The organism is Kribbella italica (assembly GCF_014205135.1).
GTDB lineage: Bacteria > Actinomycetota > Actinomycetes > Propionibacteriales > Kribbellaceae > Kribbella > Kribbella italica.
In genome coordinates this window covers 8,162,025-8,273,263 of the sequence record NZ_JACHMY010000001.1, presented here as the reverse complement: position 1 = coordinate 8,273,263, position 111,239 = coordinate 8,162,025, and the positions used below count along the sequence as shown (strand labels likewise).

114 protein-coding genes (2 of these 114 cut by a window edge) are annotated in these 111,239 nt (G+C 70.1%); 54 read left to right on the top strand and 60 right to left on the bottom strand.

The annotated features are described in order from the left end of the window. The 6 genes from HDA39_RS38880 to HDA39_RS38855 form a co-directional block, all read right to left on the bottom strand. Positions 1-255: the 5' end (the start) of an SIS domain-containing protein gene (locus HDA39_RS38880; RefSeq protein WP_184803952.1), read on the bottom strand. It extends 822 nt beyond the left edge of the window; 255 of the gene's 1,077 nt are visible here — the first part of the coding sequence; its start codon is at positions 253-255; its stop codon lies off the left edge, out of view. Then, positions 255-461, bottom strand: a complete 207-nt coding sequence (locus HDA39_RS38875; RefSeq protein WP_273482680.1) for a Trm112 family protein — start codon at positions 459-461, stop codon at positions 255-257. The genes HDA39_RS38880 and HDA39_RS38875 overlap by 1 nt, the downstream gene beginning before the upstream one ends. Beyond that, positions 461-1,849 carry a phosphomannomutase/phosphoglucomutase gene (locus HDA39_RS38870; protein WP_184803949.1) on the bottom strand — a complete coding sequence of 463 codons (1,389 nt, stop codon included), beginning with the start codon at positions 1,847-1,849 and terminating at the stop codon, positions 461-463. The genes HDA39_RS38875 and HDA39_RS38870 overlap by 1 nt, the downstream gene beginning before the upstream one ends. 230 nt (positions 1,850-2,079) lie before the next feature. Continuing rightward, positions 2,080-2,811, bottom strand: a complete 732-nt coding sequence (locus HDA39_RS38865; protein WP_184803946.1) for a ThuA domain-containing protein — start codon at positions 2,809-2,811, stop codon at positions 2,080-2,082. Continuing rightward, entirely contained in the window at positions 2,804-3,892 is a 1,089-nt protein-coding gene (locus HDA39_RS43995) for a Gfo/Idh/MocA family oxidoreductase (RefSeq protein ID WP_184803943.1), read from the bottom strand. The genes HDA39_RS38865 and HDA39_RS43995 overlap by 8 nt, the downstream gene beginning before the upstream one ends. 212 nt (positions 3,893-4,104) lie before the next feature. Further along, a complete protein-coding gene (locus HDA39_RS38855) occupies positions 4,105-4,512 on the bottom strand; it encodes a DUF3499 family protein (protein WP_184803940.1) in 408 nt (135 codons plus the stop codon). Positions 4,513-4,543: 31 nt separating this feature from the next. Between HDA39_RS38855 and HDA39_RS38850 the strand changes: the two genes are divergently transcribed. Continuing rightward, positions 4,544-4,990 carry a metallopeptidase family protein gene (locus tag HDA39_RS38850; protein WP_337926074.1) on the top strand — a complete coding sequence of 149 codons (447 nt, stop codon included), beginning with the start codon at positions 4,544-4,546 and terminating at the stop codon, positions 4,988-4,990. 1 nt (position 4,991) lies between these two features. Here HDA39_RS38850 and HDA39_RS38845 read toward each other — a convergent pair whose 3' ends face one another. From HDA39_RS38845 to HDA39_RS38830, 4 genes are all read right to left on the bottom strand, one after another. Then, a complete protein-coding gene (locus HDA39_RS38845; RefSeq protein WP_184803937.1) occupies positions 4,992-6,470 on the bottom strand; it encodes a DUF5719 family protein in 1,479 nt (492 codons plus the stop codon). A gap of 40 nt (positions 6,471-6,510) precedes the next feature. Continuing rightward, positions 6,511-9,423: a glycosyltransferase family 2 protein gene (locus tag HDA39_RS38840; RefSeq protein WP_184803935.1), complete on the bottom strand. Its 2,913-nt coding sequence runs from the start codon at positions 9,421-9,423 to the stop codon at positions 6,511-6,513. A 231-nt stretch (positions 9,424-9,654) separates the two neighbouring features. Continuing rightward, positions 9,655-9,906, bottom strand: coding sequence for a WhiB family transcriptional regulator (locus HDA39_RS38835; protein WP_020389877.1), 252 nt, complete (start codon positions 9,904-9,906; stop codon positions 9,655-9,657). 343 nt (positions 9,907-10,249) lie between these two features. Continuing rightward, on the bottom strand, positions 10,250-11,641 hold the full coding sequence (locus tag HDA39_RS38830) for a hypothetical protein (protein WP_184803932.1): 1,392 nt from the start codon (positions 11,639-11,641) through the stop codon (positions 10,250-10,252). Positions 11,642-11,779: 138 nt separating this feature from the next. On the opposite strand from HDA39_RS38830, the gene cofD reads away from it, so the two are divergent. The 4 genes from cofD to HDA39_RS38810 all read left to right on the top strand — a co-directional run bounded on the left by cofD (position 11,780) and on the right by HDA39_RS38810 (position 15,188). Next, positions 11,780-12,757 (top strand): 2-phospho-L-lactate transferase, encoded by a 978-nt coding sequence (cofD, locus tag HDA39_RS38825; RefSeq protein ID WP_184803929.1) that lies wholly within the window; start codon positions 11,780-11,782, stop codon positions 12,755-12,757. After that, the gene (locus tag HDA39_RS38820; RefSeq protein ID WP_184803926.1) at positions 12,754-13,728 is read left to right on the top strand and encodes a coenzyme F420-0:L-glutamate ligase; all 975 of its coding nucleotides are present in this window, start codon (positions 12,754-12,756) and stop codon (positions 13,726-13,728) included. The genes cofD and HDA39_RS38820 overlap by 4 nt, the downstream gene beginning before the upstream one ends. Positions 13,729-13,863: 135 nt before the next feature. Beyond that, the gene (locus HDA39_RS38815; protein WP_238356264.1) at positions 13,864-14,532 is read left to right on the top strand and encodes a DUF3105 domain-containing protein; all 669 of its coding nucleotides are present in this window, start codon (positions 13,864-13,866) and stop codon (positions 14,530-14,532) included. A gap of 155 nt (positions 14,533-14,687) precedes the next feature. Beyond that, complete coding sequence (locus HDA39_RS38810) at positions 14,688-15,188, top strand: hypothetical protein (RefSeq protein ID WP_184803920.1); 501 nt, start codon at positions 14,688-14,690, stop codon at positions 15,186-15,188. 72 nt (positions 15,189-15,260) lie between these two features. Here HDA39_RS38810 and HDA39_RS38805 read toward each other — a convergent pair whose 3' ends face one another. Together HDA39_RS38805 and HDA39_RS38800 are read right to left on the bottom strand one after the other, a co-directional pair. After that, positions 15,261-16,358 (bottom strand): mannose-1-phosphate guanylyltransferase, encoded by a 1,098-nt coding sequence (locus tag HDA39_RS38805; RefSeq protein WP_184803917.1) that lies wholly within the window; start codon positions 16,356-16,358, stop codon positions 15,261-15,263. Between the two features lie 40 nt (positions 16,359-16,398). Further along, complete coding sequence (locus HDA39_RS38800; protein ID WP_184803914.1) at positions 16,399-17,514, bottom strand: NAD(+)/NADH kinase; 1,116 nt, start codon at positions 17,512-17,514, stop codon at positions 16,399-16,401. A 319-nt stretch (positions 17,515-17,833) separates the two neighbouring features. Between HDA39_RS38800 and HDA39_RS38795 the strand changes: the two genes are divergently transcribed. Further along, the gene (locus HDA39_RS38795) at positions 17,834-19,333 is read left to right on the top strand and encodes a DUF222 domain-containing protein (protein WP_184803911.1); all 1,500 of its coding nucleotides are present in this window, start codon (positions 17,834-17,836) and stop codon (positions 19,331-19,333) included. A gap of 13 nt (positions 19,334-19,346) precedes the next feature. Here HDA39_RS38795 and HDA39_RS38790 read toward each other — a convergent pair whose 3' ends face one another. From HDA39_RS38790 to HDA39_RS43550, 3 genes are all read right to left on the bottom strand, one after another. Then, positions 19,347-19,628 carry a DUF2470 domain-containing protein gene (locus tag HDA39_RS38790; RefSeq protein WP_184803909.1) on the bottom strand — a complete coding sequence of 94 codons (282 nt, stop codon included), beginning with the start codon at positions 19,626-19,628 and terminating at the stop codon, positions 19,347-19,349. Then, the gene (locus HDA39_RS38785) at positions 19,625-22,738 is read right to left on the bottom strand and encodes an HtaA domain-containing protein (RefSeq protein WP_184803905.1); all 3,114 of its coding nucleotides are present in this window, start codon (positions 22,736-22,738) and stop codon (positions 19,625-19,627) included. The genes HDA39_RS38790 and HDA39_RS38785 overlap by 4 nt, the downstream gene beginning before the upstream one ends. A gap of 80 nt (positions 22,739-22,818) precedes the next feature. After that, positions 22,819-23,454, bottom strand: a complete 636-nt coding sequence (locus HDA39_RS43550) for an LPXTG cell wall anchor domain-containing protein (RefSeq protein WP_184803902.1) — start codon at positions 23,452-23,454, stop codon at positions 22,819-22,821. Positions 23,455-23,601: 147 nt separating this feature from the next. On the opposite strand from HDA39_RS43550, the gene HDA39_RS38775 reads away from it, so the two are divergent. The 4 genes from HDA39_RS38775 to HDA39_RS38760 are packed head-to-tail and all read left to right on the top strand — an operon-like array spanning position 23,602 to position 27,261. Further along, positions 23,602-24,276 carry a biliverdin-producing heme oxygenase gene (locus HDA39_RS38775; protein ID WP_184803899.1) on the top strand — a complete coding sequence of 225 codons (675 nt, stop codon included), beginning with the start codon at positions 23,602-23,604 and terminating at the stop codon, positions 24,274-24,276. Next, positions 24,273-25,379 carry a heme/hemin ABC transporter substrate-binding protein gene (locus tag HDA39_RS38770; protein ID WP_337926073.1) on the top strand — a complete coding sequence of 369 codons (1,107 nt, stop codon included), beginning with the start codon at positions 24,273-24,275 and terminating at the stop codon, positions 25,377-25,379. The genes HDA39_RS38775 and HDA39_RS38770 overlap by 4 nt, the downstream gene beginning before the upstream one ends. Then, the gene (locus HDA39_RS38765; protein WP_184803896.1) at positions 25,376-26,449 is read left to right on the top strand and encodes an iron chelate uptake ABC transporter family permease subunit; all 1,074 of its coding nucleotides are present in this window, start codon (positions 25,376-25,378) and stop codon (positions 26,447-26,449) included. Before HDA39_RS38770 ends, HDA39_RS38765 begins: the two co-directional genes overlap by 4 nt. Then, a complete protein-coding gene (locus HDA39_RS38760) occupies positions 26,446-27,261 on the top strand; it encodes a heme ABC transporter ATP-binding protein (RefSeq protein ID WP_184803893.1) in 816 nt (271 codons plus the stop codon). Before HDA39_RS38765 ends, HDA39_RS38760 begins: the two co-directional genes overlap by 4 nt. On the opposite strand, the gene HDA39_RS38755 is transcribed toward HDA39_RS38760, so the two are convergent. From HDA39_RS38755 to HDA39_RS38740, 4 genes are all read right to left on the bottom strand, one after another. Further along, positions 27,230-28,300, bottom strand: coding sequence for a hemolysin family protein (locus HDA39_RS38755; protein ID WP_184803890.1), 1,071 nt, complete (start codon positions 28,298-28,300; stop codon positions 27,230-27,232). The genes HDA39_RS38760 and HDA39_RS38755 overlap by 32 nt on opposite strands. Continuing rightward, complete coding sequence (locus HDA39_RS38750) at positions 28,297-29,634, bottom strand: hemolysin family protein (protein ID WP_184803887.1); 1,338 nt, start codon at positions 29,632-29,634, stop codon at positions 28,297-28,299. The genes HDA39_RS38755 and HDA39_RS38750 overlap by 4 nt, the downstream gene beginning before the upstream one ends. A gap of 24 nt (positions 29,635-29,658) precedes the next feature. Beyond that, positions 29,659-30,540 carry an SIP domain-containing protein gene (locus tag HDA39_RS38745; protein WP_184803884.1) on the bottom strand — a complete coding sequence of 294 codons (882 nt, stop codon included), beginning with the start codon at positions 30,538-30,540 and terminating at the stop codon, positions 29,659-29,661. 139 nt (positions 30,541-30,679) lie between these two features. Further along, complete coding sequence (locus tag HDA39_RS38740; protein WP_184803881.1) at positions 30,680-31,615, bottom strand: ABC transporter substrate-binding protein; 936 nt, start codon at positions 31,613-31,615, stop codon at positions 30,680-30,682. A gap of 57 nt (positions 31,616-31,672) precedes the next feature. Here HDA39_RS38740 and HDA39_RS38735 point away from each other — a divergent pair, with 57 nt between their 5' ends. Further along, on the top strand, positions 31,673-32,470 hold the full coding sequence (locus tag HDA39_RS38735; protein WP_184803879.1) for a siderophore-interacting protein: 798 nt from the start codon (positions 31,673-31,675) through the stop codon (positions 32,468-32,470). Further along, positions 32,467-33,267 carry a class I SAM-dependent methyltransferase gene (locus tag HDA39_RS38730; protein ID WP_184803876.1) on the top strand — a complete coding sequence of 267 codons (801 nt, stop codon included), beginning with the start codon at positions 32,467-32,469 and terminating at the stop codon, positions 33,265-33,267. The genes HDA39_RS38735 and HDA39_RS38730 overlap by 4 nt, the downstream gene beginning before the upstream one ends. Positions 33,268-33,637: 370 nt before the next feature. On the opposite strand, the gene HDA39_RS38725 is transcribed toward HDA39_RS38730, so the two are convergent. Next, positions 33,638-33,922 (bottom strand): twin-arginine translocase TatA/TatE family subunit, encoded by a 285-nt coding sequence (locus HDA39_RS38725; RefSeq protein WP_184803873.1) that lies wholly within the window; start codon positions 33,920-33,922, stop codon positions 33,638-33,640. 58 nt (positions 33,923-33,980) lie between these two features. Between HDA39_RS38725 and HDA39_RS38720 the strand changes: the two genes are divergently transcribed. Both HDA39_RS38720 and HDA39_RS38715 read left to right on the top strand, forming a co-directional pair. Next, positions 33,981-34,661, top strand: coding sequence for a TIGR03089 family protein (locus HDA39_RS38720; RefSeq protein WP_184803870.1), 681 nt, complete (start codon positions 33,981-33,983; stop codon positions 34,659-34,661). Next, positions 34,661-35,428, top strand: coding sequence for an SDR family NAD(P)-dependent oxidoreductase (locus HDA39_RS38715; protein ID WP_202893255.1), 768 nt, complete (start codon positions 34,661-34,663; stop codon positions 35,426-35,428). Before HDA39_RS38720 ends, HDA39_RS38715 begins: the two co-directional genes overlap by 1 nt. A gap of 18 nt (positions 35,429-35,446) precedes the next feature. Here HDA39_RS38715 and HDA39_RS38710 read toward each other — a convergent pair whose 3' ends face one another. After that, on the bottom strand, positions 35,447-35,920 hold the full coding sequence (locus HDA39_RS38710; protein ID WP_184803867.1) for an SRPBCC domain-containing protein: 474 nt from the start codon (positions 35,918-35,920) through the stop codon (positions 35,447-35,449). Between the two features lie 65 nt (positions 35,921-35,985). Here HDA39_RS38710 and HDA39_RS38705 point away from each other — a divergent pair, with 65 nt between their 5' ends. The 4 genes from HDA39_RS38705 to HDA39_RS38690 all read left to right on the top strand — a co-directional run bounded on the left by HDA39_RS38705 (position 35,986) and on the right by HDA39_RS38690 (position 42,526). Beyond that, positions 35,986-37,305 (top strand): bifunctional o-acetylhomoserine/o-acetylserine sulfhydrylase, encoded by a 1,320-nt coding sequence (locus tag HDA39_RS38705; protein ID WP_184803864.1) that lies wholly within the window; start codon positions 35,986-35,988, stop codon positions 37,303-37,305. A gap of 179 nt (positions 37,306-37,484) precedes the next feature. Next, positions 37,485-38,531, top strand: a complete 1,047-nt coding sequence (metX, locus tag HDA39_RS38700; RefSeq protein WP_337926072.1) for a homoserine O-acetyltransferase MetX — start codon at positions 37,485-37,487, stop codon at positions 38,529-38,531. Between the two features lie 92 nt (positions 38,532-38,623). After that, positions 38,624-41,770 (top strand): glycosyl hydrolase family 95 catalytic domain-containing protein, encoded by a 3,147-nt coding sequence (locus HDA39_RS38695; RefSeq protein WP_184803858.1) that lies wholly within the window; start codon positions 38,624-38,626, stop codon positions 41,768-41,770. Between the two features lie 9 nt (positions 41,771-41,779). Next, a complete protein-coding gene (locus tag HDA39_RS38690; RefSeq protein ID WP_184803855.1) occupies positions 41,780-42,526 on the top strand; it encodes a methyltransferase domain-containing protein in 747 nt (248 codons plus the stop codon). A 362-nt stretch (positions 42,527-42,888) separates the two neighbouring features. Here the strand turns inward: HDA39_RS38690 and HDA39_RS38685 are convergent, their stop codons facing one another. Beyond that, positions 42,889-43,341, bottom strand: a complete 453-nt coding sequence (locus tag HDA39_RS38685) for a MarR family winged helix-turn-helix transcriptional regulator (RefSeq protein WP_184803851.1) — start codon at positions 43,339-43,341, stop codon at positions 42,889-42,891. Between the two features lie 68 nt (positions 43,342-43,409). On the opposite strand from HDA39_RS38685, the gene HDA39_RS38680 reads away from it, so the two are divergent. Continuing rightward, positions 43,410-43,778 (top strand): VOC family protein, encoded by a 369-nt coding sequence (locus HDA39_RS38680; protein ID WP_184803849.1) that lies wholly within the window; start codon positions 43,410-43,412, stop codon positions 43,776-43,778. Between the two features lie 91 nt (positions 43,779-43,869). After that, positions 43,870-44,226 carry a hypothetical protein gene (locus tag HDA39_RS38675; protein WP_184803847.1) on the top strand — a complete coding sequence of 119 codons (357 nt, stop codon included), beginning with the start codon at positions 43,870-43,872 and terminating at the stop codon, positions 44,224-44,226. Between the two features lie 94 nt (positions 44,227-44,320). On the opposite strand, the gene galE is transcribed toward HDA39_RS38675, so the two are convergent. Next, positions 44,321-45,274, bottom strand: coding sequence for a UDP-glucose 4-epimerase GalE (gene galE, locus HDA39_RS38670; RefSeq protein ID WP_184803845.1), 954 nt, complete (start codon positions 45,272-45,274; stop codon positions 44,321-44,323). Between the two features lie 64 nt (positions 45,275-45,338). On the opposite strand from galE, the gene HDA39_RS38665 reads away from it, so the two are divergent. The 3 genes from HDA39_RS38665 to HDA39_RS38655 all read left to right on the top strand — a co-directional run bounded on the left by HDA39_RS38665 (position 45,339) and on the right by HDA39_RS38655 (position 47,346). Further along, positions 45,339-46,067: a phosphocholine cytidylyltransferase family protein gene (locus tag HDA39_RS38665; RefSeq protein WP_184803843.1), complete on the top strand. Its 729-nt coding sequence runs from the start codon at positions 45,339-45,341 to the stop codon at positions 46,065-46,067. A gap of 10 nt (positions 46,068-46,077) precedes the next feature. Next, positions 46,078-46,779, top strand: coding sequence for a tyrosine-protein phosphatase (locus tag HDA39_RS38660; RefSeq protein WP_184803841.1), 702 nt, complete (start codon positions 46,078-46,080; stop codon positions 46,777-46,779). Positions 46,780-46,851: 72 nt separating this feature from the next. Continuing rightward, on the top strand, positions 46,852-47,346 hold the full coding sequence (locus HDA39_RS38655; protein ID WP_184803838.1) for a beta-class carbonic anhydrase: 495 nt from the start codon (positions 46,852-46,854) through the stop codon (positions 47,344-47,346). A gap of 119 nt (positions 47,347-47,465) precedes the next feature. On the opposite strand, the gene HDA39_RS38650 is transcribed toward HDA39_RS38655, so the two are convergent. Further along, on the bottom strand, positions 47,466-49,193 hold the full coding sequence (locus HDA39_RS38650) for a metallophosphoesterase (protein ID WP_337926071.1): 1,728 nt from the start codon (positions 49,191-49,193) through the stop codon (positions 47,466-47,468). 141 nt (positions 49,194-49,334) lie between these two features. On the opposite strand from HDA39_RS38650, the gene HDA39_RS38645 reads away from it, so the two are divergent. From HDA39_RS38645 to HDA39_RS38625, 5 genes are all read left to right on the top strand, one after another. Next, on the top strand, positions 49,335-50,225 hold the full coding sequence (locus HDA39_RS38645; protein ID WP_184803834.1) for an ABC transporter permease: 891 nt from the start codon (positions 49,335-49,337) through the stop codon (positions 50,223-50,225). Further along, positions 50,212-51,021, top strand: a complete 810-nt coding sequence (locus tag HDA39_RS38640; protein WP_202893254.1) for an ABC transporter ATP-binding protein — start codon at positions 50,212-50,214, stop codon at positions 51,019-51,021. The genes HDA39_RS38645 and HDA39_RS38640 overlap by 14 nt, the downstream gene beginning before the upstream one ends. A 127-nt stretch (positions 51,022-51,148) precedes the next feature. Next, positions 51,149-51,607, top strand: a complete 459-nt coding sequence (locus HDA39_RS38635; RefSeq protein WP_184803827.1) for an SRPBCC domain-containing protein — start codon at positions 51,149-51,151, stop codon at positions 51,605-51,607. Then, a complete protein-coding gene (locus HDA39_RS38630; protein ID WP_184803824.1) occupies positions 51,604-51,957 on the top strand; it encodes an ArsR/SmtB family transcription factor in 354 nt (117 codons plus the stop codon). The genes HDA39_RS38635 and HDA39_RS38630 overlap by 4 nt, the downstream gene beginning before the upstream one ends. 2 nt (positions 51,958-51,959) lie before the next feature. After that, positions 51,960-52,400 (top strand): SRPBCC family protein, encoded by a 441-nt coding sequence (locus HDA39_RS38625; protein WP_184803821.1) that lies wholly within the window; start codon positions 51,960-51,962, stop codon positions 52,398-52,400. Here HDA39_RS38625 and HDA39_RS38620 read toward each other — a convergent pair. Genes HDA39_RS38620 through HDA39_RS38610 form a run of 3 tightly spaced genes read right to left on the bottom strand, consistent with a single transcriptional unit; the run spans position 52,384 to position 54,621 of the window. Further along, positions 52,384-53,616 carry an RNA polymerase sigma factor gene (locus tag HDA39_RS38620; RefSeq protein ID WP_184803817.1) on the bottom strand — a complete coding sequence of 411 codons (1,233 nt, stop codon included), beginning with the start codon at positions 53,614-53,616 and terminating at the stop codon, positions 52,384-52,386. The two genes, HDA39_RS38625 and HDA39_RS38620, sit on opposite strands and share 17 nt — an antisense overlap. A gap of 1 nt (position 53,617) precedes the next feature. Then, positions 53,618-53,989: a YciI family protein gene (locus HDA39_RS38615; protein ID WP_184803816.1), complete on the bottom strand. Its 372-nt coding sequence runs from the start codon at positions 53,987-53,989 to the stop codon at positions 53,618-53,620. Continuing rightward, the gene (locus HDA39_RS38610; protein WP_184803815.1) at positions 53,986-54,621 is read right to left on the bottom strand and encodes a DUF998 domain-containing protein; all 636 of its coding nucleotides are present in this window, start codon (positions 54,619-54,621) and stop codon (positions 53,986-53,988) included. The genes HDA39_RS38615 and HDA39_RS38610 overlap by 4 nt, the downstream gene beginning before the upstream one ends. A 172-nt stretch (positions 54,622-54,793) precedes the next feature. On the opposite strand from HDA39_RS38610, the gene HDA39_RS38605 reads away from it, so the two are divergent. After that, positions 54,794-55,228 carry a hypothetical protein gene (locus HDA39_RS38605; RefSeq protein WP_184803814.1) on the top strand — a complete coding sequence of 145 codons (435 nt, stop codon included), beginning with the start codon at positions 54,794-54,796 and terminating at the stop codon, positions 55,226-55,228. Between the two features lie 19 nt (positions 55,229-55,247). Here HDA39_RS38605 and HDA39_RS38600 read toward each other — a convergent pair whose 3' ends face one another. The 4 genes from HDA39_RS38600 to HDA39_RS38585 all read right to left on the bottom strand — a co-directional run bounded on the left by HDA39_RS38600 (position 55,248) and on the right by HDA39_RS38585 (position 60,081). Further along, complete coding sequence (locus HDA39_RS38600) at positions 55,248-55,667, bottom strand: pyridoxamine 5'-phosphate oxidase family protein (RefSeq protein WP_184803813.1); 420 nt, start codon at positions 55,665-55,667, stop codon at positions 55,248-55,250. Positions 55,668-55,739: 72 nt separating this feature from the next. Further along, complete coding sequence (locus HDA39_RS38595) at positions 55,740-56,762, bottom strand: glycosyltransferase family 2 protein (protein ID WP_202894468.1); 1,023 nt, start codon at positions 56,760-56,762, stop codon at positions 55,740-55,742. 10 nt (positions 56,763-56,772) lie between these two features. Beyond that, positions 56,773-58,230: an LCP family protein gene (locus tag HDA39_RS38590; protein WP_184803811.1), complete on the bottom strand. Its 1,458-nt coding sequence runs from the start codon at positions 58,228-58,230 to the stop codon at positions 56,773-56,775. Between the two features lie 153 nt (positions 58,231-58,383). Continuing rightward, a complete protein-coding gene (locus HDA39_RS38585; RefSeq protein ID WP_184803810.1) occupies positions 58,384-60,081 on the bottom strand; it encodes a hypothetical protein in 1,698 nt (565 codons plus the stop codon). A 198-nt stretch (positions 60,082-60,279) separates the two neighbouring features. Here HDA39_RS38585 and HDA39_RS38580 point away from each other — a divergent pair, with 198 nt between their 5' ends. From HDA39_RS38580 to HDA39_RS38570, 3 genes are read left to right on the top strand one after another with little or no spacing between them, the layout of a single operon-like run. Beyond that, positions 60,280-61,149: a S1 family peptidase gene (locus HDA39_RS38580; RefSeq protein ID WP_184803807.1), complete on the top strand. Its 870-nt coding sequence runs from the start codon at positions 60,280-60,282 to the stop codon at positions 61,147-61,149. Between the two features lie 57 nt (positions 61,150-61,206). Next, positions 61,207-63,276 carry a spermine/spermidine synthase domain-containing protein gene (locus HDA39_RS38575; protein ID WP_184803804.1) on the top strand — a complete coding sequence of 690 codons (2,070 nt, stop codon included), beginning with the start codon at positions 61,207-61,209 and terminating at the stop codon, positions 63,274-63,276. A gap of 60 nt (positions 63,277-63,336) precedes the next feature. After that, complete coding sequence (locus HDA39_RS38570; protein WP_184803802.1) at positions 63,337-63,969, top strand: class I SAM-dependent methyltransferase; 633 nt, start codon at positions 63,337-63,339, stop codon at positions 63,967-63,969. Here the strand turns inward: HDA39_RS38570 and HDA39_RS38565 are convergent, their stop codons facing one another. Continuing rightward, the gene (locus HDA39_RS38565) at positions 63,970-64,827 is read right to left on the bottom strand and encodes a hypothetical protein (protein WP_184803800.1); all 858 of its coding nucleotides are present in this window, start codon (positions 64,825-64,827) and stop codon (positions 63,970-63,972) included. Positions 64,828-64,899: 72 nt separating this feature from the next. Between HDA39_RS38565 and HDA39_RS38560 the strand changes: the two genes are divergently transcribed. Then, a complete protein-coding gene (locus HDA39_RS38560) occupies positions 64,900-65,766 on the top strand; it encodes a phosphotransferase (protein ID WP_202893253.1) in 867 nt (288 codons plus the stop codon). On the opposite strand, the gene HDA39_RS38555 is transcribed toward HDA39_RS38560, so the two are convergent. The 3 genes from HDA39_RS38555 to HDA39_RS38545 are packed head-to-tail and all read right to left on the bottom strand — an operon-like array spanning position 65,763 to position 67,083. Continuing rightward, positions 65,763-66,032, bottom strand: a complete 270-nt coding sequence (locus HDA39_RS38555; protein WP_184803798.1) for a hypothetical protein — start codon at positions 66,030-66,032, stop codon at positions 65,763-65,765. The genes HDA39_RS38560 and HDA39_RS38555 overlap by 4 nt on opposite strands. A gap of 38 nt (positions 66,033-66,070) precedes the next feature. After that, a complete protein-coding gene (locus HDA39_RS38550; RefSeq protein ID WP_184803796.1) occupies positions 66,071-66,394 on the bottom strand; it encodes an AzlD domain-containing protein in 324 nt (107 codons plus the stop codon). Further along, positions 66,394-67,083 (bottom strand): AzlC family ABC transporter permease, encoded by a 690-nt coding sequence (locus HDA39_RS38545; protein ID WP_184803795.1) that lies wholly within the window; start codon positions 67,081-67,083, stop codon positions 66,394-66,396. Before HDA39_RS38545 ends, HDA39_RS38550 begins: the two co-directional genes overlap by 1 nt. A 53-nt stretch (positions 67,084-67,136) precedes the next feature. On the opposite strand from HDA39_RS38545, the gene HDA39_RS38540 reads away from it, so the two are divergent. Beyond that, the gene (locus tag HDA39_RS38540) at positions 67,137-67,706 is read left to right on the top strand and encodes a helix-turn-helix domain-containing protein (protein ID WP_238356261.1); all 570 of its coding nucleotides are present in this window, start codon (positions 67,137-67,139) and stop codon (positions 67,704-67,706) included. Positions 67,707-67,745: 39 nt separating this feature from the next. Here the strand turns inward: HDA39_RS38540 and HDA39_RS38535 are convergent, their stop codons facing one another. Continuing rightward, positions 67,746-68,576 (bottom strand): SAM-dependent methyltransferase, encoded by an 831-nt coding sequence (locus tag HDA39_RS38535; RefSeq protein WP_184803794.1) that lies wholly within the window; start codon positions 68,574-68,576, stop codon positions 67,746-67,748. Positions 68,577-68,721: 145 nt separating this feature from the next. On the opposite strand from HDA39_RS38535, the gene HDA39_RS38530 reads away from it, so the two are divergent. Continuing rightward, positions 68,722-69,618, top strand: coding sequence for a helix-turn-helix domain-containing protein (locus HDA39_RS38530; RefSeq protein ID WP_238356260.1), 897 nt, complete (start codon positions 68,722-68,724; stop codon positions 69,616-69,618). A gap of 8 nt (positions 69,619-69,626) precedes the next feature. Here HDA39_RS38530 and HDA39_RS38525 read toward each other — a convergent pair whose 3' ends face one another. From HDA39_RS38525 to HDA39_RS38510, 4 genes are all read right to left on the bottom strand, one after another. After that, positions 69,627-70,112 carry an SRPBCC family protein gene (locus HDA39_RS38525; protein ID WP_184803793.1) on the bottom strand — a complete coding sequence of 162 codons (486 nt, stop codon included), beginning with the start codon at positions 70,110-70,112 and terminating at the stop codon, positions 69,627-69,629. Between the two features lie 63 nt (positions 70,113-70,175). After that, positions 70,176-70,781, bottom strand: a complete 606-nt coding sequence (locus HDA39_RS38520; protein WP_184803792.1) for a hypothetical protein — start codon at positions 70,779-70,781, stop codon at positions 70,176-70,178. Between the two features lie 76 nt (positions 70,782-70,857). Beyond that, on the bottom strand, positions 70,858-71,058 hold the full coding sequence (locus HDA39_RS38515) for a hypothetical protein (protein ID WP_184803791.1): 201 nt from the start codon (positions 71,056-71,058) through the stop codon (positions 70,858-70,860). A gap of 154 nt (positions 71,059-71,212) precedes the next feature. Then, entirely contained in the window at positions 71,213-71,809 is a 597-nt protein-coding gene (locus tag HDA39_RS38510; protein ID WP_184803790.1) for a GNAT family N-acetyltransferase, read from the bottom strand. Between the two features lie 76 nt (positions 71,810-71,885). Between HDA39_RS38510 and HDA39_RS38505 the strand changes: the two genes are divergently transcribed. The 4 genes from HDA39_RS38505 (at position 71,886) to HDA39_RS38490 (ending at position 74,774) form a co-directional block, all read left to right on the top strand. After that, positions 71,886-72,509, top strand: a complete 624-nt coding sequence (locus HDA39_RS38505; RefSeq protein ID WP_184803788.1) for a TetR/AcrR family transcriptional regulator — start codon at positions 71,886-71,888, stop codon at positions 72,507-72,509. 106 nt (positions 72,510-72,615) lie between these two features. After that, on the top strand, positions 72,616-73,326 hold the full coding sequence (locus tag HDA39_RS38500; protein ID WP_184803786.1) for a helix-turn-helix domain-containing protein: 711 nt from the start codon (positions 72,616-72,618) through the stop codon (positions 73,324-73,326). A gap of 79 nt (positions 73,327-73,405) precedes the next feature. Further along, the gene (locus tag HDA39_RS38495; protein WP_202893251.1) at positions 73,406-74,257 is read left to right on the top strand and encodes a hypothetical protein; all 852 of its coding nucleotides are present in this window, start codon (positions 73,406-73,408) and stop codon (positions 74,255-74,257) included. Between the two features lie 52 nt (positions 74,258-74,309). Next, a complete protein-coding gene (locus HDA39_RS38490) occupies positions 74,310-74,774 on the top strand; it encodes a GNAT family N-acetyltransferase (protein ID WP_184803782.1) in 465 nt (154 codons plus the stop codon). Here the strand turns inward: HDA39_RS38490 and HDA39_RS38485 are convergent. Next, on the bottom strand, positions 74,771-75,274 hold the full coding sequence (locus HDA39_RS38485) for a methylated-DNA--[protein]-cysteine S-methyltransferase (RefSeq protein ID WP_184803780.1): 504 nt from the start codon (positions 75,272-75,274) through the stop codon (positions 74,771-74,773). The two genes, HDA39_RS38490 and HDA39_RS38485, sit on opposite strands and share 4 nt — an antisense overlap. 212 nt (positions 75,275-75,486) lie before the next feature. Here HDA39_RS38485 and HDA39_RS38480 point away from each other — a divergent pair, with 212 nt between their 5' ends. Next, positions 75,487-77,706 carry an NADP-dependent isocitrate dehydrogenase gene (locus HDA39_RS38480; RefSeq protein ID WP_184803778.1) on the top strand — a complete coding sequence of 740 codons (2,220 nt, stop codon included), beginning with the start codon at positions 75,487-75,489 and terminating at the stop codon, positions 77,704-77,706. 64 nt (positions 77,707-77,770) lie between these two features. On the opposite strand, the gene HDA39_RS38475 is transcribed toward HDA39_RS38480, so the two are convergent. Next, positions 77,771-79,048 (bottom strand): aspartate aminotransferase family protein, encoded by a 1,278-nt coding sequence (locus HDA39_RS38475; RefSeq protein ID WP_184803776.1) that lies wholly within the window; start codon positions 79,046-79,048, stop codon positions 77,771-77,773. Positions 79,049-79,135: 87 nt separating this feature from the next. Between HDA39_RS38475 and HDA39_RS38470 the strand changes: the two genes are divergently transcribed. After that, positions 79,136-80,050 (top strand): LysR family transcriptional regulator, encoded by a 915-nt coding sequence (locus tag HDA39_RS38470; protein WP_184803774.1) that lies wholly within the window; start codon positions 79,136-79,138, stop codon positions 80,048-80,050. Between the two features lie 30 nt (positions 80,051-80,080). Here the strand turns inward: HDA39_RS38470 and HDA39_RS38465 are convergent, their stop codons facing one another. After that, complete coding sequence (locus HDA39_RS38465; RefSeq protein WP_184803772.1) at positions 80,081-81,235, bottom strand: hypothetical protein; 1,155 nt, start codon at positions 81,233-81,235, stop codon at positions 80,081-80,083. 175 nt (positions 81,236-81,410) lie between these two features. Then, positions 81,411-82,019, bottom strand: a complete 609-nt coding sequence (locus HDA39_RS38460; RefSeq protein ID WP_184803770.1) for a TetR/AcrR family transcriptional regulator — start codon at positions 82,017-82,019, stop codon at positions 81,411-81,413. Between the two features lie 79 nt (positions 82,020-82,098). Here HDA39_RS38460 and HDA39_RS38455 point away from each other — a divergent pair, with 79 nt between their 5' ends. Then, positions 82,099-82,482 carry a hypothetical protein gene (locus HDA39_RS38455; RefSeq protein WP_184803768.1) on the top strand — a complete coding sequence of 128 codons (384 nt, stop codon included), beginning with the start codon at positions 82,099-82,101 and terminating at the stop codon, positions 82,480-82,482. On the opposite strand, the gene HDA39_RS43990 is transcribed toward HDA39_RS38455, so the two are convergent. After that, positions 82,442-83,347 carry an EamA family transporter gene (locus HDA39_RS43990; protein WP_184803766.1) on the bottom strand — a complete coding sequence of 302 codons (906 nt, stop codon included), beginning with the start codon at positions 83,345-83,347 and terminating at the stop codon, positions 82,442-82,444. The two genes, HDA39_RS38455 and HDA39_RS43990, sit on opposite strands and share 41 nt — an antisense overlap. Positions 83,348-83,423: 76 nt before the next feature. Here HDA39_RS43990 and HDA39_RS38445 point away from each other — a divergent pair, with 76 nt between their 5' ends. Further along, positions 83,424-84,338 (top strand): LysR family transcriptional regulator, encoded by a 915-nt coding sequence (locus HDA39_RS38445; protein ID WP_184803764.1) that lies wholly within the window; start codon positions 83,424-83,426, stop codon positions 84,336-84,338. On the opposite strand, the gene HDA39_RS38440 is transcribed toward HDA39_RS38445, so the two are convergent. Continuing rightward, positions 84,327-84,905, bottom strand: a complete 579-nt coding sequence (locus HDA39_RS38440) for a TetR/AcrR family transcriptional regulator (RefSeq protein ID WP_184803763.1) — start codon at positions 84,903-84,905, stop codon at positions 84,327-84,329. The genes HDA39_RS38445 and HDA39_RS38440 overlap by 12 nt on opposite strands. Before the next feature lie 84 nt (positions 84,906-84,989). On the opposite strand from HDA39_RS38440, the gene HDA39_RS38435 reads away from it, so the two are divergent. Beyond that, a complete protein-coding gene (locus tag HDA39_RS38435) occupies positions 84,990-85,871 on the top strand; it encodes an SDR family oxidoreductase (protein WP_184803761.1) in 882 nt (293 codons plus the stop codon). A 13-nt stretch (positions 85,872-85,884) separates the two neighbouring features. Here the strand turns inward: HDA39_RS38435 and HDA39_RS38430 are convergent, their stop codons facing one another. Then, positions 85,885-86,577 carry a VOC family protein gene (locus tag HDA39_RS38430; protein ID WP_184803758.1) on the bottom strand — a complete coding sequence of 231 codons (693 nt, stop codon included), beginning with the start codon at positions 86,575-86,577 and terminating at the stop codon, positions 85,885-85,887. Between the two features lie 18 nt (positions 86,578-86,595). After that, the gene (locus HDA39_RS38425; protein ID WP_184803756.1) at positions 86,596-87,264 is read right to left on the bottom strand and encodes a class I SAM-dependent methyltransferase; all 669 of its coding nucleotides are present in this window, start codon (positions 87,262-87,264) and stop codon (positions 86,596-86,598) included. Between the two features lie 99 nt (positions 87,265-87,363). On the opposite strand from HDA39_RS38425, the gene HDA39_RS42855 reads away from it, so the two are divergent. Next, positions 87,364-87,831 carry a MarR family winged helix-turn-helix transcriptional regulator gene (locus HDA39_RS42855; RefSeq protein ID WP_337926070.1) on the top strand — a complete coding sequence of 156 codons (468 nt, stop codon included), beginning with the start codon at positions 87,364-87,366 and terminating at the stop codon, positions 87,829-87,831. 72 nt (positions 87,832-87,903) lie between these two features. Here HDA39_RS42855 and HDA39_RS38415 read toward each other — a convergent pair whose 3' ends face one another. Continuing rightward, positions 87,904-88,536, bottom strand: a complete 633-nt coding sequence (locus tag HDA39_RS38415) for a HutD/Ves family protein (RefSeq protein WP_184803752.1) — start codon at positions 88,534-88,536, stop codon at positions 87,904-87,906. 152 nt (positions 88,537-88,688) lie between these two features. Here HDA39_RS38415 and HDA39_RS38410 point away from each other — a divergent pair, with 152 nt between their 5' ends. Then, the gene (locus HDA39_RS38410; protein ID WP_184803751.1) at positions 88,689-89,183 is read left to right on the top strand and encodes an RICIN domain-containing protein; all 495 of its coding nucleotides are present in this window, start codon (positions 88,689-88,691) and stop codon (positions 89,181-89,183) included. Between the two features lie 67 nt (positions 89,184-89,250). Here the strand turns inward: HDA39_RS38410 and HDA39_RS38405 are convergent, their stop codons facing one another. Next, entirely contained in the window at positions 89,251-92,010 is a 2,760-nt protein-coding gene (locus HDA39_RS38405; protein WP_184803749.1) for a BTAD domain-containing putative transcriptional regulator, read from the bottom strand. A gap of 161 nt (positions 92,011-92,171) precedes the next feature. After that, on the bottom strand, positions 92,172-93,335 hold the full coding sequence (locus HDA39_RS38400) for an acyl-CoA dehydrogenase family protein (protein ID WP_184803747.1): 1,164 nt from the start codon (positions 93,333-93,335) through the stop codon (positions 92,172-92,174). Between the two features lie 134 nt (positions 93,336-93,469). Here HDA39_RS38400 and HDA39_RS38395 point away from each other — a divergent pair, with 134 nt between their 5' ends. After that, entirely contained in the window at positions 93,470-94,810 is a 1,341-nt protein-coding gene (locus HDA39_RS38395; RefSeq protein ID WP_184803745.1) for a UDP-glucose dehydrogenase family protein, read from the top strand. Between the two features lie 33 nt (positions 94,811-94,843). Here the strand turns inward: HDA39_RS38395 and HDA39_RS38390 are convergent, their stop codons facing one another. The 3 genes from HDA39_RS38390 to HDA39_RS38380 all read right to left on the bottom strand — a co-directional run bounded on the left by HDA39_RS38390 (position 94,844) and on the right by HDA39_RS38380 (position 97,825). Next, a complete protein-coding gene (locus HDA39_RS38390) occupies positions 94,844-96,064 on the bottom strand; it encodes an MFS transporter (protein WP_184803743.1) in 1,221 nt (406 codons plus the stop codon). 80 nt (positions 96,065-96,144) lie between these two features. Beyond that, positions 96,145-96,642, bottom strand: coding sequence for a 5-(carboxyamino)imidazole ribonucleotide mutase (gene purE / locus HDA39_RS38385; protein WP_184803741.1), 498 nt, complete (start codon positions 96,640-96,642; stop codon positions 96,145-96,147). 10 nt (positions 96,643-96,652) lie between these two features. After that, complete coding sequence (locus HDA39_RS38380) at positions 96,653-97,825, bottom strand: 5-(carboxyamino)imidazole ribonucleotide synthase (protein WP_184803739.1); 1,173 nt, start codon at positions 97,823-97,825, stop codon at positions 96,653-96,655. A gap of 167 nt (positions 97,826-97,992) precedes the next feature. On the opposite strand from HDA39_RS38380, the gene HDA39_RS38375 reads away from it, so the two are divergent. Next, the gene (locus HDA39_RS38375) at positions 97,993-98,559 is read left to right on the top strand and encodes a GtrA family protein (protein WP_184803737.1); all 567 of its coding nucleotides are present in this window, start codon (positions 97,993-97,995) and stop codon (positions 98,557-98,559) included. A 55-nt stretch (positions 98,560-98,614) separates the two neighbouring features. Here the strand turns inward: HDA39_RS38375 and HDA39_RS38370 are convergent, their stop codons facing one another. After that, a complete protein-coding gene (locus HDA39_RS38370) occupies positions 98,615-99,187 on the bottom strand; it encodes a sigma-70 family RNA polymerase sigma factor (RefSeq protein ID WP_337926069.1) in 573 nt (190 codons plus the stop codon). A gap of 138 nt (positions 99,188-99,325) precedes the next feature. Between HDA39_RS38370 and HDA39_RS38365 the strand changes: the two genes are divergently transcribed. Both HDA39_RS38365 and HDA39_RS38360 read left to right on the top strand, forming a co-directional pair. Beyond that, on the top strand, positions 99,326-100,561 hold the full coding sequence (locus HDA39_RS38365; protein WP_184803735.1) for an Nramp family divalent metal transporter: 1,236 nt from the start codon (positions 99,326-99,328) through the stop codon (positions 100,559-100,561). 259 nt (positions 100,562-100,820) lie between these two features. Beyond that, complete coding sequence (locus HDA39_RS38360) at positions 100,821-101,804, top strand: ferritin-like domain-containing protein (protein WP_184803732.1); 984 nt, start codon at positions 100,821-100,823, stop codon at positions 101,802-101,804. A gap of 90 nt (positions 101,805-101,894) precedes the next feature. Here HDA39_RS38360 and HDA39_RS38355 read toward each other — a convergent pair whose 3' ends face one another. Both HDA39_RS38355 and HDA39_RS38350 read right to left on the bottom strand, forming a co-directional pair. Continuing rightward, positions 101,895-102,740, bottom strand: coding sequence for an SAM-dependent methyltransferase (locus HDA39_RS38355; RefSeq protein ID WP_184803730.1), 846 nt, complete (start codon positions 102,738-102,740; stop codon positions 101,895-101,897). A gap of 124 nt (positions 102,741-102,864) precedes the next feature. Next, positions 102,865-103,488: a PH domain-containing protein gene (locus HDA39_RS38350; protein WP_184803729.1), complete on the bottom strand. Its 624-nt coding sequence runs from the start codon at positions 103,486-103,488 to the stop codon at positions 102,865-102,867. A 118-nt stretch (positions 103,489-103,606) separates the two neighbouring features. On the opposite strand from HDA39_RS38350, the gene HDA39_RS38345 reads away from it, so the two are divergent. Then, positions 103,607-105,004, top strand: coding sequence for an OFA family MFS transporter (locus HDA39_RS38345; RefSeq protein ID WP_184803727.1), 1,398 nt, complete (start codon positions 103,607-103,609; stop codon positions 105,002-105,004). After that, positions 105,001-105,108, top strand: a complete 108-nt coding sequence (locus tag HDA39_RS44180) for an MFS transporter small subunit (protein ID WP_420488779.1) — start codon at positions 105,001-105,003, stop codon at positions 105,106-105,108. Before HDA39_RS38345 ends, HDA39_RS44180 begins: the two co-directional genes overlap by 4 nt. Here the strand turns inward: HDA39_RS44180 and HDA39_RS38340 are convergent. From HDA39_RS38340 to HDA39_RS38330, 3 genes are all read right to left on the bottom strand, one after another. Beyond that, positions 105,101-105,919 (bottom strand): biotin--[acetyl-CoA-carboxylase] ligase, encoded by an 819-nt coding sequence (locus tag HDA39_RS38340; RefSeq protein WP_184803725.1) that lies wholly within the window; start codon positions 105,917-105,919, stop codon positions 105,101-105,103. The genes HDA39_RS44180 and HDA39_RS38340 overlap by 8 nt on opposite strands. Then, the gene (locus HDA39_RS38335; protein ID WP_184803723.1) at positions 105,919-108,558 is read right to left on the bottom strand and encodes a phosphoenolpyruvate carboxylase; all 2,640 of its coding nucleotides are present in this window, start codon (positions 108,556-108,558) and stop codon (positions 105,919-105,921) included. Before HDA39_RS38335 ends, HDA39_RS38340 begins: the two co-directional genes overlap by 1 nt. A gap of 203 nt (positions 108,559-108,761) precedes the next feature. After that, positions 108,762-109,400, bottom strand: a complete 639-nt coding sequence (locus tag HDA39_RS38330; RefSeq protein ID WP_184803721.1) for a TetR family transcriptional regulator — start codon at positions 109,398-109,400, stop codon at positions 108,762-108,764. Between the two features lie 115 nt (positions 109,401-109,515). Between HDA39_RS38330 and HDA39_RS38325 the strand changes: the two genes are divergently transcribed. Next, on the top strand, positions 109,516-109,998 hold the full coding sequence (locus HDA39_RS38325; RefSeq protein WP_184803719.1) for an SCP2 sterol-binding domain-containing protein: 483 nt from the start codon (positions 109,516-109,518) through the stop codon (positions 109,996-109,998). A 263-nt stretch (positions 109,999-110,261) separates the two neighbouring features. Further along, a protein-coding gene (locus tag HDA39_RS38320; protein ID WP_184803717.1) for an acyl-CoA carboxylase subunit beta crosses the window boundary here: on the top strand, positions 110,262-111,239 show its 5' portion. It continues 600 nt past the right edge of the window; the window shows 978 of its 1,578 coding nt (coding positions 1-978); it begins with the start codon at positions 110,262-110,264; its stop codon lies beyond the right edge, outside the window.

Here is a 111,239-nt window from a genome sequence, read left to right as displayed (position 1 = left end):
GCCAGGGCCGGGCCACGCCACGAACGGCACCGGGCAGACCGGCTCGAGCACCGCACGCACCAGGCGGGCGTCCCGGCCGGCCGCGACGATCGCGCGCGGGCGGAAGCCGTCGGAGTCGAGCTTCGACAGCACCTCCTCGGCGGCGTCGATCTCGGCCCGGACGCGGGCTCCGGCACCGGCGAGCCGACGCAGCAGGTGGTCGGTCGCCTCGAGGGCGGCAGGATCGTCCAGCCGCGAGTCGTCGAAGGAGCTCATCAGTGGGTTTCGGCCTCTTTGGTCTCACGGGCTTCGTCGATCAGCAGCACGGGAATGTCGTCGCGCACCGGGTAGGCCAGCGCGCAGCCGGCGTTGGTGCAGATCAGCTCGTTCGCCTCGTCGTCCACGCGGAACTCGGAACGGCACTTCGGACAGACCAGTATGCTGAGCAGATCGGGGTCCAGGTTCATCTTGGGCGCAGCCATCAGTTCTTCTCCTCCACCGGTGCACCGGTGATCAGGGCCAGTACTTCGTCCCGGACACGCTCCATGGTGGCGGCGTCCCCGGCCTCGACATTCAGCCGCAGCAGCGGCTCGGTGTTGGACGCGCGGACGTTGAACCACCACTGTCCCGCGTCCACCGTCAGACCGTCCAGATGGTCAACGGTAGTCCCGTCCCGGCCGCCGTAGGTGTCCTCGATCGCGGCGACCGTGGCGGCCGCGTTCTCGACCCGGCTGTTGATCTCGCCGGACGCGACGTACCGCTCGTACTCCGCGAACAGCTCGCTGGCCGGCTTGTCCTGCTCACCTAGCGCGGCCAGCACGTGCAGCGCGGCCAGCATGCCGGTGTCCGCGCGCCAGAAGTCGCGGAAGTAGTAGTGCGCCGAGTGCTCGCCCCCGAAGACGGCGTCGGTCTCGGCCATCTGCTGCTTGATGAACGAGTGCCCGACCCGCGCCCGGACCGGCGTCCCGCCGTGCTCGGCGATCAGCTCCGGCACCGCCTTGGAGGTGATCAGGTTGTGGATCACCGCGGAGCCGGGGTGCTTGGCCAGCTCCCGTACGGCGACCGCGCCGGTGACCGCGCTCGGCGAGATCGGCAGGCCCCGCTCGTCGATGACGAAGCAGCGGTCGGCGTCGCCGTCGAAGGCGAGCCCGAGGTCGGCGCCGGCCTCGACGACCTTGGCCTGCAGGTCGACCAGGTTCTTCGGGTCGAGCGGGTTGGCCTCGTGGTTCGGGAAGTTGCCGTCGAGCTCGAAGTACAGCGGCACGATCTCGACCGGGCCGGTGGCGAAGACGGCCGGCACGGTGTGCCCGCCCATCCCGTTGCCGGCGTCGACGACGACCTTCAGCGGCCGGATGCCCGTCAGGTCGACGAGGTCGTTCAGATGATCGGCGTACGCCGTCAGCAGGTTCTTGCGGGTCACCTTGCCGGGTGCCGGGACGCTCGGGATCGGCTCGTCGACGGTCTTGGCGACCAGGTCCGCGATGTCGCGCAGCCCGGACTCCGCGCCGACCGGCGAGGCGCCGGACCGGCACATCTTGATCCCGTTGTACTTGGCCGGGTTGTGGCTGGCGGTGAACATGGCGCCGGGCAGCTGGAGCCGCCCGGACGCGAAGTACAGCATGTCGGTCGAGGCCAGGCCGATGTCGATCACGTCGACCCCGGTACTGGCCGCGCCCTCGGCGAACGCGGCCGCCAGCGCCGGGCTCGAGGGACGCATGTCGTAGCCGATCACGACCGCCCCGGGACCGGCGAGCACGTCCAGCACCTCGACGAACGCGGCACCGGTCGCCCGGGCCACCGCCTCGTCGAACTGGTCGGGGACGACCCCGCGTACGTCGTACGCCTTGAAGATGGCAGCTACGTCAACCATGAGCGGACCCTATCCGGCCCTGGGCGTGCCCTGCTCACCAGGCACGCCCAGGCTGTGGACTAGGGGGTGTCTGGCAGCTCCGCGCCGTAGCGAGCAGGTGCTCGGCGCGGTAGCTCGGCGTGCTGGAGTGAAGGGTGGCGATGCGCAGCATCGTGCCCTTTGCTCCAGTGCGGCGAGGTGCCGTGCCGAGTGCCGCGCAGTAGGCGGGGAGCTGCCAGACACCCCCTAAGTCAGTTCTCGAACCAGCCGGGGGTCTTGCGGTGGTGCACCGTGGGCAGCTGGCGAGGGCTGGTCGGGGCGGCCCAGCGGACTGCGTTGCCGAGGATCGTCTGGACTCCCGGCTGGTGGTACGTCGGGTACTCCTGGTCGCCAGGGCGGAAGTAGAAGACCCGGCCCTGGCCGCGGCGGTAGCAGCAGCCGGAGCGGAACACCTCGCCGCCGGAGAACGAGCTGACGAACACCAACTCGTCCGGCTGCGGGATGTCGAACAGTTCGCCGTACATCTCCTCGCGCTCGATGACCAGCGGGTGCGGGACCCCCTGCGCGATCGGGTGCCCGGCGGCGACGGTCCAGAGCAACTCGCGGTCGTTCTCGGAGCGCCAGTCCAGCGAGCAGGTCGTCCCCATCAGCTTGATGAAGATCTTCGAGAAGTGCGCCGAGTGCAGCGCGATCAGGCCCATCCCGGACAGCACGTGCTGCTGGACCCGGTCGACGATCGCGTCGTCGACGTCGCCGTGCGCGGCGTGACCCCACCAGGTGAGCACGTCGGTGTCGGCGAGCACCTCCTCGGTCAGGCCGTGCTCCTCCTGCTGCAGCCAGGCGGTCCGGACGGTGACGTCGTCGCCGAGCTGCGCGCGCACGGCCGCGGCGATCGTCTCGTGCATCGTGTCGGGGTAGACCTTCTGGACCGACGGATCGCGCTGGTCGTGGACGTTCTCGCCCCACACCGTGACGTTAACCATTGAGCACTACCTCTCGTCCCGCCTTCGCCGAGGCGTAGCAGGCGTCGATGACCTGGGTCCGGAGCAGAGCCTCCGAGCCGTTGTGGGCAGTCCAGTCGCCGGCCCGGACGATCGCGACGAACTCGCTGACCACCGCCCGGTGACCGAGTCCGGCACCGGTGGCCGGACGGACCTCGGCCGGTACGCCGCCGACGTCGGTGAAGATCCGCAGCGTGTCGGTGGTGGTGTAGTTCTGCACCTCGATTTTGGCGCCGCCCTCGGTCCCGAACAGCTCGATGCCGAAGTTGTCACCGGGAGCCCGGTACGTCGCCCAGCTGGTCTCGAGCTGCAGCGCGCCGCCGCCCTCGAGCCGCAGGTACGCCGTCGCGAGGTCCTCGACCTCGAACTTCGAGCCGAGCGTGTCGACGGTCGGCCGGATCGTGCTGCTCGCGCTGCCCCGGCCGCGCGGGCCGAGCTCGGCGAACGTGTCCGCCGTGACGGTGGTGATGGTCGGCTCGTTCAGCAGGTGCAGCGCCAGGTCGAGGATGTGCACGCCGAGGTCGATCAGCGGGCCACCGCCGGACAGCTCGCGGTTGGTGAACCAGCCGCCCATGCCGGGGATGCCGTTGCGGCGCATCCAGTGCGCCTTGGCGTAGTAGATCCGGCCGAGCTGGCCCTCGTCGATCTGGTGCTTCAGCGCCGCCACGTCGCCGCGCTCGCGGTGGTTGAAGATCACCTTGAGCACCTTGCCGGCCTTCTTCGAGGCCTCGACCATCGCGAGCCCCTCGTCGACCGTGCGGGCCAGCGGCTTCTCGCAGAGCACGTGCAGCCCCTGCTCCAGCGCGGCCAGCGCGATCGGGGCGTGCAGCTGCGTCGGCGTACCGATGCTGACGGCGTCCAGGCCGTCGTCCTGCAGGAGGTCCTCCCACTTCTCGTAGAGATGCGGTACCCGGTGCTTCTCGCCGAGCTCGGCCAGGATGTCCTTCTCCAGCCCGGCCAGCGCCACTACCTCGACATCCGGCAGCTCCGAGAACGCTTCGAGTGCGGTCCGCCCGGCAAAGCCGAGACCGACCACTCCGACCCGTAGTTTTTGATCGTTCACAGGTCAGGAGTCTTGTCAGTACCTGACGACGCGGTCAACCTCATCCCACGCTACGAAACACGTTCGAACAACAAACCCGATGTTCCACGGCATGCAACGTCCGAAGAATCCGCATCCGTCCGAAGAACCGTGCGCTATAGCCTCGGGTTCTTCGGACGCGTCGAAGTTCTTCGGACGCATCGGGCCGGGGGCCGGGGGCCGGGGGCCGGGGGTCAGCCCTGTTCGGTGTTGCCCTGGTTGTGCGTGTTGCTCGGGTCTTGGAGCATCCGGAGGTGCCCACGCCGGGCGACCTCGACCGGCGCGCCGGGGGTGGTCGAGCCGGGGCGGCCGGTGTCGCGCGGCGGCAACGGCCGGGCGGCTTCCCGTACGGCGTTCGCCAGCGCTTCGAGGTCGTCGGACGAGGGACCCGCCGCGGCGGGATCCGGAGCGAGCCGGATCACTTCCCAGCCGTTCGGCGCGGTCAGCCGGTCGGCGTGGTCGGCGCAGAGGTCGTAGCAGTGGGGTTCGGCGTAGGTGGCCAGCGGGCCGAGGACGCAGGTGGAGTCGGCGTACACGTACGTGAGCGTCGACACCGCCGGCCGGTGACAGGCGGCGCGCGAACAGATCCTGGCGATGCTCACGACCAGACGTTACCCCCACTAGGCTGAGCGCGTGACCGAGGCTCGCCGTCATCGCAGACACATCGACCGGCACGGCCGGGGCATGCTCGGGCCGATCAGCCGGCCGAGCAGCTTCGCGCCGCGCGGACTGCCGCTGCAGCGCTCGACCGCCGCGCAGTTCGACGAGGTGGTCGCGATCGAGGTGACCCGGCTGGAGAAACGGCTGCCGCAGGTGGTGGCCCGGGTCGAGTTCGCGATCGAGGACGTGCCGAACCTGGACGCCCACGCGGGCGAGATCCCGCTCACCCACTCCACCGGCGGTACCTCGCACGAGCCGTACCGGATCGTCGTCTTCCGCCGCCCGATCGAGCTCCGCGCCGAACGCTCCGGCGCCGGACTCGCCTGGCTGGTCCGCTCGGCGCTGGTGCTCGAGCTGGCCGACGTACTGGCGTTGTCGCCGGAGCAGATCGACCCGGACTTCGACGCCGAAGAGGACTGACTTACTTCAGCGCGGCGCCGACGTCGGGCTGGGCGCCCAGCTGAGCGCGGAAGACCAGTGAGGTCGTCAGCGGCCAGACGGCGACCTGCGGCACGTCGTCCTCGTCCGGCTTGGCCGGCGGCATCAGCGTCACACCGGCGACGATGTCCCCGCGCAACTGCTCGACCATCAGGTACGTCGGCCTGGCCTGCGGCTTGAACGTGATCAGCGTCGTCGCGCCACCCACCAGATCCACCGACCGTGCCTGGACCATCTTGTTCGCCGCGTCCCGCAGCTCGAACTTGACCCCGGCCGTCTCCCCCGGCGCGGTCACCTGCAGCACGGCCGGCTGCTTGTGCGCCGGGATGACCAGGTACGCCGGGCCGCGCAGCGGCTCGGTCGCGCCGATCGACGCGAACTCCCGGACGGTCGAGTCGGTCACCCGCGCCGACGCCGTCACCGGCTGGTCGGACGTGATCGTCACCGCGGACGCGTCGCCGTGCAGCACCTTCTCCAGCCGGATCACCTTCACCGACCCGGCCGGGATCTGCATCGTCGACAGCCCGGCGGGCTTGAACGGCCCGTTCGGCCCGTTGACGGTGAGGTTCGCCGTGGCCTGCAGGTCGGTCGGGTTCGCGACCGTCAGGATCCGGACGCCGCCCCCCGGCGCGATCGCCGGTACGACGACCTTCTCCGCCGGGGTGGCCGACTGGTTCAGCCAGTCCACACCGGCCGGGATCTTGCCGTTCGTCGCGTTGTCGCGGACGGCGGGAGCGACCCGGCCGCCGGTCGACTCGACGTGCAGCGCCAGATCGCGCTGACCCGCCGCGACCTGGCCGAGGTAGATCTCGGTGGTGCCCCGCGCCGGGACGACGACGCCGCGCGCGTTCGGCGCGTCCAGCTGCCCGGCGGGCCCGTACAGGGTGACGTCGACCTCGGCGTTGATGCTGTCCAGGTTGGTCAGGACCAGGACGTCGCGCCGGCCGGTCGCCCCGGAGGCACCGACGAACCAGAAGTCCGACCCCGGTACGACGCACGGAGCGCTGGCCATGCCGCGGTTCACGCCCTCGGGCGCGGTCGTCGTGACGGTCGCCGCCGTACCGGCCGCGAGCGGGCCGGTGCCCTGGATGCCGAGGGTCGCGAGCTTGCTGGTCGGTGCCGTGGTGGCGATCCGGCCGCGGGCGAGCACCGAGCCGACCGGGTTCGCGGTCGTGTCCAGCGGGGCGATCGACAGCGGCGCCTCGTCACCGGACGCGGTCGGGGTGTCTTCCGGAAGCGTCGGAGCGACCGCGCTGACCAGGCTCTGCGTCTTGACGCCGGCGCCCAGCACCGGGCAGGCCAGAGCCGTCCGGTTGACGACCGTCCGGGCGGGCTCCTCGACGCCCTCGGCGCGGGTGGTGGCCGCCTTGGGCTTGGTCACCACGCCGACGCCGCCGGCCAGGGCCAGCGCGAGCACGCACGCGCCGATCCGGAACTTGAGGTCGGACAGCAGGCCGGTCACGAGCTCCTCCGGGCGTGAGCGACGAGCGCGTGGTGGCGGTTCACGAGCTCCTCCGGGCGTGGGTGCCGTGCGGTACGGCGACGGTCCGCCGGGCGCTCGGCAGGCAGAAGATCAGGGCGATCAGCCAGGCGATGATCCCGAGCACCCGCCACAGGCTCCGGACCGTGGACTCGACCGGGGTCTTGCCCTCGATCTTGGTCCGGTCGACGAGCCAGGACGCGTCGTTGTCGGCGGCGCTGGCCCTGGTCAGGCCGGGCAGCGAGTCCAGCGTGGACATCAGGGTCGGGTCGACGGGCGCCGGCAGGTACACGTAGTCGACGGCGAGCGCGGCGAGCTGCCGCCCTTCCTCACCCGTGCCACCGCCGCCGAGCGCGGACAGCACGTCCGTGATCGGCTTGGTCTGCTCGGGTTTCGGGGCCGCCTCGAGCGCGCCCATCCGCGGCCCGCCCTCCCGGACCAGCGAGAACCGGGTCGCGCTGGTCGGGTCCTTGCGCACGACCAGGATCGACGCGTTCTGCGGTGGACCTTGCGAGGAGACCAGGTACGCCGGGAGGTCCTGCGCCGGTCCACGCCACAGCGGCCCGTCGTCACCCCGGACGAGCCAGAAGCCGGCCGTCACGACCGAGGCCACCAGCACCACACCCAGCACGCCGCGGGCGATCAGGTCGGACGACTTGCCGACCGAGTCCCAGGCGACGGTGACGGTCATGATCCAGCCGGCCGTCATGAGGAACATCAGCGGACCGCTGCCGCCGCCGAGCCGGCTGGCGATCAGAGTCCCGGCCAGTCCGGCCAGTGCGGCGAACCAGCCGACCAGCTCGTACCGCTGGCGGGTCTCGCGGGTCAGCGCCAGCAGAGCCACCAGGATGAGCGGTACGGCGAACCACCAGGGCGCGGGTGCGCCGACCGGCGTACCGGTGAGGAGGTTGGCCAGGCTGTCGCCCGGGCCGACTCCCGCGGTCGGCGGGCCTCCGGCCTCTTGGCCGAGGCGTGACGGGTGCAGCACCAGCTGGATGGACCAGGGCAGCACCAGCAGCAGACCGAGCACCACCGAGAACACCAACTGCCGACCCTGCCGGCGCCAGCCCAGCCCGAGCACGGCTCCGGCGGCCAGCGCGATGCCGACCAGCAGACCAAGCGCCGGAGTGAAGGCGAACAGGACGGCCTGGCAGATCCCGGCGAACCACGCGGCGCGCCAGCTGCCCTGGATGACCACGCGCCGACGCCGCGCGACCGTGTGCACGGCCGCGCCGAGCAGCGGCAGCACGATCGCGGCCACCACGGTCCCGATCCGGCCCTGCGAGATCGCGCCGTTCGTGAACACCGCCAGCCCGTACGCCGAAGCGCCCCACGCCCTGGCGACCCGGTCGACCACGAACGCCCGCAGCAACGCCCAGGCCGCCAGGGCGGCCAGCGGGATCGCTCCGAGCAGCAGCACGTTCGTCGCGCCGGACGGGCCGAAGGTGACCGTCGACAGCGCCCAGAACTGCGCCAGCCAGGCCGGCGGCGTGACGCCGTCCGGTGCGGCGGCGGCCGCGTGCCACAGGGACGCGAGACTCTCGTGCGGGGGAAGCATCAGGTTGGAGCGGAGCACACCGCCGCCGATCAGGCCGCGGGAGGCGACGATCGCGCCGATCGCGAGCACGACCCACGCGACCAGGAACGGCCGGCGGATCAGCTGCCGGCGCCAGCGCGGCTGGTCGACCGCGACCCGGGCCGTGCTCTTGGCCCGGCGGGCCGAGGTCGGCGCCTGCTCCTCGGGTTCGTCGGCCCAGGCCTCGCGCAGCCGCTCGGTGATCGTGCTTCCGGTCTCCTCCAAGTTGTGCCGCAGAGCGTGCACGGACCGGGAGAACAGGCCCTTGAAGTCGTCGTACGGGACCTTGTCGAGGCGGCGACGATCCTTGCGGGCCTGGGTCCAGCCGCCGGCCAGCACCGTGCCGAGCAGGGCGGTCCACTCGTCGACCGCGCCGGACGGCGTCTTGCCGATCAGGAACCAGGCCGAGCGGACGACCGTACCGATCAGGAAGCGCAGGATCAGCAGCGGCAGCAGCTTGCCCGGCGCGTTGGCCAAGACGGTGTAATAGGCGTGCGCGCGGTCCAGCTGGTACGCGTGCCGGCGGGTGCCGGCCAGTGCGCGCTCGCCGGTCGCGGCGGCCTGTGCGTGGTAGATGACCGCGTCCGGCGCGACACCGACGCGGAAGCCGGCCCGACTGGCCCGCCAGCCGAAGTCGAGGTCGTCGCGGAACATCGGCAGTCGCGGGTCGAAACCGTGCAGCGTCTGCCAGACGTCGCGGCGGACCAGCATGCCGGCCGAGCTCACCGAGAGCACCTGCCGCGGCTGGTCGTGCTGGCCCTGGTCCAGCTCACCGGCCTCGATACCGGTGTCGCGACGGCCGCCGAGCGACGTGGTGACGCCGACCTCGAGCAGTTCGCGGTCGCGCGGCCAGAGCCGCAGCTTGGGTCCCCAGATCCCGGTCTCCGGCGACATAGTGGCCTGGAGCAACAATTGTTCGAGCGCCTTGGGGGCCGGCGCGCAGTCGTCGTGCAGCAGCCAGAGCCACTCGACGACCGGGGTGTGGCCGTCGTCGCCGTACGGGCCGACCGCGGACGGGATCGGCGCGAAACCGACCGTTTCCAGGCCGCGGGTGACCGCCGTACCGAAACCGGTGCGGGCGGACAGGCTGACCACCGGCTCGACGCCGGGCATCTCGGCCAGCAGCTGGGCGGTGTCGTCGGTGGAACCGGTGTCGATCGCGATCAGCCGGTCGGGCCGGCGGGCCATCGCCCACAGCGCCTCGGTCAGGCGGGGCAGCCAGGCGGCGCCCTCGTGCCCGACCACGACGGCGGTGACGACGTGCCGGACCGGCGCGCGACCCATCGGGTCGTGGGTGAGTCCGGTCGGGAAGTCGACGGCGTCGAAGAAGTCCCAGCCGGCCGGAGCTTCGGGTTCCATCAGGAGCGCTGCACCTCAAGGGGAAGGATCGGCCTGCCACGGCCCGGAGGTCACGGCGAGGACTCACCTTACGCGAAGTGCGAAGGGCCTCCTACACAGCCGCGGGCCCCGGTGGACAGAGTCCGGCCGGGGCCTCACGCGGAAGTCTTGTTCGGTTGTTTTGCTACTGACCGGCGGTCGACGGCGGGGTGGCAGGGCACCACGCCCGTCGGTCCGTAGGTGCCTAGGTCTCTAGACGGCCTTCTTCTTCAGCTTGCGGCGTTCCCGCTCCGACAGCCCGCCCCAGATTCCGAAGCGCTCGTCGTTCTGCAGTGCGTACTCGAGGCACTCGCCCCGGACGTCGCACCCGAGGCAGACCTTCTTCGCCTCGCGAGTGGATCCGCCTTTCTCCGGGAAGAAAGCCTCTGGGTCGGTCTGGGCGCACAGCGCCCGTTCCTGCCAGTTCGGCTCCTCCTCGATCGCCTCACCGTCGACAATCGCCATCAGCGTCTCTGTCACGGTACGACCTCCTCGACCCTGTTCGTTCCCCTGTACATGTGAAGTTTGCGGTTCCACATGCCTGACCTCGTCCGTCCTGCGCTCTGCAACGGTCCCCGATACCGAGTGTCCAACGAACGACACGGTTGAAATTACATTCCTGCAATCCACGAAAGTCAAGCCGTGGTCTGCTATTGGCGGTATCCGCAACACGGCTGCAAAAGAACGAGAGGCCTGTGTGCACAGGCCTCTCGGACTCTTCACTGCGGTGTCAACCACCGAAAACCGATCCAGGACCGGTACGATCCGGCCGCGCGGGAATGCGTTGTCCGCCCGGCCGGGCCGTCGATCAGGACGGCTGCGACCACCAGCCCTGCTGGCCGGCCTGACCCTGACCGCCCGGCTGCTGCGGCTGGTCGTCGTCCTTCGGGTCGTCGGCCTGCGCGTCGGAAACCCGCGGATCCACGCGGGTTTCGTCGGCCGCGTCGGCGTCCGGCTGGGCCTGCGGCGCGGCGGCCGGTGCGGCCTCCTCGCCCTGCCAGGTCTGGCCACCCTGCTGCCAGTTCTGGTCCGACCAGCCCTGCTCGCCCGCGGCCTGACCGGCCTCGTGCTGCGGCTGCTCGGCTACGTCGTGAGCGGCAGCCTCGTGCAGACCGGCGTCGTGCTGACCGGCCTCGTGCTGGCCTGCGTCGTGCTGACCGGCCTCCTGCTGACCGACCTGGTGCTGGGCCGCCTCCTGGCCCTGCCACTCGGGCTGACCCGGCTGGCCGTACTGCGCGGCGTCGGCGCCACCCCACTGCTGCTGGCCGGCGTCACCGCCCCACTGCTGCTGCTCCTGCGGCCACTGCTGGCCCTGCGCGTCAGCGCCGCCCCACTGCTGCTGGCCCTCGGGGCTCCACTGCTGGGTCGGCTCGACGCCCTGCGCCTCGGCGGCGGACCAGGCCTGCTGGTCGCCCTGCTGCTGGTCGTCACCGGCGGACCAGGCTTGCTGCTGCTGGCCGGCCTCGGCGCCACCCCACTGCTGCTGCTCCTGCGGCCACTGCTGGTCGCCCTGAGCAGCCGCGTAACCACCGGCAGCACCCGCGGCCGCACCGGCCGCGGCGCCCGCGCCGTACTGGCCGTACTGCGGCTGGCCCTGGCCCTGGTCGTACTGGTTGCCGTAGGCGCCGTACTGCTGGCCCTGCTGGCCGCCGTACTGGTTGCCCTGCTGGCCACCCTGCTGAGCGCCGTACTGGCCGCCGTACTGGCCCTGGCCCTGGCCGGCGAACTGGCCCTGCTGGGCCGGCTTCGGGACGCGCACCGGGGCGGGCAGCGTCTGGAAGGTGTTGAGGATGTAGTAGCCGGAGGCGCCGTACAGGGCCAGCCCACCGAGGCCGACCAGGAAGCCGGCGATCTTCGGGCCGACGTCGCTCGACGAACCGAACACGGCGAAGACCGTGATCAGCAGGACCAGCGTGGCCAGGCCGACGACGATCAGCGCGGCCAGCGCGACGGTCCGGGCGTTCTGGGTGCGCTCACCCGCTTCCGCCACCAGCCACACCGCGACGGCGGGCGCCGCGGCGAGCAGCAGTCCGGACAGCTCGAGCGGGGTGAGGACGTTGCGTACCCCGCTGGCGGAGGCGGTGAACCCGGCCCCGCCGACGAACAGCTGGAGCAGCGAGGCCAGGGCGACCAGCCCTGCGAAGGCGAGAAGGATGTACGCGACCGGCTCTCTGAGCTTCTTGGTTGCGTCGGTGACCACGAGGGCTCCTCGGGATGTTGGGGGCCGTGCGTTATTCAAGGCATCTGACGGATAACACACTTCGGAAACAGTTTCAGACGCATGGCAGCATAGTCGTGCGGTGGCTCGTCCGATTGACGACTCGTGCAGACTCTTCCCATGCGATTGACAGTGCTGGCCGGTGGCATCGGCGGATCCACCTTCCTGCGCGGCCTGCTGAAGGCCCGCCCGGACGCCGACATCACGGTGATCGGGAACACCGCGGACGACATCACGCTGTTCGGCCTGCGGGTCTGCCCGGACCTGGACACGGTGATGTACACCCTCGGCGACGGGATCTCCAAGGAGCGCGGCTGGGGACGTGAGGACGAGACCTGGGTGATCAAGGAGGAGCTCGCGGCGTACGGCGTGGAGCCGGCCTGGTTCGGCCTGGGCGACCGGGACGTGGCGACCCACCTGGTCCGGACCCAGATGCTGGACGCCGGGTACGGGCTGAGCGCGGTCACCGAGGCGCTGTGCGCCCGGTGGAAGCTGCCCGTGCGCCTGCTGCCGATGAGTGACGACCGGGTCGAGACCCACGTCGTGATCGACGCCCCGGACAGTCCCGGGGCGAAGAAGGCGATCCACTTCCAGGAGTACTGGGTCCGCCTGCACGCCGAGGTGCCCGCGCACCAGATCGTCCCGGTCGGCTCGGAGAAGGCCAAGCCCGCGCCCGGCGTACTGGAGGCCATCGCGAGCTGCGACGTGCTGATCCTGCCGCCGTCGAACCCGGTGGTCTCGATCGGCACGATCCTCGGCGTCCCCGGGATCCGCGAGGCGGTCCGGGACACCCCGGCCCCGGTGATCGGGCTCTCGCCGATCATCGGCACCGGTCCGGTCCGTGGGATGGCCGACAAGGTGCTGGCGGCCGTCGGCGTCGAGTCGACCGCGTCCGCCGTCGCTCGGTACTACGGCGCCCGCGCCCGCGACGGCGTGATCGACGGCTGGCTGATCGACACCTCCGACGCCGCCCAGCTCGACTCGATCGCCGGGGCCGGAATTCACGCCCAGGCGGTGCCGTTGTGGATGACGGACGAGACCAAGACCGCGGCGATGGCCGACGCGGCCCTGAGCCTGGCGGAGGCAGTACGGCGATGAGGAAGCACCTGGAGATCTTCGCGGTCACCGGACTGCCGGAGATCGCGGCCGGGGACGACCTGGCCGGACTGATCGGCGAGGCGGCCGACCTGCGGGACGGCGACGTGCTCGCGGTGACGTCGAAGATCGTCAGCAAGGCCGAGGGACGCCTGACGCACTCGACCCGCACCGAGGCCGTGGACGCCGAGCTGGTGCGGGTCGTCGCGCAACGTGGAGAGACCCGGATCGTGCAGACCCGGCACGGGCTGGTGATGGCCGCCGCGGGGACCGACACGTCGAACACGGCGCCGGGGACGGTGCTGCTGCTGCCGGTCGACCCCGATCTGTCGGCCCGTGAGCTGCGCGCCGCGCTGAAGGCCCGGTACGACGTGAACGTGGGCGTCGTGGTCACGGACACGCTCGGGCGGCCCTGGCGGGTCGGTCAGACCGACCTGGCGATCGGGGCGGCCGGCGTACGGGTGGTGGAGGATCTGCGCGGTTCGACGGACTCGCACGGGAACGTGCTGGCCGTCACGGAGCCGGCCGTGGCCGACGAGATCGCGTCGGCGGGTGAGCTGGTGAAGGGCAAGGCCGACGGCGTGCCGGTCGCCGTACTGCGGGGGCTATCGGACGTCGTACTGGCGATCGGCGAGGACGGGCCGGGGGCGCGGGCGCTGGTGCGCGACGCGGAGAACGACATGTTCAGCCTCGGGACGCGGGAGGCCGCGCGGGCCGCCGTACTGGAGCGGACGCCTCCTGGCGGGCCGCGCGAGGTGGACCCGGCGCTGTGGGACGGGCTGCTCGCGGACGACGTGGACGTGCACCTGGAGGTGCTCGAGAGTTCCGTCGTCGTCTTCGGCGAGAACCAGGTCGCGGTCGGCCTCATCGCCGAGAGACTGGCCGTTCTCCTGCACGCCGAGGGCTACGGCGTCGCCGTCCGGACCGGTTCGGGTAGTGAGGCCACGGTCACGTTCGGCTCACGGTCGGACTAGTTTTCTAGGCAACCTCTCAGGCTGGCTGCGTACACTGCATCCGCACGGCGGCGCTGGACCGCCCGGATCGGAAGACCAATCACTGTGGGTAAAGCGTCGTCGCAGAAGCAGTCGCGCCGCGAGATGGTAGAGAAGATGCAGCGGGACCAGGCCCGGTCCGACAAGCGCCGCACCCTGCTCATCGTCGCGGCCTCGATCGTGGTCGGCCTGGCGATCATCGCCTACCCGGCGATCAAGCTGATCCAGGACTCCCGGACCCGCGACCAGGCCCTGTCCTCCTTCGGCACCGCCGCCTCCGGCGCCTCGTGCGACAAAGTCGTCGACGACAAGGCGAGCGGTACGCAGATCCACGAGCCGGACGGCAAGCCCATCATGTACCCGGTGTCGCCGCCCTCGTCCGGCCCTCACTACGCGACGTGGGCACCGTTCGGCAAGAAGTTCTACACCACCAACGACCGCCCGCCGGTGCCCAACCTGGTCCACAACCTCGAGCACGGCTACACGATCCTGTGGTACCGCGACACCCTCCCCCAAGACCAGATCGACCAGATCGAGCAGATCTCGAAGGCGAAGCTGCCCGACTCCTCGCTCGGCAAGTTCATCGCGGCTCCCTTCAAGGAGACCGACGGTGCCGCCTGGCCGGAAGGCAAGCAGGTCGCCTTCTCGCACTGGAGCGGCAACGCCCAGGGCCAGACCACAGCCCTCGGCCACCGCCAGTTCTGCGCCTCGGTCTCCGGCGAAGCCCTGACCCAGTTCATGGACAAGTACCCCGCCCTGGACGCCCAGGAGCCCAACGGCGGCTGACCTGGACTGATCTACGAAGGGCTCTCACGCTGCGCCTGGGCGTCTTGTCTTTGGTGCCTTTGATGATTTGCAGATTCGTGCAACTTTGCGCTGGAGCCATCTATGGGTGCGTGGCCGGGTCTACACTCAATCCCGTCGATTCAAGGGAGACACACGTGATGAAATACGCCCTCAAGAAATTTGTCGAGGCAGGCATCGCAGCACTGCTCATATCTGCGATTGGAGTCACGCCAAGCTCAGCGACCACGGCGGGCTGGACCGTTTACTACAGGTCCGAACTGCCTTATTACCCGAGATGCGCAAGTGGCCAGGCAACCTACACCATCTACTCGGGCCCTTACGCAGGCTCCGGCAAATGTGGTACAGGCCACACGAACGTATACTGGCGAAACGGTGATGTCCAGCGCCAGCACACGTTCGTGATCGCCCCGGGCGGATCGGCGTGGAACGCGGTGCATACGATGAACTGGCGGACCGGCGTCACGATCTCCGCCTCAGGTTGGAAAAGCCTCGGCGGCGCCAATCTCACTCAAGGCATCCACATACCTTGGGCTCCAAATCCGTCTTTCGTCAACCTTGTGGGCGGGACTACCACCGGTGGCCAGTTCTGCAACCAATTGCGGAACAACGCCTGGACCGGTTGGTTTGGCTGCTAATTCGGAACTGCTTGCCGGAGCGCACGATCCCGACAGGATCGATGACATTCTCCTGCTGTACGGCGTACGGGCTCAGACGTAGCGTTCGGCGTGGTCGGACTGGACCTGGGCTACCAGGTCCTTGACGCGTTCGCCGTCGGCCAGGGGGCAGACCATGGTGACGTCGTGGGTGTGGACGATGATGTGGCCGCGCAGGCCGACGGCGGCGATCAGGTGGCCGGGGTCGTCGGTGACGATCACGTTGTCGTTGGAGTCGAGCAGGCAGCTGAGCGCCGAGCCGTCGTGACGGTTGCCCTTGGCATCGACCTCGTAGGTGCCGGCCAGGGCGGCCCAGGAGCCGACGTCGAGCCAGTGCACGGGCATCGGGACGACCACCACGTCGGCGTCGACCTTGCCCTGCGAGGCCGGCTCCATCACCGCGTAGTCGACCGAGATCTTGCGCAGCTCCGGGTAGATCTGCGCCAGTGTCGCGTCCCGCTCGGGGGTGTCCCAGACGGAGGCGACCTGCCGTAGCTGCGCGGCCGACTCGGGCAGCAGCGCGTCGAGCACGCTGAGCACGGTCTCGGCGCGCCAGACGAACATGCCGGAGTTCCACCAGAACCGCCCGGTGGCCAGGTACTCCTCGGCGGTCGCGCGGTCCGGCTTCTCGCGGAACCGGTCGACCACGTACGCCGCCGTCCCGTCGATCGCGTCGCCGCGTTCGACGTACCCGAGCCCGGTGTGCGGGTGGGTCGGCTCGATGCCGAACGTCACCAGCGACCGCGGCCGCTGCTCGACCAGCTCGAACCCGGCCTCGATCGCCGTGCGGAACTCGTCCTCGGGCGTGATCAGGTGGTCCGACCCGACGATCGCCAGTACGGCGTCAGGGTCGTTGCGCGCCACCACCGCCGACGCGAGCCCCACCGCGTTCGCGGTGTCGCGCCCGACCGGCTCGCCGATGATGTTGTTCTCGCCCAGCTCGGGAAGCTCTTCCCGCACCAGGTCGGTGTGCGCCGCCACGGTGCAGACGTAGATGTTCGCCGGGTCGACCAAACCGGTCAGCCGGTCGTACGCCACTCGCAGCAACGAGTTCCCCGCCGCCAACGGCAGCACCTGCTTGGGCTTGTCCGCCCGGGACAACGGCCACAACCGAGTCCCCGACCCACCGGCCAGAATCACCACGTTCCGCATGAGGAAGAACCCTACCTGCCCGCCCGACCAGACAACCCCATCAGCTGGTCTGGTCGTCCTCGGGGACCTCGCAGGCCACGCCCGGCGGCAGTTCGGGTTCCGGGGTGGTCGGGGGGAGGCGAAGGTGGGCCATGTCGGCGGGAACCTCCGCGCCACTGGGGACCCAGACCGCGTCGGACTCGCCGTCGATGCCGGTGGCAGGGGCGTCGGTGAGGCGGAAGCGGTCGCGCAGCCGGCCGTAGAAGTCGGTGGGCCGCAGGCGCACCAGCCGCAGCGGACGGGTCGAGCCGTACACGCCGATCCAGTCGCCCGGATCGAGTACACCGCGGAGCTGCCCGTCGATGCTGACCGCGGCCTGGCCGGAGTGCGGCAGTACGCGCAGCCCGATCGGTTCGTCCGGGGCGGCGATGACACTGCGGTTGAAGGTCATGTGCGGCGCGACCGGCGTGAACACGATCGCCTCCGTGTTCGGCGACAGGATCGGTCCACCAGCGGCGAAGCTGTACGCCGTACTGCCCGTCGGCGTCGCGACGATCACCGCATCCGCCGAGTACGACGCCAGCAGCCGCCCGGACAGGTACACCCCGAGCGCCACCTGGTGATCCCGCGCCAGCTTCTCCAGTACGACGTCGTTCAGCGCCGTGACATCCAGCGCGACACCCCACCCGTTCGCATCCACCTCAGGCCGTACGGCGGGCGGCGGCAACGCCGGGCCGTGCCCGTACCGCAGCAACGCGTCGATCCCGGACGGGATCTCGAGCGCCCGCGACGCGCGCATGGTCAGCGTCATCCGCTTCTCGATCGTGGCCTCGTCGCGGTGCACCGCCTCCAGCGCCGCCTCGACGTCGCTGCACGCCACCTCGGTCAGGAACCCGACCTTCCCGAGATCCACGCCGAGCACCGCGGCATCGTTCTTCGCCGCGATCCGGGCACCGCGCAGGAACGTCCCGTCACCACCGAGCGTGACGACCAGGTCCGGGTTGCCCGCGTGGTGCAGCTCGTCCATCCCGCCGCGGCGGTCCTCGTGCTGCTTCCACACGTCGATGTCGGTGCAGCCGATGTCGTTGTCCTTGCACCAGGCGCGGACCACGTCGGCCGCCTGGACAGCCAGCGGACGGCCCAGGTGCACGACCAGACCGAGTCGACTGATGGGCACGGCGTTCTCCTTGTCCAACGGTGGGACAGCCGGTTGACGGAGTGGCCGGTACGCCGAGCACAGGCGCCCCGAGCCAGACCTTCACCGAACAACATAGGACGTCGGAGCCGAGGGGGACGAGGGGGTCCGAGGTGAAGGTGCTGCGGTCTGTGGATGACTGGTGGCGACCAGGATCCGGTGGTTCGAGAGGGTGCGACCGTCCGGGTTGGTTTATCAGCTTTTCAGGTGCAGCTGGATGTGACGTTTCCCCTTGTGGACAAGGTGAAAGTCCGGTTTCTTGAGGTTGCCGGCGCCTCACCTGCGACGTATTATCGAACACATGTTCGCCATTGATGTCGCCGAGCTGGATGTGGCCGAGACGCTGGCCGCAGTGGCGCGGGTGCACGCCGTGAAGCTCGCGGCAGAGGCCGAGTTGCTCGGGCTTGCTGTTCATTACGCGGACCTGTGTCCTGGTCCTGACTCGATCCCGGCAGCTGAGTCGATTCCCGGCTCCGAGCAGTCCAAGGTGTACGGCGGGCCGGGATGTCCTGGGATCGGTGATTTCGCGCCGGCGGAGTTCGGGGTAGTCACCGATCGCTCGGCGGGCGCGGCGGCCAGGTACCTGGGGCAGGCGCTGGCGTTGCGGCACCGGCTGCCGCTGACCTGGGCACAGGTGCAGTCCGGGCACGCGGCGGCGTGGAAGGCCTGCACGATCGCGACCGCCTCTGCCGGACTGTCGCTGGAGGCTGCCTCGATCGTGGACCATCGCGTCTTCTCGATCGTGGACTCCGTGACCCCGCTGCGGCTGGCCAACATCGTCAAGGCGGCGTCGTGGCAGGCCGACCCCGACCAGGCTCGTGCCGAAGCCGAGGCGAAGGCCCGCGAGCGTGGTGTGTGGGCCGGGCGCAGTGATGAGCACGGCACGACCACGCTGTTCATTCGCGCGGCCACCGGTGAGGTGATCCGCCTGGACGCGACCATCACCCAGATCGCCGAAGCGCTCGCCGCCCAGGGAGACACCGGGACTGTGGACCAGCGCCGGGCCCGGGCCGTAGGTGTTTTGGCCGACCCCGAACTGGCCTGCAAACTCCTCACCGTGTCCCAGCAGCTCCTCGCCACCACCACAACCTCCACCAGCACAGGCGCTGCGGCAGTGACCCCGCCGGTGCCTGCCGCTGAGCCTGGTTCGGTGGACGAGCGGGGTCAGGGTGGCGGCCAGGTGTCACTGGCGTCGCTGACCGGGACCCTGGCCAGCCTTCGCGACAGCACCGGCAGCGCCGACTGGACCGATAGCACGGACCGGGCCGACGGGTCCACGCCGCCCAGATCGCCGAGGCTGCCGCGTGCTCGGACGGTGTTGTACGTGCATGTGGCCGAGCAGACCCTCGCCACCGGTGAAGGGGTGGTCCGGGTCGAGGGGTATGGGCCGGTGCTCACCTCGCGCCTGGCAGAGGTTCTCGGACACGACCAGATCATCGTCCGGCCGGTGATCGACCTCAACGACACCCTCAGTGTCGACGCCTACGAAATACCTGACCGGATCAGGCAACACGTCAAACTGCGCTACCCAGTAGAACAGTTCCCTTTCGGCGTCGCGACCACCACGAACAGCACCGATCTGGACCACGTCACGGCCTTCGATCCCACTGGTCCACCGGGGCAGACCTCCACCAGCAATCTGGTACCGCTGCGGCGATACAGCCACAGGCTCAAGACGCACGGCAACTGGAAGGTCCGCCGCCTGGATGCCGACACACTCGAATGGACCACCCCCCACGGATACACACTCCTGGTCGACCACTCCGGAACCCACCCGCCTGACGAAGCCACCGTTTCCTGACCCGAGCTGCTGGCTAGGCCTCGGCTGCCTCCCGCTGCATCCGGGCAAACTCGTGCCGGAACTGCGGTCGCTCGACGATCTGTTCCGACCACGGCAGCTGTACCCGTACGACGCCGCCGGTCTCGACGGTGACCGCGAAGACGGCTCCGGCCGGATCGATCGTGGCCAACTGCACGCTGACGGCATCCGGGTGGCCGCCGAGGGCGCGGACGATCTGCAGCGAGTCGTCCGCGTGGTCCTCGTTCATGTGCCGCAGGACGGCGGACACGATCTCGGGGGTGAACGGTTCGGTCATGCCTGGGCCTTCTTCCGTCGAGCCACCAGTACGAGAGCACCACCGGCAAGCAGCAGCACGCCACCCACCACGGGCACCCAGAACGTCGCCCCGCCTGTACTTGCCAGCGACGCACCGGTGGGCTTCGTCGGAGTGTCAGTCACCGGCGGCTCGGACGACTGACTACTGGTCGGAGTCGGCGACGGCGTCGCAGTCGGCGTGGGTGTGGGTGTCGGGCTCGGCGTGCCCGCCCCCTTCACCGAGAAGTCGGCGGAGGCGACAACGCCGTCGCCGGCCGACAAGGTGACGATGTGCTTGCCTGAGGCAAACGCCATCGGCACCGTCCACCGGATGGTCACACTCCCGTCCGCCGCGGCAACCTGCTCACCCACCGAGCTGGCAGCCTGTCGATCAGCCGCCGCGAAGGTCAGCGGGATCCTCACATCGAACGTCCGATTCCCCGTGGCCCGGTGATCGGCCCGCAGGTACAGCACACACCCGTTCGGCGCTTCCGCGCACTTGGTGTGCTCGTCCGAAGACTTCACCTCGACCGACGTCCGAGCCACCAGGTCGGACCCGATCGGGACGACCAATTCCTCCGACCCTGCGTACGGGAAGTTCGTGATCCACTGCGACGTGCCCGACGCCCCCGTCATGTCCGCGCCACCGATCGCCGGCGACGCCTGCTTGCCGGCACCGTTGTCGACCGCCGTCAGCAGGTAGAACCCGCTCGGCGCCGTCGCCGTGTTCGCCTTGCTGTTGGCCAGCCCGGTGATCCGCGCCGAGACCTTCGCCCCCTCCGCGACCACCAACTTGCCGTCGGCAACCTTCAGCCCGGCTCCACCGACCACGACCGACTGCCCGTTCGCGTTCTTGAACGTGAACTCCGGCACCCCAGGCGTCGACTCCGCGTCGACGACGGCGGTCACGCGAGCACCCGCCGGGAACCCGGTCCCCTCGATCAGCAACTCCGCGCCCGGCGCCACCGCATCCGGCGACACCTTCACCGCGGGATCGACAGCCCCCGTGACTGTCAGCGCGGCCGCCGACGACGTCGCCGACCCCGCCTCGTTGCTGAAGACCGCCCTGAAGCGATCCCCGCTGTCCCCCGCGACCATCCCCGCAAGAGCCAGCGTCGTGGTCACCGCGGACGGCGACGCGATCGGAGCCCAGCTCTTCCCCTCGTCTGCACTGCGCTCCCACTGCACGGTCGGCACCGGCGTACCGGTGGCCGCCGCGGTGAACGTGACCGTGCCGCCGGCAACCACCGAGACGGCCACGGGCTGCTTCGTCACGACCGGCAGCACCGGCTGCGGCCCGGCCGGCTTGAAGGTGATCTTCTGGAACACGTCCTGCGACCGGTCGCCACGGTGGTCGACGACCTCGTTGTCCGAGGCCAGCGGCGAGTTGAAGCTCGCGATGTGACAGGCGACCGCGAGGCAGTCGACGTCGGCGCCCTCGTTGGTGAACGTCACCGCCGTCTCGACCGACGCCTCGAACGTCCCCTCAGCGGTGGTCACGACGCGCTGCGCGCCTGAGAACGGCGACGGGTTCGATTCGCCGACCGTGCCCTGCGGCGTCTGCGCGACGTACAGCGCGCGCTGCGGCGCGAAGCCGCTCCCCTTCACGACGACGGCCTGCCCGTCAGCGAGGTCAACGGCCGGCGTCACCGTCAGCACCGGCGTCTCGACGTTGCCAAACGCAACGACCTTCAGCAGCTCCTGCGTCGTGTTCGGCAACGCACCACCCGCCGCGTACGTCGCGACGCCGTACGTGCCGGTCGCCGTGTCGGCTGGCTTCACGGTCAGCGTGGTCTCGAACGTGCCGTCCGGCTTCAGCGTCACGTACGCCGGGTTGGCGGCGCCCGGCCGAGACGCATCGGGCAACGCCCACTTCTGGTCGAGCACGCGCCGAGTCCCCGGCGCCGCGTTCTTGGACGGCTGCCAGACCTCGTCGAAGCTGCCGAACACGACGTACACACCGGCAGGCAGACCCGGCGTGACCGGCGGTCGGGTGGATGGGTTGGAGGCAGGGTCGTAGCCGCTACCGCGGACCGTGACGGTCGCGCCGGCCGCGGGCACGGTGCCGAGCTGGTTGCCGTCGGCACCGAACAGCTCGAGCTTCGGCGTCCAGACCGGCGCGGTCGTCAGCTCGACCGAGAAGCTGATCGGGTCGAGCGCCGTACCGGCGGTGTAGAAGTTCGCGAACGCCGGGACGCCGGCCTCGGTGAGCTTGGTCGGCGCGGCGATGGCCGTGGCGACGCCGTCCTTGACGACGACCGGGTGCGTACTGAAGTCGACATCGGCGAGTACGACGTCGTCGTAGGTCGTCGGCCGGCCGGTCTCCAGGCTCTTGCTGACCACGTCCGCGATGACCGTGCCGGTGCTGCCCGCGGTGGTGATCCGGACGTCCGTGACCGTCATCTCGAGCAGCGGGTTACCGGCCTGCATCTCGTGGCCCTTGAAGTAGACGCCACCGGTGAAGCCGACCTGCTCGGCTGTTCCGGCGCCGCCCGGGAAGCGGAACGTCCCATCGGGGTTGCGTGTGGCCGGCTCGCGCATCGTCACCGAGCCGTGCGCGATCGGACCCTCGATGTAGGTCCGGAACGACGCCTTCAGCCCCCAGTCGAGGGTGTTGAGCGGCGGCCCTTCCGGCTCGGGATCACCGCCACCGGCGAACGTCACCGGTACGGCGAGCTCGTGGGCGGCGTTGATCGCCGAACCGCCGGGGTAGGTGTAGACGCCGTAGGTGCGCGGGTTCTCGGCGACGATCTTCGCCTTCACCTTCACCTCGAACGTCCCGTCGGCGTTCAGCAGCACCAGCCGGGGCTTCTGGTTCGGGAAGTCGGTGCCGACCTGGTCGAAGGAGGCCTGCGGCAGCGCCCACTTGGTGTCGATGAGGGTCCGGGTCGTCGAGTCGGCGCCGGCGGACGGCCGCCAGTTCTCGGCGAACGAACCGAACACGACGTACACACCGGCAGGCTGACCGGGCGTCACCGGGATGCGGGTCGAGAGGTTGGCCGCCGGGTCGAAGCCGGAGCCGCGCACAGTGAGTTCTTCGCCATCGGTCACCCCGGTGGTCTTGGAAACCTCGAGCTTCGGCTCGAAGACTGTTGGAGTAGGCGCAGCCACACCAGGAAGTGCAGAAGCAGAAACAACTGCCAACGAGGCAAGGGCAACCAGCAACCCTCGTAGTCGACTCAGGCGGGCGGTCATGCGGTGGGCTCCTTGCGGCGGCGGGTGGCGACGATGGTGGAGGTACCAACAGCAGCCAGTACGGCGGCGGCGACGAGCAGCGTCATCGTGGTGCCGCCGGTGTTCGCCAGCGGGCCACCCTGCTGCTGCTTGACCGGCGTGGTCGGGTCGTCGCCGGACGGCTTCACGACGGTGGAGGACTTAGACGAGGTCGGCGTCGGTGTCGACGTCGGCTTCGACGACGAAGCACCGGCGAACGTGACCGGGATCAGCACGTCCGCCGTACGGTCGGCGGTCCGGGTGTGATCAGCGCGGGTGCCGATCACACACCCGTTCGGCGCGACCTTCCGGTCCAGGCAGTTGGTGAACTGGTCCTTCGCCTTCACGGTCAGCCGGACCTCGAACGACCCCTTGCCCCCACTCTGCGTGAACGGCGTCGCCAGCCCTTCGCCGTACGACGGCGGGTTGGACGAGATCCACGCCGAGGTCCCGGAGGCGCCCTGCATGTCCACCCCACCGAGGCAGGGCGACGGCAGTTGCCCTGGGCCCTTGTTCACACAGAACGCGACGTAGATCCCTTTGTTCAGGTCGAATCCCCGGCCACGCACGGTGACGGAGGTCCCGGCCGGATCCAGCCCAACGCTCCGCGACACGGTGACCACCTGCCCCTGCGGCCCGGTCGCGGCCGGCGCGGCGGACGCGACAGAGCTCCCCCAGACCAGACCCCCGACCCCTAGGACCACAAACCCAACGACACTTTTATAGGTAAGCCTCACCTAACTTAGGTTAACCTAAGTCTCGTGACCTCACCATCGGGCCCGACGGCCACCGCTCAGCCGCCGTTCTCGCAGCGACTCCGGGAACGGAGTCTCAGCCTGCACCGAGACGCCGAAGGGAGCACCTACCTGAACGCACTCACCACCGGCCGCCTCGACCTCGGCGCGTACGCCGCCCTGGTCGCGCAGCACGCGGTCATCTACCAGGCCCTCGAACGCGTCGGCGCCGGTCTGGCCGACGACCTGGTCGCGGGCCCGTTCCACTTTCCGCAGCTCAACCGCTGCCTGGCGCTCGAGGCCGACCTCGCCTACCTGCGGTCGACCGGCGTACCGATTCCCGAGCCGACCGAGGCGACCCTTCGGTACGCCGGGCGCCTGGAGGAACTGGCGACCTGGCCGGGCGGGTTCATCGCGCACCACTACGTCCGCTACCTCGGCGACCTGTCCGGCGGTCAGGCGATCGGCCGGCTGGTCGCGTCGGCGTACGGGCTGGACAAGTACGGCGTGCGGTTCTACACGTTCGAGCAGATCCCGGCGGTGAAGCCCTTCAAGGACCGGTACCGGACGCTGCTCGACGAGACTCCGTTCGACGTTCGCGAGCAGGACCAGGTGCTGGACGAAGTGCTGCTCGCCTACCGCTTCAACGTCGAGGTCCTGGCGTCCCTGGCCGAACTCGTCCAGCCGCCGGTCGCCTCGTGAAGCTCCTCCTGGCCTGTGCTCTGTTGATCACCGCAGGGTGCGCCGGCCCTGCGGCATCCCAAGAGGTCGCGGCGCCGGGTGTGGTCGACGCCTGCCTCCCCGCGGTCAAGGGCTTCGCGATCAGCACCGACGCCGACGGCAAGCCCTTGCCTAAAGGAACCAACGCCTCCGGCGGGCAGGACCCGCACACCCTGACCGGCCCCTCCACCGCCACCATGGCCGACCACTCGATCCACGCGGTCGAAGGCGCAGCGCCGAAGCTCCCGGTCGACGTGAAGTCCTGCGACGGCAAGCAAATCCAGGTCAAGGACGCGAGCCGAATCATCGCGGTCGACCTGTACGGCACGCTCGCCGAGATCGTCTTCAGCCTCGGCCTCGGCGACAAGGTCGTCGGCCGCGACACCTCCACCGGCTTCCCCGAGGCGGCGAGCCTGCCGAAGGTCACACCGTCGGCCCACGACCTGAACGCCGAGGCGATCCTCGCGCTCGACCCGACCGTCGTCCTGACCGACAAGAGCATCGGGCCGCCCGAGGTGCTCGAGCAGCTCCGCGCGTCCGGCGTCGCGGTGGTCTTCTTCGACGACGCGCGCACGATGGACAACATCCCGAGCCAGATCCGCGCGGTCGCCGGCGCCCTCGGCGTGCCCGAGCGCGGCGAGCAGCTGGTACGGCGTACGCAGGACGAGATCGTGAAGTCCCTCGGCCTCGCGCCTGCCGCCGCCAAGCCGCTGCGGATGACGTTCCTATACGTCCGGGGCTCCGCGGGCGTCTACCTGATGAGTGGCCCGGGCTCGGGCGCCGACGCGATGATCAAGTCGATCGGCGGCGTCGACACCGGCACCGACATCGGGCTGACGAAACCGTTCGTCCCGCTCACCAGCGAGGCGCTGATCCGGTCGCAGCCTGACCTGATCATCGTGATGACCGAGGGCCTCAAGTCGCTCAAGGGCGTCGACGGCCTGCTGAAACTGCCCGGTATCGCGCAGACCCCGGCCGGTCAGCACCGCCGGATCGTCGACATGAACGACACCGAGCTGCTCAGCTTCGGCCCCCGCACCGGCCGCACTGTCGAGGCGCTGGCCAAGGCCGTCTACACCCCGTGAGACGTCTGCGGTCCGCAGGTCTGCTGACCAGCCTGACCATTGCTCTGCTCGTCATCTCCGTTGTCGCTGCCGGTGTCGGTCAGCTGCCGATCCCACCAACAGAAATCATCGGGTCGGTCATGCACCGCATCGACAGCGGCCTGGAGAGCCTGCTGCACCTCAAGCTCCCGCTCGACCTCGGCCCGCTGCCTCACCACCCGCAAGGCGACAACGCCTTGTGGAAGGTGCGTTTCCCGCGGGTCGCCCTGGCCGTCCTCGTCGGCGCGTCCCTGGCGACCGCGGGCGCCCTGATGCAAGGCGTCTTCGGCAACCCACTCGCCGAGCCCTCGCTCGTCGGCGTCTCGTCCGGCGCCGCGGTCGGCGCGAGCCTGGTGATCGTCACCGGCGTGACCTGGCTCGGCAACTGGACGATCGCGGCCGCGGCCTTCACCACCGGGCTGGCGACGACGTTGCTCGTCCACAGCCTGTCCCGCGCCGGCCGTCGTACCGAGATCGTCACGCTCGTCCTGACCGGGATCGCGGTCAACTCCCTCGCCTTCACGATGATCTCGTTCGCCACCTTCATCGCCGACACCAGCGCCCGCGAGCAGCTCGTCTTCTGGCAGCTCGGCAGCCTGAACGGCGCCACCTGGCAGGCCGTCTCAGCCGTCGCGCCGTTTACGTTCACAGGCCTGGCCGCCGCCTTCGTCCTCGCCAAGCGGCTCGACCTGCTGTCCCTGGGCGACCGCTCCGCGGCCCACCTCGGCGTCGATGTCGAGAAGCTCCGCCTCGTCGCGATCGTCGTGGTCGCGCTGCTGGTCGGCGCGAGCGTCGCCTTCAGCGGCATCATCGGCTTCGTCGGCCTGGTCGTCCCGCACCTGATCCGGATGGTCGCCGGCCCCGGCCACCGGTTGTTGCTCCCGGCAAGCGCTTTGGCCGGCGGCGTCCTGGTGATCTGCGCCGACCTGCTGGCCCGCACCCTGATCCGCAACGCCGACCTCCCGATCGGCATGATCACCTCGCTGGTCGGCGCGCCGTTCTTCTTCTGGCTGCTCCGCCGCACCCGCGCCCGGCAAGGAGGCTGGGGATGAAACGCCGACTGCCCGACCGCATCCCCACCAGTACGACGATCGCCGCCGCCCACGACATCTCCGTCCAGCTCGGCGGCACCCAGGTCCTCGACGACGTCACCCTGGCCGTCCGCACCGGCGAGGTCCTCGCCCTGGTCGGCCCGAACGGCGCCGGCAAGTCCACGCTGCTCGGCGTACTGAGCGGCGACCTCGCTCCCGACCACGGCACCGTCGAGCTGCACGGCGAGCCGCTGAAGCACTGGTCGCCGGTCGAGGCCGCCATGCGCCGCGCCGTAATGTTGCAGCAGGCAACGATCTCGTTCCCGTTCCCGGTCGGCCAGATCGTCGCGATGGGCCGCTCACCGTGGGACGGCACCGAACGTGCCGACCATGACGACGAAGCCATCCGTACGGCGCTCGACCGCGCCGACGCGCAGGCCTTCACCGACCGCGTGTTCAACTCCCTGTCCGGCGGCGAACGCGCCCGCGTCTCCCTGGCCCGGGCCCTCGCCCAGGAGACGCAACTGCTGCTGCTCGACGAGCCGACCGCCGCTCTCGACCTGCACCACCAGGAAGACGTGCTCCAGCTCGCCCGCCGGCGCGCGGCGGAAGGGGACGCCGTCGTGATCGTCCTGCACGACCTCAACCTCGCGGCCGGTTACGCCGACCGCATCGCCGTCCTGTCCCAGGGCCGGTTGGCGGCGTACGGGCAGCCCACGGAGGTCCTCACCGCGGAACTGGTCACCGACGTCTACCAGCACCAGGTCGAGGTCTGGCCGCACCCGACGACCGGCGCCCCGATCATTCTTCCGGAACGTTCCGCGCGGCCGTGATGATCGGGTCGGTCTCGTCGTCGAACTCCCCGATCACCTCCTCCAGCAGGTCCTCGAGCGCGACCACACCGACCGGCTTCCCATCCTCCCGTACGACGGCCAACTGCGACCGCCGCTCCCGCATCACCCGGATCGCCGCCGCGACGGGCGTGACCGCCGGCAGCTGCAACGGCTCGGTCATCAGGTCGAAGGCGTGCAGCGTCCTGCCCCCACTCGTCGTCGCCCGGGCCGCGTCGCGGACGTGCACGATCCCGCACAGCGTCCGGGTCTCGACCGACACCACCGCGAGCCGCGACCGGCCCTGCTCCCGGCTGGCCAGCTCGACCTCACGCGCCGACGCCTCGGCCCGGACCGTCGCCAGCTGAGCCGTCGGCGTCATCACCTGCGCGACGGTCGTGTTCTGCAGCGCGAGCATCGCCGTCAGCAGATCGTGCTCGGCGGCCTCCAGCGTGCCGTGCTCGCCGGACGACTCGATCAGCAGCCGCAGCTCGTCGGGTCCGTGCGCGTTGGCGATCTCGTTCTGCGGCGTCACGCCGACCGCCCGGACGCACACGTTCGCGATCCAGTTGAGCACCACGAGCAGCGGCCGGACCACGTAGGTGAACCCGCGGAACGGCAGCGCCAGGAGCAGCGCCGACCGCTCCGGATCGCTGATCGCCCACGACTTCGGCGCCATCTCGCCGAGCAGCACGTGCAGCAGGCCGATCCCGCCGACGGCGATGATCAGCGCGATCACGTGCCCGACGTTCTCGGGCAGGCCGACCAGCTCGAAGAGCGGATGCAGCAGGTGCGCCACGGCCGGCTCGGACAGCGAGCCGAGTCCCAGCGTGCACAGGGTGATCCCGAGCTGCGCGCCCGCGAGCATCAGCGACAACTCGCTGACCCCGGCGATCGCCGCGCGGGCGGACCGGCTGCCTTCGGCCGCGGCCTGTTCGAGCCGGTGCCGTTTCGAGGCGACCAGCGCGAACTCGGCCGCCACGAAGAACCCGTTGCAGACCAGCAGGACCAGTGAGATCAGCAGCGCCACCGTCGTACTCATGACAGCCGCTCCAGGACGATCCGGCCGGGGACGTGCCGCAGTACCGTCTGCACCGTCACTCGGGCGCGCTCCAACGGCACCTGCCGCCCGTCGTGGTCGAACCGCGGCGGCAACGCGATCACCACCTCGTCACCGACCACCGGGACCCGCCCGAGCCGCGCCATCACCAGTCCGGACACCGTGTCGTAGTCCTCGTCCTCGGGCAGTGAGATCCCGGTCGCTTCCTCGACCTCGTCGAGCCGCCAGCGGGCCGGCAACGTCCAGCTCCCGTCGCCGTTGTCGATCAGGTCGCCCTCCGGCAGGTCGTCCTCGTCCCGGATCGATCCGACCAGCTCCTCGGCGATGTCCTCCAGCGTCACCACCCCGGCGAACCCGCCGAACTCGTCCACCACGATCGCCAACTGCCGGTGCGTCGTCCGGAGCTGCTCCAGTACGGCGGGCAGCGCGAGCGTGTCCGGTACGAGGATGGGAGGCGCGGCGAGCGACCCGGTCGTCACGTGATGCCGGTCGCCTGGCTCCACCTCGACCACGTCACCGATCGCGATCACCCCGACCACCTCGTCGACCGACGACGCGACCACCGGGAACCGGCTGTGCCCGGTGTCCAGCAGCTCGACCACGCGGGTCAGCGGATCGTCCTCGTGCACGGTGATCACGTCCACCCGCGGCACCATCACCTCGCCCGCGAGCCGGCCGCGGAAGTCGAGCCCACGATCGAGCAGCCGGGTGGTGTCCCGGTCCAGCAGGCCCTGCTCGTACGACGTGGCGATGATCCGGTCGAGGTCCTGCGCGGTCGCGCCCTGCGGCAGCTCCTCGACCGGCTCGATGCCGACCCGGCGGAGGATCCGGTTCGACGTGGCGTCGAACAGGTGGATGACCGGCCCGGCGACGGTCAGGTACATCAGCGTCGACCGGGACAGCCGCAGCGCGATCGCCTCGGCCCGGGCGATCGCCAGGTTCTTCGGGGCCAGCTCGCCGAACACCATCTGGATCACCGTGGCCAGCAGCAGCGCGAGGATCACCGAGACGGTCAGGCTGACGCCCTCGGGCATCCCGGCCGAACCGAAGATCTTCTGCAGACCCTCACCCAGGTACGGCTCGGCGACGTACCCGGCCAGCAGGGCGGTCACGGTGATCCCGACCTGCGCGCCGGACAGCACGAACGACAGCCGCGCGGTCACCTTCAGGGCCCGGGCCGCGGCCGCGTTCCCGTCGTCGGCCAGGCTCTGCAGACGATTCCGGTCCACGGCCACGTAGGAGAACTCCTGCGCGACGAAGTAGCCCGTGGCAACGGTCAGGGCCAGGATCAGCGCGAGGCCGATCAGGATCAGCATGCACCGACCCTACCGGCGACCGACTCAGCTGAACTCGAGGCCCTGCAGCACGGCGGGATCGGTGGTGTCGAGGCCCTCTTCGTTCGCCTTCGCGTACCAGCGCATCTGCTCGGCGTCGCGGCCCTCGGCGGTCTGGCCGGCGATCCAGTAGGCCACCGTGTGCAGGTCGTCGCGCTGGATGGCGAGGTCCTTCAGCAGGTACTGACGCAACGACCGTACGACGCCCGCCTCGGCCGCGAGCCAGGCCTGGGTCCGGCCGCTGAGCCGCGGGTAGGAACGAACCGCCTTCTCCAGCGGGGAATCCGGGCCGATCCCGGGCGGGCCGACGATCCACTGGACGTCACCGGGGACCAACCGCTGGTCGGCTTCGCTCTCCACCTGCAGGAACACGGTCGCGGGCGCGTCGAGCGACTCGACGATGCTCGCGATCGCCGGCAACGAGGTGGGGTCGCCGATCAGCAGGTGGTTGGCGACGCCGTCGCCCGCGGAGAACTCGCGCCGGGTGCCGAACAGGATCGGGGTGTCACCGGGCCGCGTGTTGGCCAGCCAGGTCATCGCCGGGCCCTCGCCGTGCACGGCCACGTCGAACGTCAGCCGCAGCGTCACCGGGTCGAACGACCGCACGGTGAACGCCCGCGTCAACGGCAGCGGCCGGTCGGCCGCCCACACCGGAGCACCGTTCGGTCCGAGCTTCGGCATCCGCACACTGCCGATCCCGTCCGGCGGGATCATCAGCTTGAACGCATCAGCCGGCCGGATCGTCCGGTACGCCGCCAGCCCGTCCCCGCGCACCACCACCCGGCTGAACTGCGGCGTCAGTTCCTCGACGGACTCCACAGTCACCGGACAGATCACCCGGGAGTCCCCCGACCGGGTCAGTCGACGGATCTCGGACCTGATCGTCACCGGACTCATCCCTGCTCCACCCGTCCCCTCACGTCCGGCCACCGAACAGCGCACCCAGGCTTCGCCACTTGTTCCTTCGAGTACCACCGAGATCCGGAGTTCACGACTGCGCGATCTCCGCCAGCACCCTCTCCAGTCTCTACACCAGCTCCAGCCCGTTCCCCAGCGATGATGCCCCCGTCACCACCGGATACACCTGCTTCGCCCGTACCGCGGGCAACCGCCGCCACAGCGCCTGCTTCGTCAGGGTCTGCGCGTCCGGGCCGGGCGTCGTCCCGTCCGGCGCCGCCGGCACCAGCAAAACGTTGCTCTGAGCAAGCAGATCGAGCCGCTCGAACGAGTACTCCACCACCGGCTTGTCCTGCGCCGCGGACGGCGCCGCCAGCTTCACCCCACAGTCGAGCAGCACCTTGGTGTCGGTCCACTTCGGCCCGTACGTCCACCACGGGCTCTCCGACGCCGCCCCGGCCAGCGTGAAGGTCTTCGCCGCCAGCAGTTCGGCGTACTGCGCCTTCAACGCCTGCGTCCGCTTCTGATACTCGGCAAGCAGCGCCTCGGCCTCAGCCTTGCGCCCGAGCACCTCACCGACCCGACTCGCCACCTCGACCAGGCTGAGCCGCTGGAACGAGACCACCACCGTCGGCGCGATCGCACTGAGCTGCCGGTAGAGCGCGTCGTCGGTGTCGATCGTCCGCAGGATCAGATCGGGCCGCACGTTCGCGATCTTCTCGACCGCGGGCTCGGTGAAGTCGCCGACGCTCGGGAGGCCGGCCAGCTTGCCGGCGTATGACGGTCCGGAGTCCTGGTACCCGTCCCCGCTGATCCCGACCGGGACCAGACCGACGTCGACGGTCGCGAAGGCACCGTAGAAGTCCGCGCACACCACCCGCGTCGCCGCGACCGGGACCCGGACCGGGCCCTTGTCGGTCGCGACCTCGCGATCGGCGGCCACCTCCGGAGCGTCGTCGTTCGAGCAGGCGGTCAGCAGTCCGGCCGATACTCCGGCACCGACGGACAGGAACCCTCGCCGGGTCAGGGCGTTGTCGAACTCGGGCCGGTCCAGCAGCAGCACCATGACGATCTCCTCACCAGACATGGACCATTCGGCTTAGCCAAGGCTAACCTAACCGACATGAGCCTCGGCGTGGATCCCGGTCTGGAGACCGGCCTGGAGTTGGTACGGCGACCGATCGCGGCCACCGTGCTGGCGCGGACCGTGCTGAACCGCCAGTTGATCAGGATCACCGTCGGCGCTCCTGAACTGGACCGGTTCGAGTACGCCGGCCCCGATCACCTGGTCCGGATCTTCCTGCCGCCGCGCCCCGGCGCGGAACTGATCCTGCCGCGAACCGAGCGCTGGTGGCCCGAGCTGCAGGAGATGCCGGAGGCGACCCGGCCGGTCGTGCGCAACTACACCGTGCGCGCGTTCGAACCGGCCGCCCGCCGGATGGGCATCGACTTCGTCGTGCACGGCACCGGCCCGGGCTCGACGTTCGCGCAGGCCGCCGCTCCCGGCGACCGGCTCGGCATCCTCAGCGACGGCGCCGACTACGCGCCCCCGCAGGACACCGACTGGCAGCTGCTGGTCGGCGACGAGACCGCGCTGCCCGCGATCGCGGCGATCATCGAGCAGCTCGGGCCGGACGACCGCGCGCTGGCGTTCATCGAGGTCGGCGACCGCGACGACGAACTGCGGATCCCGCGGCACCCCGGCGTACGGATTCACTGGCTGCACCGCGGCGACGCCCACAACAGCGACCTCCTGCTCCGCCGCCTCCGCGCAACCGCCCTCCCCATCGGCCGCGCCTACGCCTGGCTGGCCGGCGAGTCCTCCCTCGTCACCTCAGTCCGCCGCCACCTCGTCAACGACCGCGGCCTGGACAAGCACCAGGTCTACTTCTGCGGCTACTGGCGCCGCACGGAAGCATGAAGATCCAGCTCGGCGCCGTCCAGGAGACGCTGCTGATTCCGCTCTACGGCCGCGCGGTCGAGACCCACAAGAAGCGCCCACTGATGCGCGACCCGAAGGCCGTCGAGATGGTCGCGTCGATCGACTACGACTTCACCAAGTACGACGGCGGCCGCAGCCTCGGCGGTTCGGTCCTCCGCGGGCTGATCTTCGACAGCTGGGTCACCGACTTCCTCCGCGCCAACCCCTACGGCACCGTCGTCGAGATCGGCGCGGGCCTGAACACCCGGTTCGAGCGGCTCGACAACGGGACCTGCCACTGGTTCGAGCTGGACCTGCCGGACTCGATGGAGCTGCGGCAACGCTTCTTCCGGCCGAGCGACCGCCGCGGCATGCTCGCCGGCTCGATCACGGATCCCGCGTGGATCGAGGCCGTCCGCGCTCGTCCCGCGCCGTACTTCTTCGTCGCGGAGGCCGTCCTCTTCTACCTGCCGCGCGACGACGCCCAGTACGCCGTCGCGCTCGTCCACGACCATTTCCCGGGCAGCCGGTTGGCCTTCGACACCGCGGGCGACGCGATGGTCGACAGCCAGGCGCAGCACGACGCACTGAAGCACACCCGGGCCGAGTTCGCCTGGGCCTGCGACGACGCGATCGAGCTGGAGCCGTGGGGTCTGCGGCTGGTCGATTCGCGTCCACTCGCCCGACCGCAGCCGTCGGTGGCCGCCCGGCTCCCGCCGGCCTACCGGCTGCTCCTCCGCCTGCTGGCGTTCCATCCGCGGGCGGCGTCGTACCGGATGAACCTGTTCAGCGTCTGAGCGTTCCGCAGGACGTGCCGCTCCGCCGGTGGACCATCTCAGCCGCCGGCACGAACCTGCACCACTCACCAACCTCCCCACCCGAGGCCCGCACGGGCTCACCCCCGCCCGACTACCCACCCGAGCCACCACTTACTGAGTGGTGGGCGTCCACCACTCCCACAGGACGCCGGCGTGCACCGCCCAGCACTGATCAAGCAACCTCGACCGCCGGTGGTCACGCTCAGAATCCCAGCCCGCGAGGCATCCGTGGGCGGTTGATGGGGTCGGCCACTCGTCCCACGACAGCCGCCGGGGCCGTGGGAGCCGGCCGCTCGGCGGGCGGCTGCGCGGAACCTCGGCGCGTTCCTCGGCGGGTAGCGCGGCGCGGCTATCCGTCGCTGACCGGTTTCTGCTGCGGCTGCTCGCCTTCCACCCGCGCCCCCGGTCGTACCTCTTCCACGTCTGACACCGCGGGTCTGGCGCGTTCCTCGGCCGTCGGCTCGACCGGGCTCGGGTCCAGCTTCGCCTCGCGGGTGATCTTCTTCAGCTCGACCAGTGCGCGGGCGGTGTTGCGGGTCAGCTCGGGCAGGCGGTTGGCGCCGAAGAGCAGGACCACGACGACCAGCAGCACGATCCACTCGCCGCCTTCGGGCAGCGCCAGCAGTGTCTCCATCGATGCCTTCTTTCTCCCCGACCACATTAGCCCCGAATGCGAAACGTAGGCTTCGGGCATGGCCGGAACCCTGCCCGAACTCTTCGCCGCTGCCGTACGCCGCGACGGCGCCAGTCCGTTCCTCACCCACTACGACGACGTCACCGGAGAGCGGATCGAGCTCAGCGCGGTGACCACCGCGAACTGGGTCGCCAAGACCGCCAACCTGCTCGTCGACGAGTACGAGCTGGAGCCGGAGGAGACCGTCGCGATCGGGCTGCCGCCGCACTGGCTAGGGGTCGTCTGGGCGCTGGCGACCTGGTCGGCCGGTGCGTCGGTGACCACCGGCGAGGGCGACCTGGCGATCACCGGCCCGGACTTCCGGGTCCGCGGCAACCGCGAGTCGATCGCGTCCGCGCTGCTCCCGCTCGGCGGGCGCTTCCGCGACCCGGTGCCCGACGGCGTGCACGACTACGGCGCCGAGGTCTACAACCACCCCGACCTGTTCGTCCCGTTCAACCCGCCGACGGCCGACAGCCCGGCGTACGACGGACGCACGCACGCGGGGGTGATCGCGGCCGCGGCACCGATCGCGGAGCGGATCCTGGTCACCCGCGACCTGGTCGACCCGGCCGGGCTCGGTCTGCTGGTCGGCGTGATCTCCGGAGGTGGTTCGATCGTGCTGTGCCGCAACCTCGATCCGGCCAAGCTGGAACGACGGCTCGCGGACGAGAAGGTCGACCGAGTGGTGGAGGACTGATGGTGCAGCGGTTCGAGGGCAAGGTCGCGCTGGTCACGGCGGCGGCGCAGGGGATCGGCGCCGCGGTGGCGCGGCGGATCGCGGCCGAGGGCGGCGTGGTCGTCGCCACCGATCTGCAGCAGGACAAGCTCGACGAACTGGTCGGCGAGCTCGGCAGCGACAAGGCCCTCGCGGTGAAGGTCGACGTCACCAGCCGCGGGGAGATCGACGCGGCCGTCGCGGCGGCGGTCGAGCGGTTCGGGCGGCTCGACGTACTGGTGAACAACGCCGGCGGCTGCATCGTGAGCACGAAGCCGGAGGACACCCCGGCCGACGAGTGGCACCGCCAGCTCGACCTCACCCTGGTCAGCGCCGCGCAGTGCATCCAGTCCGCGCTCCCGCACCTGCTCGAGTCGCGCGGCAACGTGGTGACGATCAGCTCGGTCAACGGCCTCGCCGCGTTCGGCAACATCGAGTACTCGGCAGCGAAGGCCGGTCAGGCCGCGATGACCCAGAACTTCGCCGCCCGCTTCGGACCCAGCGGCGTCCGCTTCAATGTCGTTGCCCCCGGCACCATTCGCACCCCCAACTGGGACAGCCAGCCCGGCACCCTGGAACGGCTGGCCAAGCTGTACCCGCTGGGCCGGGCCGGCGAGCCCGAAGACATCGCCGCCGCCGTCGCCTTCCTCGCCTCCGACGACGCCGCCTGGATCACCGGCCTCACCCTCCCAGTCGAAGGCGGAGTACTCCTCGGCCCCGCCGCCCTCAGCCTCGCCGCGAAGGACTAGCGCGTACGCCGGCCGGAGCTAGCTTTCGCGAGCGAGCTGCTCCAGTACGGCGTACCCGCTCTCCAACCCGGCCTCGAAACCAGAGGCGAGGACGGCATCCCGGTTCGCCTTGTCCTGCGAGCGGATGAGGACACTCAACGCCGTCCCCTCAGCCGCGTCCGCGAACTCGGCGGTGACGACCGTGCCCTCCTCCTCGGGCGCCCCCTCGTACACCTCGCTCCAGACCAGCCGCTCCCCCGGCACCACCTCGACGTACTCGCCGTGGAAGCCGAGTTCACCACCACCGTCCGGCATCCGAAGCACGTAGCGCCACGCGCCGCCCGGCCGGAGATCGACGTCGGCGACGGTCTGCTCGCCGAAGCCGCCACTCCACCAGCGGCGGATCAGATCGGGCGTCGTCCAGGCCTGCCACACCGCCGTTCGCGGCGCGGCGAGCGACGTCCGGACGAGGATCGACCGGTCGTCCGGCGTGGTGGTCTCCAAGGGCTCCATCGGTCCCAGTGTTCAGCATGTGACGATCACCCGTCGTGAAAGTCTAGTAACTCTATCTTCTTTATATGACTACTACCCCGAGCTGGTCCTTCGAGACGCGGCAGATTCACGCCGGTCAGACCTCCGACGCGGTCACCAAGGCGCGGGCGCTGCCGATCTACCAGACGACGTCGTACACCTTCGACAGCACCGACCACGCCGCCAGCCTGTTCGGCCTGCAGGAGTTCGGGAACATCTACACCCGGATCCAGAACCCGACCCAGGACGCCGTCGAGCAGCGGATCGCCAGCCTGGAAGGCGGAACGGCCGCGCTGCTGGTCTCGTCCGGCCAGGCCGCGACCTCGCTCGCGCTGCTGAACATCGCCGAGGCCGGCGACCACGTGGTCAGCAGCCCGAGCCTGTACGGCGGCACGTACAACCTCTTCCACTACACCTTCCCGAAGCTCGGGATCGAGGTGAGCTTCGTCGAGGACCCGAGCGACCTGGAGTCCTGGAAGGCCGCGATCAAGCCGAACACCAAGGCGTTCTTCGGCGAGACGATCGCGAACCCGAAGAGCGAGATCTTCGACATCGAGGGCATCGCCGGCGTCGCGCACGAGTTCGGCGTCCCGCTGATCGTCGACAACACCGTCGCCACGCCGTACGTGCTGCGCCCGCTGGAGCACGGTGCCGACGTCGTCGTGCACTCGGCCACCAAGTACCTGGGCGGTCACGGTACGGCGATCGCCGGCGTGATCGTCGACTCGGGCAAGTTCGACTACGCCGCCAACCCCGACCGCTTCCCCGGCTTCAACCAGCCGGACGAGAGCTACCACGGCCTCACCTACGGCACCGCGCTCGGTGTCGGCTCCGACCTCGGCAACCTGGCGTACATCCTGAAGGCCCGCGTCCAGTGGCTGCGCGACCTCGGGACGGCGGTGTCACCGTTCAACGCGTTCCTGATCGCCCAGGGCCTGGAGACCCTGTCGCTGCGGATCGAGCGGCACCTGGACAACGCGCTCAAGGTCGCCCAGTGGCTCGAAGCGCGGGACGAGGTCGACAGCGTCGCGTACGCGAGCCTGCCGTCCAGCAAGTACTACGAGCTGGCGCAGAAGTACACGCCGCGCGGCGCCGGCGCCGTGGTCGCGTTCGAGATCAAGGGCGGGGTCGACGCGGGTAAGCGGTTCGTGAACGCGCTGCAGCTGCACAGCCACGTCGCCAACATCGGTGACGTCCGGTCGCTGGTGATCCACCCGGCCTCGACCACGCACAGCCAGCTGTCCGGCGACGACCAGCTCGCCTCCGGCGTCACCCCGGGCCTGGTCCGGCTCGCCGTCGGTCTGGAGCACATCGACGACATCCTGGCCGACCTCGAGGTCGGCTTCGCCGCGGCCAAATCGGCCTGACGGCGTCCATGAACCAGGATCGTCCACCCGCGCCCGTCAGGGAGCGGATCACCGGAGAGCAGGCCGGCGGCACCCGGGGGCGGGATGCCGGCGAAGGCGGACTCACCGGTGCCCGGGACGGCGGCACCGCGGTGCGAGGTGCCGTGCATCCATCAGGTCAGGTGGCCGGTGGATGGCGGGTGGGCGATCCTGTCGGCGCGCGGCAGTTCGTGAGCGTCGGCGAGCTGCCGCTGGAGTACGGCGGAACGCTGCCCGGCGTGACGATCGCATACGAGACCTGGGGCCGGCTGAACGCGGCCGGCGACAACGCCGTGCTGATCTGCCACGCGCTGACCGGGGATGCGCATGTGGTCGGCCCGGCCGGTCCGGGGCAGCCGACGCCGGGCTGGTGGGACGGGTTGATCCCGGCGTACCTGAATCCTGAGGACTGGTACGTCGTCGCGGCCAACGTGCTCGGCGGGTGTCAGGGCACGACCGGGCCTTCGTCGGAAGCGCCCGACGGCCGGGCCTGGGGCAGCCGCTTCCCGGCGATCACGATTCGCGACCAGGTCGCCGCCGAGGCCGCGCTCGCCGACCAGCTCGGCATCGACCGTTGGGCCGCGGTGATCGGCGGCTCGATGGGCGGGATGCGTGCACTGGAATGGCCTCTGCTCTATCCGTCGAGGGTCGCGACGGCCGTCGTCCTGGCATCGACCGGCTATGCCACGGCCGAGCAGATCGCCTGGTGCGCGCCGCAGCTCGCCGCGATCGAGTCCGACCCGCACTGGCACGGCGGCGACTACTACGCCACCGGCGAGGCACCGGTCGCAGGACTCGGCATCGCCCGCCGGATCGCGCACGTGACCTACCGGTCCGAGTACGAGCTGGCCACGCGCTTCGGCCGCAATCCCCAAGGCGACGGGCGATTCGCGGTCGAGTCCTACCTCGACCACCACGCCACCAAACTGGCCGGCCGCTTCGATGCCGGCTCGTACGTCGTACTGACGGGCGCGATGAACTCCCACGACATCACCCGCGACCGCGCCAGCCCCCTCAGCAACCTCCACGCCAAACTCGTCGTCGCCGCCGTCGACTCCGACCGCCTCTACCCGGCCCGCCTCTCCACCGAACTCGCCGAGGCCGCCGACGTCCCCCTGCACCTGGTCAAGTCCCCTTACGGCCACGACGGCTTCCTGCTCGAGCTGGACCAGGTCGGCCACCTGATCGCGGAGGCCCTGATCCGGTAAGAGATCCTATGAACCATGGAGTCGACCTGTAGACAGCCTGTGACTGCCCGCCTACGCTGTGCGGAATTCATCGGATCTCTGTGGGGGCTCGGATGCGCACAGCTGGTTTCGCCCTACTCGCTGCGGCCACTCTGATGGCGGGTCTGACCGTGCCGCCCGAGCGATCCGATGCGGTGCCACCGCCGCGAAGCCCGGGCGAGCTGGCGCTCTGGTACACCGCGCCCGCGACCGACTGGGAGTCCGAGGCGCTGCCGATCGGCAACGGCGCGAGTGGCGCGATGGTGTTCGGTGACACCGCGACCGAGCACCTGCAGCTGAACGAGAAGACGCTGTGGACCGGCGGGCCCGGCGCCCAGCAGGGCTACGACTTCGGCAACTGGCGGACGCCGCGGCCGAACGCGCTGACCGACCTCCGCACGATGATCAACCGCGACCTCAGGGTCGCGCCCGACGTCGCCACGAACATGCTGGCCCAGAACGAGATCGGCTTCGGTGACTACCAACCGCTGCTCGACCTGAAGCTCGCCATGCAGCACAGCGGCTCTGCGACGGCGTACCGCAGGCACCTCGACATCGAGAACTCGCTGGCCGGCGTCCAGTACGCCGTCGACGGCGTCCGCCACAGCCGCGAGTACTTCGCCAGCGCGCCCGGCAACGTGATCGTCGCGCGGATCGGCGCCGACCGGCGCGGCCAGGTCGGCTTCACCGCGCGCCTCACCGGCGAGGCGAATCGCACCCTGACGGGGACCGCGCAACGCGGCCGGATCACCGTCAAGGGCGCGCTGCTCGACAACGGCCTTCGGTACGAGCTGCAGGCGCAGGTGCTCACCACCGGCGGGACGCGGACCGACAACGCCGACGGGAGCGTGACCGTCGCGGGTGCCGACTCCGCAGTCCTGGTGATGAGCTCGGGGACCGACTACTCCGACGTCTACCCGACGTACCGGGGCAAGGATCCGCACGCCGGCGTGACGAGCCGGGTCGATGCCGCGAGCAAGCTTCCGTACGGCGTACTGAAGGCTCGGCACTTCGCCGATCACCGTAAGCTCTTCGACCGGGTCGACCTGGACCTCGGCCAGGTGATGCCCGACGTGCCGACCGACGAACTGCTCGCGCAGTACCAGCAGGGGACGGCGACGCCCGAGGCGCGGAAGGCGCTGGAGACGCTGTTCTTCCAGTACGGGCGGTACCTGCTGATCGCGTCGTCGCGCGGAAACTCGCCGCTGCCCGCGAACCTGCAGGGTGTCTGGAACCAGTCGACGACCCCGCCGTGGCGCTCGGACTACCACGTCAACATCAACCTGCAGATGAACTACTGGCCGGCCGAGACCACGAACCTGAGCGAGACGACGGCGCCGCTGTTCGACTTCGTCGACGCGCTCGTCCCGCCCGGACGGGTGACGGCTCGCGAGATGTTCGGGGCCGACGGCTGGGTGGTGCACAGCCAGACGAATCCGTTCGGCTTCACCGGCGTGATCGGGTACCCGCTCGCGTTCTGGATGCCGGACGCGGGCGGCTGGCTCGCGCAGCACTACTGGGAGCACTATCGGTTCACGCAGGACAAGCGGTTCCTGAAGGAGCGGGCGTACCCGCTGATGAAGGAGCTGGCCGCGTTCTGGATCGACGAGCTGCAGGTCGATCCGCGCGACGGGAAGCTGGTGGTCAGCCCGAGCTTCTCCCCCGAGCACGGCGACTACTCGGCCGGCGCCGCGATGCCGCAGCAGATCGTGTGGGACCTGTTCACCAACCTGTCCGAGGCGGCGCCGCTCGTCGGGGAGTCTTCGGCGTACCGGGCGCAGCTTGCCTCGGTGCTGCAGCGGCTCGACCCGGGAACGAAGGTCGGATCCTGGGGGCAGCTGCAGGAGTGGAAGGAGGACTGGGACGACCCGACCGACCAGCACCGGCACACGTCGCAGCTCTTCGGGCTGCACCCCGGGCGACAGATCATCCCTTCTGAACGCCCTGATCTGGCCGCGGCGGCCGTGAAGACCCTGGAGGGTCGCGGCGACGGCGGCACCGGGTGGAGCAAGGCCTGGAAGATCAACTTCTGGGCCCGGCTGCTGGACGGCAACCACTCGCACAAGATGCTGTCCGAACAGCTGAAGACCAGCACGCTGAAGAACCTGTGGGACACCCACCCGCCGTTCCAGATCGACGGCAACTTCGGCGCCACCGCCGGCGTCGCCGAGATGCTGCTGCAGAGCCACACCGGGGTGGCCGACGTCCTGCCGGCACTCCCGGATTCCTGGGCCGGCAAGGGCTCGTACGACGGCCTGCGGGCGCGCGGCGCGATCACGGTCGGCGCGACCTGGCAGTCCGGTACGGCGTCCGAGATCCGGATCCGCCCGGACCGGCCGGGCAAGGTTGCCCTGCGCAACAAGATCTTTGCCGGGCCGTTCACGGTGACCGACCCGCACGGCCGGGCGGTCAAGTACCAGCGCACGGGCGCCGACACCATCACCTTCGACGCGCTTGGCGGACGCACCTACACCGTCCACTCCAAGTCCCAGCTCCAGCTCACAGCCCCTGCCGCTGTTTCGCTCCAACCCGTCGAGGTCACAGCCTCGGTCACCGGCACCCTTGCCCCAGGCAACCTGAAGCTCACCGCCCCGGACGGCTGGGCGGTCTCGCCTCCTGTGCAGACCCCCGCCGTGAAACCAGGCAAGCCCTTCACCACGACCTTCACCGTCACCCCCACGATGGCCTCCGGCGAAGGAGACTTCACCCTCACCGCCTCCCACACCAGCCGAGACGGCACTGTCACCGGCCGCGCCGGCACCGGCTTGTGGCGCGTCAACCTCGCCCGAGGCAAACCCGCCACCCAAAGCACCACGGCCCACAGCGCCGAGGCCTCCCGAGCAGTCGACGGCAACACCAGCGGTAGCTGGGGCGACAACTCCGTCACCCACACCGCCGAGCCGTCCACCGAAGCCTGGTGGCAGGTAGACCTCGGCCGGCCCGAGGCCCTTTCCCAGTTGGCCCTCTACAACCGCACCGACTGCTGCTCCGACCGCCTCAGCAACTACTGGATCCTCACGTCGGAGTCCCCCATCACGGCGTCGGGCTTGGAAGAAGCCCGCAACACCCCCGGCGTCACCGCCGTCCGCCAAACCGCAGCGGCCGGCTCGCCTTCCCTCCTGGATCTCGACACCACCGCCCGCTACGTCCGCATCCAACTCGAGTCCCGGTCCGCCCCGCTGTCCATCGCCGAGGTCAAGCTGCACCCCGCCGGTGGTTAACGTGTTCGGGTGGAGCTCACGCGCGAAGTCGCCGACCAGTACGACGAACTGCCGCTGTGGTCGGCGCCGTTCGGCCAGTTGATCCTCGACCGCGTCCCGCTGCGGCGCGGTCAGACGATCCTGGACATCGGCGCCGGCACCGGCTTCCTCACCATCGAGCTCGCCCAGCGCTCGGCCGCGCGGGTGATCGCCGTCGACCCCTGGGCCGACGCGATGGACGTACTGCGCCGCAAGGTCGAGTACCTCGGCCTGACCGACGTCGAACTGGTCGTCTCGGACGCGGCGTCCCTGGACCTGCCCGACGAGTCGGTCGACGTCGTGGTCTCCAACCTGGGCATCAACAACTTCGCCAACGCCTCCGTCGTACTGGCCGAGTGCCGCCGTGTCCTGCGACCGGGTGGGCACCTGCTGATCAGCACCAACCTGGCCGGGCACATGCAGGAGTTCTACGACGTACTGCGCGACCACGTCGACCAGCAGGCGCTGGACGAACACCTCGCCCACCGCGCGACGATCGACGGGACGCTGGAGCTACTGCGGTCGGCGGGTTTCGAGGCGAGCGTCGACCAGACCGAGTTCACCTGGCGCTTCGCCGACGGCACCGCCCTGCTGAACCACTACTTCATCCGCCTCGGCTTCCTCGACGGCTGGCTGGACCTCGCCGACGACCTGTCGGCGGTCGAACAAGACCTCAACCGCCGCGGCGAGCTGACGCTGACGATCCCCGCCGCCTGCTTCGACGCCGTCAAGCGCTGAACGCAGACACCACTCGCACCGGCAAACCCGGAGTGGCGACGCCGAACCACAAGCTTCGGACCAACCAGCAGAAGCCCCGGTGACGCCGAATCGCTTGCAGCACAAGCGATCCAAGCAACACTCCACCCAGCACACTCGCAAGAATCCAGCTGAACGGACTGAAACCGGCGATCAGGGCGACCGCCAGTACGGCGTACCAGAACAGCCCGCCGATGAAGGACGCCGGACTGTAGGCCCGGTCGCGCGTTCGCCAAGGCTGCTCGACCGGAACTCCGCACGGGCACCGCGGGCTCGCCTCTGGCGAGCCGATCGCCCGCCACGGCCCAGCCGGGCCGTCGGGCTGATGGCCGCTCAGCTGTCCGTCAGTCATGGTCCTCCCCCTCGCGCAGGGAGTAGATCATGCTCTGCAGAATCCGGAACGCGCCCGCCCGCTCGCTCTCGCTGAGCCCCGACAGCATCCTCATCTCCACAGACCGCACTGCTGCGCTCGCCTTCTCGAGACTCGCTCGACCGCTCGGCGTGAGTTCCGTAGGAAGCACCTTCCCGACCGGCGCCTGCGCGGGCCTGGTCACGGAGCCGTCGCGTTCCAGGGCCTGGAGCAGCACGTTCATCGACTGCCGGGTCACGAACGCACCCCGCGCGAGCTCGGAGTTCGACAACCCCGGCCGCTGCGCCAGCAGCTCGAGGCAGGAGTAGTGCGTGATGCTCATCCCGAGTGGCCGCAACACCTCCTCCATCGCCGTCCGCAAGGCGCTCGACGCCTCCTTCAGCAGATAGCCCAGCGACGTCTGCAGGTCGACCCCGTCTTGACTCATGTCAGTATTCTGACATAGCTTGAGCCATGTCAGAAAACTGACACAAAACCCATCGAAGGAGCACCCTGATGCCCGTCACCGGCCCCGACTTCATCTCCCTGCAAGCCCACGACCTCGCCGCCTCACAGGCCTTCTACGAGCAGTACCTGGGCCTGGTCCGCAACCCCGCCGGCCCACCCCACGCCGTCGTCTTCGACACCAAGCCGATCGCCTTCGCCCTCCGCGAGATCGTCCCCGGCACCGATCTGACGTCAGTCCCCCAGCCCGGCATCGGCGCCGCCATCTGGCTCCACGCCACCGACGTCCAAGCCATCCACGACACCCTCGCCGCCGACGGCCACCCCATCGTCTCCACCCCGACCGACGGCCCCTTCGGCCGCACGTTCACCTTCGCCGACCCCAACGGCTACCAGATCACCCTCCACGACCGCACCTGACGACGCCTGCGGTATGGGCGCAGTACGGGCAGTACGACGACAGCCCCGGTTCCTAGCCTGGCGTCGCCCGAGACCCAACGAAGGAGCGTTCGTGAAGTTGCCCGTACGAAGTGCGTCGATCCCGAACCGAGCGGCGGCAATGGTCCTGCTGCTCGCCGCCACCAGTTTGTCCCTGACGGTCGGCACCACGTCCCCAGCAGAGGCTCGTGAGCCGTCGCCGCCAACCGGTTGCAGCACCAGCGTCGACCGCCGCGTGAAGGCGATCGCAAAGTGCACGTCCGGCTACGGGACCTACCGAGTCTGGGCCCGCTGCAACTGGAGCGCCTCAACCCTGTACGGCGCCTGGAAAGCACCAAGCCGAACCGGAGAGTCGGTCGTGTTCTGCGTCACCAGCACCCACCAGGCCGGCATCGTCATGGCCCACGGCATCCAAAAACGCGACGGCTGAGCCGACCTGAACCGCGACCGGAAAGACTTCCTGCGCACCGTCGGCTGATCCCCGAAGCTCCTGTTCTACAAGGAGCCTGAGTGTTCTTCTGTTCTCAGTTCTTGGGCCAGGCGGCCCAGGCCGAGGCGAACATTTCGTCGACTGTGTGGGTGTTCTTCCACTCCAGGTCGCGGGCGGCGAGTTCGCCGGAGGCGACGATTTGGGAGGGGTCGCCCGGGCGGCGGGGAGTTTCGCCGGGGGTGAAGTCGATGCCGGTGACGCGGCGGGCGGCGTCCATGATCTGGCGGACGCTGGTGCCGGTGCCGGAGCCCAGGTTGTAGACGGGCTCGAGGGTCTTGCCCGAGTCCAGGGCGCGGGCGGCGGCGACGTGGGCGCGGGCCAGGTCGGCGACGTGGACGTAGTCCTTGACCGACGTGCCGTCGGGGGTCGGGTGGTCGGTGCCGTAGATCTTCGGGACCTTGCCTTGGGTGAGCAGGTTGCAGACGATCGGGAACAGGTTGTACGGGCTCGCGTCGTACACCTTCGGGTCGCCCGAGCCGACCACGTTGAAGTAGCGCAGCGACGTGTGGTTCAGCTCGACGGCGTTCGCCTGGTCCGCGAGCAGCCACTCGCCGATGAGCTTCGTCTCGCCGTACGGGCTCTGCGGGTCGGGCGTCGTCTGCTCGGTGACGACCTCGTCCTCGGGCGTGCCGTAGACGCCCGCACTGGAGGAGAAGACGATGTTGCGGACGCCGGTCTCGGCCATCGCGTTCAGCAGCGAGACCATCGCGGTGACGTTCTGCGTGTAGGTGTGCATCGGCTTCTCGACCGACACCCCGGCGTACTTGTAGCCGGCCAGGTGCACCACACCACTGACGCCGGCCAGGGTGGACCGTACGACGTCCGCGTCGAGCAGGTTCGCCTCGACGAACGGCACTCCCTCGACCAGGAACTCCGGCTTCCCGCTGGACAGGTCGTCGATCACCACGACGTCGATGCCGTCCGCCGCGAAGGCCCGCACCACGTGCGCTCCGATGTACCCCGCCCCACCAGTCACCAGCCAAGTCATGAGGCCCATCCTGCCAGTTCGCCGAGGCCCTGTCCGAACAGGCCCGGATCGGTACCATCGGCCAATGATCGGACTGGTTCTCGCCGCCGGAGCCGGCCGCCGTCTGCGTCCGTACACGGACACTGTGCCCAAGGCGCTGGTTCCGATCGACGCGCGGACCACCCCGCTCGACCTGACCCTGGCCAACTTCGCCGAGGTCGGTCTGACCGACGTCACGATCGTCGTCGGGTACGCCGCGGCCGCGATCGAGGCCCGCGTCCCCGACCTGCAGGACCGGTACGGCGTCCGCCTGCAGCTCGTCCACAACGACAAGGCCGAGATCTGGAACAACGCCTACTCGCTCTGGTGCGCCCGCGACCTGTTCGCCGAGGGGGTCGTGCTCGTCAACGGCGACACCGTGCATCCGGTCTCGGTGGAACACACGCTGCTCGCCGCCCGCGGCGGCGATCGCCGCATCATCCTCGCGCTCGACACCGAGAAAGCGCTGGCGGACGAGGAGATGAAGGTGGTCTGGCACGACGACCACGGCGTCCGCAGCATCACCAAGCTGATGGACCCGGCGAGCGCCACCGGCGAGTACATCGGCGTCACGCTGATCGAGCCCGCAGCGGCCGGCGATCTGGCCGCGGCGCTGCGCAAGACCTGGGAGAACAACCCTGACCTGTACTACGAGGACGGGTACCAGGTGCTCGCCGACGCGGGGTTCCGGATCGACGTCGCGCCGATCGGCAAGGTCGACTGGGTCGAGATCGACAACCACGCGGACCTGCTCCGGGCCCGCGAGATCGTCTGAGGATCAACTGATGGATCTCGACTGGCCGGAGTGCCACAACGTGCGCGACCTCGGCGGGCTGCCGACCGGGGACGGTGGGCAGATCCGCGAGAACGCGCTGATCCGCGCGGACAGCCTGCAGCACTTGACGCCCGCGGCCGTCGAGACGATCCGCGCGTCCGGGGTGAGCCGGGTCATCGACCTGCGCTCGTACGGCGAGGTGAGCGCGTTCCCCACGCCGTTCACCGAGGACCCGATCGGGCGGCACCTGCCGTTGCAGGACCCGGCCGACCCACCCAGTACGGCGACCACGATCGTCGACTCCTGCAACGAGATGCTCGACCGGCACCCCGACCTGGTCGCCGCGGTCTTCCGGGCGATCATCGACGCACCCGAGGGCGCCGTCGTCGTGCACTGCTTCGGCGGCAAGGACCGGACCGGGGTGATCGTCGCGCTGGCGCTCGCGGTGGCCGGCGTACCGGAGGACGAGATCGTCGCGGACTACTTCCTGACCCGCGACAACCTGGCGTTCCTGATGGCCGAGCAGCTCGCGGCCGAGCCGGACGAGTCGTTGCACGCCGAGCTGCTCGAGTTCCGCGACACCCGCGCCGAGTCGATGACGGCGATCCTGCGGCACCTCGGCACGGCGTACGGCGGTCCGGTCGCCTACCTGCGGCAGGCCGGGCTGACCGACCAGGATCTGGACGCTCTGACGGCGCGTCTGTCCGTCTAGTGGGACGACACCCCGGAACGACGAGGAAAAGTTAGGTTTGTCTATCTGATTACTCGACTTTTGGGAGCGACGATGAGCGTGACCGACGAACTGCTGGCGAACGCCGAGCAGTACGCAGCGAGTTTCGACAAGGGCGACCTGCCGCTGCCGCCCGCCAAGCGGGTCGCGGTGGTCGCGTGCATGGACGCGCGGCTGAACCCGTACGGGCTGCTCGGGCTGTCCGAGGGCGACGCGCACGTGATCCGCAACGCCGGTGGGGTGATCACCGCCGACGAGCGGCGCAGCCTCGCGATCAGCCAGCGGCTGCTGGGCACGCAGGAGATCATCCTGATCCACCACACCGACTGCGGGATGCTGACCTTCACCGACGACGAGTTCAAGAAGTCGATCCAGGACGACACCGGGCTCAAGCCGGACTGGTCGGCGGAGGCGTTCCCCGATCTGGAGGAGGACGTTCGCCAGTCCCTGGCGAGGATCGCCGCGGACCCGTTCATCCCGGTCAAGGACTCGGTCCGCGGCTTCGTCTACGAGGTCGAGACGGGCCGGCTGCGCGAGGTCAAGAACTGAGCCGGGCCGACTACTTGGGCGCGACCCCGGCCGGCGCAGGCGCTCCGGCGCGACCCCGGCCGGCGCAGGCGCTCCGGCGCGAGCCAGCCGGCGCAGGCGCTTGAGGGCGGCCCGCTTGTTCACACCCGCGCGGTCGTGGCGGCGCTCGCGCGGGTGACCTCGACCGGCTGCTCGATCAGCTCGGTCCCGATCGATCCCTCGGACGGAATCAGCCAAGGGGTCCCCGGCGCGCCCTCAGGATTGGCCTTCCACTCGCGGCAGACCTTCGGCACCTTGATCGGGTAGATCGTCAGCGACCCCTCGCGGTCGATGTGCAACCGCAGGAACCCCTTGTAGTCCTCGAGACTCTGCCCCGCGAACACCTCGTTGGTGTTGAACCCGAACCGGCAGGCGATCAGCAGGTACAGCCCGACCACCAACGAGTCCACGAACCCCACCACCACCGGCGTACCGACCAGCGCGACCACCACGGTGATCCACTGCGCGGCCTCAGCCTCCAACCGGTACAGCACCACCGCCCAGAACCCGGCCAGCGCCAGATGCGCCGCCGAGTGCAGAATCCCCGCGATCCCAGCGGCGAACGAACTTCGCTCCAGCCCCAACCGGGCGAACAGCACCCCACCGACCACCGTCCCCAGCGCGGCGAAGGCCGCGGGCGTCCACACCGCCAGCGTTCCGAACACCCCGTGCGGTTCCGACGCCAGCCCGAACTGCACCAGCAACGCGATCACCGTCTGCAGGAACGCGGTCAGCCCCCAGAACCCGGGATTGCGCCAGGGCAGCCGGAAGATCCCGTTCGCCAGCCGCGACGACTGCTCCCGCGACGGATACGTCCGCGCGCGGTCGAACGTCGTGTGCTCGTCGGTCTCGGTCACCCGCGACGTCTTCGGCGGCAGCTCCAGGCTCTTCGGCAGCAGATGCGTGGCGGTCAGGTAGGCACCACCACCTCCACTGGTGATCCGCTGCCCGGTCCCGTCCTGCTCGGCGTACCGGGCGTAGTGGTGCGAGTCGCCCGACAGCATCACGTGCACGGTCGCTCCCGCCGGGCGGACGATCTCGCGCTCGAAGAACCGGATCGCGTCGTACCCGCGGGCGTCGCCGCCCGATCCGGCCTTGATCCACGCGGGTTTCGGCGTACAGAGGATCACGCCGTCGCCTTCGCGCATCTGCGTCGTCGCGCGCCGGAAGTACGCCAGCTGCGGCGCGTCGATGTACTCGTCGAACTGGGTGTCGATCGCCAGCAGCCACCAGCGCTGCGGCAGCTGGATCGCGAAGTAGCTACGGGCCTGCTCGGTGTCCCACCCGCCGACCGGCCGGCTCTGCGCGAACACCCGCAGGAAAGCCGTCAGGCCGTCGTACCAGTCGTGGTTGCCGGGCAGGGCGAACAAGGTCGGCCGGTCCTTCGCCTCTTGTTCGAGCACAGTGTCTTCGCGCGGAAAGGCTGCGCGGTAAGGGCCTTTCGTACGGTCCTCGTACGCCGTCGCGGACGCGGCCGGGTAGGCCTGGTCGCCGCCCATCACGAGCACCTGGCCACGCGGCAGATGCAGGTTCTCGGCGGGCGACAGCTCCGGCGCCGCGAGCACCGACGCAATCGAGTACGTCGCGTCGAAGCCGTCGCCGAGATCGGCCACGAAGTCGAACCACAGCTCGTCGTCGCCGTGGTGGTAGATCTCGGCCTGGAGGCCGCTCTGCAGCTCGCGCTTGTCGGCGTACGCGCCGAAGATACCGGCCAGAACGGCCTTCAGGCCGGCGCTGGCCAGGACGGTCGGGAGGAGCCAGCGGACAGCTCCCCGGCGGCGGAATCCGAGCTGTTCCTCGGACAGGTCGTGCGGGCGGGAATCCTTCACCCGCAGAACGTATGCGGTCCCCGGCCGATCGCCCCGGACGGTGGCGAATCGTTGTCGAGCCGCGACCATCCGTCACCGTCTGAAACGGTTCAGAGCGCGCCGATGTGAGGACCCGGCCCGGGGCCCAGTAGATTGGCCCGCATGTCAACCGCCGCCGAGTCGGCCACCACCGCGGACGCCGCGGCACTGGCCGAACGCTACGGGTTGTCCAAGAGCGCGGCGCGGCCGCCGTTCTGGGGCTACCTCCGTGAACTGTGGGGCCGTCGCCAGTTCATCTACAGCTACGCCCGCGCGCGCACGTACGCGCTGTACGCGGGGGCCCGGCTGGGATCGGTCTGGCAGATCCTCACGCCGCTACTGAACGCCGGGGTCTACTACCTGGCCTTCGGCGTCCTGCTGGGGACCAAGGGCGGGATCGACAACTACCCGGCCTTCCTGATCTGCGGCATGTTCATCTTCACCTACACGCAGCGCTCGATGACCGAGGGTTCACGGGCGATCGCGACCAACATGTCGCTGATCCGCACGCTGCACTTCCCGCGCGCGACACTGCCGCTGGCCTACGTGGTCAACGAGCTGAACCAGCTGTTCATCTCGATGGGCATCCTGCTGCTGCTGGTCGGCTTCACCGACGGACCGTCGCTGAGCTGGTTCCTGGTGGTGCCGGCGCTGCTGCTGCAGACCATGTTCAACATCGGCGTCACGCTGATCTTCGCGCGGCTCGGGACCTTCCTGACCGACATCAGCCAGCTGCTGCCGTTCATCACCCGGACCTGGCTGTACGCCTCCGGCATCTTCTTCTCGATCCCGGACAAGCTGCGCGACGCCGACGCCCCGGGCTGGGTGATCCACCTGCTGGCGCTGAACCCGATCTCGGCCTACATCGACATCATGCGCAGCGCGCTGCTGGAGTCGCACGAGAAGCACTCGCTGCCGAACGCGTGGCCGATCGCCATCGGCTGGGCGGTCATCGCCTTCGTCGGCGGCTTCATCTACTTCTGGCGAGCGGAGGACAGGTATGGCCGTGGCTGAGACGGCAGCTCCGACCCCGGCGGCACCCGCGCCGGCGTCCGAGCTCGCCCCCACCGTGATCGCCGACCACGTCAACATCATCTACAAGGTGGCGGCGGGCTCCGGCGGCAAAGGCACCGCGGCGACCGCGTTCCGGCGCATTCTCAAGCGCCAGGACCGGCCGACCATCCGCGAGGTGCACGCGGTCAAGAACGTCACCTTCACCGCCAACAAGGGCGACGCGATCGGCCTGATCGGCCGCAATGGCTCCGGCAAGTCGACGCTGCTGCGCGCGATCGCCGGGCTGCTGCCGCCGGCCTCGGGCGCGATCTACACCGGCGGCCAGCCGTCGCTGCTGGGCGTCAACGCCGCGATGATGAACGACCTGACCGGCGACCGGAACGTCGTACTCGGCTGTCTCGCGATGGGCATGAGCCCGGCCGAGATCGACGAGCGGTACGACGAGATCGTCGAGTTCTCCGGGATCGGCGACTTCATCGACCTGCCGATGTCGACGTACTCCTCGGGCATGTCGGCGCGGCTGAAGTTCGCGATCGCCTCGGCCAAGACGCACGACATCCTGCTCGTCGACGAGGCGCTGGCCACCGGCGACGCGGAGTTCCGGGTCCGCTCGGAGCAGAAGATCAAGGACCTGCGCGACCAGGCCGGCACGGTCTTCCTGGTCAGCCACTCGCTCGACGTCGTGCTGGACACCTGCAACCGGGCGATCTGGCTCGACAAGGGCATCCTGAAGATGGACGGCGACGTCAAGGAAGTCGTCGACGCGTACAACAAGGAAGCCACCGGCAAGCGCTGAGCCTGCCCTCAGCCCCCGGGACCCGCGCTAGGTCCCGGGGGTTCTTCTTTGAGGGCTTGTGCAACCGATGGTTGCGTGACTACAGTGATGTGCAACCAAACGTTGCAGATCATGCAAGGAGTCCCCGATGGAGTACGGCACCCTCGAACGCGAGATCCACATCGACGCCGAGCCGGACGTGGTGTTCGACGTGGTCAGCAGTCCCGAGCACCTGCGCGAGTGGTGGCCCGACGAGGCCGACTACCCGCTCACGCCCGGTGGCAGCGGCCGGATCGTCTTCGACCAGGGCACGGACGACCCGAAGGCCGTCGCGATCACCGTGGTCGAGATCGACAGGCCCCGGCTGTTCTCGTTCCGCTGGACCCACCCGGTCGGCGAACCGGCGGCCACGGCCAACTCACTGCTGGTCACCCTCGAGCTCGTCCCGACCGGTACCGGGACGACGCTCAAGCTGACCGAGACCGGCTTCCGCGAGCAGGGCTGGGAGGTCGCCGTACTGGAGGAGACCTACCGCGACCACGAGAACGGCTGGGACCACTTCCTCCCCCGGCTCGGCCGGTACGTCGACAAGCTGGTCGCGCGATGATCGACGACGACCTCTGGTCCGCGATCGGCGACCCGACCAGGCGCCGGCTCCTCGACCTGCTGCTCAGCGACGGTCCCGGTACGGCGACCAGCCTCAGCGAGCAGCTCCCCGTGACCCGGCAGGCCGTCGCCAAGCATCTCGGCGTACTGGATCGGGTCGGACTCGTGCACGTTGCCCCCGCGGGCCGCGAGATGCGCTACCAGGTCGACGACGCGCAACTGGCTCGGGCAGCGGCCCAGCTGGCCGACGTCGGCGCGACCTGGGACCGCCGGCTGCAGCGCATCAAGCGCCTCGCCGAAACCATTCAGAAGAAGTCCGAATCCGCAGCACCGAAGAAGAAGGAGAACTGACCATGCCCGACATCCTGCACCGCATCGCCACCAAGACCACCACCGCGGACGACGTCCTGCCGGCCCTCACCACCATCGACGGCCTGGCCTCGTGGTGGACCACCGACACCGAGGGCGACGCGTCGGTCGACGGGGTGATCAAGTTCCGGTTCATCCCGGGCGGGTTCGACATGAGGGTGCTCGAGATCAAGCCCGACCGTGTTCGCTGGGAGGTCGCCGAGGGCCCGGAGGAGTGGATGGGCACGACGATCACCTTCGACCTCAAGCAGGACGGCGAGCACACCGTCGTACTGTTCTCCCACGAGGGCTGGAAGGAGCCGGTCGAGTTCATGAACCACTGCAGCACCAAGTGGGCGTCGTACCTGCTGAGCCTCAAGGACTACGTGGAGACCGGCAAGGGTTCGCCGTCGCCGGACGACGTACAGATCAGCAACTGGCACTAGCTCTGTCGAGCAGGTAGCGGCGTTCGACCTCGTTCGTGGCGAGTTCGGCCGCGGCGAGGTAGGCCGCCCGGGCTTCTTCTCGGCGGCCGGTGGCCTCCAGCAGATGAGCCCGTACGGCGGCCGCCCGGTGCCGGACCAGCGGATCCTCGGCGAGGTCGAGATCGTCCAGCAGGGCCAGGGCACGCTGCGGGCCGAAGGCCTTGGAGACCGCGACGACGCGGCTCAGGCGAATTGGGGCGGTCGGCGCGAGGCGTTCCAGCCAGAGGTAGAGCGCGGCGATCTGCGGCCAGTCGGTCTCGTCGGCCGACTTGGCCCGCGCGTGGATCGCGGCGACGGCCGCCTGCAGCTGGTACGCGCCGACCTGGCGATGCACCCAGGCGCCCTCGATCAGCGCGACGCCCTCGGCGATCAATGCCTGGTCCCACCGCGAGCGGTCCTGGTCCTCCAGCTGGACCAGGTGGTTCTGCTCGTCGGTGCGGGTCGCGTCGCGGGAGACGATCAGCAGCATCAACGCCAGCAAGCCCGCGACCTCGCGGTCGTTGGGGAGCAGGCGGTGCAGCGTGCGCGTCAGCCGGATGGCTTCGGCGGACAGGTCCGTCCGGGACAACCGATCGCCACCGGTGGCGGTGTAGCCCTCGTTGAAGATCAGGTACAGCACGTGCATGACGGCCGCGATCCGCTCGTCCTGGTCGTCGGTCGGCGCGGTGAACCGGGCGCCGCTGTCCTTGAGTGTCTGCTTGGCCCGGCTGATCCGGGTCGACATCGAGCGCTCGGCCGCGCCGTACGCGCGGGCGATCTCCGCGGTCGTCAGGCCGCCGACGGCACGCAGCGTCAGGGCGACCTGGGACGGCGGGGAGAGCGCGGAGTGGCAGCACAGGAAGAGCAGCAGCAGGCTGTCGTCCTGGTCGGCGACCTGCGGCGCGGGACCGGCGGGGTCGACGATCGCCGGATCGGCCTGGGCGACCTCCTGCTCGCGCCGGCGCGCCGCCTGCTCGGAGCGCAGCAGGTCGACCATCCGGCGGTAGCCGACCCGGATCAGCCAGCTCCGCGGCTCGTCGGGGATCCCCTCCTCGGGCCACCGGCGGCTCGCGACCAGCAGGGCCTCCTGCGTCGCGTCCTCGGCCGTGTCGAAGCGGCTGAACCGTCGTACGAGCGCACCGAGCACCTGCGGCGCCTCGGTGCGCAGCAGGTGCTCGATCTCGTCGGGCGGAGGCATCTCAGGAGGCGAAGTCGTCGCCCATGATCGGCCGGATCTCCATCGGCTCCCCCAGGACGCCGACCATCCGCGTCACGATGTCGGTCGCCCGCTCCAGGCTCACGCAGTCGATCACGGCGAAGCTGGCCAGTACCTCCTTCAACTCCGCGAACGGCCCGTCGGTCGCCACGACCCCGGCCGCCGTCTTCCGGACGGTCGTCGTCACCACCGGATGCCCGAGCCCCTCACTGGTGACGAACTCGCCCGTCTCCCGGAGCTCCTTCTCGAACTCCTGGTACGCCGCGAACGCCGCCAGCGCCTCCTCCGACGGCACATCGGCCGTCTCCCCGTCCCAGCTGTCCGCCGGGGTGTAGCTCAGCAACAGGAACTTCATCTCGTCCTCCGGTCGGTCAGCTGTACGGCGTACACGGTGGTCCAGGTGAAGGCCACCGCTCCAGTCAAAGCGATCTGCACGCTCGCCCCGGTCGGCGACACGGGAATCAGCATCACCAACGCGACCACTCCGTGCCCGACCGCCGCCCTGGTGGCACGGCGGCGGACCGCGTCGACGACCAGCACGATGCACGCGACGGCGAGCGCGGTGAAGGCGACCGCCGCGCCTGCGGAGTGGACGACGCTGTGCCACGACATCGCGACCGTGCCGTCGGGCGCGCCGGCCGGGAAGCCGTTCTGCGGGTCCATCGGGAACAGCCCGGCGATCACCAGACCGGCGCCGAACAGGCCGAGGAACAGCGGGACCGTACGGCGGCCGGTGCCCTCGGTGATCAGCCGGCGACGGGCGACCGCGAGCGCGATCACGCCGAGGCCGGTGAGTACGAAACTGATCATCTGGATCCAGCCGAGTGATCCAGTGGCCAGCTGACTGATCGGGTGGACCCGCAGGTCGAAGCCGTCGCGGGTCAGCATCTGGGCGATCGCGACGGCGTAGAAGGACGGTCCGGCGATCGCGGCGGCGGTCAGGAGTCGGTGGGTGGTGGACGGTCTGTTCGTCGTGAGTGTGGTCATCGGGTGCTCCTCGGGTCGGTCTGTCACCGCTACCTCGCTGCCGAGCGACCTGCTTCAACATCGCCCGTCCTGTGATCCACCTCACAGGACAGCCGATGTTGAAGCCGGCCTGGCGGATCCGAGGTGGCGGTGAGTGCGCAGGAGCTGCGCACCGGAAACCGAGGAGACGGCGATGACCGAGAACCACGAGACCCCTGCCCCGACCGCCGGGCTGAAGGCCCTCGACCGGCTGGTCGGTGAGTGGACCGTGACCGGAGGCGCCGAGGGCGTCGTGAAGTACGAGTGGATGGAGGGCGGCTACTTCCTGCTGCAGACCGTCGAGCTCGAGCAGTACGGGCAGCGGGTGAGCGGCGTCGAGATCATCGGGAACCTGCGGCCGTTCGGCGAACCGGCGAGTGCGGACGTGCACTCGCGGTTCTACGACTCGACCGGGAACACGCTCGACTACACCTACGAGCTGGACGGCGACAAGCTGACCATCTGGGGTGGGCCGAAGGGCAGCCCGGCGTACTTCGAGGGCACGTTCACCGACGGCGACCGGGTGATGGCCGGGGACTGGGTCTACCCCGGCGGTGGCGGCTACGAGTCGACGATGACGCGCCGCTGACGCCGTACGGCGTACGTCGTCAGAGCGCGTAGCGGCGGACGGACGCCGGGTGGAGGACGATCCGCAGCAGGTCGGCGCCCAGCATCTCGCGCAGGGCGCCGGCCAGCGCTTCGTCGCCGAGGTCCCAGTACCGGGCGGCGAGGCGGGAGCACAGGTCGTGCGCGCCGTCGTCCTCGATCGTCGTCCGGCCGGCCACGGACACCCAGCGCTCGGGTTCGCCGACCGGCGCGGCGACCACGATCGAGGCGCGCGGGTCGCGGCGCAGGCGCCGGACCTTCAACGCCTCGGGCTCGGTGAAGAGCTGGATCGTGCCGTCGCCGGTCGCCTCGAACCACACCGGCCGGGGCTGCGCCGGGACCGGGCTCTCGGCGACGGTGAGGAAACCGTGCAGCGGACGGGCGAGGAACTCGAGGTCTTCGGGCGTCAGCGATTCAGTCATGCCGCCCATTCAACGCGACCAGGGCGGGCCGCTCCATGTCCGAGCGGCCCGATCACCTGTGCCGTCGTACCGTCAGGCGGGGCCCGGGGTGGTGAGCGCCGGGCCGGCCGGCTTCTCCTGCAGGCCGACGATGAAGCCAAGGCCCCAGGAGATGTGCATGGTGGCGATCACGGCCGGGAGCCAGAAGATCGCCTTCCACGGCAGGTAGCGGCCCTCCATCGCGGAGCCGGCGATCACGGCGAGCGCGTAGCCGAGCGGGATGATGAAGCCCAGGTCGAGAATCGCGCTGCCGACGATCAGGCCGACGATGCCGAGGATCAGGCCGACGGCGAGCAGGCCGACGGCGACCGGCGGCGCCAGGTACCGCTTCGAGGCGGTCTCGGGGTGCCGGCGGATCACCTCGCGGCGCCACTGGCCGGTGTGGAAGAACTGCTTGGCGACGGCCGACAGCGACGAGCGCGGCCGGTACGTCACCGAGAGGTCCGGGCTGAACCAGATCAGCCCGCCGGTCTTGCGGATCCGGTAGTTCAGCTCCCAGTCCTGGGCGCGGTGCATCGACTCGTCGAAACCGCCGACCCGCTCCAGCGCCGTCCGCTTGAAGACCCCCAGGTAGACGGTGTCGGCCGGTCCGGCCTTGCCGCCCTGGTGGAACGTCGAGGCGCCGAGCCCGAGGCGCGACCGGTACGCACAGGCGACCGCCATCTCGAACGGCGTCCGGCCCTCGGCCGCCATCACGCCGCCGACGTTGTCGGCGCCGCTCTCGTCCAGCACCTCGACCGCGCGGGTGATGTAGCCCTGGGTGAGGACGCCGTGGCCGTCGACCCGGACGACGATGTCGTGCCGGGCGTGCGCGATGCCGACGTTCAGCCCGGCCGGCGTCTTGCCGGTCGGGTTCGGCACGATCGTGATCCGGTCGTCGCCGGCGGCCAGCCGGGCGGCGATCTCCTCGGTCCGGTCCTTGCCCGGACCGATCGCGAGCACGACCTCCAGCTCGCCGGGGTACTCCTGGTCGAGCACGCGGCCGACCGCCTCCTCGAGGTGGCGTTCCTCGTTCAGCACGGGCATCACGACGGAGACCGGGGGCCAGTTGGACAGCATCTTCAGGTCAGGCCTTACAGACTTGTGCGACGTCGTCGACGTCGGTGGATGGCTTGGACGGGGTCTTGCTCGGCGTGGACGCCTTCTTGCTAGGAGACACGCTACTCGGTGTGTCCGACTTCTTACCGTCCCCGTCGTCGGATCCCTTGTCCAGTGCCTCGGACTTGCCCACCGCCTCGGCGACCTTCGTCCGGATCAGGCCGAAGTCGGGGTCACCGGTCTTGATCAGCGGTGGGACCGGCGAGAAGGATGACACCGGAAGCTTCTTGGAGTCCAGCGCCAGGTCGGTGAAGGTGCCCAGCTCACCGGACGGGATGTTGGTCTGGACCACCTGTTTGCTGGCCGAGGCGATGCCCTGGAACTTGGTCAGCACCTTCTGCGGCGAGAGCTGGTTGAGCATCGCGGTCATCACGCACTTCTGCCGGGTCATCCGTTCGTAGTCGCTGGCCCCGGCCCGGGACCGGGCGAACCACATCGCATGGTACCCGTCCAGGTGCTGGGCCTTGCCCGGCTTGATGTAGCCCTTGATCGGCCCGCCGATGCCACCGATCGGGACCTTCTTGCCGACGTCGACGGTGATCCCACCGACCGCGTCGAGCAGGTGCTGGAAGCCGGCGATGTCGATCAGGACGTAGTAGTTGACCTTCAGCCCGGTCAGGCCCTCGACCGCCTGCTGGGTCGCGAGCAGTCCCGGTTCCTTCACCCCCGGGAAGTGCTGCTTGTGCCCCATCGCCCAGGTGTAGACGCCGTTCAGGTAGCAGTCGTGGCCGCAGCCGTCCCACTCGAAGCCGTTCGGGAACTGCTTGGCCATCTCGGTCCCGGCCGGGAACGGCACCTTCGCCATGTTCCGCGGCAGGCCGATCAGCACGGTCCGGCCGGTGTCGGCGTCGATGCTGGCCAGCGTCAGGCTGTCCGGCCGGACGCCGATCCGGTTGGCGCCGGAGTCCCCGCCGAGCAGGAGTACGTTGTACCGGCCCTTGTCCGCCTTGGACTTCTCGCCGTTGCCGAACACGCTGGCCACGAAGTCGCGCTGCGCCGACACGATCGTGCTGGTCCAGATCAGTACGGTCATCACCAGCACGACGAGCACGCCGTCCACGATGCTCGCGGTCAGCCGGTGGTTGCGTTCCAGCGTGAGCGGCCGGCCGAGCCGGTAGGCGTCGACGAACAACGCGGCCCACCCGACCGCCAGCAGGATCAGCAGCACCTGCACGATCCGCAGCGTGGTCGGCGACACGATGAGGTTGATCGTCCCCGACCGCCAGACCAGCGACAGCAGCACCAGGAACACGACGATCGCCACGATGCCGGCGATCACCCGCCAGGCGGCCCGGCCGGCCTTCTTGCTGCCCGCCACGATCTGCGCGGAGCCCGGCAGCACCAGCGTCATCAGCAACAGCGCCAGCGCCCGCTTGAACCGGACCGGCTCTCTGAGATTCTCCAGCTCCGGCTTCTCCGGCCGCATCACATCCACCTCCTGTTCCCCCAGGGTCACTTCGTACGACGTACGCGGCAGGGGGATGGTTCGAGCTGGGCGGATTCCGAGTCGGACAGTAACAGCCGGAACGCACGCCGAAGGCGCCGACCTGCGGGGGTCGACGCCTTCGTAACGTAGGTCTCAGCGCAGCCCGTACGCGTCCAGCACGGTCTGCTCGGTCGCGTTGCCGGCCGAGTCGCTCGCCTTGGCCCGCACAGAGATCGTCGCCCCCGGCGGGGTCGCGGCGATCGCGACGTACCCGTTGCCCTGCGTGACAACGGTCGCGCTCCGCCACGTCCGGCCCTGGTCACCGGAGATCTCCACCGACGGCTTCCCGAGCGTGCCGACGGCCGCTCCCGGCTGTGGCGTCACGGTGAACGGCAGTCGCGTGACGGCCGTCCGCCGGACGTCGTTGGTCAGGTCGACCGCCGGCTGGAAGCCGACCGACCACAGCGGCAGGTTCTCACCCTCCGCGCTCGCCGTGTCCGAAGCGAAGGTCCAGACCGCCTTCACCTGCGTCGATCGACGCGCGGCGGCATGGCGGACGACCTCGCTCTCCAGCCGGTACGACGCCTTGCCTGTCTTGACCTCCACGCCGCGCCCGAGTTTCCCGGCGGTGGCGTTCTCGGCCACCAGGACGCCGTCGCGGTAGAGCCTGGTCGCAGCCTTGACGTCCATTCCCCATCCCGAGTGGCCGGCCGCGTCGTCGTACAGGCCGAAGTCGGCCTCGAACACGTCGCCGCTCCGGACGGCCAGGTCTTCCTTCACCGACGGCGCGAGAACCGCCTTGTTCCACGCCGTCGTGTAGGTCCGGCCGGGCTGCGCCGTGCGGCTGATCCTCCCGCTCTGCGCGGTGACCAGAGTGCTGCCCATGCCCGCGCCGTCCCGCTCCTGGAACTCCTCGAGCACCTCGGTGCCGGGCTCGACGTACTCGGTGACCGTGCGGGCTCCCGTTCCCGAGTACCCCCTGCTCCAGTGGAAGCGCATCTCCGGCGCCGTCACGGTCACCGCCTTGTCGGTGGTGTGTCCGGGGCCGGTGGTGAACAGCCGGGACTTGAACGGGACCAGACTCTTCGGCTGCACCACGCGGTCGAACCCGGTGAAGAACGCGCCGCGGACGGTGTCCATCGTGGTGTAGGTGACCGGCGTCTCCGCGAAGTCCCCGGTGCTGCCGGGCACCGCCCACTGGGTCATCACGCTCGAGATCACCTCGCCGGCCGGAAGCGCCGGCCCGAGCTGAGCGGCGTACAGCGGGGTGAGCGTGTCGGCCCAGGTGTCGAACCACAGCGCCGATCCGTCGTCGGCGCGACGGGAGAAGTACAGCGCGACCATCGACGACGCGACGGTGCCGTCCTCGACCCGGACCTTGAACGGCTTGGCCTCGCGGGCGTCGAGCACGACGGTCGAGGCGGCGGTCAGGTCGAGCAGCGGCTGGACCAGGACGCTCGTCGTCGTGCCGGTGGGGACGAAGCTGACCACGACGTACTTGCCCGGCGGAAGGTCGACCGTGGTCTCGCCGGTGCCGACGTCGACGGCGCCGTTGACGGTCCTGTCGAGGCTGGCGACAGTCGTCCGTGCGCCGGGAGCCAGCGCCCCGGCGCGATCGAGGTGCCTGAGGGTCAACGGGACCGTCGCTTCCTTGAAGCGCTTGGTGAGTGCGCCAGGGCTCGCGGTCGGGTCGATCCGTTGCCCGGCGAGCCGTCCGGGGACCTCGGTCCGGAACGCTTGCCGGGGTTCGGCGTACGCCGGACCGGGTGGTGGTTCGGCGGTGGCCGTCGTACCGCTGAGTGGGAGGAGTGCCAGGGCGAGAAGGACGATCAGTCGTTTTCTTGAACGCATACCTGGAGGTGTCCGGCGGGGCGACGGATGGTTGCGGGTGCGGAGGGAAACCCCTGCAACCGCCCCTGGATCGACAGGTTTCACGTGTTTGTGATGGTTTCGGCGGCCGGTCTTCGGATACGAAGAGTTCCAAGGCAACTACGCCCCGTCTGCACACCGCCCCGTTGGCAGACCCGTGAGGACAAAGGATCACCGCCCATGAAACTCGTCCGTTCAGTTCTCGTGTCCGCTCTCGCCTGCAGCGCCGTGCTGCTCAGCGGCAGTCAGGCCCACGCGCTGGAGGCCGCCGAAGCGCCGGCGGCCCCCGCGAAGGCCGCCGCGCCGGGTGCCGACTACACCGGCATCGCCGCGCTCAGCAACTGCTCCGCCTCGCTCGTCCGGTACGCCGAGTCGGCCGGGACCGACAAGGCGATGGTGCTCACCAACGGGCACTGCTACGAAGGTGGATTCCTCAATCCCGGCGTGGTTCTGGTCAACCGCTCCTCGACCCGCTCGATCACGCTGCTGCGCCCGGACGCCAGCAACGCCGGGACCGTTCGCGCGAGCCGGATCCTCTACGGCACGATGACCAAGACCGACATGATCGTGTACGAGGTGAACGAGACCTACGACGCGATCAGGACCCGTCTCAACGTCACGCCGCTGACGCTGGCCAAGCAGGGCCCGGCCGACGGCGCCGGCATGGCCGTCGTGTCCGGCTACTGGAAGCGCATCTACACCTGCTCGGTGCAGTCCACGATTCCCGAGCTCCGCGAGGGCGACTGGACCTGGAAGAGCTCGATCAAGTACCTGCAGCCGGGCTGCGAGACGATCGGCGGTACGTCGGGTTCGCCGGTGGTCAGCACCAGCACCGGTGAGGTGATCGGCGTCAACAACACCGGCAACGAGGACGGCGCCCGCTGCACGGTGAACAACCCCTGCGAGGTCGATGCGGCGGGCAACGTGACCGTCGACCAGGGCGCGGCGTACGGCCAGCAGACCTGGTGGCTCTACACCTGCCTGACCGCCACCCGCACGATCGACCTGAACAAGTCGGGGTGCCAGCTGGCGAAACCGGCACGCCGCTAGTTCCCAAAGCTGGACGAGGGGTGACGTAGGCCACTGGCGTGGGTAAGGTCCCAGCCCATGGCAGTCGACTCGTCAACCCCTCGTACGGCCGAACCTCCCCAGTGGCAGAGTCCGATCGGGGTCAGACCCCGGTTGGTTGCCGCCAGCGCCCTGATGCTCTTCCTGGAGCTCGCGCTGATCCGCTGGACCGGTTCGAACGTGGTCCACCTCAGCTACTTCTCCAACTTCGTGCTGCTCGGCTCGTTCCTCGGGATCGGGATCGGCATCCTGCGGGCCGGCAAGGCCAAGCGGCTGCCGTACTACTCCCCGATCATGCTCGGCCTGCTGGTGCTGGTGATCGCGTGGAAGCCGGTGACCGTCAACCGGTCCGGCGACAGCGTCATCTACTTCACCAGCCTGGACACCACCGGCCCGCCGGTCTGGGTGATCCTGCCGATCATCTTCGTCGCCGCGGCCGTCGTCCTGGCCGGGCCGGCCGAGCTGGTCGGGCGGTGCTTCACCGAGCTGCCGCGGCTGACGGCGTACCGGTACGACCTGATCGGGAGCCTGAGCGGCATCGTGGCGTTCACGCTGCTGTCGTTCCTCGGCGCGCCGCCGATCTGGTGGGGGCTGCTGGTCACCATCGGGTTCCTGGCGCTGATGATCCCGGGCAAGAAGGCGACCGCCGCCGCGCTGAGCGGCGCGCTCGTCGCGACTCCGCTGCTGGTGATGCTCGGCGTGCTGCTGCACGAGTCGACCCGGCCGGAGAACAGCTGGTCGCCGTACTACAAGGTGCAGACCTCCTCGTCGACGTACGAGGGCACTCCGCTGCTGACGATCAACGTGAACGGGGTCCCGCACCAGCAGGCGATCCCGGCCGCGCAGCGGCTGCAGTGGGAGCCGCAGTACGGGCTGCCGTACGAGCGCGCGGCGAAGAAGAACCCGGAGAACGTCCTGATCATCGGTGCCGGGTCCGGCACCGACGTGGCCGTTGCCCTGCGCAACGGTGCGAAGCACGTCGACGCGGTCGAGATCGACCCGCGGCTGCGCGACATCGGCCGTGAGCAGCATCCGGACCACCCGTACCAGGACCCGCGGGTCACCTCGCACATCGACGACGGCCGGGCCTTCCTGTCCCGGACCGACAAGAAGTACGACCTGATCCTGCTGGCGCTGCCGGACTCGCTGACGCTGGTGAACGGCGCGAGCTCGCTGCGGCTGGAGAGCTACCTGTTCACCGAGCAGGCGTTCAAGAGCGCGCAGGAGCACCTGGCGCCGGGCGGCGCGTTCGCGATGTACAACTACTACCGCGAGACCTGGCTGATCGACCGGCTCGCGTCGACGGCGCAGCAGGCGTTCGGGCACAAGCCGTGCGTCGACAAGGTCGGCGACGACCTGCAGCAGGCGGTCGTCACGGTCGGTCTCACGCCGGCCGACCAGGCCTGTGATGCGGAGTGGGCGGGTGCGTCGACGACCACGCCGCCGCCGGCGACCGACAACCGGCCGTTCCTGTACCTGTTCACCGACCGGATCCCGTCGCTGTACCTGATCACGATCGCGCTCATCCTGATCGCCGGGCTGATCGGCGTGGGGATCGCGGGCGGCGGTTCGTCGTACCGGCGGATGCGGCCGTACGCCGACCTGTTCCTGCTCGGCGCGGGCTTCATGCTGCTGGAGACCAAGTCCATCACCGGCTTCGCGCTGCTGTTCGGTACGACGTGGGTGGTCAACGCGATCGTCTTCGCTGGGGTCCTGGTCGCCGTGCTGGCCGCGGTCGAAGTCACCAGACGCTTCAAGACCCCACCCCTGAAGACCATGTACGTCGTGCTGTTCGGCGGTCTGCTGCTGAGTTGGGTCTTCCCCGACAGCTGGCTCCTGGGCATGCCGCTCGGCCTGCGGGCTGTGGTCGCGGTCGTGATCGCGTTCCTGCCGATCTTCGCCGCGAACGTGATCTTCGCCAAGCGCTTCACCGACACCGCCGACGGCACCGCCAGCTTCGGCGCCAACCTCCTCGGCGCCCTGCTCGGCGGCTGCCTCGAGTACGCCGCCCTGCTGATCGGCTTCGACGGCCTGATCCTGATCGCCGCGCTGCTGTACATCGGGGCCTTCCTGCTCCGGCCGAAAGCCCTTGCGGGAGTGGGATCCTGACGTCTAGGTTCTGATGTCCGGGTCCCACCGGGCCTCCGCGGACGACGACGGAGGATCCCGATGAACGACCTGACCGAGTACTACCGGCGCCGCGCCGGCGAGTACGACGCGGTGTACGCGAAGCCCGAACGCCAGGACGATCTCCGCCGGCTCCGGTCGGCGGTGGTCGAACTGGTGGACGGGCTTCGCGTGCTCGAGGTCGCCGCCGGCACCGGCTACTGGACAGCGGTGATGGCACCCGCGGCCCGGTCCGTCCTCGCGACGGACCTCGCCGAGGAGACACTGGCGGTCGCGCGAGAGCGGTCGTACTCGGGCGACGTGTCCTTCCAGGCGGTGGATGTCGCGGAGCTGGACACGGTCGGCGGGGAGTACGACGTGGTGTTCGCCGGGTTCTTCTGGTCGCACGTGCCGCGGGCCGACGCCGCGGAGTTCGTCCGTCGGCTCGGGCGACGCGGGCGGCGGGTGGTGCTCGTCGACAACCTGTACGTCGAGGGCAGCAGTTCGCCGGTGACCTCGACAGGGCCGGGTGGTGACACGTATCAGACTCGGCGGCTGGCCGACGGGTCGTCGTACGAGATCCTCAAGAACTTCCCCGCCGCGGGGAACGTCGAAGCGGACCTCCGGGCGGTGGGCTCGGAGATCCGCTTCGAGTCGTTCGAGTACTACTGGCTGGCGACCGTCGCCGTCAGCTGACTAGCTCCGCGGCGGGGCCGGGTAGTCGGGGTCTACTCCGTCGGTTTCGGCGGGCGGGGCCGGGTAGTCCGGGTCTACGCCGTCGGTTTCGGCGGGCGGGGCCGGGTAGTCCGGGTCGACGCCGTCGTTGCCCGGGCCGGGCGGGGCCGGCTGCGGGGCCGGGTAGTCGGGGTCCACGCCGTCGTTGCCGGTGCCGGGGCCGCCGTGCTGGGTGTAGCCGCGGGGCTGGTCGGCGGGCGGGACCGGGTAGTCCGGGTCCACACCGTTCTGGCCGATGGTCGGGAACGTGCTGGCCTGGGTGGGCGGGTTGTTCGGGCCGGGGTTAGCCATGGTTGCCTTTCTCACGCGGCGTCTGCGGACGTTGTCGACGATGATCAGCACGATGCCGATCAGGAAGAAGAACAGGAACGAGCCGATCGCCAGCAGCACCGACACCACCAGCGAGGCGATGGCGAGCTTGGGGCCGGCGTAGAACGTTCCGCCGGCGCCGGCGGAGTCGCAGTCGACCACGACCTCCTGGGGCGGGACCTTGCCGACCGACTGGGCGACGACGTACCAGGTGTCGTCGTTCACGGTGATCTGCTGCGAACCCTTCACCCGTTCCATCGGGATGTCGGCGCCGGAGGCGTCCTTCGCCGTACAGGGCGGGATCAGTGCGGGGACCGTCGAGTACACGGTCAGCCCGTCCGCGGTCAGCTGGACGGTTCCACCGTCGACCCGGGTCGGGGCCTTCGGCAGGTTCTGCACCAGGCGGACCACGAAGATCCCGCTCAGCACCAGCCCGAGGACGAAGCAACCGACCGCGATCCACGTCAGTGTCCGCTTCGGCGCCACAGGTCCCCCGGAGTAGCTCGTCATACCCCGCACGCTAACCCGCCGGAGGATCCTCCCCGGCCGATCTGCCCGAAAGGGCGACGTAGGGTGCGGTCCGTGGAGAAGCTGCTGCGCTGGGTGAGCGAACAGACCGGCAGCGACGTCGTCGCGGTGACGTCGTTGCGCGGCGGCTGGACGTCCGAGATGCGCCGCGTCCGGCTCGCCGACGGGCGGGAGGTCGTGGTCCGCTCGTTCGTGACCGAGTTCTTCCGCCGGCACGCGGAAGGACTGCTCGAACGGGAGGCCGGGATGCTCCGCGCGCTCACCGACGTCGAAGGCGTCCCGGCACCACGCCTACTGGCCGTCGACGCGACAGCCCAGTCCGGCGAAGCACCGTCGCTGGTGATGTCGTTGCTGCCGGGCTCTGTCGACGTCCAGGCCGACCGCTCCCCGCAGCTCGCCGAGCAACTGGTCGCGATCCACCGTGTCCGCATCGACCCGAGGCCGCGCGAGTTCCAGGTCTGGGTCTCGCCCAGCACGGTCCGGGTGCCCGAGGCAACCAACCGGCCGGAGGTGTGGACGCGGGCGGTCGAGCTCATCGGGCGCGAGCTTCCGCCGTACGACGGTGTGCTGCTGCACCGGGACTTCCATCCGGGCAACGTGCTGTTCGACGGTGAGCGTGTCACCGGCGTCGTCGACTGGGTCGAGACCTCCTGGGGGCCGGCGGATCTGGATGTCGCGCACTGCTCGACGGCGCTGGCGTTGCTGCACGGCCCGGAGGTCGGTGCGCGCTTCGCCGACCTGTACGTCGCCGCGGGCGGACGAGTCTCCACGGATCTCCGGCACTGGCGCGTCCTCGACGCGCTCGGCTTCGCGCCGGACGCCGAGAAGGTGGCCGGTCCGTGGCGCGAGCTCGGCCGCACCGACCTGACGCCCGGCGTACTGCGGGACCGGCTGGAGAGGTACCTGCTGCAGGTGCTCTAGGGAACGCCGAGCAGGCGGAGCCCCTGGGATCTGTCAGGTGTCCTGGGGGCGAGTGTCCTGCGGCCCGGCCGGTGAGAGCCGATGGGTGTACGCCGGTGGCTCCGGACCAGGAGGAACGTGCCGAGGAGGGCGAACCCGACGAACGAGAAGATCGCGCCGATCAGCGCCAGCGTGAACGCGAGTACGCCCGACCGCGGTCCGACGCCGTAGTTCAGGTCGAGGTCGTAGCCACCCGGGCAGCTGACGATGACCGCCTGCGGTGGCACCTTCTCGACCGACCGCGCGACGACGTATCCCGAGAGAGTCAGGGAACGCCGAGCAGGCGAAGCCCCGCGGCGGTGGCCGCGGCGGCGACCACGACCAGGACGAAGGGCGCTCGGCGCCAGGCGAGGACTCCACCGACCAGTACGCCGACGGGCCGCGCGATCCCGGCGTACGTGTGGCCCGCGGTGAGCGTCGCGGTGGCGACCAGCGCGGCGAGCAGGACGACCGCGGCGGTGGAGAGCAGCTGCTGCGTGCGGTCGGAGAGCTCGAAGCGGGCACGCATCAGCGGGCCGGCGATCCGCAGCGAAAAGGTGCCTACGGCAAGGATCAGGATCGCGACGAGGACCAGGAGCGGGTTGTTCATCAGGCGGGTTCCAGGGTTCGGTCGGCCTTGATCGGGCGGTAGAAGAGCAGACCGACGAGTGCCAGCAGCACCGGCACACCGGCGGGCAGGAACGGCGTCGCCGCGAGCGCGACGACCGAGCCGATCAGCGCCGCCGTACGGGTCGCCTTGTCCTTCAGCGCGGGCAGCACCAGCGCGAGCAGTACGGCGGGGAACGCGGCGTCCAGCCCGAACGCGGCGGTGTCCGTGATCACCGACCCGGCGAGCGCGCCGACCACCACCCCGACGTTCCAGCTGACGAAGATCCCGATCCCGCACAGCCAGTACGCCGCGCGCTTGTGCCGCAGCTCCTCCTGGCCGAGCGCGAACGCGACGTTCTCGTCGGTCATCAGGTGACTGCCGGCCACCCGCCGCCAGCCGCCGCCGATCACGTCGCTGACCGCCAGCCCGAACGCGACGTGCCGGCTGTTCACCAGCAGCCCCGCGATGGTCGCCGCGATCGGCGAGCCCCCGGCCGCGACGATGCCGACGAACAGGAACTGCGACGCGCCCGCGAACACCAGCAACGACATCGCGACCGGCACCCACAGGCTCAGTCCCCCGCCGACGCTGATCGCGCCGTACGAGAGCCCGACGACGCTGTCGGCCAGGCAGACCAGAGCGATGTCGCGGGCCAGGGCCGGGTCGAGTGTTCGCCAGATCGAACGCATGGGTTTTATGATGAACAGACTGGCAGCGTTCGTCAAGTCGAACGCATGGACCGATGGAGCGAACACTGATGGACAGCAAGGCACCACTCGACGTGATCGCGGGCTCGCTGCGCCGGGAACGTGCCCGGACCGGGCTGTCGCTGAGCGAGGTCGCCAAACGGGCCGGCGTCGCGAAGTCCACGCTGTCCCAGCTGGAGTCGGGGACCGGCAACCCCAGCGTCGAGACGCTGTGGGCGTTGTGTGTCGCACTGGAGATCCAGTTCGGCGACCTGATCGACCCGCCGCGGCCGAAGGTGCAGGTGATCCGGGCGGACGAGGGGCCGGCAATCCGGTCCGAGAAGGCCGACTACAGCGCGACCCTGGTCGCGTCCTGCCCGCCGAACGCGCGGCGCGACATCTACCGGCTGACGATCGCACCCGGCCCGGGCCGCGACTCCGAGCCGCACATGCCGGGCACGATCGAGCACGTCGTACTGGGAACGGGCCGTGCTCTGGTCGGCCTCAGCTCCGAACCGGTCGAGCTCACGCCGGGCGACTACATCGCCTACCCCGGCGACCTCCCGCACGTGTTCCGCGCGCTGGAGCCGGACACGACTCTGGTCCTGGTGTCCGAGACCTCCTGATGGTTGCCCCAAGCAACAGTCGGTACGGCGTACCGGCGGTCAGACCTTTCGGCCGACGCCGCTCGCGATGCACTCCTCGACCTGGTTCAGCGGCTTGACCCGGGGGCCGTCCGGCCACCAGTCGTCGCACAGGACCAGGCCGGGCTCGACCAGCTCCTGGCCGGGGAACATCGCGCGGATCTGGTCGTAGGTCCGGAACACGCCGCTACCCATCGGGCTGTGGGTGAACTTGTCCTCCATCGCCCGCGCGATCGCCGAGTGCTCGGGGGTCTGCGGGTCGTAGAAGTGCGCGACGACCGAGTACGAGCCCGGGACGAGCGCGTCCATGTACGTCTTCATCAGGTCCGGGCCGTCGTCGCCCAGGTAGTGGTGCAGGGTGCCGTTGTGGATCAGGGCGATCGGCTGGTCGAAGTCGAGGAACTCCTGCACCTGCGGCTCGGCCAGCACCTTCTCGGGCTCGAAGATGTCCGCGCTGATGAACAGGGTCCGGTCGTTCTCCTCCAGCAGCGCGCGGCCGTGCGCGAGCACCACCGGGTCGTTGTCGATGTAGAGCACCTTCGCGGCCGGCTGCAGCCGCTGCACGACCTGGTGCGTGTTCTCCGCGGTCGGCAGGCCGGAGCCGCAGTCCAGGTACTGCGTGATGCCGACCTGGCCGGCCAGGAAGCGGCAGGCGCGGATCAGGAAGTTGCGGTTCGACCAGGCCAGGTCGTTCACCTGCGGGGCCACCGTCGCGACCTGCCGCAGCACTTCGCGGTCGATCTCGAAGTTGTCCTTGCCGTTCAGCGCCGCGTCGTACACGCGCGCGATGCTGGCCCGGGTGGTGTCCACCCCGACCGGGACGGAGCTGGGAGCCTTGGTGGCGTCGGACATGCGGCGACCTCACTCGGGGGACGGTTCGGCGGAAGACCCGAGCCTATCCACATCGGAGCGGAAATATCACACCCCGTAGCGAGTCCGGACTCCCCAATCTCCGGCCGAACGTGCAAAGATCGGCGGGCACGTCGCTGGAGAGTCGATGGGGAGGGTCCTGGTGACCGAGGAGCAGGGCGCGCCGGGCGGGCCGACCGCCCTGCGGATCATGCTCGGGGCCCACCTGCGCCGGATGCGCGAGGAGGCCGGGATCAGCCGCGGTGACGCGGGCTGGGCGATCCGCGGGTCGGAGTCGAAGATCAGCCGGCTCGAGCTCGGCAAGGTCGGCTTCAAGCCGCGCGACGTCGACGACCTGCTGACGCTGTACCGGATGGACGACGCCGGCGAGCGCGAACGGCTGCTCGACCTTGCGCAGCAGGCGAACAACCCCGGCTGGTGGCAGCGCTACGACGACCTCACGCCGAACTGGTTCCACGCCTACCTCGGCCTCGAGGTCGCCGCGGACATGATCCGGACCTTCGAGTCGCAGTTCGTCCCGGGCCTGCTGCAGACCGCCGGGTACGCCCGCGCCGTCATGCAGCTCGGCCACAGCGAGGCGCCGCTGCCGCAGGCCGAGGTCGAGCGGCTCGTCACGCTGCGGGTCGAGCGGCAGGCCGTCCTGACCAGCAAGCTGCGCCCCCTGCGGCTGTGGGCCGTTCTCGACGAGTCGGTTCTGCGCCGCGGCGTCGGCGTACCCGGCGTACTGCGTGAGCAGCTCGAGCACCTGCTGGAGGTCTCGCGGCGCCCGAACGTGACGCTGCAGGTGATCCCGTTCGACAAGGGCCTGTACGCCGCGACCGGCGGCGCCTTCAGCATCCTGCGTTTCGCCGAGACCGACCTGCCCGACGTCGTCTACATCGAGCACCTCACCAGCGCCGTCTACCTGGACAAGCGCGAGGACCTCGACAAGTACGTCATCACCATGGACGCGCTGTCGATCGCGGCCGGCACGCCGCGCGAGACCGAGGAGCTGCTGAAGGAGATCATCAAGACCACTGAGTGATTCCTTGCTCAGAAGGAGAAGGCCGCGCGGACCGTTTCGACGCGCTGTTTGACGTTGTGCAGAAAGCGTTGCGGGATCGACCGGTCGGTGAAGTGCGGAAGGGCCTCGCACTCCTGGTGACCCGGTGCCAGGCGGACGGTCATCACCCGGGTCAGACGGGTGCCTTCGGCAACTGGTTCGAAGAGGTAGTCGACCTGGGCGTCGACCCCGCGCCAGCCGTACTGGTCGGTGGTGACGGTCCACTGCCGGCCCCACTCGGCGCGATCGACCGTCCACGTCGCCGAGAACATCTCGTCGCCGCTGGCCAGCACCTGGGTGACCTGGTCGCCGGCGACGGCACAGCGGTCGGTGACACCGGTCGTGTGCACCACCAGCGGATGGGTGCGCAGCACGTTGCGCGGCATGGTCAGGAAGAAGTACGTGTCCTGGGGATCCCGCTCGATGACCACCTGGTCGCGAGCCCGGATCACGCCCCCACTCGTCGGCCCCGGCATCCGAACGATCCTACGGACCGCGCCCGGCGCCAGGAACCAGGTGAACGGCGGCTTAACCCATTCTTACTCCGGCGACGTGTGGTGGTCGGTCCGGGTGAAAAAGTCACTCGGATCGGCCGTCGGGCGGGGAGTTGTTTCCAGCCAGGCCGCGAAGGTCTCCGGCTGCCGGCGTTCCAGCTCGTCGAGGTAGCTGAGCCGGGTCGCGGTGATCGCCAGCCGCTCGTCCGCAGTCGCCGCCGACTCCAGCGCGGTGCTGCTCAGGCACCAGGCCAGGCAGAGCTCCTCGTCGGAGTACTGCTCGATCGTCGAGGCCTGCGTCCAGAAGTGCTTCACGACGTACGGCGAGGTCGCGGCGACGGCGGCGACGAGCGCGATCGTCGTCCAGCCGGCGGTGACGACGTACCCGCAGACGGCCAGCGCCAGCGCACCGGACCGCAGCGACCACTTCGCGACCTGGCGGGCGACGTGCCGAGCGGGTCTCCCGTCGGCCAGGCCCGCACTGAGGTAGACCGAGCCGACCGTGCCCGCGCCCATCACGAACGTCATCAGGCAGGTGGCCGGGCTGATCAGCAGGACGGCGGCGCCGGCACCGGCCAGCAGCAGGAACCCGACCACGGCCGTCCAGACGATCCGATAGCGCTGCCCACCGAAGAACCCCGTAGCCGCCATCACTACCTCCTTCTCCCCAGTCAAGTGCCCACACCAGGTGTGGTCAATCCATGACGCCGGGTGTCGAAGGACAGGCTCAGGAAATCGGGGGCTCGGACCGCCGCGACGAGTGCAGGCAGGTCCACGGCCTGGGCGCGCTGGATCCGGGCGAGTTCGGCCCGAACCAGGCGTCCAGCACGACGTCCTCACCACTCGCCTCGACCGGCTCAGCCGGCTCGCGCTCCACCAGCCGCAACAGCGCAATCAGCCGCCACGCCGGTTCCCCCGTCATTTTCATTGCCCCCGGCCCCCTCTCTCCGGTGTATCGGAGAACGGGCCCTGAATGTTTCACCGGGCGGTCATCTGGTGTTTGCCGGCGGTCCAGGGTGCGCCGCAGCTCAGAGGGGGCCGAGGGCGGGCGGGGCAGGGAGCCGAGGCCGCCATGAGCAGATTCAGGCGCGGGCGGGGGCTGACTCGGTGGCTCGGTGGGTTCGCCAGTCGTCCTCGCGGAGGGCGAAGACCAGGTCGTCGATCCACTCGCCCTTGAAGAAGGCGGCGTGCACGAAGTGGGCCTCCTGGCGCATGCCGAGGCGGGTCGCGAGCTGGACGGAGGCGTCGTTGCCGTCGACGATGACCGCGACGATCCGGTGCAGACCGAGGTCCTCGAAGCCGAGTTCGAGCATCGCGCCGGCGGCCTCGGCGGCCAGGCCGCGGCCGTGGTAGGCGGCGTTGAGCGCGTAGCCGAGTTCCCCCTGGCGGTCGGTGTCACTGGCCCACTTGAGCAGGACCTCGCCGATCACCGTGCCGGTCTCCCGCAGTACGACCGCCAGAACGAGCCACTGGCCGGGCTCGGTCACCTCGCCCTGACCGAGCTTCGTCTCCAGCGTCGCCTTGGTCTGCTCGCGATCGCGCACGGGCCAGGGCGTGTAGCGGACGACGTCGGGGTCGGAGTGGAAGGCGAGCAGGTCGTCGAGGTCCTCGCGGCGGTGCGGCCGGAGATCGAGCCGCTCGGTCCGTACGGGGTAGTCGGGGCGCAGTCCGCGGGGCATGATGGTCCTCTCGTCTAACGTCGTTAGACAGCTAGGCTACTGATGGTCGACAAGGCCCGACAAGGGAGATTCCGCGATGCCGGCACGGCGCGAAGGCACGGCCGCGGGCGCCTCGTCGGGGGACGCGCCGTCGCGGGACTCCTCATCGCATGCTGCGGCCGGGCTGACTGTTGCCGCGATCGTCGAGGCGGCGCTGGCGGTGATCCGGGGCGCCGGGGTCAGCGGGCTGACCATGCGGTCGCTGGCCGAGCGGCTGGCTGTTCGGGCGCCCTCGCTCTACCACCACGTCCGGAACAAGGACGAGCTGCTCGAGCTGGTGGCGCGGAACGCCTTCGACGCGTTCGCGGCCGACCGTACGGCGTACGCGGAAGTGCGGACGCTGGACGACTGGATCGCGGTGACGACGTCCGGGTCGCATAGGTTGCGGGAGTTCTACGCCGAGCATCCCGGGCTGGCCGCGCTGATCCAGGCGAAGGCGACGCCGTACCGCGACGTCGGCGACGGCTCGCGTGCCGCGCTGGTGCGCGCGCAGATCGAGGCGTTGGTCGCGCTGGGCGTCCCCGAGAACACAGCGCGCGAGACCTTCGAGACGATCGCGCACTGGACCCTCGCCGCGGTCGCGGCCGACGGCCCGGACGAGCTGTTCGGCGCGGGGCTGGACCTGCTGATGCTCGGCGTCCGCTCCAGGCTTTCGAGCTGACGCAGGCGGGGAGGTCGCGGCCCTGCTCATGGGTGCGAGGTGGGTCAGCTGCTCGACGTACCGGCATTCGGGTGGTCTTGTCGGTGGGCGGGTTTAGGCTCGAAGCATGAGCTACCGCGAGTATCGGTCGCCAGTGGGTCTTGAGCCGCTGGTTGCTTGCTTGTGGGAGAGCGAGCCGGTCGCGGGGAGGACCACGCGGGTGATTCCCGATGGGTGTGTTGATCTGGTGTGGCTCGGGAGTGAGTTGGTGGTGGCGGGGCCGGATACCGGGCCTTGGGTGACCGGGGCTGCTGGTGAGAGCAGTTGTGCGATTCGGTTGCGGCCGGGGGCGGCGGGGGCGGTGCTTGGGTTGCCGGCTTCGGAGTTGCGGGATCTTCGGGTCGGGATCGAGTTGGTGTGGGGTGTTGCCGGGCGGGAGATCGGGGATGCGCTGGGGGCGGCGGATCCGAGGCAGCGGTTGAGGATTCTGACCGAGACCGTGCTGCAGCGGCGGGCGGCTCCTGATCCGCTCGCGGTGGCCGCGGCGCGGAGGCTGGCGGAGCCGGCGGCGAAGGTGTCGACGGCGGCGGCGGATCTCGGGATCAGCGAGCGGCAGCTCAACCGGCGCATGCAGAACGCCGTGGGGTACGGGCCGAAGATGCTAGCGCGCGTGGCCAGGCTCAGGAGACTGATCGTGCAGCCGGACGAGGAGCCGCTCGCCACGCGAGCGTTCGCCGCGGGGTACGCGAGTCAGGCACACATGAACGACGAGGTCCGCCGGCTGACCGGCCTGACGCCGGTCCAGTTCCTGAAGGACGCCACCCTCACCGCTGCCTGACCCCGTCCTTCTCAGGAACACCGCCCCCTGACCGATTCCTGAAAGACCGACCGCCCGAAGCAGGCCTACCGTCGTGCCCATGATCGACCTCACCGCAGCCGAACAGTTCGTCTACGCCAACGCTCGCCTGATCGACCGGCACCGGCTCGCCGTGCTCCTGTACGGCGCCCCCGCCGGCCAACTTGTCGAGACCCTGCGTGCCTACCGCACCGACGACGGTGGCTTCGGGCACGCGCTCGAGCCCGACGTGCGCTGCCCGGGCAGCCAGCCCTCCGCCGTACTGCACGCGCTGGACGTGCTCGCCGGTGCGAACGCGCTCGACGACCCGCTCGTCGACGAGATCGGCGACTGGCTGACCACGATCACCAACTCCGACGGCGGCGTGCCGACCGTCCTGCCGAGTGCGGACGGCTATCCGCGGGCGCCGTGGATGGTTCCGGCGCCGGAGAGCGGGTTCCTCACCTACGCGATCGCGGGCAGGCTCTGGCAGGCCGGGTCGAAGCACGCTTGGTTGCCCGCGGCGACCGAGTGGTGCTGGACGACGATCGAGCAGGCCGACGGCGTCGGTGGGTACACGGTGAAGTTCGCGCTCGACTTCCTCGACGCCGTGCCCGACCCGGCGCGCGCGGCCGCGGCGGTCGACCGGTTCCGGTCCGCGCTCGATGCCGACGGCAACCTTCCGGTCGAGGGCGGGACCGAGGACGAGAAGATCACCCCGATCACACTGTCCCCGCACCCCGGGACGCCGAGCCGTGCGCTGTTCACCTCCGCGCAGCTCGACGCCGATCTCGACCGGCTCGCCGCGGACCAGCACGACGACGGCGGCTGGGACGTCGACTACCTGCACTGGTCCCCCGGTCAGGCCCTCGACTGGCGTGGCATCGCGACCGTCAATGCGGTCGCCACCCTGCGGACCAACGGCAGGCTTTAACCCAGGAGGCAAACGCTCGCCGCCGAACGGCGCGGATCCGTACAGTGCTGGCATGCCCACCACTGTCCGCCGCGCCGTTCCCGACGACGCCGAGCTGGTCCGCACGATGATCGGCGAGATCGCCGACCACCAGGACGAAGGCCAGTACGTCACCGTCACCGCCGACCGCTGGCGCGAGCTGCTCGCCGGCGACACCGTGACCGTCCTCATCGCCGAGTACGACGGGGAGCCGGCCGGCTACGTCTCCGCCGTACGCCGCCTGCACCTGTGGACCGGCGGCGACGTACTCGGCCTGGACGACCTCTACGTCCGCGAAGCCTTCCGCGGCCAACGCGTCGGCGAGCTCCTGATGCTCGAGCTGGCCCGCCAGGTCGCAGCACCCCACAAGCTCACCATCACCTGGGGCATGCGGGAGAGCAACGAAGGCGCCCAGCGCTTCTACGCCCGCCTCGGCGCGAGCCTGAAGACGAAGGTCCTCGCAGCCTGGCCGTACGAGGCCTACTCGAAGGACCTCTAGAACAGCCGCACCTCGCTCGGCTCCTCCAGGTCCAGCAGCACCTGCTTGCGGCGCAGACCCCCGGCGTACCCGGTGAGCTTGCCGCCCTTGCCGACCACCCGGTGGCACGGGACGACGACGGAAACCGGGTTGTGCCCGACCGCCTGGCCGACCCTCTGGGCCAGGGCCTTGTCGCCGAGCTGCTCCGCCAGTTCGCCGTACGTCGTGGTGGTGCCGTACGGGATCTGGTTCAGCAGGGCCCAGACCCGCTGCTGGAACTCGTCGCCCTCCAGCGCGAGCGGTACGTCGAATGTCCGCCGCGTGCCCGCCAGGTACTCCTGCAGCTCGTGCGCCGCTTGGGTCAGGACGGGATCGCCCTCGGCCGGGACCTCGTCGCCGAGGGCCGTACGGTCGGGCCTGGTCCAGTGGTGCGGGAAGTAGACGCCCGCCAGCGCGTCGCCGGACGCGACCAGGGTCAGGTCGCCCAGCGTCGTACCGACGACCGCGTGCCGGATGCTCATGCGTTTCTCCTCGTCTCGTGGTGTCCCCTGTGGAACGGGCACGAGGCCGGGCGTGTGAGGGCCGACGGTCCCGTCACCCTCGGTACAGGTGGTCGAGGTCACCGAAACCCGTGGCCGGGTCAGGTATCGGCCGCCACTAAGGTGGAGGCGCCAGCACACAGGCACACGGCACGTAGGCACAGCACTTAGGCACACTGGGAGCGGAGTACACGGTGACTGACCCGACCATCATCTACACCCACACTGACGAGGCGCCGGCTTTGGCGACGTACTCGTTCCTGCCGGTGATCCAGGCGTACGCCGGGCAGGCCGGGGTCGCCGTCGAGACCCGGGACATCTCGCTGGCCGGGCGGATCGTCGCGCTGTTCCCCGAGCACCTGACCGAGGACCAGCGGATCGCCGACGCGCTGGGCGAGCTGGGCGAGCTGGCCAAGACGCCCGGGGCGAACATCATCAAGCTGCCGAACGTGTCGGCCTCGATCCCGCAGCTGAAGGCCGCGATCGCCGAGCTGCAGGGCCAGGGCTACGCGCTGCCGAACTACCCCGACGAGCCGAAGACCGACGAGGAGCGGGAGATCCAGGCCCGCTACGACAAGGTCAAGGGCTCGGCCGTGAACCCGGTACTGCGCGAGGGCAACTCCGACCGCCGCGCGCCCGCCTCGGTGAAGAACTACGCCAAGACCCACCCGCACCGGATGGGTGCCTGGACCCCGGACTCCAAGACGAACGTGGCCACGATGGGCGCCGAGGACTTCCGCTCGACCGAGAAGTCGGTCGTGGTCGCCCAGGACGGCGTACTGCGGATCGAGCTCGTCGGTGACGACGGCACGACGACCGTACTGCGTGAGTCGGTGCCGGTGCTGGCCGGCGAGGTCGTCGACGCGTCGGTGATGCACGTCGCGCCGCTGCGCGAGTTCCTCACCGCGCAGGTCGCCAAGGCCAAGGCCGAGGACGTGCTGTTCTCGGTGCACCTGAAGGCCACCATGATGAAGGTCTCCGACCCGATCGTCTTCGGTCACGTCGTGCGCGCCTTCTTCCCGAAGACCTTCGCGGCGTACGGCGACGTGCTGGCCGCGGCCGGCCTGACCCCGAACGACGGTCTCGGCGGCATCCTGGCCGGCCTGGCCGCGCTGCCGGAGGGTGCCGAGATCAAGGCGTCCTTCGACGCCGAGCTGGCCGACGGCCCGGCGCTCGCGATGGTCGACTCCGACAAGGGCATCACCAACCTGCACGTGCCGTCCGACGTGATCGTCGACGCCTCGATGCCGGCGATGATCCGGACGTCCGGCCACATGTGGGGCCCGGACGGCCAGGAGCACGACACCCTCGCGGTCCTCCCGGACAGCAGCTACGCGGGGATCTACCAGGTCGTGCTCGACGACTGCCGCGCCAACGGCGCCTTCGACCCGGCGACGATGGGCTCGGTCCCGAACGTCGGCCTGATGGCGCAGAAGGCCGAGGAGTACGGCAGCCACGACAAGACCTTCGAGGTCGCCACCACCGGGACCGTCCGGCTGGTCGATGCCGACGGCAACGCCGTCCTGGAGCAGGCCGTGTCGGCCGGTGACATCTTCCGCGCCTGCCAGACCAAGGACGCGCCGATCCGCGACTGGGTCAAGCTGGCCGTCACCCGGGCCCGCGCGACCGGCGACCCGGCGGTGTTCTGGCTGGACGAGACCCGCGCGCACGACGCGCAGATCATTGCCAAGGTCAACGAGTACCTCGGCGAGCACGACACCGACGGCCTGGAGCTGAAGATCCTCGCCCCGGTGGACGCGATCAAGCTGTCGCTGGAGCGGATCCGCCGCGGTGAGAACACCATCTCGGTGACCGGGAACGTGCTGCGCGACTACCTGACCGACCTGTTCCCGATCCTCGAGCTGGGCACCAGCGCGAAGATGCTGTCCGTCGTACCGCTGATGGCCGGTGGCGGGCTGTTCGAGACCGGTGCGGGCGGCTCGGCACCGAAGCACGTGCAGCAGTTCGCGAAGGAGAACTACCTGCGCTGGGACAGCCTGGGCGAGTTCTTCGCGCTGGCCGCGAGCTTCGAGCACCTGGCCCAGACCACGGGCAACGCCAAGGCCCAGATCCTCGCCGACACCCTGGACCGGGCGACCGCGACGTTCCTGAACGAGGACAAGTCGCCGACCCGCCGCATCGGCGGCATCGACAACCGCGGCAGCCACTTCTACCTGTCGCTGTACTGGGCGCAGGAGCTGGCCCAGCAGACCGACGACGCGGAGCTGGCCAAGCTCTTCACCGCCGTCGCCGAGACCCTGGCGAGCAACGAGCAGACCATCGTCGAGGAGCTGCTCGCGGTCCAGGGCAGCCCGGTCGAGCTGGGCGGCTACTACCAGCCGAACCCGGAGCTGGCGGCCGCCGCGATGCGCCCGTCGAAGACCTGGAACGACGCGCTCGCGACGCTGTCCTGACCTGATCGGCGAAGGGCGCCCATCCCCGCGGTGGGCGCCCTTCGCCGTACCCGTCACCACCGGGCTAGGCGACGTCGGTCAGCGCCTGGTCCAGGATCTGCAGGCCGAGGGCGAGCTCCTCCTCAGTAGCGGTCAACGGCGGCGCGATCCGGAACACCCCGCCCATACCGGGCAGCTGGACGATGTTCATGTGCAGCCCGAGCTCGAGGCAGCGCGCCGTCACCTGGGTACCGAGCCGGTCGGCGCCTTCGGCCACGAGTTCGAGGCCGGCCAGCAGACCGCGGCCGCGGACGTCGCCGACGACCCGGTGCCGGTCGGCGAGGGCGTCGAGTCCCTGCCGGAGTACGAGACCGAGCTTGGCCGCGCGCTCGTCGAGCTTGTCCTGGGTCAGTACGTCGAGCACGGTGTTGCCGACGGCCGCGACCAGCGGGTCCGAGACGTGCGTGGTGAGGAAGAGGAAACCGCGGTCGTGAGCGGCGGCCTCGATCTCGGCACTCGTGATCACGGCGGCGAGCGGCAGGCCCGCGCCCAGCGTCTTGGACAGCGTGAGGATGTCCGGTACGACGCCGTCGCGCTCGAACGCGTACCAGGTCCCGGTCCGGCACAGCCCGGTCTGCGCCTCGTCGAGGATCAGCAGCATTCCGCGCTCGTGGCACTTGTGCTGCAGCGCGGCGAGGTAGCCGACCGGCGGCTCGAGAATGCCGCCCGAGCTCAGGATCGGCTCCACGATGCACGCCGCCAGGCTGCCGACGGACTGGGCGTCGATCAGCTCGAAACTGAAGTCCAGCTGCCGCTGCCAGTCGAGCTCGCCGTCTGCGGTGGTGAAGTCCGGCCGGTAGGTGTTCGGCGCCGGGATGGCGAAGTTGCCCGGCGCGGCCGGCCCGTACCCCTTGCGGCCCGCGCTGTACGTCGCGTTGGCGGCCGCCTGGGTCATGCCGTGCCAGGACCGGGCGAACGAGACGACCTCGTGCTTGCCGGTGACCAGCTTGGCCATCCGGAGCGCGGCCTCGTTCGACTCGGCGCCGGTGGTCAGCAACTGCACCTTGTCCAGCGGATCGGGCAGGGACTCGGCCAGCCGGCGGGCCAGGTCGATCACCGGCCGGCTCAGCATCCCGCTGAACAGGTGGTCGAGGGAGCCGATCTGGCGCCGTACGGTCTCGACGATGGCGGGATGGGAGTGGCCGAGGATCGCGCTCATCTGGCCGGAGGTGAAGTCGAGGATGCGCCGGCCGTCCTCGGTGAACAGGAAGCTGCCGGCGGCATGGTCGATGACGTCGGGGCCGAAGGTGTTCGGGCCCGCGTAGCGGATCAGGTGCGCGGTGAGGTCCGTCGAGGTCGCCATGTCCCGACGCTAGGGTCCGCCCGAGCAACACGTCCAGCACACGTTTCCGCACGTGGTGTTCGGAAATTCCGTACAACAATGACCGGTATGACGCTCAACCCCTGGCGGCTGAGGCTGCTGAACCGGCTGGAGACCCACGGGACGATCCGGGCCGTCGCCGCGGCGCTGGACCTGAGCGCGTCGAGCGTGTCGCAGCAGCTCGCGCTGCTCGAGGTGGAGACCGGGACGCAACTGCTGGAGCGGGCCGGTCGCCGGGTCCGGCTCACTCCGGCGGGGCTGATCCTGGCCCGCCGGGCGCAGGCGATCCTCGACCACATGGACGCGGTCGAGGCGGAACTGCGCAGCTTCGGCACCGAGCCGGCCGGGTTGGTGCGGCTCGGGGTGTTCCAGAGCGCCATCCACACCTTGGCCGTCCCCGCGGTCACCCGGCTGGCCCGGTCGCACCCGCAACTGGAGATCGAGGTGCTGGAGCTGGAGCCGCACGAGAGCCTGGCCGCGCTGCGCGGCGGCGACGCCGACCTGATCGTCACGACCACCGACTTCGTCGAGGAGCCGCTCGGGTCCGACCTCGACCTGCTCCCGCTGACCACCGACCTGATCGTGCTCGTCGTCCCGCCGGACCACCCGGCGGCGGGTCGCGGACCGGTCGACCTCGCGGCGTACGCCGGTGAGCAGTGGGCCTTCGACCGTCCCCAGTCGTACATGGCGAACCTGACCACCCGGCTGTGCCGGCAGGCCGGCTTCGAGCCCCGGGTGGTCGGCCGGTTCAGCAACTACTCGACCCTGTTGCGGCACGTCGAGGCCGGTCTGTCGATCGCGATGCTGCCGAGTCTCGCGGTCGATCCTCGCTACCGCGTCGCGACCCGGCCCCTCGTCGTACCGGTGACCCGGGCGATCACGGCTGTCGTACGCCGCGGCGCTCCACCACGGCCGGCCGTGCTCGCGGTGCTGGAAGGTCTTCGCCGGACCTCTCGGGCGTACGACGAAGGAGCGCCGACCTGACCGGTCGGCGCTCCTTCGTCGTACCGGGACCTAGTGCTCGTGCTCGTACTCCTGCTGGGTCATTTCCTTCAGCTCGTGCGCCGGGGTCTTCACCTTGTTCTGCGAGGCGCCGCCGCCGACGTCGCCACCGCCGAAGCGGATGTTGGCCCAGTTGTTCTGCGTGGTGAGCGTCGTCCGGCTGCCGTCGCGGTTGATGTCGGCGGACGCGGTGTCGACGGCGTCGCCGTCACAGTTCCAGTCGATGCCGAGGTTGGCCGCGCCCGACGTCCGGGTGCTGTTGTCGGGGCACTTCCACTTGGTCTTCCAGGTCGAGGCGGCGCTGCCCAGGCCGCTCGACTCGTTCAGGCTGGTCTCGGTCAGCGCCGGCGGGGCGAAGTTCGAGTAGCTGAACCAGTTCGCGCCGCTGGTCCGCGGGACGCCGTCGAACTGGAAGTGGTAGTTCATCACGCTGAGGTAGTTCGGCTTGTAGTTCACCGAGTCCGACCCGCCGTGGGTCAGGCCGAGGTCGTGACCGAGCTCGTGGATGAAGGTGCCGACGTTCATGTTCTCGGTGACGGTCCAGCTGCACTTCGGGCCCATCGTCACGATGAACGTGTCGTTCGGGATCGCGAACGCGTTGCCGCTGCTGCAGCTGTTGTCGTAGTCGTCGGCCCAGAGCATGTAGTGGAAGACCGCCTTACGGGCCGAGGCGAAGTTCGTCGACTTGATCGCGTCGGTCTGCTGCTCGGCCGGCTGCAGGTTGCTGTCGTACGGCACCTGGTTGCCGCCGCCGAGGTCGTACGCCGTACCGCGCGCGGAGCCGGCGTCGAGGTGGATCCGGATCCCGGTGCTGCCGTCGGGGTTGCTGATCGGCGCGTTCGCGAAGCTCTGCACGATCCGGTCGAGCGCCGCCGTACTGGCCAGGCGGCCGTCCATGTAGTCCATCTCGACGAACAGGTCCTTCTTGTCCGGCGTCGCGCCCATCCCGGGCAGGTCGACGTCGATCACGCCGTCACCGTTGGCGTCGTAGCCGTTGGTCTCCCAGGCGTCGGGGAGCGAGTCGCCGTCGGTGTCGGTCGCTGCGAGCTGGGGTACGGCGGCCGCGTCGTCCGGCGCGGCCGCGGCGACGGCACCGCCTGCGGCGGCGGCGACCAGGGCGAACGAGCTCAGGGTGGCGAGCACGAGGGGGCGGGGGCGGAAGGTCATCGGATCTCCTCGGTCCGGTCAGCGGCTGGAGCAGAGCTCCCTCACGAGCCGCACGACAGTTGCTGCTTACAACCTTCCGCAGCATGTATCCAATCGACCACTCAGCGCAATGGGGATAACCCGAAACTTTTCGATTTCGGCCCCGCGGAGTGTGCGGGTTGTCACCCGGTGTGAGTCAGTTCAGGAGCGCCAGGCGCTGGACGAGCACGGCTTCGAGGTCCCGCGGCCAAGGGAACAGCGACGCCGCGACACGCAGCTGGGCCAGACCGTGCAGCCCGGCCCAGACGGCGGCTGCGTCCGCCGCTGGATCGACACTCCGCGACGTACCGGCGTCGACGCACGCGACCATCGCCCCCCGCAGCACGTCGAACGCGTTCATCCCCAGGTCCTGAATCGCCAGGTCCGGGACCCGTTCGAGCGACTTCGGCGCACTCCACACCGCGCCGAACATGATCCGGTAGCGGTTCGGCTTCTCCTGCGCGTACGCCAGGTACGCCGTACAGATCGCCCGCAGCCGCTCGGCCGGCCCGAGGTCCGGCGGCACGACGCGCAGGTGCGCCTCCAGCTCGGCGAAGGCCTGCTCCGCGACGGCGAGCAGGATCGAGTCCCGGTCGGCGAAGTGCGGGTAGATCGACGGCGCGGTGATCCCGGCCTCGCGGGCGACCGCGCGCAGCGTCACCGCCTGCTCCCCCGCCTCCTGATCGAGCAGCCGGGCCGCGGCGACCACGATCTCGTCCCGCAGCCGCCCGCCTTCGCCCCGCCGGCTCCGTGTGCGCTGTTCCATGCCGACTACTTTACAGCTGTTAACTCAGGACGTAAGGTTACGGCTGTAACTTTAGATCCGTAACCACTGAGGAGCAGCCATGTTCGCCACCGCCCGCCCGACCACTCAGCCCACCACGGAACCCGCCCGGCGCCGCTCGCGCGCCGTGATCATCTCCGCCTTCGCCGTCCCGGTGATGGTCGTCGGCCAGTTCGCGATGCTGGCCGTCGTCCCGGTCGCCGTCCTCGTCGCCGGCACCTTCCGCAACGCCCGCCTCCGCGCGCTCCGCTGGTGGGCGATCGCGCTGGCGACGGCGTACGCGATCCCGCTCGCCGCGTGGGCGATCGGACCCGACCGCGCGCCGAGCCTGTCCAAGGACATGCACCCGGCCCTCGCCGGCGTGATCGTCGCGGCCTCGGTCGCCTTCATCGCCGCGTACTTCGTCAGCCGTGGACGAGCAGCCCGGGTTCCCGCGCGCGACTGACCGGCCACTGGACCACCAGGACGGCCGTGAGCACGACCGCTCCGCCGAGGAGCTGGACGGGACCCAGGGACTCGCCGAAGATCGTTGCCGCCAGCAACACTGTGACGACCGGTTCGAGCGTGGACAGGATCGACGCCGCGGACGGGCCGACGCGGGCCAGTCCGGCGAAGAAGGTCAGGACCGCGGCGACGGTGCTGACCACGGCGATCGCGGTCAGCCAGAGCCAGCCGCTGGGGGCGAAGTCGAGGCGCGGACCGCCCTGTACGGCGGAGAAAGCGGCGAACGTGCAGGCGGCGCCGGTGCACACCAGAGACGACAGCGCGATCGGCGGAATCCCGGCCCCGCCCTGACCTCCGCCGCCGACGCGGTCGCCCGCCAGGATGTAGACCGTGTAGGCGAGAGCGGCGCCGAAGCCCATCGCGGCGCCCACCGGGTCGAGGCTCCCGGACGCCGCACCGCCCAGGACCAGCGCCGTACCGGCCGAGGCGATCAGCAGCGCGGCGACCCTCCGCGCCGACGCGCGCTCGCGTCCGAAGGCGATCGCGCCGACCGTCACCAGCGCCGGGTACGCGTACAGGATCAGCGCCAGCAGCGAGGCGTCGATCTTCTCCAGCGCGCCGAAGAACAGCCCGGACTGCGTCGCGTAGCCGATCCCGCCCATCGCGAGACCGGCGACCAGCGAACGGCGCGGTACGCCGCGCAGCGCGCCCGTCGTACCGGCGACGACGAGCAGCAGGACGGCGGCGACGCCGAAGCGCACGAGCAACAGATCGCCGACGTCGACGCCCGCGTCGTACGCGAGCTTGCCGAAGATCGCCATGGCACCGAAGCAGACGGCGGACAGGAGACAGAGGAAAGCACCCACCCGCCGATGCTCGCAGCGCTCAACTGTTCACGTCCATCTCACGTTTCTGCATGACACCCAGTAGATTTGATGAACGATGCTCGATCTGCGAAGACTCCGCCTGCTCCGTGAGCTGCACGCCCGCGGGACGATGCACGGCGCCGCGAAAGCACTCGGCTACACGCCCAGCGCGATCTCCCAGCAGCTCGCCGTACTCGAACGCGAAGCCGGCGCCAAGCTGCTCGAACGGACCGGCCGCAACGTCCGCCTCACCGACGCCGGCCAGGCGCTGGTCCGCCACGCGGCCGTCCTGCTCGACGGCCTGGAAGCCGCCGAGGCCGAGGTCGCCGCCATCGCCGCGGGCCACCCGGCCGGCGTCGTCCGGGTGTCGGCGTTCCAGTCGGCCTTCCTCCGCATCGTCGCCCCCGCTGTCGCCGCGCTCGCGGAGAGCCATCCCGGCGTCCGCGTCGAGGTGACCGAAGCCGAGGTCGAGGAGTCGATCCCGGCCCTGCGCCTGCGCCAGCTGGATGCCGTCGTCGGCGACGAGTACTCCGGCCAGCCGCGCCCGGTCCACCTCGACCTGACCCGCGAGCCGCTGGTCCGCGAGCAGGTCCGTCTCGTCCTCCCCGAGTCGCATCCCCAAGCAGGCAAGGCGAAAGTCCACATGGCCGACCTGTCCGGCGCCCGCTGGGGCGCCTGCCAACCCGGCACCGGTCACCGCGACATGCAGATCCGCGCCTGCCGCGACCTCGGCCATTTCGAGCCCGACCTGCGCTACGCCTCCGACGACTTTCTCATCCTCGTCGAGATGGTCCGCACCGCCGGCGCCTGCGCACTACTGCCCGACCTGGTCCTCGGGTACGGCGTACCGGGTGTCGCCGTCCGGCCGACCGCCGAAGGCCCGATCGACCGCGAGGTCTTCCTGCTCACCCGAGCCACCAGGACTCCCGCCATCGAAGCGGTCGCCGCTGCCCTGCACACCGCCGCCCTGCAAACGGCCTCAGCCCAGTGAACCCGTCGCCGCCCGGAGTGATTCGAGGGCGGCCAGCGTGTACGGCGCCAGGTCGTCGCCGGTCTCGTGATCGGCCTCGGACCACTCGGCGTACCCCTGCTTGAAGGCGAGTACCCCGAACTCGCCGGCCAGGTGCGCGATCGGGTCAGGCACGCCGCGGGCGATCAGGGCGGTGGTCATCGCGGCAGCGAGCCCGACGCTCTTGAGCGCGTCGCGTTCCTGGAGCTCGGTGCTCGCGGCGATGGCCGCCTTCAAGCGCGGGCCGAGGTCGCGGTTCAGCGGGCCCATCGCGCCCGACGCGCGCTCGAGCCCGGCCGCGACGGCGGCCAGCGGGGTGGCGCCTTCGGGCGCGTCGGCGATGCCTTCGGTCAGCAGCCGGCTCAGGGCCTCCTGCCCGGCCACCAGCAGGTCGCGCTTGTCGGGGAAGTACCGGAAGAAGGTGCTCTTGGTGACCCCGGCGCGCTCGGCGATCTGGGCGACGGTCGTGGTGTCGTACCCCTGCTCGGTGAACAGGTCGAGAGCCGCGACGACAAGCCGCTCGCGTGCCCCTGGTTCCCATCTCGCCATGGACCCATCCTAGGCGATGGGAGTTTTGTCCCATCAGTCTGCTACGTTGATGAGACAAGAGTCCCATCACCTCAGGAGGGTTCCATGCACGTCTTCGTCACCGGCGGCACCGGCCTGATCGGTTCCGCCGCCGTCGCCGAGCTGCTCGGCAACGGCCACACCGTGCTCGCGCTCGTCCGCTCCGACGCCTCCGCGCTGGCCGCCGAGAAGGCCGGCGCCGAGCCGCTGCGTGGCGGCCTCGGCGACCTCGACGTCCTCCGCGCCGGCGCCGCGCGGACCGACGGAGTGATCCACCTCGCGTTCAGCAACGACTTCAGCAGCCCCGAGGCTCTCACCCGTGCGGTCGAGGATGAGAGCGCCGCCATCGCGGCACTGGGCGAGGAGCTGGTCGGCAGCGATCGTCCGCTGGTCGTCGTCTCGGGCACTCCCGCCGTACCGGATCGCGCCTCCGTCGAGACCGACGGGGCGGTGACCGACGGCCCGGTCGGCGGTCGCGGTCGCGCGGTCGTCGCGGCCCTCGACCTGGCCGCGCGAGGCGTCCGAAGCTCGGCGGTCCGCATGCCGCGAACCGTCCACAACCAAGGCGACGGCGGCTTCGCGGGCCTGATGACCCAGATCGCCCGCCAGACAGGCGTTTCGGGCTACCCGGGCGACGGCACGCAGCGCTGGCCGGCCGTGCACGCACTCGACGCCGCCACCCTCCTGCGCCTGGCACTGGAGAACGCACCGGCCGGGACCTCCTGGCACGCCGTCGCCGACGAAGGCGACGCCGTCCGCGACATCGCCACGGTGATCGGCCGGCGACTGGGCCTGCCGGTCAAGCCGGTCCCCGAGGAGACCTTCGGCCCGATCGGCCCGATCTTCGCGATGGACCAGCCGTCCTCCAGCGCCCACACCCAGCAGGCCCTCGACTGGCACCCCACCCACCCCAGCCTGCTCGAGGACCTGGAGAACCTCCAGCCCTGACCCGGCCGACTGATCAGCCGTCGCGTCCCTGCCAGGTGGTGACGCAGGCTTCGTTCCCCTCCTGGTCGGCCAGCACCCAGAACGCGGGGGCGCGCGTCGCGGACACCAGGTGGCCGCCGGCCGCCAGTGCGGCCTCGACGCGCCGGGGTGCTTCGTCGTGCGGAACACAGATGTCGAAGTGGATCCGATTGCGTTGCGGGCGGGCCTGGTCCATCTGCTGGAACCAGAGGGCCGGACCCTGCCCGACCGGGTCGACGAGTGGATCCTTCGGTCCCTCGGCACCCGCCTCGCCGGCGTAGCCCAGCACCGCCTTCCAGAACTCCCGGATCCCGGCGATGTCCAGCGCATCGATCGCGATCTCCAGGATCTGAACGGAGTGGGGTGCCTCAGTTCCGATCTCGGGGTCCGTCGCCAGCCCGGCCCGGTCCGCGACGGCCGAGATCCGCAGCGCGAGCTCGACATCCAGCGTGGTCACCGCCGCGTGCTCCACCGACTGCAGCGTGAGCACGACCCGATCGGGGCGGGCGTCGGCCCGAAGGTGCTGGTCGGCGTCGTCGCCGCACACCGCGACAGCGTCCGCTGCCAGGCCGATCGCCCGAGCCAGCGACCCGACCGGGACCGACGTCCGCAAGGCGCCCAGCAAGAAGCGCCACCCGGCGTCCTGGACCGCGTCCGACGCTTCCTGCCGACTCAAGACCTGTTCCATGACCGCATCCTCGCAGGGTCAGGTCGGCGGGGCGGTCCAGGTCAAGGTGTAGCGCCAGAACAGGGCTCGTCTCAGCCGTACGCCGGGCAGGATGCCTTCCGCGGTGCGGGCGATCTCCTCGAACGATTCCTCGGGCGTGGCGGTCGGCGCGGTCATCTGCGGTGGGGTGGTGGTCGATCGTCGTGGGTGGACGACAGCACCGACGATCGGGTTCAGGATCAGCGAGGCGATCGACCAGGGAAGGTCCGCGGGCGATTCCCGGCTGACGCCGACCACGACGAGTCGACCACCGGGGCGCAGCAGGTCGCGCGCCTTCTCGAGCGTGGCCTGCAACGGCAGATGATGCAGCACCGCCACGAAGGTGATGAGGTCGTAGCGGTCCTGGTGCGTCTCGTCGAACGGCTGGGTCAGGATGCGGACGTTGGCGAAGTTCGCCGTCGTACGCCGAGCCAGCTCCGCGGTCGGGACATCGCGCTCGATCCCGGTGACCGCGGGAAAGACGCCCGCGAGCCGGCGTACGAGGTTCCCTGTCCCGCAGCCGACGTCCAGGGCCTCCGTCCCACCGGCCGCGCGGACCCGACGCGCATGGTGGAGGACGAGCGCGGCATAGGCGTCGTTGTGGGACCAAGGATGGGCGTCACAGAAGCGACCCACAGCGGCCAAGGTTGTCTGGAGCGCGGGAGACATGGTGCGACAGTACCGACGGGTCTCCGCTCCGCCCGAGCACCCGGGCGGGGCCGAGCGGGTCTTGTAAGGTGCTACCAACCTGGGACTCGAGGAGGCAGCGTGACCGACAGCGGTGCGCCGAAGGACGGCGAACGCCGCGACGAGGCAACCGACCTGGGCGTTCTCGCCGGCCGGTTGCTGTTCTCGGTCCAGGGCGAGCTCTTCCGGCGGCTCCACCAGGAAGGCTACGACGACCTCGCGCCCCGGCACGGCGCCGTACTGGCCTACCTGCGCGTCGACGGCATCCGCGCGACCGAGCTCGCCCGCCTGTCCGGCCAGCACAAACAGGTCGTCGGCAAGAACGTCGACGAGCTCGAAGCCCTCGGCTACGTCGAACGCCGTCCCGACCCGGCCGACCGCCGCGCCAAGCTCCTGGTCCCCACCCCCCGCGGCCGCGCCGAGATGGACACCGCCGACGCGATCATGGCCGAGATCGGCGACCGCCACCGCCAGTCCCTGGGCCCGAAGGCGTACGACCGCTTCCTCGCCGACTTCCGCGCCGTCGTCGAGAACCAGCGCTCCCACTGAGCCGTTCCCGTCCGACGATCTCCCCGACCAACGGTCGAAGGCCGCACGCCGATCGATCTGACCACCGGCGCGCTAGGCCCCCTCGGCCCCCGGACCGATCTCGCTCGAGCCCCCGGTTCCGATCCGAACGACGGCGACGCGACCGTTGCCCATGGCATGCACTGGCTCGTCGAGCTCGGCGACGTCGCCAACGGTCAACGCCACGGAGGCGTTCGTGGCCCGGAGGGTGACGGATCCGGCCAGGCAGACGAGCACCAGAGGGTCTGCCTTGGGGAGCGCGAGTGGGGCTTGGCCGGGTACCAGATGCTCGACCGCCACGGTGGCATGTGCCTGGCCGCGCCTGGTCATCACATTGAGATCGCGCGTCGGGCCCGCCACGCGGCACCGAACCTCGATGGCGCCGTCGAAGCGGAAGGGTTCGTACGGCGTGAGGATGTGCTCAATCCCTTGCAGCTCAAGGGACAACGCCTCACCTTCGACCAGGACGATCGTCCGGTCGACGTCCGGGAAGAGTGAGAAGTCGCAGTCCTCGGTGACCTCGGCCAGGCTCACGCGCCAGGCGAACTCCGCCGCGGAACCGCCACCCGGTGGATCGCCGGCCAGTTCGGTCGTCAGGCCGGCGCCGTTGCGCCACGCGACCCGGTGCTGCTCGGAGGCCCGCTGCAAGCGCATTCGTTCCCAACCCTCGTTTTCGGTTGCCGCCATCCTACGGAGCACCACCCCGATGACGCCGTAGGGGGCGATGAGCCTTGTCAGGCTTCTGTCAGGTGGGTGTTAGGGGCGTGGGCGAGGCTGCTCAGCGGCGCCCGCCACTCGGGGGAGGATCCTCGACGGTCGCCAGCAGAAAGGAGCACGTGATGTCGAAGCTACGCGCCCTCGTAGGGTCCATCGTCATGGCGTCCGCCCTGACGGTGCCGATCGCGAGCGCCCAGGCCATGTCCCCGGCCGACGGTCACCGTGAGGCCGGAGCGCAGGTCACCGCGGATCCCATCGAAACCTACAAGAACCGGCACACCGGCCAGCGCCTCGACGACAACCTTGCCACCGGCAACGTCCGCACCATGCCGACCCTCGACGCGAACCAGCAGAAGTGGCGGGTCCGAACCTGGAGGGACAAGACGGTGCGGTTGCAGAACGTCCACACCGGCAAGTGCGTCGCCGACGGTGGCCGAGGACGCGCCGTGCCGCAGACCTGCAACAGCTCAGAAGCGCAGAGCTGGGAAGTCATCCAGGCCGGCAGCGGCTACATCAAGTTCAGGAACGAGGCCTACGGCTACTGCCTGCACGACACCTACGCGAACGACCTGCAGCTGAAGCCCTGCGCCGCGACGACGTCGCAGCACTGGAACTAGACCGCCTGTCGTTGCTGCCCGGCTCTACGGGGGAGCTGGGCAGCACCGGGCGACGGCCCGCCCATGGTCAGGGTGCGTCGTCCGCCAACTCGTCGAGCAGGCCGTGCAGCTCAGCCCTCGACAGTTGTGGACAGTCCGCCGATCCGGTCTCGTCAAGGACTCTGAGCGCCTCCTCGACGACGGCGCGAGCACTCGGCTGATCCTCGATCCGCTGGACCCGGCCGAGATTGCGCAGCGTCTGCGCGATCCACCAGTGGCTGCCCGTCTCCCGGAAGACGCGCAGCGCCCGCTCGTAGCAGTCGATCGCGCTGCCCCGATCGCCCCGGGCGAAGCGGATCGACCCGAGGCTGTCCAGCACGATGTGCTCCCGCAAGGTCAGGCCGGTCCCCCGCCACAGCCGCACCGCTTCGGTGGCGGCCGACTCCGCGTCCGCGAGCCGGCCGACATCGACGTACACCGAGGAGAGTGTGTGCAGGGCCGCGGCGGCACGATCGTTCGAGCCGTGCCGGCGGGCGACCTCGATCGAGCACTCGAGGTCGCCGATCGCGCGGTCGTGCTTGCCGAGCTGCCACCGGACGATGCCCAGGTTGCCGAGCGCGGCAGACTCACCCGAACCGTCGGCCAGCGCGTTGTGGAGGGTGCGGGCCGACTCGAAGCAGCGCAGGGCAGGGCCGGGCTCCGCGAGCCGATGATGGGTGCGGCCGAGCAGGATCAGTAGATGCGCGGCGGAGCGCGAGTCACCGAGAGTCCGAGCGGCCGCCAGCGCGGACTGTTGCAGCGATCTGACGTCGACGGGAGCACGGCTGAGGTCGACATAGACCGACAGCGCACGGCTCAGCCGGACCAGGTCTTCGTCGAGACCGAGCCGGCCTGCACCGTTGATCAGGGCAAGCAACGTGTGCTGCTCGGCGCAGAACCACGCCATGGCCGCCTGGTCGTCGGCGAAGCTCAGCGCCTCGGTGCCGGAGCCCGGCTCCAGGTCGCCCCCGGCCTGGCTCCCCCACACCGCAACGCCGGCACGGATCGCCGACCGGGCGTACCACCGGTACAGGCGTCGTACGGCGGCGTCACGCTGGTCAGCCGGATCGTCGACGGCACCCTGTTCCGCGGCGTACAGACGGACCAGGTCATGCATCGTGTAGGAGCGGAACCGCGGCGATCCGATCAGATGCGTCTCGGCCAGCCGGTCGAGCAGCCGGGTGGTCTCCCGTTGGCTCAGCCCGGCCAGCGCCGCGGCCACTGGCGGCGCGATGTCCGCACCAGGATGGAGGGCGAGCAGCCGGAACAGCCGGGCGGCGTCGGCATCCAGCGCATGGTACGACCACGACATGACGGCGCGGAGACTGGTCGGCAGGTCCTCACCACTGTCCAGTACGTCGAGGCGCTGCTGCTCGTCCTGGAGTTGCGCGACCAGTTCGGCGAGCGGGCTGTCCGGGTGCCGTCCAGCGCACTCGGCCGCGACCGTGAGCGCCAACGGCAGGTGTCCGCACAGCTCGGCCAGCCTCGCCAGCAACTCGTTGTCCACGGCAACTTCCTGTCGCTTCAGCCGCCCGGCGAGGAACAGTTGCGCGACCTTGGCGGGCAGTACGTCGAGTCCGATCCGGTGGGCATGCTCGCGGGCCGCGAGCCCGCGCAACTGGCTGCGGCTGGTCACGATCACGACGCAGCCCGCGCCGGGCAGCAACGGCCGAACGTGGTCCGAGTCGCGGGCGTTGTCCAGGACGATGAGCACCCGTCGCGCGGCGAGCGTCGTACGCAGCAAGGCGCCGCGCGCGTCGACTCCCTCGGGCACCTGCTCACCGGGTACGCCGAGCCCGCGCAACATCAGCTCCAGCGCCGCCGCCGGGTCCATCGGGTCGCCGGGGCTGTGACCGCGGAGGTCGATGTACAGCTGGCCGCCCGGGAACCGGTCCCGGACCCGCCAGGCCCAGTGCACGGCCAGCGCGGTCTTGCCGACCCCACCCGGACCGTGAATCGCGATCAGTGTGACACCGTCCGGCCGTTGCTCGAACTGTTCGAGCAGCTCGTGGAGCCGGCGGCACACGGTACGCCGGCCGGCGAAGTCCTCGACCTCGGCCGGCAGTTGCTGTGCGGTCGGCACCTGAGCACCCGCCGGCACCGAGCCGCACAACCGGACACCGGCCAGCAGATCGGCGTACATGCGCTGCGACTCCGGGCCAGGATCAACCCCCAGCTCCCGCGCGATCCCCGCCCGCATCGACTCGTACGCCGACAGCGCCTCGACCGGGCGCCCGGCTCCGTCCAGTGCGACGAGCAGCCGCGTCCACGACGACTCGCGCAGCGGATGGTCACCCACGAGATCACGGAGCTGCGGGACGACGGCGGCCGCCCGGCCGGCGGCCACTTCCAGGTCGGCCAGCCGCTCGACCGCCACCAGCCGGCGTTCGATCAGCGAGACCTGCTGCGACTGGATCAGCCACTCGGACGGCGTCAGCTCGAACGGCGTACCGCGCCACAGGGCCAGCGCTTCGAGAAGCAACTCCCGCTCCTTCTCCGGCTGCTGACACCGCCCGGCCAGGTCGAGCAACTGGACGAAACGCATCACATCGACGGCGCAGGCCTCCACGTCGAGCATGTAGCCGCCCGTCGACGTACTGATCGCCTCGTGGCCCAGGACTCCACGCAGCCGTGACACCCCGGTGTGCACGCTGGCCGCGACATCCGCCGGCAGTTGCTCTCCCCAGACCCGCTCGGCCAGCGTCGTGGCGGCGATCCGCCGGCCCGGCGACAAGGACAGCACGGCGAGCAGAGCCGCGACCCGCCCACGGGGCACACCGACAGACTGCCCGTCGACGACAACGTCCACCGGACCGAGTAACGCGATCTGAACCCGCTGACGCCCCATCCAGCCACCACCCCCGTGGCCCGCACCTTACAAACGCGGCCGGTCGACGGATGGCGGTCATCGACCGTCAGGCGGCTTCTCTGCCCTCCCGTACTGCGTGATCGCGCACCGAGCGGGTCGACTCAGCCCAGGCCCTTCAGCAGCTGCCGGGCCATCACGATGCGCTGGACCTGGTTGGTGCCTTCGTAGATCTGGGTGATCTTGGCGTCGCGCATCATGCGTTCGACCGGGTAGTCGTGGGTGTAGCCGTAGCCGCCGAGGAGCTGGACGGCGTCGGTGGTGACGGCCATCGCGACGTCGGAGGCGAAGCACTTGGCGGCGGCGCCGAAGTAGGTGAGATCCGCGTCTCCCCGTTCGGAGCGGGCGGCCGCGGCGTACGTGAGCTGGCGGGCGGCCTCGAGCTTCATGCCCATGTCGGCGAGCATGAACTGCAGGCCCTGGAACTCCGCGATCGCCTTGCCGAACTGCTTGCGCTCCTTGACGTACCCGAGCGCGTAGTCGAGCGCACCCTGCGCGATGCCGAGCGCCTGGGCGGCGATCGTGACGCGGGTGTGGTCGAGCGTCGCCATCGCCGTGCCGAAGCCGGTGCCCGGGTCGCCGATCATCCGCGACGCCGGGATCCGGACGTTGTCGAAGTACACCTCGCGGGTCGGCGACCCCTTGATGCCGAGCTTCTTCTCCGGGGCGCCGAAGGACACGCCCTCGTCGGCCTTCTCGACCACGAAGGCGGAGATGCCCTTCGAGCGGGCGTCGGGATCGGTCACCGCGAAGACCGTGTAGTAGTCGCTGACGCCGGCGTTGGTGATCCAGCGCTTCACGCCGTTCAGCACGAAGTCGTCGCCGTCGGCGACCGCGCGGGTCTTCATCGACACCGCGTCCGAACCGGCTTCCGGCTCGGACAGGCAGTACGAGAACATCGCGTCGCCGGACGCGACCGGCGGCAGGTAGCGCTGCTTGACCTCTTCGGACGCCGACAGCAGCAGCGGCAGCGTGCCGAGCTTGTTCACCGCGGGGATCAGCGAGGTGGACGCGCAGGCGCGGGCCACCTCCTCGATCACGATCACCGTGGCCAGCGCGTCCGCGCCGGCGCCGCCGTAGGCCTCCGGGATGTGCGGGGCGTGGAAGTCCGAGGCCTTGAGCGCGTCGTACGACGCCTTCGGGAACTCGGCGAGCTCGTCGACGTCCCCGGCGTGCGGGGCCACCTTGGCGTCGCAGACGTCGCGGACCGCCGCCCGGATCGCGTCGTGCTCCTCGGACAGCGCGTACAGGTCGAATGAGTTACTCACGAGTTTCAATCTACGACGGATCGCCGCGGACCGGGAGCCGCCGGCACCGGAACGTGACGTACGGCGCACCCACCGGCACCGGGCCGACCAGCGCCGTTCACCGACCGGAAAGTCGCGTCGGTAGAGTCGCCCGCATGACTGAAGGCACGCCCACCGGCTCGCTGCGGATCGCGGTGATCGGGACCAACTACCTCGGCGCGAACACCGCCGCGGGTATGGCCGAGTTCGGCTTCGACGTGATCGGCGTCGAGATCGACGAGCACCGGCTGAAGCTGCTCAACGACGGCAAGGCCCCGCTGTACGAGCCGGGGCTGGACCCGCTGCTGAAGAAGCACGTCGACTCCGGGCGGCTGCGGTTCACCAAGGACTACCGCGAGATCGCCGACTGGGCCGACGTCCACTTCATCTGCGTCGGGACCCCGCAGACCGAGGGCAGCGACGCCGCCGACCTCGCGCAGGTCAACTCGGTCGTCGACATGCTCGCGCCGCTGCTGACCCGGCCGACGCTCGTCGTCGGGCGCTCGACCGTCCCGGTCGGTACGTCGAAGCTGGTCGAGCAGCGGTTCCACGCCGAGTCCCCGGCCGGGGCCGGCGTCGAGATCGCCTGGCAGCCGGAGTTCCTGCGGGAGGCGCACGGCGTCGACGACACGCTGCACCCGGACCGCCTGGTGTTCGGCGTACAGACTCCTGAGGCCGAGGCGACGCTGCGGCAGGTGTTCGCGACGCCGCTCGCCGAGGGAACGCCGGTCGTGGTCTGCAACCTGCCGACCGCCGAGCTGGTCAAGGGCGGCGCGAACGCCTTCCTGGCCACGAAGATCTCGTTCATCAACGCGCTGTCGGAGATGGCCGACGCGACCGGCGCCGACGTGACGCAACTGGCCGACGCACTCGGCTTCGACAAGCGGATCGGCCGCGGCATGCTGAACGCCGGCCCCGGGTACGGCGGCGGCTGCCTGCCCAAGGACCTGCGCGCCTTCATGGCCCGGGCCGGTGAGCTCGGGGTCGAGGAGGTCATCACGTTCCTCCGCGAGGTCGACGACATCAACTACCGGCGCCGGGCGCGGATCGTCGACGTCACCCACGAACTGCTCGGCGCCGCCTGGGTCGGCCGCAACGTGACCGTGCTCGGCGCCGCCTTCAAGGCCGGCACCGACGACGTCCGGGACTCGCCCGCACTCGACATCGCCGGCCGGATCCAGCTGCACGGCGCGACCGTCACCGTGTACGACCCGGAGGCGATGGAGAACGCACGCCGCGTCCGCCCGACCCTGCGGTACGCCGGCTCGGCCCTCGAGGCGTGCGAGAACGCGCACCTGGTGCTGCACCTGACCGAGTGGCCGGAGTTCCGCGCGCTCGACCCGGTCACGCTGAAGGACGTCGTGGACACGCCCGTGATCCTCGACGCGAGGCTGCTGCTCGACTCGGCCCAGTGGCGCGCGGCGGGCTGGACCTACCGGGCCCCGGGCAAGCCCTGACTCACCATCCCGAAGACCCCGGGGCGTCCGGGGTCAGGCGACGGTCGCGTTACGCATGACCGGGCGGGAGAGAGCGAAGAAGCCGATCAGGGCGGTCAGGACACCGATACCCAGACAGACTCCCGTGATGCCGACCGCGTCCAGGTCGGCGAAGAAGCCGAGCACCGGGTTCATCACCACCAGCGCCAGGCTCTGGCACAGCACCACGACCGACTGCAGCCGGGATTGGTACGCCTTCTCGACCGAGGTCATCAGCAGCGGCAGCAGGTGGCCGGTGAAGGTACCGACCCCGATACCGCTGATGATCGCCGCGGCCATCGCCAGGGGCAGCGGATCGAAGACGGCGAGGCCGACGAACCCGATCGACGCCAGCAGCAGCCCCAGCCCGGCCACCAGGCCAGGTCGCTGGAACGAGCCGCGCATCAGGATGCGCAGGGCGATCGCGCCGACGCCGAGGCTCCGGACCGCGATCAGCAGCGAGGCACGGCCCGCGTCCCAGCCGTGGTCCCGGGCCAGCAGCGGCAGCAGCAACGCGTCCATGGGCATCAGCAAGCCCGCGGCCAGGGTCATGGTGATCAGCAGGGTCCGCGTCAACGGACGTCCGAAGGCCACCTTCACGCCTTCGGCGATGGAGCGGAACATGCCCGTGGTCGGCGCGGGGGGCGGCGCGATCGCCCGGCCCATGACCAGGAGCACCACGATCATCACCGCGAAGGTCAGGGCGTCGAAACCGGCCGCCGCGGTCAGTCCCGCCCAGCCGACCAAGGCGCCACCGACGGCCGCACCGAGTACGGCGAAGACCATGCCGGTGACCTGGAAGCTGGCCATCGCCCGCGGAATCTGAGCCGCGGGGACCAGCAGCCGCGGCATGGAACGCGACGACGGAAGGAAGAACGCGTCGATCACGCCGACCAGCAAGGCGGTGACGAGCAGCAAGGTGACCGGCTCGTCGATGGCGATCGTCACCGGGACCAGCGCCGCCGTGAGCGCGAACATCGCCGTACAACTCACCAGCAGGACGCGCGGGGCACCGAAGCGATCACCGATCGCGCCGCCGATCAGCAGCAGCGCCGCGCGGGGCGCCGCGGCGAACAGGAGCACCAGGCCGGCGACCTGCCCACCGTAGTGACTGGCCGACCATCCGATGGCGAAACTCATCGCGATGTCCCCGAGCAAGGACACAGCCGCGCCGAGCAGCCAGATCCAGTAGCGGATCGGGATGCGCTCAGTATCCGGTTCTGCGGGCGGAGTCACGATCGACGACCTTAGACGACAATGGTTGGGAACTCACGGCTACCCGCCCCGACGGTGTGGAAAACCGTCTGAGGGCGGCCTTAACGCAGCTCTTCCGCGCCCTCACGCACCGCGCTGCCCTTGGCCTTGGCCAGCTCCGCCAGCGAGTCCTGGAAGTCGGTCATCTTCTGCAGGAGCCCGGGGTCGTGCGCGGCCAGGATCCGGACCGCCAGCAGTCCCGCGTTGCGGGCGTTGCCGATCGAGACCGTCGCCACCGGGACACCGGCCGGCATCTGCACGATCGACAGCAGCGAGTCCATCCCGTCCAGGTACTTCAGCGGCACTGGTACGCCGATCACCGGCAGCGGCGTGACCGCCGCGAGCATGCCGGGCAGGTGCGCCGCGCCACCGGCGCCGGCGATCAGCACCTTGAGCCCGCGGCCGTGCGCCTGCCGTCCGTACTCGATCATCTCCACCGGCATCCGGTGCGCGGAGATCACGTCCGCCTCGAAGGTCACGCCGAACTCCGCGCACACCTCCGCCGCGGCCTTCATCACCGGCCAGTCGGAGTCCGACCCCATCACGATGCCCACGGTCATGGCCGGTTCCTCACTCGTCGATCGTGCCGGTCAGGTACGCCGCGGCGTGCCGCGCGCGTTCGCGCACCGCGTCCAGGTCGTCGCCGTACGCCGTGACGTGCCCGACCTTGCGGCCCGGCTTCACGGACTTGCCGTAGAAGTGCACCTTCAGCCCCGGATCGCGCGCCATGCAGTGCAGCAGTCCCAGGTGCATGTCCTCGACGTCCCCGCCGAGCACGTTCACCATCACCGTGTACGGCGCCCGCGCGGCCGGCGACCCCAGCGGCAGGTCCAGGACGGCGCGCAGGTGGTTCTCGAACTGGCTCGTGACCGCGCCCTCGATCGACCAGTGGCCGGTGTTGTGCGGGCGCATCGCGAGCTCGTTGACCAGCAGCCGGCCGTCGCGCGCCTCGAACATCTCGACCGCGAGGATGCCGACCACGCCCAGCTCACCGGCGATCCGCAGCGCGGTCTGCTGCGCCTGCGCGGCCTGGTCCGGGTCGAGTCCGGGAGCCGGCGCGGTCACCTCGACGCAGATGCCGTCCTTCTGGACCGACTCGACGACCGGGTAGGCGACGGCCTGGCCGTGCGGGCTGCGGGCGACGATCGCGGACAGCTCGCGGACGAAGTCGACCTTCTCCTCGGCCAGGATCGGTACGCCGGACCCGAACGCCTGCGCGACCGCGGCGTCCTCGGGACCGTCGACGACCCACACGCCCTTGCCGTCGTACCCGCCGCGGGTGGTCTTGAGGATGATCGGGAACCCGCCGACGCGCTTGGCGAAGTCGGCGACCTCGGCCGGCGTCGCGACCACCTGGTGGGCCGGCGAGGGCGCGTCGATGGTGTCCAGGCGCTGCCGCATCACCGCCTTGTCCTGTGCGTGCACGAGCGCGTCCGGACCGGGCCGTACGGCGACGCCGGCGGCCTCCAGTGCGCGGAGCAGCTCGGTCGGCACGTGCTCGTGGTCGAAAGTGACGACGTCCGCCTCCGCGGCGAACGCCGTGACCGTCGCCGGGTCGCGGTAGTCGCCGACCGGCGCGTCGGCCACCGCCTGCGCCGCCGACACGGCCGGGCCCTCGGCCAGCACCCGCAGCTGGATCCCCAGCGCGACCGCCGACTCCTGCGTCATCCTGGCCAGCTGACCGCCGCCGACCATGCCCACCACGGGGGTCCCGACCGGGAGATCCTTACGCTCGAACTTCACGGCCCGAGCCTAGTGGTTTCCGATCGCGCCGCTTACATCACCCGGGAGCGGGCGGCCACCCCGGCGCGCGGGCGATTTTCGTGTCGGCCCCCACGACGGGTACCGTGAAGACTGCCCCACTGACTGTGCACAGCCAGTTGTCCGTTCACAGAGAGTCCACTGGTCCGTTGAAGATCTTCTCCACGCTGTACCGCCAGGTCGAGCACTTGGTGCACGAAGTGGCCAAGTTCGGGCTGGTCGGTCTGCTCGGCATGGTCGTCGACCTGCCGATCTACAACTGGCTGGTGTTCGACAACCCGCTGGTCGTGTTCGGGACGCACGGCGACGGCATGCTGCACGACCGGCCGGTGACGGCGAAGTTCATCTCGGTCACGGTCGCCACCGTCGCGACGTACCTGGGCAACCGGCACTGGACCTGGCGGCACCGCGAGCGCACCGGGCTGCACCGCGAGTACGTGCTGTTCTTCGTGCTGAACGGCATCGGCCTGCTGATCTCGGCCGGCTGCCTCGGCTTCTCCCGGTACGTGCTGGACCTGCACAACGCGCTGGCCGACAACATCTCGGCGAACGTGATCGGCCTCGGGCTGGGCACGCTGTTCCGCTTCTGGTCCTACCGCAAGTGGGTCTTCCGCGAGGAGATCGAGCTGGACGAGGCCGAGCACAAGGCCAAGGCCCCGGACTCCCCCGCCGCCCTGGACGCCGAGAACACCGGCGACCTCCCCGTGGTGCGCTGACCTCCACAGACTCCCGAAGGCCCGGAACAGGACACCTGTTCCGGGCCTTTCTGTTTCACTCGGTGAGAAGTGCCTGCAACCGGCGTGTGGCCCGCCACTGCAGCTGCTTGATCGCGCCCTCGGTCCGGCCCATCGTCTGGGCCGTCTCGGCGATGGACAGGCCGGTGAAGTAGCGCAGGACGATGCACTCGCGCTGGTCGTCGGCGAGCCCGCCGACGGCGCGGCGGACCAGCTCGGCGCTCAAGGCCGCGAGGGCGGCCTGCTCGGGCCCTGCCGACGGCTCGCGCTCCGGCTCGATCTCTTCGGTGACGACCGCCAGTCGGACCCAGCCGGAGCGGTAGTGGTCGAAGATCAGGTTCCGCGCGATGGTCAGCAGCCAGGCGACGAAGTTGCCGCCGGGAGCGGAGTACGAGTCGAGTTTGCGGAGGGCGCGGACGAAGGTCTCGCTGGTGAGGTCCTCGGCGACCGGCACGGCCGAGACCTTGGCCAGGACATAGCGGTAGACGGTCGTGACGTAGGCGTCGTACAGCTCCCCGAAAGCAGCGGCGTCGCCGGACTGGGCGCGCCGGACCGTCTGCTCGATCGCGTCGATCTCTGGGCAAGCGACAGGCGCCGTCCGGTCGGGCACGGTCGCTCCTTGCCGTAGGTGTTCGGTGCCTTACGCAGCGCGTTCGGAGCGGCGGTCCGGCGGATGGGTCCCTCCCATCCGGAGCCGGGGTAGCTTCGAATGCCCGGGGACGCTTCGAGTCCAGCGCAGGGAGAGTTCATGTACGCACCGGCGCCGCTACGTCGTCAGCTGAACCGTTCGAGCCTGTTGCTGCTCGGGCCCGCGTTCGTGGCGGCGGTGGCCTACGTGGACCCGGGCAACTTCGCGACGAACATCGCGGCGGGCGCGACGTACGGGTATCTGCTGTGCTGGGTGGTCGTCGGGGCGAACCTGATGGCTGTGCTCGTGCAGTACTTGGCGGCGAAGGCGAGTATCGCGACGGGGAAGACGCTGCCGCAGTTGTGCCGGGAGCAGTTCCGGGCGACGACTTCGCGCGGGTTGTGGGCGCAGGCCGAGCTGGTGGCCATCGCGACCGACCTGGCCGAGGTCGTGGGTGGAGCGATCGCGCTGAACCTGCTGTTCGGCGTACCGCTGCTGCTGGGTGGCGTGATCACCGGCGCGGTCTCGTTCGGATTGCTGATCTATCAGTCGAAACGCGGCCAGCGCCCGTTCGAGGCCGCGATCATCGGACTGCTCGCGGTGGTGCTGATCGGGTTCGTCGTGTCGACCGTCAGGGCCGAGCCCTCGGCCGGAGCGGTCGTGAACGGGATGATCCCGCGACTGGACGGCACCCAGTCGCTGGTCCTCGCGGCCGGGATGCTCGGCGCGACCGTGATGCCGCACGCGATCTGGCTGCACGGCGCCCTGGTCACCGACCGGCACTGGAAATCCATCCGCTCCGCCGCCGGCAAGCAGCGCGTACTGCGGGCAACGCGGATCGATGTCGGGGTCGCGATGGCCCTGGCGGGTGCGGTGAACCTGGCGATGGTCGTCCTCGCCGCCGCCGCACTGAGCGGATCCGGCGCCGACTCACTCGACGCCGCCCACGTGGCGATCGGCGACCGGCTCGGCCAGCTACCGGCTCTGCTGTTTGCGTTGGCCTTGCTGGCCAGCGGATTCGCGTCGTCCTCGGTCGGCACGTACGCCGGATCGGTCATCCTGGAAGGGTTCTGGCAACGCCACGTGCCGCTCGCCGTGCGGCGGCTGATCACGCTGCTGCCCGCGCTGATTGTCCTTGCCATCGGCATCGATCCGAGCCGGGCACTGGTCGTCTCCCAGGTCGTGCTGAGCTTCGGGATTCCCTGTGCGCTCTGGCCGCTGGTCCGGCTCACCGCGTCCCGGCGGGTGATGGGCGCCCTGGTCAACCGCCTGCGGACTACTTTGCTGGCCTGTCTGGTCGCCGCGGCGGTGTCCGTGCTCAACGTCGTACTGATCGTCCTCACCGTCCGCGGCTGAACTTCTGGCCCCGATGACCCATCCGCGGCGGCGCCGGGTGCGAACGACTTCTGCCGGCCTCACCGCCGGTGTCCGGGCTGATGCTGCCGCGGCCTGACGATCCCCGCGACCGGCATCAGTCCGGTCCGAACATTTCGTCATTTGCACAATTTCGCAAAAGTTCGTTGCTTCGGGCCGAGTGACTCGTTATCCCATCGGATCGTCAATCCACAGCCCGGCGGACAGCCCGGGTACCCCGGAACATCGGAGTTCTCCACGTATGTTCGACAAACTCTTCATCCGTAACGCGATCGACCGCAGCGCCGAGAACGGTGTCGACCGGCGCAAGTTCCTGCGGGCCGCCGGTGTCACCACCGTCGGTGCGGGTCTGGCCGGCGGCGGGCTGCTGGCCAGCGGCGTGCTCAACCCCGCGGCTGCCGACTCGGGTCCGCTCGGGCTGGACCTGGGGCTCGGCGACAAGCACCACCCGAGCGGCCAGCCGAGCGACGGCGCGGTGCTGAACTTCGCGCTCAACCTCGAGTACCTGGAGGCCGAGTTCTACCTGCGCGCCGTCCGCGGCTACGGCCTGTCCGCCACCGACGTGGTGGGCAAGGGCAAGCTGGGGGCCGTGCGCGGTGGCCGCAAGGTGAAGTTCCAGACCAAGGCGGTCAAGGCGTACGCCGAGGAGATCGCGGCCGACGAGCTGGCCCACGTGAAGTTCCTCCGCAGCGCGCTCGGCGGCGCCAAGGTCGCTCGTCCGGCGATCGACATCGACGCGGCCTTCACCGCCGCAGCGACCGCGGCCGGCCTGATCAAGCCCGGCCAGAAGTTCGACGCCTACGCGAACGAGAACAACTTCCTGCTCGCCGCGTACGTCTTCGAGGACGTCGGCGTCACGGCGTACAAGGGCGCCGCTCCGCTGATCACCAACAAGACCTACCTGGAGGCAGCGGCCGGCATCCTCGCGGTCGAGGCCTACCACGCCGCCAACATCCGCACGAGCCTCGTCGCGGCCGGCCTCGAGGTCCCCTCGGTGGCGATCTCCAACGCCCGCGACAGCCTCGACGGCAAGACCGACCTCGACCAGGGCGTCACCTACAAGGGCAAGACCAACATCGTCCCGACCGACGCCAACGGCATCGCCTTCAGCCGCGGCGCCGACCAGGTCCTCAACGTCGTCTACCTGACCCCGAAGAAGGCCACCAAGGGCGGCTTCTTCCCGGCCGGAGTCAACGGCGAGATCAACACCAGCCGCGCGAACTGAGCTAGCCGGCCGTTCCCTGCGGCCTGAACGACGAAGCACGGCCCTCGTGGCGCCTGTTCCTCCGGCACCGCGGGGGCCGTTGCCCGTCGCTCAGGGCTTGCGGGCGACCGCGCAGTACAGGAAGTTGCTGGCGTCGTCGATGTCCGGTGCCTCGAGGTCGACCTCGCCGTACGGGTTCCAGTCGGACAGGCGGACCAGGCCCGGTGAGAGCACCTTCAGGTCGCCGAACAGGGACAGGATCTCCTCCGGCGTCCGGAAGCGCAGGTCGGGGAAACTCGGCGCGAGCCGCTGCTCGAAGGCCTCGGCGACCCGGGCGGTCTCGCTGCCGTCGCGCGGGTTGCAGGCGTGGCTGATCGCGACGAACGATCCCGACGGCAGCTTGTCCAGGTACGCCGCCTGGATCTCGCGGGCGTGGTCGAGGTCGGGCACGTGGTGCAGCACCAGCGCCTCGATCAGGCCGAACGGGCGGTCCGCGTCCAGGCCGACCACGACGGCCTCGTCGGACAGCACCTGGTGCGGCCGGGTGAAGTCGGCCGCGGCGAAGTCGGTGTACTCGTTGTCGAGCAGCAGGGCGCGGCCGTGCGCGATCACCGACGGGTCGTTGTCGACGTACACGACCTTGGTCACCGGGTTGATGCCCTGGGCGATCTGGTGGGTGTTCTGCGCGGTCGGCAGGCCGGCACCGAGGTCGAGGAACTGGCTGATCCGGTGCTCGCGGGTCAGCCAGCTGACCGCGCGCTGCAGCCAGCGCCGGTTCTCCCGGGCCCAGACCGGCAGGTCGGGCGCGACCTCCATGATCTGGCGGTAGATCACCCGGTCGGACTCGTAGTTGTCCTTGCCGCCGAGCAGCATGTCGTAGACCCGCGCGACGCTGGGCTTGGTCACGTCGATGCTCGGTGGCGGCTCGTTCCGGTCGTCACCGGCTGGATCGATCATTGCCGAAACCCCTTCATCTACTGGCCTGCGGGACAGGTGCTCGACCCGTCACCCGAGGCTATCGCGCACCGGGGCCGGGCAGCAGGGCACCCCGGGGCAGATCGCGGGGCAGATCACGGGCAGCTCAGCGCCGGTCGTTGTCGTCGGAGCTGAACAGCGTCTCGGCCTCGGGCTCCTCGGCCGGCGGCTGCTGCGACCGGATCCGCTGGTGCTGCGGCGGTGCCTCGTCGTCGAGGTAGCCGTCGCCGGGCTTGCCGTCGGGCCCGCCGAACAGCAGGTCGGACATCTTCAGGTGCATCTGCTCGACGTGCGGTACGTCGGGCAGGACGACATGCCCGCCCTCGCTGGCCGACTGGATCTGCAGCGTGCCGCAGCCGAGCATCCGGTCGATCAGGCCGTGCTCGTACGACACGTCGTTGATCCGCATCAGCGGGATGTCGCGGCCGGTCCGGGTCAGGATGCCGTGCCGGGTGATCAGCCGCCGGTTGGTCAGCGTGTACGTCGAGAAGAACCAGTTCAGGAACGGCTTGGCCCCGAACACCACCAGGACCAGCAGCCCGGCCACGCCGATCGCGATCCGGGCCGGGGTCTGCAGGTTGCCCGACGGCACCACCGCGGTCAGGAACCCACCGCCGCCCGCCACCACGAGCAGCAGCAGGAACACCGGGAAGATCAGCGCTTTCCAGTGCGTCCGGGTGCTGACGACGACGTACTCGTCCTCACCCAACAACTTCGCCGAGATCGCCATGAGATCAGTCAATCACGAGACGAGACGCAGCAGGCGGAGAAAGTGATTCAATGCTTTACAGAATGCATACAGCAAGACAGTATGCGCCAGGGGGCTACCTGCTAAGGAGTCAGTTCTGATGGGCATCTTGTCGGTCCTCGACCGGGAGCACAGCGTCGCACCCCCGGGGTACAGCCGCTGGCTGATCCCACCGGCCGCGCTGGCGGTACACCTGTGCATCGGTCAGGCCTACGCGACCTCGGTCTACAAGACCTCGCTGGTCAAGCACTTCGACGCCAGCCAGACCTCGATCGGCGTGATCTTCAGCATCGCGATCGTGATGCTGGGACTGTCCGCCGCGGTCGGCGGGACGTGGGTCGAGCGCAACGGGCCGCGCAAGGCGATGTTCGTCTCGGCCTGCTTCTGGGCCGCCGGCTTCCTGGTCGGCGCCCTGGGCATCGGGACCGGTCAGCTCTGGCTGGTCTACCTCGGGTACGGCGTGATCGGCGGCATCGGCCTGGGCATCGGCTACATCTCGCCGGTCTCGACGCTGATCAAGTGGTTCCCGGACCGCCCGGGCCTGGCCACCGGCCTGGCGATCATGGGCTTCGGCGGTGGCGCGCTGGTCGCCAGCCCGCTGTCGCGCCAGCTGCTCAGCCTGTACGACGACGGCTACGACCCGAACAACTCGGCGTCGGTGGCCGGCGGCGGCGCGCTGGTCGCGCTGTTCGTCACGCTCGGCCTCGCCTACTTCGTGATCATGATGTTCGGCGTCTTCAACATCCGGGTTCCCGCCGAGGGCTGGAAGCCGGACGGTTTCGACCCGTCGACGGTCAAGCAGAAGGCGCTCGTCACCACCTCGAACGTCTCGGCCGCGAACGCGATCAAGACCCCGCAGTTCTGGCTGCTGTGGGTGGTGCTGCTCTGCAACGTCACCGCCGGGATCGGCATCCTCGAGCAGGCCAGCCCGATGATCCAGGACTTCTTCCGCGGCGCGGACGGCAAGTCGTCGGTCGCGGTCGCCGCGGCGGCCGGGTTCGTCGGTGTGCTGTCGATCTTCAACATGGCCGGCCGGTTCGGCTGGTCGACGACGTCCGACGTGATCGGCCGCAAGCCGATCTACGCGCTGTACCTCGGCGTCGGGATCATCGCGTACTTCCTGCTGGCCACCGTCGGCCACAACAGCACGGCCCTGTTCGTCCTGCTGGCCGCGGTCATCCTGTCCTTCTACGGCGGCGGTTTCGCGACCGTACCGGCGTACCTGCGGGACCTGTTCGGCACGTACCAGGTCGGCGCGATCCACGGCCGGCTGCTGACCGCGTGGTCGGTGGCGGGGGTCGCCGGGCCGCTCATCATCAACGGCTTCCTGGACCGTGAGGGCAAGCCGGGCACGCTGACCGAGGAGGCCTACCGGCCGGCGCTGTTCACCATGGTCGGCGTCCTGGCGATCGGTTTCGTCGCCAACCTGCTGATCCGCCCGGTCGCCGAGAGGTTCCACGAGAAGTCCAGCACCGCAGCAACGGAGGCCGCGTCATGAACCAGACACCTCGCCTGGTCGTTTCCTGGGCGCTCGTCGCCGTCTTGCTCGGCTACGGCGTCATCCAGACCCTGATCACCGCAGCCAAGCTGTTCACTAGCTAGGGCGTAGGTGTGTCACGTCGCCGGCGGCCAGCGCTCGTTGGCCGTCGGCGGCGTCGACCAGCAGCCGGCCGTCGGTGTCCAGCCCGGTCGCCTTGCCCTCCAGGAACTTCCCGTCCGGCAGCTCGACCCGGACCGGCCGGCCGATCGTTGCCGACAGCTCCTGATAGTCCGGCAGGATCACCGCCGGATCGCCCGCCGCGGCGACCCACTCCTCGTACCGGGCAGCCAGCTCTCGCAGTACGGCGGACAGCACCGTCACCCGGTCCGTCGTCGCCGCGCCTTCCAGCGCCAGTGACGTCGCCGCCGGATGCGGCCGCTCGTCGGCGCGCAGCGTGACGTTGAGGCCCATCCCGACGATCGCCGCCGGCCCCTCGACCCGCTCGAGCAGGATGCCCGCGAGCTTCCGGTCCTCGATCAGTACGTCGTTCGGCCACTTCACCTGCGCCGGGACCTCAGCAACTCGCCGTACGGCGGATGCGACGGCCAGCGAGACCAGCAGGCCCAGCCACGGCCAGCGAGCAGCCGGGACCGCAGTCGGGCGCAGCAGGACCGACGTCAGCAGCGCAGAGCGCGGCGGAGTGGTCCACGTGCGGCCCAGCCGTCCACGTCCGGACGACTGGTACTCCGCTGTCGCCACCAGACCCTCAGGGGCTCCGGTGCGTGCAGCGGCGGCCAGGACGGCGTTGGTGGACGGCGTCTCGGTCAGTACGTCGATCTGCGTCCACAGCCCACCAGGACCCAGCAGGCGCGCCCGCAGGAACTTCTCGTCCAGCGGCGGGCGCTCCAGGTCGCCGAACCTCGGGTGCTCCATCAGCCGGTGTTCTGCAGGCCGGCGGCAACGCCCGACACGGTCAGCAGCAGCAGTCTGCGCGTGCGCACGATCTGCTCCTCGTCGAGTGAGTCATCCGTCCGCAGGGTCCGCAGGGCTCGCAGCTGCAGGTAGCTGAGCGCGTCGACGTACGGGTTGCGCAGCTCGACCGCACGGCCCAGCACCCGCCGTCCGGCCAGCAGCCGGTCGCCGCCGAGCACCTTGAGCACCCACTCGGTGGTCAGCTCGTGCTCGTCCAGCATCAGCTGGGTCAGGTCGTCGCGGTCGCCCAGCTCCAGGTAGCGGCCGAGGATGCGCCGGTCGGTCTTGGCCAGCGACATCTCCGCGTTCTCCAGCATCACCTGGAACAGCGGCCAGTTCTTGTTCGCGTCCTGCAGCGCGGCGACGTCACCGACGGCCGCGAGCGCGGAGCCCAGGCCGTACCAGCCCGGTGCGTTCACGCGGGCCTGCGACCAGGCGAACACCCAGGGGATCGCTCGCAGGTCCTCCAGCGAGGACACCGCCACGCCACGACGCGCCGGGCGCGACCCGAGCGGCAGCTGGCCGAGCTCCTCCAGCGGGGTGACCCGGCCGAACCACTCGGCGAACCCGTCGGCCTTCACCAGCTGGTGGTACGCCGTACGGGCGGCCTCGTCGAGGACCTTCTCGATCTCGCCGAACCGGTCGGCGGCCGCCGTGGCCCGCTCCTCGATCGCTGGGGTGGACGCCAGCAGCGTGGCGGCGGTGACCTGCTCGATGTGCCGCTGCGCGATCGGGGCGTTGCCGTACCGGGCCGGGATCGCCTCGCCCTGCTCGGTCAGCTTGAACCGGCCCGCGACCGAGCCGGGCGCCTGCGCGAGCACGGCGCGGTTGGCGGGGCCGCCGCCCCGGCCGAGCGCACCGCCGCGGCCGTGGAACAGGGTCAGCCGGATCGCGTTGCGCTGGGACCAGGCGGTGATCCGCGCCTGCGCGTCGTACAGGGCGAGGGTGGCCGAGACCGGGCCGACGTCCTTGGCGGAGTCGGAGTAGCCGAGCATGACCTCGAAGCGGCGGTCGTTCGCGGTCAGGCGGTGCCGGACGCGGGTCAGCTGGATCGCGTTGTCCAGCACCTCGACCGAGTTCTGCAGGTCCTCGCCGGTCTCGAACAGCGGTACGACGTCCAGCTCGATCGGCCGGCCGTCCAGCGCCGCGTCGGCCAGCTCGTAGACCGCGGCCAGGTCACCGGCGTTCCGGGTGAACGACACGACGTACCGGCGGCAGGCCTCGGGGCCGAAGCGCTGCTGGATCTGGCCGATCACCCGAAGGGTGGCCAGCACCTCCTCGGTCTGGTCGGACAGCTCACCACCGCCCAGGACCTCCTCCAGCGCCTTGGCGTGCACCGAGGAGTGCTGGCGGACCTCCAGCTCGGCCAGGTGGAAGCCGAACGAGCTGACCTGCCAAATGAGCTGCTGCAGTTGCCCGAACGCCTGGCGGGGTGCGCCGGCCGAGACCAGCGAGTCCTGCAGGACCTTCAGCTCGTGCGCGAAGTCGGCGGCCCGCGGGTAGCCGAAGTCGGCGTCCCGGCCGCGGGTCGCGGCCAGCCGGCGCGCGGCCAGCAGCAGGAGCTGCCGGTGCGGCTCGGCGGGCGAGCGGGTCTCGATGTCGGCGATCAGCTCCGGGTTGACCGCGCGGGCGTCCTCCAGGATCCGGCGGACCGGCGCGGACGGCGGGGTGGTCGCCGCGTCCAGCGTGAGCGACCGGCCGAGCTGGTCGGTGGCCTGCTCCAGCGCGCGCAGCACGTGGTCGGCCTGGATCTGCATCGCCTCGCGGGTGATCGCGGCGGTGACGTTCGGGTTGCCGTCGCGGTCGCCGCCGATCCAGGACCCGAGCCGGACGAACGGCGCGACCACCGGCGGGCGCGTCCCGGCCGCGTCCCCGGCCAGGGCGTCGTCGAGCCGGCGGTAGACGTTGCCGACGACATCGAACAGGGTCTCCTCGAACACCGCCATCGCCGACCGCACCTCGTCCAGCGGCGTCGGCCGGCTGGTCCGCAGCTGCCCCGTGCGCCAGAGGATGTCGACCTGCTCGACCAGGCCGCGCCGGTTCTCGGCCAGCTCGGCGTCACCGGCGCGCGGGTCGTTACGCTCCTCCAGCAGCGAGGAGATCCGCCGGATCGTCGCCAGGACGGCGCGGCGCCGCGCCTCGGTCGGGTGCGCGGTCAGGACCGGGCGGAACTCCAGCCCGTTGAGCAGCGCGCGGGCCTGCTGCTCACCGGCGTCGGTGGAGATCTGCTCGACCGCCTGGGCCAGCTCGGACACCGCCGGGGCGTCGCCGGAGCGGTCGCGCTCGCGCAGGACGCGGGCGCGGTGCAGCTCCTCGCTCAGGTTGGTGAGGTGGAAGTAGCAGGTGAACGCGCGGGCGACGTCCTCGGCACGCTCGTGCGGCCAGGTCGCGACCAGCCGCTCGGCCGCCTCCCCGTCACCGGCGATGGTCAGCTCGCGCAGCTTCTCCACGTCGTCCAGCAGCGGCTGCCCGGCGTACTCGACCAGGATGCGGCCCAGGATCTCGCCGAGCAGGCGGACATCAGCCCGCAGCTCCTCGGGGACTTCGAAACGTGCGCGGGTACGGGTGCGGGCGTTCGCCTGACTGCCGGTCTCGGTCACGTTCGCCCACGATATCTGTGGCCGCGCTCTCTCGCCTCATGGTCCGGCCAGTGAACGCAGATCGTGACCGAGCGTGGCGACGAGCTAACGGTACGCCGGGAGCGCGGGAGCGCGGGGCGCGGGAGCGCGGGGCGCGGGGCGTGGGAGCGCGAGGCGCGGGAGCGCGAGGCGCGAGGCGGGAGCGGGGGCAGGCGGTCGGGTGGTCAGACCGAGCTGAAGCCGCCGCCGACTACTTGGGAGACGACTTGGGCCAGCTCGGCCGGGGTGCGGTCGGTCCCGTCGACAACGAGCATGCGGGCGCAGGCCTCGGTCATCGAGGCGAGCATCTCGGCCAGGACCGGGAGGTTCGCGTCCGGGGCGGTGACGCCCGGCAACGATTGCACGAGCGTCAGCCGCAGGCCTTCGACCAGGAACGCGCGGGCGGCGCGGACGCGGTCGGCGACGACCGGGGCCGCGCCGTACTGGGCTCCGAAGACGATCCGCCAGGACTGGGGATTCTTCGCCGCGGTCTCGAGGAACGCCGACAGCCCTTCGAGGACGTGCTCCTGCGGCGTCCCGACGGTCGGGTCGGCCGGCAGCGCGGCCATGATCGAGAGCACCAGGTGCTGCTCCTCGCGGGCCAGCAGCGCCAGCAGCAGCTCGTCGCGGTTGGCGAACGAGGCGTAGACGACCGGCTTGGTGACTCCGGCGGCGTCGGCGACCGACTGCATCGTCGTACCGGCGTAGCCGCGCTCGGAGAAGACCTCCAGGGCGGCCTCGAGGATCATCGGCCGCCGGCGTTCCGGGCCGAGGTGCGCGGCCCGGCGGCGAGGTTCCGCAACCGGCTCGTCGGGGCTGACCACTTGACAAACCTACCAGGTCGTAGGAAATTCCTACGGTCTGGTAGGAAGTCGCCACGGGCACGCCGTACGGGTGTCCGGAACGGTTTCGTCAGGAAGTCGCCACGGGGAGGTCTGCTTGACCGAGCGTGGCGGTGCGCACTGGTTGGAGTCCGGCGACTGGTCAGGGCTCGAACTGGGCGAACTGGCCCGGCTGGTGGACCGGACGTCGGAACGGGAGCTTCGGCATCGACTCATCGGGGGTGTGCGAGAGATCGCGTTGCGCGAGATCTTTCGCCGGATGCCGGAGTACCTCCGGCCGGCCCGGGCCGGCGGGTTCGACGCGGTCGTCACCTGGCAGATCACGGGCGCGGCCGGCGGCGTACACGGCGAGGGCGTCGACGAGTACTACCTCCAGATCACCGACGGCCGCTGCGAACTGCTGCCCACCCACCCCGGCCCGGCCCAGATCTCGGTCCGCACCGATCCCGCCACCCTCCTGAAGATCGTCACCGGCAACGAGGACCCCATCACCGCCGTCCTCAAACAACGCCTCTCCGTCCGAGGCGACCTGGCCCTAGCAGCCCGCCTGACCAAGATCTTCGCCGCAGGCCCCCACTAACCCGCAAGAAGGCACGCCCAACCCCCGTCAAGCCACCAAATAGTCCCCCCACCAGGCGCACATCACCAATCCCCAAGCCCCACCCCACTCGACCTTTCCTTCCCTGGCCCGAAAACCCCCACCCCCGCCAGGCCTCACCTCCCGCTCACCACCAACCCTCTTCACATCACCCCCAACCCCCAGCCCGTCCCCACCCACCCCCAACCCACTGCGTCCCAAGTCACAGCCGCCAACCGCCTACCGGCCAGTTAGGCTGCCCGACTATGGGAGAGACCGTGAACATCCACACCACCGCCGGGAAGCTCGCGGACCTGGAGCAGCGGCTGGACGAGGCCGTGCACGCCGGGTCCGAGCGCGCGGTGGAGAAGCAGCACGCCCGCGGCAAGAAGACCGCGCGCGAGCGGATCGCCCTGCTGCTGGACGAGGGATCCTTCTCCGAGCTGGACGAGTTCGCCCGCCACCGGTCCACCTCGTTCGGGCTCGACGCGAACCGCCCGTACGGCGACGGCGTGGTGACCGGCTTCGGCACCATCGACGGCCGCCAGGTGTGCGTGTTCGCCCAGGACTTCACCGTCTTCGGTGGCTCGCTCGGCGAGGTGTTCGGCGAGAAGATCGTCAAGGTGATGGACCTGGCGATGAAGATCGGCTGCCCGCTGATCGGCATCAACGACTCCGGCGGCGCCCGGATCCAGGAAGGCGTCGTGAGCCTCGGCCTGTACGGCGAGATCTTCCGCCGCAACGTCCGCGCGTCCGGGGTGATCCCGCAGATCTCCCTCATCATGGGCCCGTGCGCCGGCGGCGCGGTGTACTCGCCGGCCGTCACCGACTTCACCGTGATGGTGGACGAGTCGTCGTACATGTTCATCACCGGCCCGGACGTGATCAAGACCGTCACTGGTGAGGACGTCACCCAGGAGGAGCTCGGCGGCGCCCGGACGCACAACACCAAGTCCGGCAACGCGCACTACCTCGGCAGCGACGAGGAGGACGCGATCGACTGGGTGAAGGCCCTGGTCGCGCACCTGCCGCAGAACAACCTCGAGGACCCGCCGGTGTACGACGCCCCGGCCGACCTCGCGGTGACCGACCTGGACGCGGCGCTCGACACGCTGATCCCGGACTCGCCGAACCAGCCGTACGACATGCACACGGTGATCGAGACCGTGGTCGACGACGGCGACTTCCTCGAGGTACAGGCGCTGTTCGCGCCGAACCTGATCGTCGGGTTCGGCCGGGTCGAG

Bases quoted from the DNA above. Each gene is read 5' to 3' on its own strand.
- HDA39_RS38540 (WP_238356261.1), top strand. From the start codon at position 67,137: ATGGAGCGAACACTGATGGACAGCAAGGCACCACTCGACGTGATCGCG.
- HDA39_RS38875 (WP_273482680.1), bottom strand. From the start codon at position 461: ATGGCTGCGCCCAAGATGAACCTGGACCCCGATCTGCTCAGCATACTG.
- HDA39_RS38720 (WP_184803870.1), top strand. From the start codon at position 33,981: ATGGCCGGAACCCTGCCCGAACTCTTCGCCGCTGCCGTACGCCGCGAC.
- HDA39_RS38345 (WP_184803727.1), top strand. From the start codon at position 103,607: ATGGGCATCTTGTCGGTCCTCGACCGGGAGCACAGCGTCGCACCCCCG.
- HDA39_RS38750 (WP_184803887.1), bottom strand. From the start codon at position 29,634: ATGCTGATCCTGATCGGCCTCGCGCTGATCCTGGCCCTGACCGTTGCC.
- cofD (WP_184803929.1), top strand. From the start codon at position 11,780: ATGCGATTGACAGTGCTGGCCGGTGGCATCGGCGGATCCACCTTCCTG.
- HDA39_RS38570 (WP_184803802.1), top strand. From the start codon at position 63,337: ATGAACGACCTGACCGAGTACTACCGGCGCCGCGCCGGCGAGTACGAC.
- HDA39_RS38485 (WP_184803780.1), bottom strand. From the start codon at position 75,274: ATGAGCATCCGGCACGCGGTCGTCGGTACGACGCTGGGCGACCTGACC.
- HDA39_RS38470 (WP_184803774.1), top strand. From the start codon at position 79,136: ATGACGCTCAACCCCTGGCGGCTGAGGCTGCTGAACCGGCTGGAGACC.
- HDA39_RS38600 (WP_184803813.1), bottom strand. From the start codon at position 55,667: ATGACTGAATCGCTGACGCCCGAAGACCTCGAGTTCCTCGCCCGTCCG.
- HDA39_RS38655 (WP_184803838.1), top strand. From the start codon at position 46,852: ATGAGCGTGACCGACGAACTGCTGGCGAACGCCGAGCAGTACGCAGCG.
- HDA39_RS38680 (WP_184803849.1), top strand. From the start codon at position 43,410: ATGCCCGTCACCGGCCCCGACTTCATCTCCCTGCAAGCCCACGACCTC.
- HDA39_RS38440 (WP_184803763.1), bottom strand. From the start codon at position 84,905: ATGGCGAGATGGGAACCAGGGGCACGCGAGCGGCTTGTCGTCGCGGCT.
- HDA39_RS44180 (WP_420488779.1), top strand. From the start codon at position 105,001: ATGAACCAGACACCTCGCCTGGTCGTTTCCTGGGCGCTCGTCGCCGTC.
- HDA39_RS38740 (WP_184803881.1), bottom strand. From the start codon at position 31,615: ATGGTGCTGCTGCTGGACCGGCCCGAGTTCGACAACGCCCTGACCCGG.
- galE (WP_184803845.1), bottom strand. From the start codon at position 45,274: ATGACTTGGCTGGTGACTGGTGGGGCGGGGTACATCGGAGCGCACGTG.
- HDA39_RS38815 (WP_238356264.1), top strand. From the start codon at position 13,864: ATGCAGCGGGACCAGGCCCGGTCCGACAAGCGCCGCACCCTGCTCATC.
- HDA39_RS38525 (WP_184803793.1), bottom strand. From the start codon at position 70,112: ATGCCGGGGCCGACGAGTGGGGGCGTGATCCGGGCTCGCGACCAGGTG.
- HDA39_RS38515 (WP_184803791.1), bottom strand. From the start codon at position 71,058: ATGAAAATGACGGGGGAACCGGCGTGGCGGCTGATTGCGCTGTTGCGG.
- HDA39_RS38425 (WP_184803756.1), bottom strand. From the start codon at position 87,264: ATGTCTCCCGCGCTCCAGACAACCTTGGCCGCTGTGGGTCGCTTCTGT.
- HDA39_RS38640 (WP_202893254.1), top strand. From the start codon at position 50,212: ATGGCCGTGGCTGAGACGGCAGCTCCGACCCCGGCGGCACCCGCGCCG.
- HDA39_RS38465 (WP_184803772.1), bottom strand. From the start codon at position 81,235: ATGACCTTCCGCCCCCGCCCCCTCGTGCTCGCCACCCTGAGCTCGTTC.
- HDA39_RS38365 (WP_184803735.1), top strand. From the start codon at position 99,326: ATGTACGCACCGGCGCCGCTACGTCGTCAGCTGAACCGTTCGAGCCTG.
- HDA39_RS38805 (WP_184803917.1), bottom strand. From the start codon at position 16,358: ATGCGGAACGTGGTGATTCTGGCCGGTGGGTCGGGGACTCGGTTGTGG.
- HDA39_RS38580 (WP_184803807.1), top strand. From the start codon at position 60,280: ATGAAACTCGTCCGTTCAGTTCTCGTGTCCGCTCTCGCCTGCAGCGCC.
- HDA39_RS38870 (WP_184803949.1), bottom strand. From the start codon at position 1,849: ATGGTTGACGTAGCTGCCATCTTCAAGGCGTACGACGTACGCGGGGTC.
- HDA39_RS38445 (WP_184803764.1), top strand. From the start codon at position 83,424: ATGCTCGATCTGCGAAGACTCCGCCTGCTCCGTGAGCTGCACGCCCGC.
- HDA39_RS38500 (WP_184803786.1), top strand. From the start codon at position 72,616: ATGAGCTACCGCGAGTATCGGTCGCCAGTGGGTCTTGAGCCGCTGGTT.
- HDA39_RS38355 (WP_184803730.1), bottom strand. From the start codon at position 102,740: ATGATCGATCCAGCCGGTGACGACCGGAACGAGCCGCCACCGAGCATC.
- HDA39_RS38615 (WP_184803816.1), bottom strand. From the start codon at position 53,989: ATGAAGTTCCTGTTGCTGAGCTACACCCCGGCGGACAGCTGGGACGGG.
- HDA39_RS38835 (WP_020389877.1), bottom strand. From the start codon at position 9,906: ATGGCGATTGTCGACGGTGAGGCGATCGAGGAGGAGCCGAACTGGCAG.
- HDA39_RS38685 (WP_184803851.1), bottom strand. From the start codon at position 43,341: ATGAGTCAAGACGGGGTCGACCTGCAGACGTCGCTGGGCTATCTGCTG.
- HDA39_RS38605 (WP_184803814.1), top strand. From the start codon at position 54,794: ATGACCGAGAACCACGAGACCCCTGCCCCGACCGCCGGGCTGAAGGCC.
- HDA39_RS38520 (WP_184803792.1), bottom strand. From the start codon at position 70,781: ATGGCGGCTACGGGGTTCTTCGGTGGGCAGCGCTATCGGATCGTCTGG.
- HDA39_RS38455 (WP_184803768.1), top strand. From the start codon at position 82,099: ATGTTCGCCACCGCCCGCCCGACCACTCAGCCCACCACGGAACCCGCC.
- HDA39_RS38415 (WP_184803752.1), bottom strand. From the start codon at position 88,536: ATGGCGGCAACCGAAAACGAGGGTTGGGAACGAATGCGCTTGCAGCGG.
- HDA39_RS38795 (WP_184803911.1), top strand. From the start codon at position 17,834: ATGTTCGCCATTGATGTCGCCGAGCTGGATGTGGCCGAGACGCTGGCC.
- HDA39_RS38460 (WP_184803770.1), bottom strand. From the start codon at position 82,019: ATGGAACAGCGCACACGGAGCCGGCGGGGCGAAGGCGGGCGGCTGCGG.
- HDA39_RS38430 (WP_184803758.1), bottom strand. From the start codon at position 86,577: ATGGAACAGGTCTTGAGTCGGCAGGAAGCGTCGGACGCGGTCCAGGAC.
- HDA39_RS38575 (WP_184803804.1), top strand. From the start codon at position 61,207: ATGGCAGTCGACTCGTCAACCCCTCGTACGGCCGAACCTCCCCAGTGG.
- HDA39_RS38530 (WP_238356260.1), top strand. From the start codon at position 68,722: ATGGGGAGGGTCCTGGTGACCGAGGAGCAGGGCGCGCCGGGCGGGCCG.
- HDA39_RS38730 (WP_184803876.1), top strand. From the start codon at position 32,467: ATGAAGATCCAGCTCGGCGCCGTCCAGGAGACGCTGCTGATTCCGCTC.
- HDA39_RS38350 (WP_184803729.1), bottom strand. From the start codon at position 103,488: ATGGCGATCTCGGCGAAGTTGTTGGGTGAGGACGAGTACGTCGTCGTC.
- HDA39_RS38495 (WP_202893251.1), top strand. From the start codon at position 73,406: ATGATCGACCTCACCGCAGCCGAACAGTTCGTCTACGCCAACGCTCGC.
- HDA39_RS38735 (WP_184803879.1), top strand. From the start codon at position 31,673: ATGAGCCTCGGCGTGGATCCCGGTCTGGAGACCGGCCTGGAGTTGGTA.
- HDA39_RS38360 (WP_184803732.1), top strand. From the start codon at position 100,821: ATGTTCGACAAACTCTTCATCCGTAACGCGATCGACCGCAGCGCCGAG.
- HDA39_RS38710 (WP_184803867.1), bottom strand. From the start codon at position 35,920: ATGGAGCCCTTGGAGACCACCACGCCGGACGACCGGTCGATCCTCGTC.
- HDA39_RS38590 (WP_184803811.1), bottom strand. From the start codon at position 58,230: ATGCGGCCGGAGAAGCCGGAGCTGGAGAATCTCAGAGAGCCGGTCCGG.
- HDA39_RS38505 (WP_184803788.1), top strand. From the start codon at position 71,886: ATGCCGGCACGGCGCGAAGGCACGGCCGCGGGCGCCTCGTCGGGGGAC.
- HDA39_RS38565 (WP_184803800.1), bottom strand. From the start codon at position 64,827: ATGACGAGCTACTCCGGGGGACCTGTGGCGCCGAAGCGGACACTGACG.
- HDA39_RS38410 (WP_184803751.1), top strand. From the start codon at position 88,689: ATGTCGAAGCTACGCGCCCTCGTAGGGTCCATCGTCATGGCGTCCGCC.
- HDA39_RS38645 (WP_184803834.1), top strand. From the start codon at position 49,335: ATGTCAACCGCCGCCGAGTCGGCCACCACCGCGGACGCCGCGGCACTG.
- HDA39_RS38545 (WP_184803795.1), bottom strand. From the start codon at position 67,083: ATGCGTTCGATCTGGCGAACACTCGACCCGGCCCTGGCCCGCGACATC.
- HDA39_RS38725 (WP_184803873.1), bottom strand. From the start codon at position 33,922: ATGGAGACACTGCTGGCGCTGCCCGAAGGCGGCGAGTGGATCGTGCTG.
- HDA39_RS38585 (WP_184803810.1), bottom strand. From the start codon at position 60,081: ATGCGTTCAAGAAAACGACTGATCGTCCTTCTCGCCCTGGCACTCCTC.
- purE (WP_184803741.1), bottom strand. From the start codon at position 96,642: ATGACCGTGGGCATCGTGATGGGGTCGGACTCCGACTGGCCGGTGATG.
- HDA39_RS38395 (WP_184803745.1), top strand. From the start codon at position 93,470: ATGACTGAAGGCACGCCCACCGGCTCGCTGCGGATCGCGGTGATCGGG.
- HDA39_RS38635 (WP_184803827.1), top strand. From the start codon at position 51,149: ATGGAGTACGGCACCCTCGAACGCGAGATCCACATCGACGCCGAGCCG.
- HDA39_RS38760 (WP_184803893.1), top strand. From the start codon at position 26,446: ATGAAACGCCGACTGCCCGACCGCATCCCCACCAGTACGACGATCGCC.
- HDA39_RS38490 (WP_184803782.1), top strand. From the start codon at position 74,310: ATGCCCACCACTGTCCGCCGCGCCGTTCCCGACGACGCCGAGCTGGTC.
- HDA39_RS38755 (WP_184803890.1), bottom strand. From the start codon at position 28,300: ATGAGTACGACGGTGGCGCTGCTGATCTCACTGGTCCTGCTGGTCTGC.
- HDA39_RS38620 (WP_184803817.1), bottom strand. From the start codon at position 53,616: ATGCCTCCGCCCGACGAGATCGAGCACCTGCTGCGCACCGAGGCGCCG.
- HDA39_RS38435 (WP_184803761.1), top strand. From the start codon at position 84,990: ATGCACGTCTTCGTCACCGGCGGCACCGGCCTGATCGGTTCCGCCGCC.
- HDA39_RS38630 (WP_184803824.1), top strand. From the start codon at position 51,604: ATGATCGACGACGACCTCTGGTCCGCGATCGGCGACCCGACCAGGCGC.
- HDA39_RS38535 (WP_184803794.1), bottom strand. From the start codon at position 68,576: ATGTCCGACGCCACCAAGGCTCCCAGCTCCGTCCCGGTCGGGGTGGAC.
- HDA39_RS38550 (WP_184803796.1), bottom strand. From the start codon at position 66,394: ATGAACAACCCGCTCCTGGTCCTCGTCGCGATCCTGATCCTTGCCGTA.
- HDA39_RS38625 (WP_184803821.1), top strand. From the start codon at position 51,960: ATGCCCGACATCCTGCACCGCATCGCCACCAAGACCACCACCGCGGAC.
- HDA39_RS38820 (WP_184803926.1), top strand. From the start codon at position 12,754: ATGAGGAAGCACCTGGAGATCTTCGCGGTCACCGGACTGCCGGAGATC.
- HDA39_RS38790 (WP_184803909.1), bottom strand. From the start codon at position 19,628: ATGACCGAACCGTTCACCCCCGAGATCGTGTCCGCCGTCCTGCGGCAC.
- HDA39_RS38695 (WP_184803858.1), top strand. From the start codon at position 38,624: ATGCGCACAGCTGGTTTCGCCCTACTCGCTGCGGCCACTCTGATGGCG.
- HDA39_RS38660 (WP_184803841.1), top strand. From the start codon at position 46,078: ATGGATCTCGACTGGCCGGAGTGCCACAACGTGCGCGACCTCGGCGGG.
- HDA39_RS38715 (WP_202893255.1), top strand. From the start codon at position 34,661: ATGGTGCAGCGGTTCGAGGGCAAGGTCGCGCTGGTCACGGCGGCGGCG.
- HDA39_RS38840 (WP_184803935.1), bottom strand. From the start codon at position 9,423: ATGGAACCCGAAGCTCCGGCCGGCTGGGACTTCTTCGACGCCGTCGAC.
- HDA39_RS38865 (WP_184803946.1), bottom strand. From the start codon at position 2,811: ATGGTTAACGTCACGGTGTGGGGCGAGAACGTCCACGACCAGCGCGAT.
- HDA39_RS38475 (WP_184803776.1), bottom strand. From the start codon at position 79,048: ATGGCGACCTCGACGGACCTCACCGCGCACCTGATCCGCTACGCGGGC.
- HDA39_RS38340 (WP_184803725.1), bottom strand. From the start codon at position 105,919: ATGGAGCACCCGAGGTTCGGCGACCTGGAGCGCCCGCCGCTGGACGAG.
- HDA39_RS38665 (WP_184803843.1), top strand. From the start codon at position 45,339: ATGATCGGACTGGTTCTCGCCGCCGGAGCCGGCCGCCGTCTGCGTCCG.
- HDA39_RS38610 (WP_184803815.1), bottom strand. From the start codon at position 54,621: ATGACCACACTCACGACGAACAGACCGTCCACCACCCACCGACTCCTG.
- HDA39_RS38510 (WP_184803790.1), bottom strand. From the start codon at position 71,809: ATGCCCCGCGGACTGCGCCCCGACTACCCCGTACGGACCGAGCGGCTC.
- HDA39_RS38705 (WP_184803864.1), top strand. From the start codon at position 35,986: ATGACTACTACCCCGAGCTGGTCCTTCGAGACGCGGCAGATTCACGCC.